Origin of the sequence: Corallococcus exiguus (assembly GCF_009909105.1) — a bacterium.
GTDB lineage: Bacteria > Myxococcota > Myxococcia > Myxococcales > Myxococcaceae > Corallococcus > Corallococcus exiguus.
In genome coordinates, this window is record NZ_JAAAPK010000010.1 from 395,881 (window position 1) to 479,688 (window position 83,808).

At 70.1% G+C, this 83,808-nt stretch carries 43 protein-coding genes and 1 tRNA gene; 25 read left to right on the forward strand and 19 right to left on the reverse strand.

The genetic code is table 11. The features are described 5' to 3' along the window. Positions 1–32 precede the first annotated feature (32 nt). From GTZ93_RS32580 to GTZ93_RS32605, 6 genes are all read left to right on the forward strand, one after another. Positions 33–440, forward strand: coding sequence for a (deoxy)nucleoside triphosphate pyrophosphohydrolase (locus tag GTZ93_RS32580; RefSeq protein ID WP_120574332.1), 408 nt, complete (start codon positions 33–35; stop codon positions 438–440). A gap of 107 nt (positions 441–547) precedes the next feature. After that, on the forward strand, positions 548–1,381 hold the full coding sequence (locus GTZ93_RS32585; RefSeq protein WP_257978920.1) for a hypothetical protein: 834 nt from the start codon (positions 548–550) through the stop codon (positions 1,379–1,381). A gap of 149 nt (positions 1,382–1,530) precedes the next feature. Beyond that, a complete protein-coding gene (gene ftsH / locus GTZ93_RS32590; RefSeq protein WP_390624972.1) occupies positions 1,531–3,576 on the forward strand; it encodes an ATP-dependent zinc metalloprotease FtsH in 2,046 nt (681 codons plus the stop codon). A gap of 105 nt (positions 3,577–3,681) precedes the next feature. Next, the gene (locus GTZ93_RS32595) at positions 3,682–3,930 is read left to right on the forward strand and encodes an RNA polymerase sigma factor region1.1 domain-containing protein (protein ID WP_121776733.1); all 249 of its coding nucleotides are present in this window, start codon (positions 3,682–3,684) and stop codon (positions 3,928–3,930) included. Between the two features lie 84 nt (positions 3,931–4,014). Next, positions 4,015–4,605 carry a nucleotide exchange factor GrpE gene (locus GTZ93_RS32600; protein WP_139915138.1) on the forward strand — a complete coding sequence of 197 codons (591 nt, stop codon included), beginning with the start codon at positions 4,015–4,017 and terminating at the stop codon, positions 4,603–4,605. Positions 4,606–4,697: 92 nt separating this feature from the next. Continuing rightward, complete coding sequence (locus GTZ93_RS32605) at positions 4,698–6,233, forward strand: trypsin-like peptidase domain-containing protein (protein ID WP_167548524.1); 1,536 nt, start codon at positions 4,698–4,700, stop codon at positions 6,231–6,233. Positions 6,234–6,255: 22 nt separating this feature from the next. On the opposite strand, the gene GTZ93_RS32610 is transcribed toward GTZ93_RS32605, so the two are convergent. Beyond that, positions 6,256–6,891, reverse strand: a complete 636-nt coding sequence (locus GTZ93_RS32610) for a DUF6066 family protein (protein ID WP_121751921.1) — start codon at positions 6,889–6,891, stop codon at positions 6,256–6,258. Positions 6,892–7,098: 207 nt separating this feature from the next. Here GTZ93_RS32610 and GTZ93_RS32615 point away from each other — a divergent pair, with 207 nt between their 5' ends. Next, positions 7,099–7,458 carry a PilZ domain-containing protein gene (locus GTZ93_RS32615; RefSeq protein WP_120574325.1) on the forward strand — a complete coding sequence of 120 codons (360 nt, stop codon included), beginning with the start codon at positions 7,099–7,101 and terminating at the stop codon, positions 7,456–7,458. Positions 7,459–7,544: 86 nt separating this feature from the next. Here the strand turns inward: GTZ93_RS32615 and GTZ93_RS32620 are convergent, their stop codons facing one another. Continuing rightward, the gene (locus GTZ93_RS32620; protein WP_120574324.1) at positions 7,545–9,095 is read right to left on the reverse strand and encodes a Glu/Leu/Phe/Val family dehydrogenase; all 1,551 of its coding nucleotides are present in this window, start codon (positions 9,093–9,095) and stop codon (positions 7,545–7,547) included. A 297-nt stretch (positions 9,096–9,392) separates the two neighbouring features. Here GTZ93_RS32620 and GTZ93_RS32625 point away from each other — a divergent pair. The 3 genes from GTZ93_RS32625 to GTZ93_RS32635 all read left to right on the forward strand — a co-directional run bounded on the left by GTZ93_RS32625 (position 9,393) and on the right by GTZ93_RS32635 (position 11,234). Further along, a tRNA-Thr gene (locus tag GTZ93_RS32625) sits at positions 9,393–9,468 on the forward strand. 66 nt (positions 9,469–9,534) lie between these two features. Then, positions 9,535–10,887 (forward strand): SitA5 family polymorphic toxin, encoded by a 1,353-nt coding sequence (gene sitA5 / locus GTZ93_RS32630; protein WP_139915136.1) that lies wholly within the window; start codon positions 9,535–9,537, stop codon positions 10,885–10,887. Next, the gene (locus GTZ93_RS32635; protein ID WP_139915135.1) at positions 10,884–11,234 is read left to right on the forward strand and encodes a DUF2019 domain-containing protein; all 351 of its coding nucleotides are present in this window, start codon (positions 10,884–10,886) and stop codon (positions 11,232–11,234) included. Before sitA5 ends, GTZ93_RS32635 begins: the two co-directional genes overlap by 4 nt. 169 nt (positions 11,235–11,403) lie before the next feature. Here GTZ93_RS32635 and GTZ93_RS32640 read toward each other — a convergent pair whose 3' ends face one another. From GTZ93_RS32640 to GTZ93_RS32655, 4 genes are read right to left on the reverse strand one after another with little or no spacing between them, the layout of a single operon-like run. Continuing rightward, positions 11,404–13,773 carry a sensor histidine kinase gene (locus GTZ93_RS32640; RefSeq protein ID WP_139915134.1) on the reverse strand — a complete coding sequence of 790 codons (2,370 nt, stop codon included), beginning with the start codon at positions 13,771–13,773 and terminating at the stop codon, positions 11,404–11,406. 10 nt (positions 13,774–13,783) lie between these two features. Then, complete coding sequence (locus GTZ93_RS32645) at positions 13,784–15,736, reverse strand: S8 family serine peptidase (RefSeq protein WP_139915133.1); 1,953 nt, start codon at positions 15,734–15,736, stop codon at positions 13,784–13,786. Next, entirely contained in the window at positions 15,727–16,617 is an 891-nt protein-coding gene (locus GTZ93_RS32650) for an isoprenoid biosynthesis enzyme family protein (protein ID WP_139915132.1), read from the reverse strand. Before GTZ93_RS32650 ends, GTZ93_RS32645 begins: the two co-directional genes overlap by 10 nt. 10 nt (positions 16,618–16,627) lie before the next feature. Continuing rightward, positions 16,628–17,260 (reverse strand): hypothetical protein, encoded by a 633-nt coding sequence (locus tag GTZ93_RS32655; RefSeq protein WP_139915131.1) that lies wholly within the window; start codon positions 17,258–17,260, stop codon positions 16,628–16,630. A gap of 249 nt (positions 17,261–17,509) precedes the next feature. Here GTZ93_RS32655 and GTZ93_RS32660 point away from each other — a divergent pair, with 249 nt between their 5' ends. The 4 genes from GTZ93_RS32660 to GTZ93_RS32675 all read left to right on the forward strand — a co-directional run bounded on the left by GTZ93_RS32660 (position 17,510) and on the right by GTZ93_RS32675 (position 21,622). Beyond that, entirely contained in the window at positions 17,510–18,898 is a 1,389-nt protein-coding gene (locus GTZ93_RS32660; protein WP_161663188.1) for a sigma-54-dependent transcriptional regulator, read from the forward strand. A 200-nt stretch (positions 18,899–19,098) separates the two neighbouring features. Continuing rightward, entirely contained in the window at positions 19,099–19,599 is a 501-nt protein-coding gene (locus GTZ93_RS32665; protein ID WP_139915129.1) for a hypothetical protein, read from the forward strand. Continuing rightward, on the forward strand, positions 19,596–20,609 hold the full coding sequence (locus GTZ93_RS32670) for a hypothetical protein (protein WP_120574315.1): 1,014 nt from the start codon (positions 19,596–19,598) through the stop codon (positions 20,607–20,609). The genes GTZ93_RS32665 and GTZ93_RS32670 overlap by 4 nt, the downstream gene beginning before the upstream one ends. Before the next feature lie 239 nt (positions 20,610–20,848). Then, positions 20,849–21,622 carry a ferredoxin--NADP reductase gene (locus GTZ93_RS32675; protein WP_219629029.1) on the forward strand — a complete coding sequence of 258 codons (774 nt, stop codon included), beginning with the start codon at positions 20,849–20,851 and terminating at the stop codon, positions 21,620–21,622. Between the two features lie 20 nt (positions 21,623–21,642). Here the strand turns inward: GTZ93_RS32675 and GTZ93_RS32680 are convergent, their stop codons facing one another. Together GTZ93_RS32680 and GTZ93_RS32685 are read right to left on the reverse strand one after the other, a co-directional pair. Continuing rightward, positions 21,643–21,876, reverse strand: a complete 234-nt coding sequence (locus tag GTZ93_RS32680) for a tautomerase family protein (protein ID WP_139915128.1) — start codon at positions 21,874–21,876, stop codon at positions 21,643–21,645. An 11-nt stretch (positions 21,877–21,887) separates the two neighbouring features. Further along, positions 21,888–22,691, reverse strand: coding sequence for a (R)-mandelonitrile lyase (locus GTZ93_RS32685; RefSeq protein WP_257978916.1), 804 nt, complete (start codon positions 22,689–22,691; stop codon positions 21,888–21,890). Between the two features lie 268 nt (positions 22,692–22,959). On the opposite strand from GTZ93_RS32685, the gene GTZ93_RS32690 reads away from it, so the two are divergent. Continuing rightward, the gene (locus GTZ93_RS32690) at positions 22,960–23,223 is read left to right on the forward strand and encodes a hypothetical protein (RefSeq protein WP_139915126.1); all 264 of its coding nucleotides are present in this window, start codon (positions 22,960–22,962) and stop codon (positions 23,221–23,223) included. A 58-nt stretch (positions 23,224–23,281) separates the two neighbouring features. Continuing rightward, a complete protein-coding gene (locus tag GTZ93_RS32695) occupies positions 23,282–24,490 on the forward strand; it encodes an erythromycin esterase family protein (protein WP_139915125.1) in 1,209 nt (402 codons plus the stop codon). 56 nt (positions 24,491–24,546) lie between these two features. Here GTZ93_RS32695 and GTZ93_RS32700 read toward each other — a convergent pair whose 3' ends face one another. The 6 genes from GTZ93_RS32700 to GTZ93_RS32725 all read right to left on the reverse strand — a co-directional run bounded on the left by GTZ93_RS32700 (position 24,547) and on the right by GTZ93_RS32725 (position 31,402). Continuing rightward, entirely contained in the window at positions 24,547–25,689 is a 1,143-nt protein-coding gene (locus tag GTZ93_RS32700) for a hypothetical protein (protein ID WP_139915124.1), read from the reverse strand. 105 nt (positions 25,690–25,794) lie between these two features. After that, positions 25,795–26,430, reverse strand: coding sequence for an FMN-binding negative transcriptional regulator (locus GTZ93_RS32705; protein WP_139915123.1), 636 nt, complete (start codon positions 26,428–26,430; stop codon positions 25,795–25,797). Between the two features lie 49 nt (positions 26,431–26,479). Then, positions 26,480–27,277 carry a DUF3014 domain-containing protein gene (locus GTZ93_RS32710; protein WP_139915122.1) on the reverse strand — a complete coding sequence of 266 codons (798 nt, stop codon included), beginning with the start codon at positions 27,275–27,277 and terminating at the stop codon, positions 26,480–26,482. A gap of 34 nt (positions 27,278–27,311) precedes the next feature. Beyond that, the gene (locus GTZ93_RS32715) at positions 27,312–27,836 is read right to left on the reverse strand and encodes an OmpA family protein (RefSeq protein WP_139915121.1); all 525 of its coding nucleotides are present in this window, start codon (positions 27,834–27,836) and stop codon (positions 27,312–27,314) included. A gap of 88 nt (positions 27,837–27,924) precedes the next feature. Next, a complete protein-coding gene (locus GTZ93_RS32720) occupies positions 27,925–29,298 on the reverse strand; it encodes a sigma-54-dependent transcriptional regulator (RefSeq protein ID WP_139915120.1) in 1,374 nt (457 codons plus the stop codon). Further along, positions 29,288–31,402: a sensor histidine kinase gene (locus tag GTZ93_RS32725; RefSeq protein WP_139915119.1), complete on the reverse strand. Its 2,115-nt coding sequence runs from the start codon at positions 31,400–31,402 to the stop codon at positions 29,288–29,290. The genes GTZ93_RS32720 and GTZ93_RS32725 overlap by 11 nt, the downstream gene beginning before the upstream one ends. A 184-nt stretch (positions 31,403–31,586) precedes the next feature. Between GTZ93_RS32725 and GTZ93_RS32730 the strand changes: the two genes are divergently transcribed. Continuing rightward, entirely contained in the window at positions 31,587–32,138 is a 552-nt protein-coding gene (locus GTZ93_RS32730) for a glutathione peroxidase (RefSeq protein ID WP_139915118.1), read from the forward strand. A gap of 2 nt (positions 32,139–32,140) precedes the next feature. Here the strand turns inward: GTZ93_RS32730 and GTZ93_RS32735 are convergent, their stop codons facing one another. Then, entirely contained in the window at positions 32,141–32,842 is a 702-nt protein-coding gene (locus tag GTZ93_RS32735) for an MBL fold metallo-hydrolase (protein ID WP_139915117.1), read from the reverse strand. 192 nt (positions 32,843–33,034) lie between these two features. Between GTZ93_RS32735 and GTZ93_RS32740 the strand changes: the two genes are divergently transcribed. Both GTZ93_RS32740 and GTZ93_RS32745 read left to right on the forward strand, forming a co-directional pair. Beyond that, positions 33,035–34,297, forward strand: a complete 1,263-nt coding sequence (locus tag GTZ93_RS32740) for an NAD(P)/FAD-dependent oxidoreductase (RefSeq protein WP_139915116.1) — start codon at positions 33,035–33,037, stop codon at positions 34,295–34,297. After that, positions 34,294–34,992 (forward strand): carbonic anhydrase, encoded by a 699-nt coding sequence (locus GTZ93_RS32745; protein WP_257978915.1) that lies wholly within the window; start codon positions 34,294–34,296, stop codon positions 34,990–34,992. Before GTZ93_RS32740 ends, GTZ93_RS32745 begins: the two co-directional genes overlap by 4 nt. A gap of 19 nt (positions 34,993–35,011) precedes the next feature. Here the strand turns inward: GTZ93_RS32745 and GTZ93_RS32750 are convergent, their stop codons facing one another. Then, positions 35,012–40,852: a DUF3320 domain-containing protein gene (locus GTZ93_RS32750; RefSeq protein WP_161663189.1), complete on the reverse strand. Its 5,841-nt coding sequence runs from the start codon at positions 40,850–40,852 to the stop codon at positions 35,012–35,014. 232 nt (positions 40,853–41,084) lie between these two features. Between GTZ93_RS32750 and GTZ93_RS32755 the strand changes: the two genes are divergently transcribed. The 4 genes from GTZ93_RS32755 to GTZ93_RS32770 all read left to right on the forward strand — a co-directional run bounded on the left by GTZ93_RS32755 (position 41,085) and on the right by GTZ93_RS32770 (position 47,102). Beyond that, the gene (locus tag GTZ93_RS32755) at positions 41,085–42,809 is read left to right on the forward strand and encodes a sigma 54-interacting transcriptional regulator (RefSeq protein ID WP_139915114.1); all 1,725 of its coding nucleotides are present in this window, start codon (positions 41,085–41,087) and stop codon (positions 42,807–42,809) included. A 618-nt stretch (positions 42,810–43,427) separates the two neighbouring features. Then, positions 43,428–45,506, forward strand: a complete 2,079-nt coding sequence (locus GTZ93_RS32760) for a serine/threonine-protein kinase (RefSeq protein WP_161663190.1) — start codon at positions 43,428–43,430, stop codon at positions 45,504–45,506. Continuing rightward, entirely contained in the window at positions 45,503–46,228 is a 726-nt protein-coding gene (locus GTZ93_RS32765; RefSeq protein WP_139923838.1) for a tetratricopeptide repeat protein, read from the forward strand. Before GTZ93_RS32760 ends, GTZ93_RS32765 begins: the two co-directional genes overlap by 4 nt. A 49-nt stretch (positions 46,229–46,277) precedes the next feature. Further along, entirely contained in the window at positions 46,278–47,102 is an 825-nt protein-coding gene (locus GTZ93_RS32770) for a GNAT family N-acetyltransferase (protein WP_120598512.1), read from the forward strand. 10 nt (positions 47,103–47,112) lie between these two features. On the opposite strand, the gene GTZ93_RS32775 is transcribed toward GTZ93_RS32770, so the two are convergent. Then, the gene (locus GTZ93_RS32775) at positions 47,113–48,462 is read right to left on the reverse strand and encodes a GON domain-containing protein (protein WP_161663191.1); all 1,350 of its coding nucleotides are present in this window, start codon (positions 48,460–48,462) and stop codon (positions 47,113–47,115) included. Between the two features lie 275 nt (positions 48,463–48,737). Continuing rightward, the gene (locus GTZ93_RS32780) at positions 48,738–80,891 is read right to left on the reverse strand and encodes a non-ribosomal peptide synthase/polyketide synthase (RefSeq protein WP_161663192.1); all 32,154 of its coding nucleotides are present in this window, start codon (positions 80,889–80,891) and stop codon (positions 48,738–48,740) included. Between the two features lie 283 nt (positions 80,892–81,174). On the opposite strand from GTZ93_RS32780, the gene GTZ93_RS32785 reads away from it, so the two are divergent. Further along, positions 81,175–81,648 (forward strand): GNAT family N-acetyltransferase, encoded by a 474-nt coding sequence (locus GTZ93_RS32785; protein ID WP_120576384.1) that lies wholly within the window; start codon positions 81,175–81,177, stop codon positions 81,646–81,648. A gap of 4 nt (positions 81,649–81,652) precedes the next feature. Here GTZ93_RS32785 and GTZ93_RS32790 read toward each other — a convergent pair whose 3' ends face one another. Beyond that, a complete protein-coding gene (locus tag GTZ93_RS32790) occupies positions 81,653–82,669 on the reverse strand; it encodes an oxidoreductase (protein WP_257979089.1) in 1,017 nt (338 codons plus the stop codon). A gap of 552 nt (positions 82,670–83,221) precedes the next feature. Between GTZ93_RS32790 and GTZ93_RS32795 the strand changes: the two genes are divergently transcribed. After that, positions 83,222–83,808, forward strand: a 587-nt coding sequence (locus GTZ93_RS32795) for a FadR/GntR family transcriptional regulator (protein WP_161663193.1), incomplete at its 3' end; no start/stop codon positions are given.

Consider the following 83,808-nt stretch of genomic DNA (forward strand, 5'->3'; position numbering starts at 1 on the left):
CCATCTTTGGGACCCCAATCGAGGAGAAGTGAATGACCCGTCGTCACGTGCGAGTCGTCGGCGCGATGCTCCAGAACGAGATGGGTCGCTACCTCATCACCCAGCGTCCTCCCACCGCGTCGCTGCCCCTCCTGTGGGAGTTCCCGGGCGGCCGGGTGGAGGAGGGGGAGCAGGACACAGTGGCGCTCGCCCGCGAGCTGCTCGAGGAGATGGGGGTCCAGATCCAGGTGCTCGAGCAGGTCATGCACACCCGCCACGAGTACCCGACCTACGACATCGACTTCCGCGTGTTCCGCTGCCGCCTGAGCTACCCGGACGCGGAGATCCACCACCTGCGCGTGCATGACCACCGCTGGGTGGCGCTGGAGGAGATGGGCCAGTACCGCTTCCCCGACGCGGACGCGAAGACCCTGGCCCGGCTGCTGGACCTGGACCACTGACCGTGCGCCCCACCACGCGTCTTGTCGCCGCGGCGGGCCTCCTGCTGTCCGCCGCCTGCTCCAGCTCCCGTCCCGCGCCCACGGCCTCCAACGCGCCGGACGCCGGCATGCCGCAGGTGCCCGCCACGGGGCTCGAGGGCTGTCTGCTCTACACGGATGGCCGCCAGACGGGCGCGGTGCCCCGCGAGGTCCCGGAGCTGTCCGGCCTGGCCGCCAGCCAGCGCCACCCGGGCATCTTCTGGGGACACAACGACTCCAACAACGCCTTCGAGCTGTTCGCCCTGGACGAGACGGGCGCGGTGAAGGCCACGCTGCGCCTCACCGGCGCGGATCCGCGCGACATCGAGGACGTCGCCGTGGGCCCGTGCGCGCCCGGCGGCAAGGACTCCTGCATCTTCCTGGCGGACACCGGCGACAACTTCGAGCGGCGCAAGGAGGTGCGCCTGTTCCGGTTGCCCGAGCCCACGTCCGTCGCCAACGCCACGCTCCCGGTGGAGGCGCTGCCCTTCACCTACGAGGACGGCGCCCATGACGCCGAGTCCCTGATTGTCGACAGCCGCTCCGGGCAGGTGGGGATCCTCACCAAGACGCGCGCGTCCCTGGGCGACCTGTACGCGGTGGAGGGATTGAAGCCCGGCGCCACCGGCAAGGCGCGCAAGCTGGGCACCCTGCGCGTTCCAGATGACGTGGACCGCCTGTCCACCGCCGCCGCCCTGCACCCCTCCGGCGAGCGCCTGCTGGTGCGCACGTACACCCGCGTGTGGGAACTGCGCCGCCCGGACGCGAAGCGGCTGGAGGACTTCGTCCAGGCGCAGGTGGTGGAAGTGCCGGGCGCCAGCCAGGCTCAGTCAGAGGCGGTGACGTTCCTCCAGGACGGCCGCGGCTACCTGTTGGGCAGTGAGTTCGTGGGCGAGCCCCTGGTCCGCTTCGACTGCCGCTGATCGGACAGTCACGTCCGGTTTCGTCATCGTCCTGTCACGCCCTGCGGTTGACGGCTTGGCGGGGGTGACCATCTTTGACCGGCTAAGGGAACCGTCACACGACATGGTGTCTGTGTGTACGGGGGAGGGGGAGGGCGAGCGTGCCGACGATGAAGCCACAGGACCTGCCGCCGGGGATGGGCCCGCGCGGAAAGAAGAGCGACAAGCCAACACCCACGAAAGGTGGGTTCAAGTTCGGCTCACCACTGGGCTACATCCTCCTGCTCGTGCTGGGGTTCCTGCTTTTCCGGAACGTGTTTCAGGACGCGGGCGTGCGCCGGGTGTCGTACAGCCAACTGCGCGACGCGGTGGAGAACAATCAGTTCAGCCGCGTGCAGATTTCAAACGAGTGGGTGAAGGGCTTCCTCAAGGACAACGCCCAGCCTCCTCCGGGCGAGCGCGGCACGCTGCGCAGCGAGCCCAGCGCCCTGCCGTGGATGGCCTACCGCGTCCCAGGTGACGAGGGCCTGGTGCCCCTGCTGGAGCAGAAGGGCATCCAGTTCGAGGCCGTGCCGCAGTCCAGCTTCAGCGAGGTGTTGTGGATCTGGCTCATTCCCATGGGCCTGCTCATCCTCTTCTGGAGCTTCATGATGCGCCGGATGTCCGGCGGCATGGGCCAGGGCCCGCAGAGCGTCATGTCCTTTGGCAAGACGCGCGCGAAGGTGCAGGCGGAGTCCGACACTGGCGTGGGCTTCAAGGACGTGGCCGGCGTGGACGAGGCCGTGGAGGAGCTCCGCGAAATCGTCGAGTTCCTCAAGACGCCGGAGAAGTTCCGCCGCCTGGGTGGCCGCATCCCCAAGGGCGTGCTGCTCGTGGGCCCTCCGGGCACGGGCAAGACGCTGCTCGCGCGGGCCGTGGCCGGTGAAGCGGGCGTGCCCTTCTTCAACCTCTCCGGTTCGGAGTTCGTGGAGATGTTCGTCGGCGTGGGCGCGGCCCGCGTCCGCGACCTCTTCGCCCAGGCCACCGCGAAGGCGCCGTGCATCATCTTCATCGACGAGCTGGACGCCATCGGCAAGAGCCGCAACTCGGGCGTGGCCGGCGGCCATGACGAGCGCGAGCAGACGCTCAACCAGCTGCTCGCGGAGATGGACGGCTTCGACAGCCGCGCGGGCCTCATCATCCTGGCGGCGACGAACCGTCCGGAGATCCTGGACAGCGCGCTGATGCGCCCGGGCCGCTTCGACCGGCAGGTGCTGGTGGATCGCCCGGACAAGCGCGGCCGTGAGCGGGTGCTGGAGATCCACGCCAAGGGCGTGAAGCTGGCCACGGACGTGGACCTCAAGGTGATTGCCTCGCGCACGCCGGGCTTCGCCGGCGCGGACCTGGCCAACGTGGTGAACGAGGCGGCGCTGCTCGCCGCGCGCAAGAACCGCGACGCGGTGATGCGGGCGGACTTCGAGGAGGCCATCGAGCGCGTGGTGGCGGGTCTGGAGAAGAAGAACCGCCGCATGAACGAGCGCGAGAAGGAGATCGTCGCGCACCACGAGGCGGGCCACGCGGTGGTGGGCTGGATGCTGCCCTACGCCGAGCGGGTGACGAAGGTGTCCATCATCCCGCGCGGCCTGGCGGCGCTGGGCTACACCATGTCGCTGCCGCTGGAGGACCGCTACCTCATGTCGCTGGACGAACTGCGCGACAAGATGGCGGGCATGATGGGCGGCCGCGCGGCGGAGGAGATCTTCATTGGCGAGGTGTCCACCGGCGCGTCCAACGACATCAAGCAGGCGACGGAGATCGCCAAGATGATGGTCCGCGACTACGGCATGAGCACGCTGGGTCCGGTGGCGCTGAGCGGTGAGCAGGGGCCGGGCTTCCTGCGGTCCGCGGGTTTGCCGGAGTCGCGCAGCTACTCCGAGCAGACGGCGCGGATGATCGACGAGGAGGTCCGCAAGATGGTCTCCGAGGCGTTGGACCGCGCCCGGGACGTGCTCAACACGAACCGCGAGAAGGTGGAGGCGCTGGCGGCGAGGCTCCTGGCGACGGAGGTCATCGAGGAGGAGGCGATGACCCTCATCCTGGGGCCCAAGGTGCAGGCGCAGCGCGGCCTGCTCCACCCGGAAGCGCGCTCGGTCATCTCCGCGCACCCCGTGGGGGGCACGGAGTCCGAGCCGCCGGTGCCGCCCACGCAGCACGCCGAGGGCAAGCTCAACTCATAGAGCAAGCCTGCCTGCCCTCCGGGCAGCCCTTCGCCCACCGGATCCACCGCCAGCCTGCGGTGACCGGTGGGCGAAATTACTTTCCAACGACAAGGAGGCGTCGCCGTGGAGAACCGGATTGGAAAGAGCTACGTCGCGCGGAAAGCGTTGTTCGCCAAGGGCCTGAAGGACGGCCGGCTCACGGTGCAGGAGATCGAGGAGGCGCTGCCCGCGGGGACTCTGACGGCCGCCGAGCGGTGGCTCCTCTACTACTCCCTTCGCGCCGCGCAGGTGGAGATTGTCGACGAGGTGACCGGGCAGGTGGATCACGGCTTCATGGCGGAAGCGCCGCCAGCGGCCCCGTCCAACCACTAGGCGCGTTGACAGGACCGTCCTCGCGGTTAGGTTCGCGCCGCTCATCGAGGTTCGTTTCTTCCAACCCCTGGCGCAGGTTCGACAATGGACGGCAATCCCCGCAGCGACGAGACCCCGGAGACCCAGGCCCCCGCCGACACCCAGGCGGAGGCCGCTGACTCCGGCACGCAGGCCGAGGCCGCCCAGGACGGCGAGGTGGCGCGGCTGCAGGCCGAGCTGGAGGCCTCGCGCCGCCGGGTGAACGAGCTGGCCCGGGGGCTCCAGGACCTCACCAAGGACCGCGAGGAGTTCAAGCAGCGCATCACCCGCGAGCGGGAGCGCATGCTGGACGTGGAGCGCGGCAACGTGGCCCACACGCTCCTGGAGGCCATTGACGAGCTGGAACTGGTGCTCAACTCCAGCCAGCAGGACACGTCCCCCGTGGTGCAGGGCGTGCGGATGATCCGCGACAGCCTGCTGTCCAAGGCCCAGGCCACCGGCATTGAGCGCATCCAGGTGGTGGGGCGCCCCTATGATCCGAACGTCGCCGAGGCGGCGGACATGGAAGTGACGCCCATCCCCGCGGACGACCAGAAGGTGGTCGCCGAGTTCCGCGCGGGCTACCGCCTGAAGGACCGCATCATCCGCCCCGCCCGGGTGAAGGTGGCCCGGTACGTGGCCCCAGCCCAGGCTTGAAAGTCCAGGCCTGAAGTCCCTAGGGCCCGCGACCCCACGGGTGTCGCGGGCCGGGAAGAGGGGAGGCCACCGGACTGTTGGGCCCTGACGCCATGGCCCGCCGTGTAAGCTGCCACCCCGTGTCCGTCCGACTGTTCAGCGTCCTTTTCGCGGTGGCGCTCGCCCCGGTGGCTGGCGCCGCCGAGGATCCGCTCAAGCCCTGGCTCCAGGCCCGGGTGCGCGAGCATCTGGCCTACTTCGCTTCCCCTTCGCTCGCGACCGTGGACGCCCCGGCCACCGCGGGCGTGTCCTCGCTGTGGCGCGAGCGCCCCGCGGGCTACGCGGGCCTGCCCCACTTCACGCCCCCCACGTCGCTGGCGCCGCTGATCCGCGCGGTGGAGGCGGGCGTGGTGAACATCACCACGGTGGGGCCCGGCGCGGTGGTGGGCGCGGTGAAGCGCTCCACCGGCTCCGGCTTCGTGCTGACGCCCGACGGGCTCGTCGTCACCAACAACCACGTGGTCGCCAACGCGCAGGGCCCGGCGGTGAACCCCACCGGCTCCGGCGTCACGCCGGGCAAGGACGGCCCTCGCGAGGTGCCGGTGCAGCAGGTGTCCGTGCGGTTGGCGGACGGCCGCGAGTTCCCCGCGGACGTGGTGGGCCGGGACGCGTCCACGGACGTGGCGCTCCTGCGGCTGAACGGCGCCGGGCTGGGGACGCTGCCCGCCGTGTTCCTGGGCGACTCCGACGCGCTGGAGGTGGGGGACTGGGTGGTGGCCATCGGCAACCCATTCGGCCTGGACCACTCGGTGGCGCACGGCATGATTTCGGCGAAGGAGCGCGTGCTGGGCGTAGGCCAGTTCGACGACTTCATCCAGACGGACGCGCTGATCAATCCCGGCAACTCCGGCGGCCCGCTCTTCAACATGAAGGGCGAGGTGATTGGCGTGAACACCGCCATCATCAGCGAAGGGCAGGGCATCGGCTTCGCGGTGCCCATCAACCTGGTGAAGGACCTGCTGCCCAACCTGCGGGAGAACGGGAAGCTGGAGCGCGGCTGGCTGGGCGTCGTCATCAACGAGGACGGCGCGGACCCCACCGCCACGGCGCCGGTGGTGAAGGACGTCTACCGGGGCAGCCCCGCCGCCCAGGCGCACATCCGCCCCGGGGACAGGCTGGTGGCGGTGAACGGCCGGCCCATTGGCAGCTACCTCCAGCTCCTGCGCAAGGTGGCGCTGCTTGCGCCGGGCACGGAGGCGAAGCTGACGCTGCTGCGTGACGGCGGCACCCAGGAGGTGGCGGTGCGGCTCGTCGCCCGGCCCGCGCAGGAGGCCACGGAAGGGCTCTCCAACCGGGGCGGCAGCAGCGCGAACGACCTGGGGCTGGTGCTGCGGGATTTGACGCCGGAGGTGGCCGCGCCCCTGGGCTACGAGGCCTTCCTGGGCGCGCTCGTGTCCGGCGTGGTGCCGCGCAGCCCGGCGGAGCAGGCCGGACTGCGCGCGGGCGACGTCGTCATGGAGGTGAACCGCCGCCGCGTGAAGGATGCCTCCGGCGTGAAGGCCGCCCTGGAGCGGGGCAGCGCCGGGGCCAGCATCCTCCTGCGCGTCCAGCGGGGCGACGCGCTCCAGTACATCGCCATCGCCCGCTGATCAGGCTCCGACGCCGGCCGCGCTACTTGCCGCCCGCGTCCTTGCCGTTGAGCCACAGCCCCAGCTGGTTGCCGGTGCGGCCCTCGGTGACGAGGACGGCCTCGATGCGGGCGTTGACGCCGTAGTTCTTCCCGCCGCCCTTCTTGGGCAGCGTCCACACCGACTGCGGGGTGAAGACGACCTGCGCGCGCACGCCCCGCGCCGTGAACATGCGGTTGAAGGTGCCGCCGTTCCACATGTCCGGCGCCGTGCCGCTCACCGTGAGGTAGTTCATCACCGGGTTGCCCTGCGAGTCCGTCTTCTTCGGGGCGCCGTGGCACAGGCCGTACTTCCCGCCCGAGAAGAAGGGCGTGATGTTGATGGTGAACTCGTTGGTGCCGGGGTTGAAGTCACCGGGCGACAGCATGCCCGCGTCGTCCTCGGTGACGATCATGTACAGGCGCTTGCCCGTGTACTTCTTGCGGAAGGCCTCCGCCTGCTGCTTGCACTGCGGATCCACGAGCGCCCCGTCACACTCGCCCACGTACTTCTCCAGGAAGGCCCCCAGCCCGCCCAGGGGCTCGGACTCGTCACGCAGCTTCGCGAAGCGCGAGTCGACGTCGGCCAGGGCGAGCGTGGGCACAAGGAGGGCGAAGGCGGCGGCCAGGATGCGATTCACGGCGGGAAACTCCGGAAAAAGGGGGGGAAGGACAGCCCGGGGATGGTGCCACTCCCGCCACGCCGGGGGCAGCGCTTTCCCGTGAAACGGGACGTGGTGTGTCATGGTGAGTCAGGGTGCTCCAGGGTGGATGTAGGTGATTATTTGCCTACATCTGGCTACCGTGTAGTTTGCCCCTGTCCCCACCTGTTTCGGAGCCCTCCCCGAATGATCACGCAGCCCCAGGAACGCCGCTCCAATCTTCGCTTCGACAAGATTTTTACTGTGTACCTGTCCACCCAGGACGGGATGATGCGGGGCATCGGCCGCAACATCAGCGCGCGGGGCATGTTCATCGAGGTGCGCGACTCGCTGGGGCTGGGCGAGAAGCTGAAGGTGACGTTCGCGGGCGAGGACGGCACGGAGATGACGTGCCTGTGCGAGGTCCGCTACCAGGTGGCGCTGGCCTTTGGTCGCAAGGACGGGCGTCCCGGCAACAGCCGCGGGGTGGGGCTGCGCATCGTGGCCTACGAGACCATGGACGACGCGCCGCTGCTCCTGGTGGACCGCGAGCGGGTGATGCACTGAAACACCACGGGGCACGGCCCTTCCCGACTGAAGCGGGAAGACACCGTGCCCCGGGGGGGCAACGCGGGGAGCTGGCTTGAGGCCGGTTACTGCGAGAAGCCTTCCAGCAGGTAGTGGGCCTCGATGCGCTTGAGCGCCAGGATCATGGCGGCGCAGCGGCTGTCCACGGCCTTCCCGATGCAGTACGGGCGGCTGTCGTGCATCTCCGTCTTGCGCGGCTGGTTGCGCGAGATGTCCCGGATGATGCGGTAGTTGCGCTTCATGGCGCGCTCAAGGCGCTGATCGACTTCCGCCTCGCTCCAGCGCTCCATGCGCTTGTTCTGGATCCACTCGTAGTAGGACACCGTCACGCCGCCGGCGTTGGCGATGATGTCCGGGATGAGCTCGATGCCGCGCTTCTGCAGGACGCGGTCGGCCTCCGGGGTGGTGGGGCCGTTGGCGCCCTCCGCGATGAGCTTGACCTTGAGGCGCTCCGCGACGTCCGCGGTGATCTCGCCACCGAGGGCGGCGGGGACGAGGATGTCCGCCTGCACGTCCCAGAGGTCCTTCTTCTCGATGCGCTGGGCGCCGGGGAAGCCCACGACGGAGCGCTTGAGGTTCTTGGGGTCCGCCACATAGGCGGCCAGCGCGTTCACGTCGATGCCGTCGCCGTTGAAGATGGAGCCGTCAGCGTCGTTCACCGCGAGCAGGCGCGCGCCCATGTTCCCCAGGATCATGGCGGCGTGGCTGCCCACGTTGCCAAAGCCCTGGATGACGAAGGTCTTGCCCTTCACGCTCTCGCCGCGGTCGGCGTAGTAGTCCTCGATGCAGAACGCGACGCCCTGGCCGGTGGCCTTGCCGCGGCCTTCCGAACCACCGATGCGCACGTCCTTGCCGGTGACGATGCCGCGCAGGTTGTGGCGCTCGCGCTCACCGTCGGAGAACTGGCGGTAGAGGAGCGCCATGATCTCCGGGTTGGTGCCCACGTCCGGCGCCGGGATGTCGATGTTCGGCCCGATGAGGCTCTTGAGCCGGTACATGAAGCGCAGGGTGATGGCCTCGATCTCCTCGCGGCCGTACTCGCGCGGATCCAGCTGGATGCCGCCCTTGCCGCCGCCGAACGGGACCTCCGCGATGGCGGTCTTCCAGGTCATCTCCGCGGCGAGCGCCTTGAAGAGATCCAGGGACACCTCGCGGTGGTAGCGCAGGCCGCCCTTGTAGGGGCCACGGGCCTGGTTGTGCTGGACGCGGTAGGCCTTGAAGCGCTGCGACTCACCGGGGACCAGCTGGTACACCAGACCGTCCGGCAGGCGCAGGTGGCCGTGGCGGATGGCGACGTCGGAGCCCAGCAGGGCGCGGCCGTTCAGGATGAGGTTGCCGTTGGCCAGGCGCTCCAGGCCTTCGGGGTTGCGCACCTGGGTGACGGACAGGTCGGCGAAGGACTTCGCCGCCTCGGCGGACAGCGGCACGAGCCGGTCCTTGAGCTTCGCGGTGACGTAGAAGATGTGCTCGTAGTCGGGCTCTTCGAGCTCCAGACGCACCCGCTTGTCCAGGCCGATGAGATCCGCCGCGTAATTGAAGATCTCCATCGCCTCCGTGTAGATGGTGCGCTTGGGCGTAGGGGCCGGGGCGCGCATGAAAGTCTCTTCGCTGGCCATGATGGAACGTGCTCCTTGAGGGCCCACCCGGATGGGGGCCACTGGGGAAAGCGGCGCCCTTATGAGCACAGCCGCCACGGGGATTCAACCAGTCTGGCGGCAGGCCATTTCTCCAAATTATGGAGAAAAGTCGCGGGCTTAGCCGACGCGGTGTGTCACCCCAACGGATGCGCCGTGTCATGAATGTCATGGCTTCTGGGGGATAGAAGCGGGCGTGGAGGCGGGGGCTCGAAAATCCCCGGAGAAACTCCTTGCCGGGTCCGGATGCGGATGGTACTTACGCGCCGCTTTCGGTGCGCCGACATAGCTCAGTTGGTAGAGCAACTGATTCGTAATCAGTAGGTCTCCGGTTCAAATCCGGATGTCGGCTCCAAGAAGAGAAAGGCCGGTTGCCCCTGTGGCAGCCGGCCTTTTTCGTTTTCGCGCTCTGGAGTCTCGCGTGCGTCTGCCGTGGCTGGTGTTGTGCCTGTGGTGGGCGCTGGTCGGGTGCGGCGGCGGGACGCGGGTCGTCCGGCTCGACACGGGGCGCGGTTCACCGGTTGTCCATGTTCCTCGTGCGGAAGGAGTGGGCCGGCCGGTCGCGCTTGGTGGTGAGGCTCTGAAGGCGGCGGTGGCTCGGCTGGCTCCGGGGCTTCGGTTGTCGCCTCGGGCTCAGGACGCGGCTCGACGCCTCTTCGAGGTGGAGTCCCGGAGCGGTTCGTACCTGGTGGATGTGCAGCGCCGTCGCATCACGCCACTCGGGCCCGGGGAGTCACTGGACGCGGAACTGTCGCAGCCGGATGTGGAGCTGACTCGCGCGTACTTGCGTTGGTGTGGACGGACCGGACGCGCGGGTGACTGTCTGGGGCTACTGAAGGAGAGCCCGGTCGTCACGGAGGATGCTCGCTTCGCCCTGGCGCTCGCGCTGGCGAAGGGGGCGGTGCTGGACGAGCTGTGGGACGCCGTGAAGGACATGGCGAATCCCGAGGCGCTGGTGCAGGCGGCGTTCTGGACGGCGGCCACGTATGCGTTGCTCTGGACCGTGCCTGAGCCCGCGACGAAGGGCGTGGCGGCGGTTCTTACGGCAGCGCTCATTGGCTACGTGGGCATCGATACGTTCTGGGCACTCATCCAGGGCTTCCGGCACCTGATGGCCGAGGCGGACGCGGCGCTGACGTTCGATGAGCTGCGCGGGGCGGGGGAGCGGTTCGGCAAGGTGATGGGCCGGCAGGCGGCGCGGGCGTTCGTGATGCTGGCGACGGCTGCGATTGGGAGTACAGGCGCGACCCTGAGCGCGAAGCTTCCGGGCTTGCCAGGAGCGGCTGGGGCCGCTGTCCGGACCGAGGCGGAAGCCGGTGTGGTCTACGCGGCCGTGGGGCAGGTCGAGACTGTCGCCATCGCCGCGGACGGCTTCACGTTCGGCCTCGCGCCTGGTGCAGTGGCGATGTCCTCAAGTGGAACGCGTGGCGGCGGGAGCGCTTCGTCTGGATTCAAGGCATGGCAGACGCACCGAGGCATGACGAAGGCGCGAGGAAGCGCGGGCCCGAACAGGGAGTGGCATCACATCGTCGAGCAGACCGAAGGTAATGTCCGTCTATTCGGTCCTGACTCGATACACAATACCGAGAATGTCATCGCCCTGGACAAGACGCTCCACGACCTGGTCAGCGCGTTCTATTCAAGGAAGCGTGCCTTCATCACCGGCTCCCCGGACATGACAATTCGAGAGTGGCTGAGTACGCAGTCGTATGCGGCTCAGCGGGAATTTGGCTTGCTCGCAATTGAGAACATCAAGGCTGGGATGTGGCGATGACCCTGGAAGCCCTCGTCAAGCAGTTTGCCGACAACGTTGCCGCTCAGACTGATGCCATTTTCCAGCCGGGAGCCGACCCGGACGATCGTCACGGCGACCTCTACATCCAAGCGTTCAAGGAACTTCGTGCTCAGGGTGATGCCGGGCGTGAGGCGCTTGCGAGCCTGTTCACACATGAAAGGGCTGATGTCAGGGTCGCGGCTGCTTCATTCTTGCTTCGCTATCGGACCGCTGAATCCAAGGCTGTTTTGAATGAAGTGGCTCAGCGTAAGGGGTTCTTTGCCTTCGAGGCGGGGCAGGCGCTGAAACGCTGGGAGGAGGGCACCTGGGCGCTGGATCCAGAATAGCGAGCGGGCCGGCGGTCTCACGCGGTGAACGCACCACTCGGGTGCTCAACATGGCACCCTGCTCGACGGGAGGCGCTGGGTGCGAGGCCGAGGGAAAGCAGCAAGACTGACGGGTGAGGACCGGCTGGAGATTCGGCGGCGTGTCATCGCTGGCGAGACCTTCGAGCCGTCAGGCGCTTGCTGCGGCGGACCTCGACGCCGCGGGCGCGATGAGGAGCACACGGTCCGGCACGTGAAGGCAGAAGCACGTGCGCTCCTCCTTCCGCTCCAGGCTGATGCGCCACTCCAGGCTGCTCACCAGCCGTTGGGTGATGGCCAGCCCCAACCCGGATCCGCCCTCCTTGGTCGTCACCCACGGGTTCCAGATGCTGTCGCGCAGCGCCTCGGGGACTCCGGGCCCGGAGTCCCAGCACTCCACCCGGACGCCCCCCTCCGCCAGTGAGGCGCTCACTCCGAGACGTCCCCCGGACTCCACCGCCTGCGCTCCGTTGCGCAGCAGGTTGGCGAAGACCTGCAACACCATGTCCGGATCCGCCAGCACCACCAGGTCCTCCGGCACCTCCACGGAAACGGAGAGCCGCTTTTCCTCCACGGGCTCGCGGATCAGCTCCAGGGCGCGCTTGAGCGGACCCACCAGCGCCACTGGCGCGAGCTGAGGCGCGGGAGACTTCAGCTTGCGCAGCGTAGCGAGCATCCGCTCCAACCGCGCAACTTCCTCGCTGCCAATCTCCACGTCCTGGGGCTCCAACGTGTGGCCTTTGCCGCTGCGCCTGAGCAGGTAGCGGAAGAAGTTCAGCGGGTAGGCGATTTCGTGCGACAGCTCTGCGCCCAGCAGCCCGAGCGTGAACCGCTTCTCGTCGCGCGTGGCCTCCACGTCACTGCGCCGCAGGGCCTCCAGCTCCTTCAGCGCCTCGGCGTGGTGCAGGGACACCGCGCCCAGGCTCGCGATGGTGGCCAGCAGCGTGAGGTCCTCGCTGGTGTAGAGGGCGGCCTGGTGCTTGGGGGGCAGCAGCAGCACTCCGCGCAGCCGCCCCAGGGAACGCATGGGCACCACGAGCAGGCGCTGCCACGGCGTCTCCAGCGTCCACACGTGCTGGCCTGTGTTGAGCCGCTCCCGCGCGTCCTCGGGGAGGTTGGGGACCGACGTCAGCTCTCGTGCCTCCAGCACGCGCACGGGGCCGCTGGTGGGCAGCCATCGGGACACGACCGCCTCCACGGCCTGACGGATGGCGGGCATCTCGTGGAGGCTGGAGAGCTGGTCGCTGAGCTGTTCGATGCTGGGGCGGAATTGCGACGCGGCTGGGAAGAACAGCCACAGCGTCAGGCGGTTGCAGGCCATGAGCCCGCCCACCAGCACGGGGACGGAGAGCAGCGTGGGGAGCCACGTCTCCACGCCCTCGCGCACCAGCAGCCGCAGGGCGAGCCAGGTCAGGAGCGCGCCGCCCAGCGACGCCAGGACGATGGGCCCCGCGAGCAGTCGCCGCGACAGCACCACGTCCGTCTCCAGGATGTTGTGGCGCACCAGCGCGAAGCCGATGGACAGCGGCAGCAGCGGGATGACGAAGGGCACGAACAGGTGCACCACGCCGCTGCCGGACGCGAGCGCCACGAAGAAGCCCACGGCCAGCGTCGCGGGCGCGGCGGCCAGTCCCCACGCGGCGGACAGCAACTCGGCCCGCTCCCGCCCGCTGCCCCGGCCCAGGCGCAGCACGATGGACAGCAGCAGTACGGCCATGCTGGCCGGGACGCCCTGTCCCACCACCTGGCGCGTGGTGGACGCGTCATGCCCCAGCCATGGCGCGACTACCATCCACGCCGCGGCGCCCACGCCCCAGGCCGTCACCGCCAGCAGCACCGTGCGCAGCACCGCGCGCCCACGCTTCGGGGGCTCGGGGAAGGCATAGGCCAGCCACAGGAAACCCAGGTCGAAGCCCACGCCGCCCAGGGAGAAGGCCGCCGGGAGCCCCGCCGTCGTGTGGTAGTCGTAGAAGCTCAGGAAGAGCAGGTACGCGCCCACCGTCCACGCGGCGTAGGCGCGTGCGCCCGGGCGGTGTCCCGCCATCACCAGCACCACGCCTCCCGTCCAGAGGAGGAAGAGCGCCACCACGGCGTAGAAGCCGAAGAAGAAGCCCACCTCGTTGGTGCCCAGCGCCAGCAGGGGGCGCCGCACCTCGCGTGGGCCTTCGGACGTGGAGAAGGTGAGCCGTGCTTCCGTGGCCCCGTCTCGCGCCAGCGCGGCGATGCGCGCGGCGGCGGCCTGGGACGGGAAGGGGAGCTCGCGCGGCAATGCCTGTCCTTCGATGGCGACGAGCCGGTCGGGATACTTGAGCGGAAGCCCCTCCTGCGCCCAGGCCGGCATGGAGACGTTGGAGAAGTCCGCGTACGGATCCACGAAGAGCCCGGGGAAGGGCGCTCCGAAACCGCGCCAGGCGTTCACCGCGGCCGCGGCGGCCACTGCCAGCAGCAGGGCCACCGCGGTCACGGCGAGCCACGTCACGGACCTGGATTGGCGCCAGGGGACGTTGCCGGAGGAGGGCATTCGCGCAAGCCTATCCCACCTCGACCCGTGGCTTGCGCGTGGTCAGGATGGCGCGGAGGAGGATTCCAGTAGGCGTCCCGGGCCGCCATACCGGGTCGAACGCACTGCCTCCTCCGAATATGAACCGCTGGAGCCAGCGTCCTCCCTTGCGTCCCAGCTCCGCCCGCAGCGCATCGAGCCACGGCAGGAGCTCCTCCGCGTCCGCGGGGAATGCGGGGGTGACCAGCTCGTCACGGAGCGTCTCGAGCGCATGCTCCAGCCGGAGCGCCAGGGCGCCGTGATCGCGATTCCCCTCGGAATCCAGCAGGGTGTCGTCCCCATCCCAGAGCGCCATCAGGTGGCGCGCCAGCCACATCAGGGACTCCCTCCACCGGGAGGAGGACAGCAGCCTGCGCGCCATCACTCCGCGCACCCGGAGGTAGCCCGAAAGCAGGCGCTGACCCTCGGCGTCCAGGTCGTCTCCCGGTGTCACCGCATGGACCTGGACCCAGTTGTACCAGGCCAGTGCGCGAATGATGGCTGGCTCGGACTCCGCCACGCCGCGCGCGGGGAGCCGGCTCGGGCAAGAGCGGGTGAGCAGCAGGGCGAAGCAGACGGGGTCCGCCGCCGCGAGCATGGCCGCGAGGGCGTTGACCCTGCCTGCGCCGAGCTTGGGGTTGTGGCCCTCCCGGTCCCACGCGTTGAAGTGCTCGTGCGCGGTGCCGGGGCCGTCATCCACGAGAGGAGGAACATCCGCGGTCCGCTGGAGGATTTCCCGCAGCTCGTGCACGTGCAGGTGTGGCGCCTGGCGCAGCACGACGGCGGTGGCGGCGGTGGCCAGCGCGGAGGCCACGCTGGAGTCATCCACGAGTCTCTCTTCGATGCTCGTCACCCGGTACATCTCACCCGGAGCGCTGAATGCGACCGCGGGGCCGAACCGGTTGATGGGGGCGCAGAACGTCTCGTTGTACCGGCGGTACCACCGGCCCGCGGTATCCGTGGAGGAGACCGCGAGCACCTGCGGCTGGCTGGCCAGCTCGTCGGCGCCCAGGGCATATGAGACGGGTCCGTCCCGGCAGTGGTTCTTGGTCGAGTCGCCCACGGCACAGAGGATGGGGACACCCCTTCCCCCGCGCCCCACCCGCTGCGCCTCGCGGAGCACGGCCCGGAGATGGCGCGGGGTGCCCCACAGTGCGTCGCCCATTGGAATGAGGACGAGGTCCGCCTTCCACGCCTGGATGGCGTGCGCCAGGATGAGCGCGAGATCCGTGGGCGCGAGCCACGAGCTGTGCACATCTGCTTCGGTGGGAACGAGGCGGAACAGCCCCAGCTGGACGGTGGGGCCCAGGGCTTCCTGAAGCGTGGCCGCCATGCGAGTGCCATGGCCCACCTCGGTGGGGCCCCGGTACCTGGACAGCGGGCGCGGCAGCCCATGGAAGACCGGAGGCTCGAAGCCCTCCGGGAGCTCATCGGGGAGTCCCGAGAAAGACTCATCGATGATGGCGATGCGGGGCGTGGGGTGCTCCGGTCCGAGGAGGGCATTCGCCTGCGTCAGCCCGATGAGGTCGAGCGCGGACACGAGCAGTGACTCCTCGTGGGCGACGACCTGGGGCTCGGGGATCTCGCCGTGCTTGGGTATTCCTCCCGCGCCCTGCCACAGGTCGAGCAGGGGGAGTTCGGTGCACACCTCGTCATCGATGCCGACGAAGCCATCCACCCTGTCCTCGGTGGAGAGCACCAGGCCTCCCCGGCGGGCGCACAGGACGGGCTGCGCGGTGACGAGCTGGGGGCCGGGTGGAGGAACCTCATGCTGCCCCATGAGGTAGAGCTGGAGGTCTCCGATGACGGCCTGCGGGGTGTGACCGTCGAGCCCCGGGCCAGACCAGACGACGAGCGTCTTGTCGCCATACATGGCCATCAGCTCTTCATCGAGCTCTTCGTCCAGAATGACCCTTCGCGCGTATCCGAGGTGCTTCAGGCCCATAGCGCCCCCTCCGCGACGACGGCGAGCCGCCGCCCGAGCTCTTCATTCCTGTCGGCATCGCCCTCGGGGCGGATCCCGTGCGCGAGCCTGGCGAAGCTCCCCAGCCACAAGGCCAGTCGCTCCAGCCGGGCCTCCCTCGCAAGCGTGATCGCGGAGTCAAGCAGCGCCGGCATGGCCCGGACGAGGCTCCCGGAGGGAAGGCCCAACACCGACGGGACGCTCACCCCGCGCGTCCGCTCGTCCTCGGCGCAGTCCAGCGCGTCGTCCATGCACTGCAAGGCGAAGCAGAACAGGTCGTAGCTGCGCTCCAGCAGTTCAGCCCGCCGCGCCTGTCCGGTCTGCCGCAGCAGGCACCTCGCCGCCGTTCCTCCCCAGCGCAGCTTCTCTCGCGTCTGGATGGCGTACGTGCGCGGGTCCAGCTCACGCCGCGCCATCGTCCGCAGCTCCAGCGCGGTGCCGCGACGCAGCGAGGTGAGGGCCCGCGCGAGGGCCTCGCGCGCCACCCGTCGGTCGCCCGTGGCCGCCGTCAGCTCGCGCTCCCACTGACGCAGGAAGATGCCGCGAAACAGCAGCAGCCCCATGTCGGGAGCGACCTGACAATCCACGAGCCGGTCAGCGATGAGCCCATGAATGGCTGCGCAGTGGTGCGCGGCGCGGTAGTGCGCGAGCGTGGCGTCGGAGACGAGGCGGGTGCCGGGGTGCTCTGGATCCTCCGCCACATACCCGGGAAGGTCGCGGTTGATGTCGAGCACCCAGAACTCCTCCCAGGCGCCGGTGGGCTCCTGGGTGATGCCCAGACGGTGGGGCAGGGTTTGTCCGTAGTCCTGGAGCGGAGTCGGAAGGCGGCGGAGGACTTCCTGGAAGGTCGCGTCCATGCTCATGGCGGCCCCCTCACCAGATGTCAGAAACGAAGTGGTACCAGGCCAACCCTCGGAACTCGCTGCTCCGGGTGTTGACCGCCGCGAGCGCGTTCGCGTGCCTCTGTCCCCACGTCCCCTCTGGGGCATACGCGCGCATCGTCTCGAGCACGCGCTGGAGCCGGGTCGGGTTGCCCGGATCCGCCGCGTAGTCGCTGATCCGGAGGTGGAAGTCCTCCACCTCTCCCGGCTCCTTGGAGAGCAGTTCGCGCCAGAAGTGCAGCGCGTCCTGTGAGATGCGGTTGCGGAAGTCGGGCTGGGCGTAGGGCCCGATGGGCGAGATGGGCGCGTACTTCAGCTCGGACAGCAGGGCCTTGAGCCCCGCGCGCTGTTTGTCGTTGAAGCGAGCATCCGTGGGCGTGCCGTCGACAGCGTTCAATGAGGCCAGGATCGCGTTGGCTTCCACTTTGGCTTGACCGGTCGATTTGATGAACAAGGCATCTCGCAGCGCCTTCACGTTCTGGCCGCCGTCGTTCTCGTTGAAGAGCGCCTTGAGCACCCGGCGCACCGTCTCTCGCTGATCGTCGGCGACCCTGTTGGGAACGGTCGTGGGGGTCCTCTGTGTCTCCTCAGCGGTGGCCTCGTTCGTCTTCTTCTCGTCCGTCATGGCGATTCCCCTCCCTTGGCACTGCGCGAAGGCCTGCCATGGCAAGGATTGAACCAATGCCTTGTCCCACGGGGGCGCCGCGGGCTTCCGTCGTGCGGGTGGACGTTTCCGACCAGTGTCGCGCGATGGTTGGTCGGTTCCGTCCACGACTCCGGGCGTTGGGGCCGGGACCACATGCGAGGGTATTCCGTGCCGGTGGCACATGGCTTGCGGTGTCTTGGACCGCAGGAGTACGAACCCGACTGGCCCATGAACATCCTCATCGTTGACGACCAGCGCAGTGCGCGTCGCATCCTCGCGAGCATCCTGTCCACGCAGGAGGGACTGGTGCTGCATGAGGCGTCCTCGCTCGAAGAAGCGCGGAGGGTGCTGACAACCACCGCCATCGATATCGGGCTCATCGACGTGCGGCTGGACGCGGACGCCCGCAATCGGGATGGGCTGGTGCTGGTGGCGGAGATCCGCGAGAAGTTCACGGCGCTTCCCGTCGTCGTCACGGCCTCCAGCGAAATGGAGGAGATCCGCGCGGCCATGCGCGCGGGGGCGTACGACTACATCCTCAAGGACGAGCTGTGCGAGGAGTTGGTGCTCCCCATCATCCAGGGGCTGGGCAGCCGGCGCCGGTTGGAGCACGAGGTGCTGCGCCTCCGGGCGCGCCTCACCCCTGAGACGGGCATCCAGGGGCTGGTGGGCACCTCTGAAGTCATTGGCCGGCTGCGCACCGCCATCCAGCGCGTCGTCCTCTCGGATCGGCCGGTGCTCGTCACCGGGCCCACGGGAGCGGGCAAGGAGGTGGTGGTGCGCGCCATCCACGCGCTGGGTCCGAACTCAGCGGATCCGCTTCTGGACCTCAACTGTGGCGCCATCCCGGAGCTGCTGATGGAGTCCCAGCTCTTTGGCCACGAGCGGGGTGCGTTCACGGGGGCGGATCGGCGCCAGGACGGCTACCTCACCGCGGTGCGCCGGGGCACGCTGTTCCTGGACGAGCTGGCCGAGCTGCCGTTGTCCCTTCAAGCCAAGCTGCTGCGCGTGCTGGAGACCGGGCGATTCCGCCGGGTGGGGGCTACCGCCGAAGAGCACTTCCAGGGACGGGTCGTGGCCGCCACGCACGCGAAGCTGGAGGAGCGCGTGCGCCAGGGGCGCTTCCGGGAGGACCTCTATCACCGGCTCAATGTCCTCAACGTGCGCGTGCCCTCCCTGGACGAGCGCACCCAGGACATCCCCGCGCTGATGGCCCACTTCTGCCGCCAGCAGCCGCGCCCGCTGCGCTTTTCCCAGGAGGCAGTGGAGGCCCTGTCCCGGCGATCCTGGCCGGGCAACGTCCGGCAGCTCCGCAACTTCATCGATCGCCTTGCTGTCTTCTGTGACGAGGATCCCATCGGCGCGGAGACGGTGGCTGCCTATCTGGAGCCCTCGCAGGGCCCGGTTCCCGCCGAGGACGGTCTCATGGCGATGGCGCGCGCCATCCTGCAGCTGCCCGTGGCGAACAAGCTGGAGGCCATCGAGTCCACCCTGCTCAACGAGGCCATGGCGCTCGCTGGCGGCAACAAGAGCGGCGCGGCGCGGCTGCTTGGCATCGGTCGTAAAGCAGTAGAGAGACGGTTGGAGCGCAAGGACGAGCCGCCCGAGGTGGAGTAGCCCGCGGGCCTCGGACGCTTTCGTCCATCGTGCCCGTGCCTCCTGGCTGAAGCCGGCCAATGTGCACTGGGTGGATTGCTCCCGCCACCGCGTTCTCCCTCGCGGGTCGGCGCGTGACGGTGACGGCACGACGGTTGCTGTCCTCTGGATGACGGACGGAGCGCCAGGCCCGGCGTCGCCCACTCCGCCCAGGGGGAAACATGCCATCGAAGAATGCTTCGCTGCTGCCTCATTACGAGTCATTGCGCGGTCAGCTCCAGCACGCGCTCGTCGTGGACGCGCAAGCAGGAGAGCTGCTGCACAGCCTGCGGACGCTAGATGCGCCTTTGGCGCAGCTGTTGCCGCAGAACGTGGTGGCGGCGACCGCGCCGCATCTGGAATTGGCCTTCGCGTGGTACCCGGAGAACGCCCCGCTGAGTCTCTACTTGTATTGCAACAATGTGCCCGTTCCCGGCTCGAGGGGCATCTTCTCCGGCGGGCGGCTCTTCCTCCCCATCCCCGCATCGATGCTGAAGCCCTCCGGGACGGAGAACGAGCTGGTAGCGGTCATGCGCTTCCTCATCGGAGGCTGGAAGTACCAGCTCTGGGTGGACGTGGGCGGCCAGCGCGAGCTGCTGGACCAGGGCCGCGACAATGACCCTGGCAGCCCGAACGACGACAGCTTCATCCGCACCGTGCGTTTCGGAGGGGGGCAGTCATGAGCATGCGCATCCGCTCCGAGCAATTCAGCAGAGGGCTCATCGTGCTCGCGGGAGTGCTGGCCTCGAGTGCCAGCGCGCAGGACCTTCCTCCCGAGATCTCCGCGGTCAACGCCACCGACTCCGCGGCCAAGCGCGACAGTCAGCCCACGGTGGACCCGTGGATGGCCTCCTCCTCGACGGCGCTCTTCGGCCGGCCGACGGTGGGTGAGTCGTTCAAGTTCTCCAGTGAAGCCAGCAGTACCGGGACGGTGCTGTCGGTCGGCTTCTCACCCGGCGCGCTATGGGCTCCGGGCAATCCGAAGCTGACGAACCTGCAGGTGGCGAGCGCCTACAGCATTGGTGACGGCATCGGATCCTTCTCCCTCAAGTGGGCCGCGCCCTTCCGGGACGTCCGCACCTTCTCCACCGCGGACTGGCAGCGGGTCTCGGATGCTTCCGTGAAGGCCTACGAGGCTTGTGACGCCGAGGTGAAGGACAAGAGCGAAGAGGGTCTGGCTCCGTGCCTGGAGAAGCGCACCGCCGCCGAGGACTCGGAGATTGCCCGCATCCGCCCCGGTCTGAGCCTGGGGGCCAGCGTGGGTTACGGGTTCCGCTCCCAGCGGCTGGAGCGGCTGGCCGCGAACGTTGCCTACGATCAGAAGCTCTGGAGCGGAACGTCGCTCATCATCAACGCGGACATGGAGTCGCAACTGCGGGAACTTCCGCAGGAGGACGGCGGCCTTCGCGTGGAGCGAGCCTGGCAGGCGGGAGGAAGTGTGGGCCTGGCCTGGAGACCCGGGGTGGCATTCCTGAAGCAGCGGCTGGAGCTGTCCGCGGGCGCGAAGGTGCTCCAATGCCTCCAGAGCTGCGGGGAGAACCCATCGAGCGTGAAGTTCGGCCCCCAAGCCAGCTTCGCCCTGGACAAGAACACGGTGCTCGGCGCGTCCGTCAACTGGACGGGCGAGGCCTCCAGCCTGAGGGATGCGCTGGTGGGCGTGGCCGTGTCGCACAGCTTCGGGTTGCTCAAGTAGCGGCGCTGCCGGGGAAAGCGCCCCCCGCTTGTAGGCGCGGCGGGCTTCACAAGGGGACAGGGGAAGGCCCGCCCTGGCCGGCGGACCCCCTGGAGACCTGAACCCGCCGATAAGCGCAAGGCTGCCCGCCGGGCTGCTTCCTCTGGTACGGAGGGGGGAATCTGTCGCACAACATCGCCCGTTAACTGGCGCGTTCGGGTGGTCTAGAACGCCGCCGGCCCTCTTCTGGAGCAACAACCGTGAGCAGTCTCATGAAGGAGTCCGTGTTGCGCGTGCACCACTGGACTGACACCCTCTTCAGCTTCGTCACCACGCGGGACCCGGGTTTCCGCTTCGCCAGCGGCCAGTTCACGATGATCGGCCTGGAAGTGGAGGCCCGCCCGCTGCTGCGCGCCTACAGCATGGTGAGCGCGCACTATGACGACCACCTCGAGTTCCTGAGCATCAAGGTGCCCGGCGGGCCCCTGACCTCCCGGCTGCAGCACCTGAAGGAGGGCGACAACATCCTGGTCAGCAAGAAGGCGACCGGCACGCTCGTCCTCAAGCACCTGCTGCCCGGCAAGAACCTCTACATGCTGAGCACGGGCACGGGCCTGGCCCCCTTCCTCAGCCTGGTGAAGGACCCGGAGATGTACGAGCAGTTCGACCGGGTCATCCTCACGCACACCTGCCGCCGCGCTGAGGAGCTGGCCTACCACGACCTCTTCCTCCACGAGCTGCCCCACAACGAGTTCTTCGGGGAGCTGGTGAAGCAGAAGCTCACGTACTACCCGAGCGTCACGCGCGAGGACTTCCGCAACACGGGTCGCATCACCGACCTCATCCAGAGCGAGAAGCTGTTCAAGGACGTGGGCCTGCCGCCGCTGAACCCGGAGGTCGACCGGGTGATGCTCTGTGGCAGCCCCGGCATGCTCTCGGACCTCACGACCATGCTGGAGGAGCGCGGCTTCCGGGAAGGCACCCCCGGAGAGGCCGGCCACTACGTCACCGAGAAGGCCTTCGCCGAGCGCTGAAGCGGCCACGACCCCGCGGACTACTTGAGCGGGTTGTAGCCGGGTTTCTTGTAGAGGCGGTCCCACTGGCCGGCGATCTCCGGCCGGTAGACGGCTTCCGGCCAGTCCGTCGGGGAGACCTCTTCGATGGCGACGGAGATGGCGCCCTCGGTGCTGCCGAGGGCCTCCATCACGTCCTTCACGATCCGCTCGGCGAGCTGGGTCTTCTGCTGCTCGGACTTGCCGGGGTAGAGCTTCACGGTGACGTGGGGCATGGGCCGATCCTCTACTTCTGGGACGGGTCCTTCGCGGGGGCTGGCGTCTTGAACGTCTCCTTCGCGACGTTCATCGCGGAGAGGGCCTTGGGCCAGCCACAGTAGAAGGCCAGGTGCGTGAGCGCCTCGACGAGCTCCGGCTCCGAGACGCCGTTCTCCCGGGCCTTCTTCAGGTGGAAGGGCAGCTGTTCGGTGTTGCCGCCCATGGTGAGCGCGGCGACGGTGACGAGGCTGCGGTCGCGAGGCGCGAGCTCCGTGCGCTCCCAGACGTCGCCAAACAGCACGTCATCCGTGAGCTGCACCATCTTGGGCGCGAAGTCGCCCATCTGCTTCTTCAGCGCGGACGGTTCCTTCTTCATGTTCATGGCTCCCTGGGCCGCGGACGGCCCCTTGGCGTACTGCTCGTCGCTGACCTTCTCCAGCCAGGTCACGTTCTTGCCGTCGAGCTCCTCCTGGACGGCGATGTGGCTCATCCGGGTGGTCGCCGTGGTGCCGTGCCAGTGCTTGACGCCCGCGGGGATCCGCACGACGTCGCCCTCCCGGAACTCCTGAACGGGGCCGTCCCAGCGCTGGATCCATCCGGTACCGGCCGTGACGACGAGGGTCTGTCCCAGAGGATGGACATGCCACGCGGTACGGGCACCGGGCTCGAAGGTGACGGAGCCACCCGTCGCCCGCCCGGGCGGCTTCGCTCCGAAGAGGGCTTGCCGGTGCACGGTGCCGGTGAAGTGCTCGGCCTCCGCCAGCTCCACTGGCCGCGAGCCGCCGCGCGAGATGGCGATCTCCGGGCCTCCCTGGACCGGTGTCGCCGCCATCGGGGACCCGAGGGGGAGGGCCAAGGCGAAGAGGACGCATGACAGAGGTCTCATGCTTGAAGGGGTACGCCCGTATCCCGCCCGTGGCCAGGAGGCCGGACGTGAATGGGCTTTGAACCCAGGTTTGACAATGAGGGCGATGTGAAGCTCTACACCCGGGCTTCAATCCCTTTGCGACGGGATGGTTCGCGTGTGAGGCATTGGATTGCGCGCGCATGCTTGTTTTCGATATTCAGGCAGGCGCGGTTCTCACCGAGAGGAGTTCCCGATGCTGACGCGTATCGTGAAGAGTGCTTTCGTTGTGATGGGACTGTCCCTGGCGCTGGCCTGCGGTGGAACGGAGACGGCGGACGTCGACCCGACGGAAGGCGTCTCTGCCGATGTCCAGGCGCCCACGACGGACGCGGTCTCGGATGACGTCTCCGCCCAGAACAAGCCGGGCTGTGGTGCCTGGAAGCAGCCGTGTTGCGAGTTGAAGTACTGCAACCAGGGTTACGAGTGTGATCCCTCGACCCTGAAGTGCCTGCTCTAAAGCCACTCCAACCGCCGGCCATCTGGGTCATGATGGCCGGCACATGGAAGGGCCGCGAATGAGATACCTGCTGCTCCTGCTCCCGCTGCTTTCGAGCTGTGCCTCGTCACCCAGAAGTGAGGCCCCTCGGGTCTCCGACACCGACCGGATCATCCAGGAACTCTGCGGCAAGCAGATGGCGCTGCTGGGGGAGGACTCCTACCACGGCAGTGCAAGGACCGTGGCCTTCAAGGTGGAGCTGACCCGCAGGCTGGTGGAGGAGTGCCAGTTCGACGCCTTCTTCATCGAGACAGGCACCTATGACTTCCTCCGCATCCAGTCGCTGCTGAAGGCGGGCCAGTCTGTCAGCGATGACATGCTCGTGGCTGCCATTGGCGGGATGTGGGCCAGTCCGGAGATGGCACCCCTGATTCCGTTCCTGTCCGGGCGGCTCCGGGCGGGCAGCCTCGCGGTCGGCGGAATCGATGATCAGCTCAACAGGGGCACCTGGGCGCAGAACGAGATGGCGCGTGAGCTCATCCCCTTGTTCAACAGCTCGGGGCAGGCGGAGTGCGGAGTGAAGCTCGAACGGCACCTGGCCTGGCGGTATGACGACGCCCACCCGTACACAGCGGAGACCGCGAACGTCCTCCTGGGCTGCCTGAAGGATTGGGAGTCGGCGCTCTCCAGGCCCGGAACACCCGCGACACTGGAGCAGCTGCAGATGGCCCGCAATCTGGTGCGGAACTTCACCCGTGAGGCCGCCGTGCGGGCCCGGGCGCTGGAGCAGCCTGATGGGCCTCGGGACTGGAGCAATGAGAACGCGCGAGATCGCTCCATGTTCATGAATCTGGAGTGGCTCCTGTCCCAGTCCTCCCAGCCCCGAAAGGCCATTGTCTGGACCGCCACGGTTCATGCCGCGAAGGACATGACGCGCGTGGAGGCGGACGATCGGCAGCGGATTCCCCTGGGGACCTATGTCCGTGAGCGGTTCGGGGAGCAGTCCTTCGTGCTGGGGTTCTCCGCGAACTCCGGGAGCCATTCCCTCGGCGCGAGTGCCCGAACGTTTGTCCTCGCACCCGCGACCCCCGATTCGCTGGAGGCCGAGGCGTTCGCGAACCACACCGGGGACACCCGATATCTGGATGGGCGCCAGCTTCGTGAGCTGGGGCCCAGGGTGGCCCGTCCCCTGACCTATACCTCGTGGATGAAAGCCCCCTGGGCAACGGTCATGGATGGGCTGCTCATCGTCCGGGAGGAAACCCCTTCGCGCCCGACCCAGCTGTGAACGCGGCCCCATTCCCGCTGTCCGGGCGCACGTGCTCCGAGGTCGCTGTCGCGGCGTCAGAGAATGCTCTTGCCGAGCGCCAGCATCACCTCGATGAAGCGCCGGTCGGCGAGGAGCAGGGGCACCATGGGCGCCATGGCCGCGACGACGACGGCCAGCGCCGCGCGGATGTCCACCGGGAACCAGCGCATGCCTCGCGCGACGTTGAAGGACGTATTCAGGTCCGTTTGCGAGGAGAACTCGGGCGCGCCCAGCGGGTCCAGTCCCTGCGGTAGCTCGTGGTGGAACCACCGCCGCTCGAAACGCCGCGAGTGCCAGGCCGCCACGCCCGAATAGGAATGGTCCCCCCTTCGCTTCGCCAGCAGGAGCTGACGGAAGAAGAACATCAGCGGCGAGAAGACGACGGCAAGGCAGATGAGCGCGAAGGCGAACAGGTGAAGGGCGTAGCCCGTGAAGTTCGCGGTGGAGGCGTGCGCCAGGCGCTGCGCGGTGAGCGTGGCGGACAACGCGAGGACGATGACCGAGAAGCTGGCCTGGCTTGTGCCCAGGAAGCCCAGGCCGCCCGCCGAGTCCGGATGGGTGGGCACGAAAGAGAGCGGCAGCCTGGAGACCTTGAACAGGAATATCGCCCATAGGATCGCCCGCCACAGCCAGCGCAGGAGCAGGAACCGGATGATCGGCATGCTCACCGCGAGGTACCACCACCCGGCCAGGGTGAGCGGGCCCCCAGGCTCCGCATGGAGCCAGGCCGGACGGTTCGGCAGGTAGGGCAGGTGCACGAAGGACGCGGCGAAGGAGAGGACCATCAACCCGGCCTCGATGACGCCGCTTCGCCGCCCCCGCATCGCGTCGCGAGCAATGGCCTCGTAGCGGGGCAGGTGCTGCGCATCAATCATCTCCGAGATGACGAAATGGCGCACGGCCGCCGCGAGGCGCATGTCGATGTATCCATCCGCCGCGACGAGTAGCGGCAGGGACACCAGGAACTCGACATGGGTCGCCACGTTGCGCAGGAAGGCGTGTGCCGTCGGCCCACCCTCCAGGAGAGACAGGACGAGGAGCGGCAGCCAGCTCACCAGCATCAGGCTGGCGACGCGCACGGGCATCGAGACCCGGTCGAGACGGGGGAAGCGGTGCCGCCGGTCGAGTGATGTTCCCTGGACCAGCGAGAAGTCGAGCAGCGAGGCGGGGACGTCCATGGCAATCCAAAAGCTGTGCCGTGGGTGCGTCTCCTGCCAGTCCGCGAAGCAGTCAGGCCGTGCGAAGGCAGGTCACCCGCCGCGCTGACGCGGGCATGCAGCCGTTCAGTCGTTTCCGTCCTGGTGGGAGCGCTGACGCATCAGCTCGAGCAGGGCCAGCGCATCGCCGCCCTGGCCCGCGAGCGCTTCCATCATTCCCGCCTGGTCTTCCGCGGAGCGGTTCTGGCCCAGCTTGAACTTGCCCTGCAATTCCTCGATGGGCAGCTCGAAGCCGACGATGTGCTCCAGCAGCTGCGCGCGGACCTCCTCCGGCAGGTGGGCCGCGTGGCCGGGGGCTCCGCTCGCGGGCTCGTACTCCGCCAGCATCCTGTCGATCAGCTTCGACAGCTCCGCCTGCGTGTCGATGATTCGCGGACGGCCGAGCGCGTGAACCACCGCGTAGTTCCACGTCGGCGCGGAGGGCTGCACCTTGTACCAGGTGGGTGAGATGTACGCGTGGGGCCCATGGAAGACGCAGAGGGCTGGCCGCTCGCCGTCGAAGTCCTTCCAGTGTGGGTTGGCGCGCGCCAGGTGCCCCAGCAGCGTGCCCTTGTCGCCCCGGTCCGGCACCAGCATGAGCGGCAGGTGCGAGACGTTGATCCCCGAGCCGTGCGAGATGACCGTGCTGAATGCGTGCTGCTTCATGAACGCGTGCAGCGTGGAGAGGTCCGGCTCCTGGAAGCTTCGGGGCGTGTAGAGCATGCGGTCCGCACAGCCTTGCACGCCCCCGTGGGCGGGAGAAGCAGGGGGGCTACGGCCTGCGGGCCTGCTCTTGCGACGGCAGGCCCAGGGCGGCCGCCAGTTCGGTGAGCTTCGCCTGCACCTTGCGCATGTTCTCCGGTCCCATGCGCAGCAGGTGCTTCTCCGCCGCACCCAGCGCTTCCAGGTTCGGATCCGCGTAGACGTAGAGCGCTCCCTTCGTCGTGAGTTCCGGAGGCGTCTTGGGGACGGAGACCCGGGTGAGACGTCCGATGGCCTGCGACAGGGTCGCATCCAGGCTCCGGCCCGGCGGGGCCAGCTCCGCGTGGGCGGCGTCCAGCAGCGGCTTGAGCTCCTGATACACCTGTCCCGCCTTCTTCGCGTCCAGCGAGGTGATGACGCGGGCCACGCCGTCGTAACGGGTATGGCTTTCCGACGCCGCCACCGTGTGGCCGTGACGCTTTGTCACGCGGAAGGTCCCGGTGGGCGCCATGAAGGAAAGCGGCATGCGCGGGCTCTGGCCTTCGGCAACCAGGTTCACGGACGCGGCGAAGCGGCGGGACAGGTCCTCGGAGGACAGCCAGCGCGCGTAGTCCGCGTCGCTGGAGAGTCCCTTCAACAGGTCCCTCACGCGAACGTCGGTGCCGGAGAGCTGCACCGCCGGGGGCGGAGGCGGTGCCGGAGGCGTGGGCTCGGCGATTGTCGGCGTGGGGGCGGGAGGCGGCTCCGACGTGCGCAGGAAGAAGTAGCTCGAACCGCCCAGGAGCGCCACGACGGCGGCGATGCCCAGGGGCCAGCGCAGGGTACGGATGACAGACGGCGGGAGGGGGGCGTTTTCGCTGGAGCTCATGTGAGTGGGGTCGCGGTGAGGGTTCGAAAAAGGCTTACAGATCGCCGGCGCGGGCCTGTTCGGCCAGGCGGAAGGAGAACTCCGCGCGGCGGTTCTTCTCCGGGGCGTTCGGGTCCGCGGGCCGCTCTTCTCCGTAGGAGATGACGGAGATGCGCCCGGGCTCGACGCCCAGGTTCACCAGGTAGGCGCGCACGCTGGCGGCGCGGCGCTGGCCCAGCGCGATGTTGTATTCCGTCGTGCCCAGCTCACAGGTGTGGCCCGCCACCGTCACCTTCGCGAGGCCTCGCTGACGCAGGGCCTGGGCGATGCGCGACAGCTCGTCGGTGGCCTCCGACGGGAGCATGGAGGAGTCGAGTGGGAAGTAGATGGGCGAGGCGTTGAGCGCCGCGAGCGCCTGCTCCTCGTCGTCGGGCGTGGGCCGCGCCGCGTTGCCACGGTCGCTGGCGGTCGGGGCCGGCGGGTGGGTCGCCGCGTCGGCGGTGCTCGTGTTGGCCGCGCGCCTCGCGCAACCGGTGAGGCCAATCACTGACAGCAGGAGGACCAGGTGGGTTCGGTTCATGCCCTGATACATGAGCAAGGGCTGTGCCGCGGTCCTTCCGTCTGGAGTCTCGCGCGCGGTGGCGCGATGACTCGCAAAGCGCGTCGTTCTAGCGTTGCGAAACGCCGCTGTCGGTCTTCTCCCTGCGGTGGATGGTGGAGACATCAATCCCCAACAGCTCCGCCGCGCGCGTCTTGTTGCCTCCACAGCGGGCGACCACCCACGCGATGTATTCACCCTCCAGCTGTCTCAGCGGCACCACCTGTCCGTGGGCCGCGGCCAGCGGGTGGACCTCCGGCGCGGCCTCCGAGGTGTGCAGGCGCAGCTGGGCCAGGTCCACGGTGGGCTGCGCTCCCAGGACAACCAGGCGCTCGACCAGGTTCTCCATCTCCCGCACGTTCCCGGGCCAGGGCATGCGCGAGAGCGTGGCCACGACCTCCGGGGCCAGGGCGGTGACGGAGGAGCGCGGATTGCGGGCGCGGGCCTGCGCCACGAAGTGCTCCGCGAGGTTCGGGATGTCCTCCGTGCGCTCGCGCAGCGGCGGCACGCGGAGTGAGACGACGTTGAGCCGGTAGTAGAGGTCCGCCCGGAAGCGGCCTTCCTTCACCCGCGCGTCCAGGTCCTGATGCGTGGCGGCCAGGATGCGCACGTCCACGCGGCGCGAGCCATCCGCGCCCACTGCGCGAACTTCGCCGTCCTGGAGGACGCGCAGCAGCTTCGCCTGGAGCTCCGGAGGCATGTCCCCGATTTCGTCGAGGAAGAGCGTGCCTCCGTCCGCTTCCACGAAGAGGCCCCGGCGCGTGGTGGTGGCGCCGCTGAAGGCGCCCTTGATGTGGCCGAACAGCTCGCTCTCCAGCAGGGCGTGGGGCAGGGCGGTGCAGTTGACCGCCACGAAGGGCGCCTGACTCCGGGGCCCTTCGGAGTGGAGCGCCCTGGCGACCAGCTCCTTGCCGCTGCCGCTCTCGCCTCGGATGAGCACCGGCGCCTCCGAGGCCGCCACGCGGTCGATGAGCTCGTAGAGCGTCCGCATGGGCACGCTGTGTCCCAGGAGCGAGCCCAGGCCGCCGCGCTGGGCCACCTGTCGCTTGAGGTCGCGGTGCTCGGTCCTCATGCGGCGGGACTCCAGCGCGCGCCCGACGTGGAGCAGCACCTCGTCCAGGCGGAAGGGCTTGGTGAGGTAGTGGTAGGCGCCGCGCTTCATCGCCTCCACGGCGCTCTCCACCGCGCCGAAGGCCGTCATGAGGAGCACCGGGAGCTCCGGGTCGTGCCGGCGCGCCGCCGCGAGCACGTCCAGCCCGTCCACCTCTTCCATGCGCAGGTCGCACAGGACGACGTCGTAGACGCGGGCCCTCAGCTGGGCGATGGCGTCCGCGCCCCCCGTGGACAGGTCCACGCGGTAGCCCGCGTCCGTGAGGGGCTCCTTCAACATCTGTCCCATCTCCTCGTGGTCATCCACCACGAGGATGCGCGCACTAGACGGCATGCCGTTCCTCCCAGCCGGGCGCGGCGGCCACCGGCCACCGCAGCGTGAAGACGGTGCCCCGGCCGGGCTCGCTTTCGACCCCCACCTGGCCACCGTGGTTGCGGACGATCTGCGCCACTACACTGAGTCCCAGGCCCGTGCCCTGGCCCCGCTTCTTGGTGGTGAAGAAGGGGTCGAACACCTGGTGCAGGTGCTCCGGCGCGATGCCCCGGCCATCGTCCTGGACGCGGATCTCCACCGCCGGGGTGTCTCCCGCCATGCACGTCGTGGCGCTCAGTCGCACGTGGCCTCCGGGGCTGCACGCGTCACAGGCGTTGAGGGCGAGGTTGAGGAGCACCTGCTGGAGTTGATCCGCGTCCGCCGCGAGGCTGGGCAGCCGCTCGGGCACGTCCAGCTCGAAGTGGACGTGCCGCCTTTCTGCCTCCACGTCGAGCAGCTCCTGGAGGCCCCGCACGAGCGGCGCCAGGGGGACGACGCCGGCCCGCGCGGGTTGCAGGCGCGACAGGTCCAGGAGCTGGCGGATGATGCGGCTCACCCGGTCGATCTGCGTGACGATGGAGTTGAGGCCCCGGCCCTGCGGGTGCTCCACGCCGCCCACCTTCTGGAGCATGTATTCGGCGTGGCCCCGGATGATGCCCAGCGGCGTGCCGATTTCATGGGCCACGCCCGCGGCGAGCACGCCCACCGTGGCCAGCTTCTCCGCGCGCAGGAGTTGGTCCTCCAGCATGCGCACGTTGCTCAGGTCCTCCAGCACCAGCAGCGTGCTCGCCTCTCCGTCGCCGTGCTCCAGCGGGACGGCGTGGACGTTGAACTGGTCCTTGTCGTTGAAGAGGCTGAGCGGTTCGCCGTGCAGGCTGTGCACGGCGCCCTTGTCCCGCGCGGCCAGCACCATCGCCGTCAGCCGCTGCACCGCGGCCATGGGCGCGGTGGGGAAGGCCTCCGGGAGGGTGCTCCCCACGGCGGTGGCCGGCAGGCGCGCGCGCAAGGCCTGGTTCACGGCGCTGATGCGGCCTTCGCGGTCCAGGGCCAGGATGCCCGTGGGGATGTGGTCGAGGATCTTCTGTGTCTTCTCGTGCAGGTGCGCGAACTTCGCGGCGTGGCGAAGGCTCTCCTGGAGCGCCACCTCCCGGCGGTTGGCGAGCACCACGTAGGTCCCGAACGCGACCAGGAACACCGCCACGAGGAGCGCGGCCAATGACAGGCGCAGCACCAGGGTGCGCTCGTGGGCGCGCAGGGCGCTGGTGGAGGAGAGCGTGGCCACGGACCAGGAGGCCTCGCCTCGCATGCGCAGGGGACGGAACGTGGCCACCGCGTCCGCGGACCCCAGGCCCAGGCGCGAGGCCTCCGCCTCGTTGATCCGCAGCGACCCGGACGCGCCCGCGCGCATCCGCGCCACCAGGGTGCGCAAGCCCGGCACGAGCTTCCCCTCGGGTTCACCCAGCCGCCGGTGCCAGGACGCGAGCGCCGGGTCGCTCATGGGCGCGGGCGTGCCGTGGGCGCCCAGGAGGAGCAGCCGCGTGTTCTCCTCCACCGTCACCATGCGCAGCGGCGCGAAGATGGGTTCGGTGTCCACGAGGATGGCGACGACGCCTCCGCCTCCGGGCGTGTCGGAGTCGATGCGGATGGCGAAGACGCGCATCCAACCGGAGGACGCGCCTTCGATGGGGGGCGAGGGGATGACGTGCCCCACCGGAGCCGTGAGCGCCTGCCGCGCGGTGTCCGCGAGCGCCGGAGGATGGACGGCCTCCCTCGGCAGGTGGCGCGACTTGTGGTCGACCAGGAAGAGCCGCTCCTCGCCGTCCGGACCCAGCACGGCGATGGCCCGGTACTGGCCCACGGACTCCAACAGGGCACGCAGCTCGTTGTGATGGTCTCCGGCGGACCCGGGTTGGGCGAGCAGCTCGCTCGCGAAGCGCAGGTTGTCCCCCAGGTCCTCCAGCGACCGGGCGACGCCACTGGCGGCCTCCTCCAACTGGGCCTGCCGGTCGCGCCCGAACTGCTCCACGAGCGCCTGCCGGTCGCGCTGGATGAACCACACGGCTCCGCCCGCCACGCTGGCCAGGGCAACGAGCAGGAGGACGAGGGGGGCGAGGAGGCGGTGCATGGAGTGCGAGGGAGTCCACACAACGCAAGGCTCGGGCCAGCCGTTCCCTCCAGGGGCGGGCGCCTTGCATCGCGCCGCGACCGCCGCAAATCACCACACCGGGGCTGGCACTTTGCCGGACCTGCCCGGGGCCACCCCCTGGCGGGCCTGGGCTAGAGTGGCCGCCCCCTCAGAAGGAGTGAACATGAGCCAGAACCTCTACGACATCCCCCTCAAAGGCATCGACGGCGCTCCCCGGACGCTCGGTCAGCACAAGGGCAAGGTCCTGCTGGTGGTGAACGTCGCCTCCAAGTGTGGCCTGACGCCCCAGTACGAAAGCCTGCAGAAGCTCTACGCGAGCCGCCAGGGACAGGGCCTGGAGGTGCTGGGCTTCCCCGCGAACAACTTCAATGGGCAGGAGCCGGGCAGCGAGGCGGAGATCCAGCAGTTCTGCACCTTGAAGTACGACGTGACCTTCCCGCTGTACTCGAAGATCTCCGTGGCGGGGAAGGACAAGCACCCGCTCTACCACGCGCTGACGGGAGCCATCCCGGATGCCACGGGCGACGGGCCCATGCGCGCGAACCTCAAGGGCTACGGCATCAAAGCCAACCCGAAGCCGGAGGTGCAGTGGAACTTCGAGAAGTTCCTCATCGGCCGGGATGGCCGCGTCGTGGGCCGCTTCGCTCCGGACGTGACGGCGGAGGATCCGCGCCTGGTCCAGGCCATTGACGCGGCGCTGGCGAAGCCGGCCTGAGGTCAGGCTTCTGGCGCCGGACCTTGAGTCCGTCCGCAGGCGCGGTTGGCCGGGACGGCCAGGTCGATCTTCTTGGGGTGGGGCAGGTGGAGGTTGTCCATCACCTCGATGAACTCCTCGCGGCTCCTTCCCGCGACCCGCGGGTTGTGGCGCTTCTCCTCGCCGATGCTCGTCACCGTGTTCCCGTGGTAGTCGTGCGCGGGGTAGACGAGCGTCGCGTCCGGGAGCTGGAAGAGGACGCGGGTGATGGAGTCGTAGAGCTGGCTCGCGCTCCCGTTCTGGAAGTCGGTGCGGCCGTTGCCCCGCACCATCAGCGCGTCCCCGGTGAACACGCGGTCGCCCAGCAGGTAGCTCACGCTGTCGTCCGTGTGGCCCGGCGTGGCGAGCACCTGGAAGGTGCACCGTCCGACGTGCACCGTGTCGCCGTGCCGCACCTGGATGTCGGCGCAACGGGCCCCGCCTGTCCCGGCCACCACCTGGCACTGCGTGCGCTCCCGCAGCGTGCCGGACGCGGTGACGTGGTCCGCGTGCACGTGGGTGTCGAAGACGTGGGAGAGGACGAGCCCCAGCTCGCTGACGAGCCGCAGGTCGCGGTCCACCTGCTCCAGCACCGGATCGATGAGCACGGCCTGGCGCGTGGCCTCGTCACCGATGAGGTACGTGTAGGTCGAGGACTCGGAGTCGAAGAGCTGGCGGAAGAGCATGTCGGAATCTCCGTTGCACGGGGGCCGCCGGCGGAGCGGGGGATTCAGCGCAGCGCACGGAGTGTCCGCTGGAACGCGGGCTCCGAGAAAGGGACGTCCTTCGATATTTGATGTGGTCTAGCCAACGCGCACTCGCCTCGCAGGGCAGCTGGCGCGGTGGGGGTGTCGTGGGCAGGCTCGCGGCGTGCTCTCATGACCGCTCACTTGTCCGCGCGCCTCGAGGCGTCCCCATCCCGCAAGCCTTCGTCCGTCTCCGAGCACCATCGGGTGCTGATCATCGGCGGCGGCACCGCGGGCATCACGGTCGCGGCGCGGCTGCGGCGCAAGGGCGTGCAGGGTGTCGCCGTGCTCGAGCCCTCGGCGCAGCACTTCTACCAGCCGCTGTGGACGCTGGTGGGCGCTGGCGCCGCGGACATCGCGAGCACCGTGCGGCCGGAGGCGGACTACATCCCGGAGGGGACGCGGTGGATCCAGGACCGGGCGGAGGAGGTGGACCCCGTCCGTCAGCAGGTGCTCACGCTCGGAGGCGCGCGGCTGATCTATGACTTCCTGGTGGTCGCTCCGGGAATCCAGCTGGACTGGGATCGGGTGCGCGGCCTGCGCGAGGCGCTGAAGACGCCGTTCGTGTCCAGCAACTACGACTTCCGGCTGGCGCCGAAGACGTGGGAGATGGTGCGGGCGTTCCAGGGCGGCACGGCGCTGTTCACCCATCCGGCCACGCCGGTGAAGTGCGCAGGGGCGCCGCAGAAGATCATGTACCTGGTGGCGGACCATCTGCGCCGGAGCGGGCTCGCGGAGAAGTCACGGGTCGTGTTCGGCTCGGGGGGCAAGGTGCTCTTCGCGGTGCAGCCCTTCGCGCGCGTGCTGGAGGGCGTCGTGGAGCGCTACGGCATCGAGACGCACTTCGGCCACGACCTGGTGGAGGTGCGCGCGCACACCCGTGAGGCGCTCTTCGCGGTGACGCGCGACGGACGCGGGGAGGTGGTGACGGTGGGGTACGACCTGCTGCACGTCACGCCTCCGCAGAGTGCGCCGGACTTCATCAAGCGCAGCGCGCTGGCTCATGCAGACGGCCCGAACGCGGGCTGGGTCAAGGCGCACAAGCACACGCTCCAGCACCCCGACCATCCGAACGTCTTCGCCATTGGAGACGCGAGCGACCTGCCCACGTCGCGCACGGGCGCCGCCGTCCGGGCGGAGGCGCCCGTGCTCGTGGAGAACCTGGTGGCCGTGATGGAGGGGCGGGAGCCCACCGCGCGGTACGACGGCTATGCGTCCTGTCCGCTGGTGACGGGCTATGGGCGGATGCTGCTCGCCGAGTTCGACTACGACGGCCGGCCCGCGCCGAGCCTTCCGTTCATCAACACCTTCGTGGAGCGCCGCGACCTGTGGCTGCTCAAGAAGTACGGACTGCCGCGCCTGTACTGGGACTGGATGCTTCGTGGCCGCGCGTGAACACTGGAGGAAGTGACCGCTCGACGGTGGGGCCTGCTCGTGCGACCGTCCTGGACGTGACGCCCTACGACAAGATCTTCGAGAACAACAAGCTCTGGGCGGAGGAACAGCTCCGCACGGATCCGGACTACTTCACCAAGCTGTCGGTGTCGCAGCAGCCGGACTTCCTCTACATCGGCTGTTCGGACAGCCGCGTGCCCGCCAACCAGATCATGGGGCTGGCGCCGGGTGACGTGTTCGTGCACCGCAATGTCGCGAACCTGGTCAACAACGTCGACCTGAACGTGATGTCGGTCATCAACTACGCCGTCCGGCAGCTGGACGTGAAGCACATCATCGTCTGCGGCCACTACGGTTGCGGCGGCGTGCGCGCGGCGATGCAGCCCAAGGACCTGGGCATCCTCAACCCCTGGCTGCGCAACATCCGCGACGTGTACCGGTTCCACAAGCAGGAGCTGGACGGCATCGCGGACGAGACGAAGCGCTACGAGCGGCTGGTGGAGCTCAACGTCCTGGAGCAGAGCATCAACATCATCAAGACGGCCGCCGTGCAGAAGTCCTACCTGGCGCGGGGCTTCCCCATCGTGCACTCGTGGGTGTTCGACCTGCGCAACGGCATCCTCCAGGACCTGAAGCTGGACTTCGTCCAGACGCTGCACAGCATCCAGGAGGTCTACGACCTCACGAAGGAGTGAGGCCGCAGTCCCTCGGGGTTTATTGCTTCCACACCATCCGCTCTCCTTCGGCCTGGCAGTGCCCTCGCTGAAGGAGCAGCGTCAGTCCGGCTTCCAGGACCGGGATGACCGCCCGGGTCAGCCGCTGGATGCCGAAGCAGCGGGCTGTTTCGCGGAGCAGGTCTTCGCGTTCCAGCGACAGGGCCTGGGTGAGCACGGCCGCCGCGGCGTTGGCTACCTCCTCCGGGGGAAGGTGAGCGGCCTCGCGTTCGGGATGCGCGCCACGAAAGCCTGAGTACCGCGCCGGCCCCCGGCTGGTGGACCAGAGGAACTCCTCCTGGATCGTCACGGTCCCGCGCTTCGCGAGCGCCTGGAGCTGTTCCTCCAGCCTCTTGCGCACGCGGGGCGTCAGCTTGGTCAGACCCCAGGCATCCAGGACGCGCCTGGCCAGCAGGTCCTCGTGGAGCGGTGCCTCCTGATCGATGACGGACTGGAGGTGCTCCCGCAGGGACGCGTCCGACGCGGTGGCGAAGAGGTCCGCTCCCTCCTTCATGGCGCGCAGGGTCGCCGGGACGTAGGCCTGGGCGGACGCGCTGGGACCGGCGACCACGGGCTGGGGCGTGGCCGGGGCGCTGGTGTGGGCTGGCTGGACCGGGGGCGGTTCCGCGGCGAGCGGGGGCGGAGCGGGCGCGGGCCGTGGCTGCTTCGCGTCCTCCAGTGCGCGTTGGACCGCTGCCTTCAAGGCCTCCAGCTGTCCCGGCCGGTCCTGCTCCCATCCCAGGGACCAGACGCGGTGCAGCCGCCAGCCCAGGCCTTGCAACACCTCGGAACGCAGCCGCTCGCGGTCCCGTGCGTTCGCCGCGGAGTTGTAGCGGAGGCCGTCGCACTCCACGCCCAGGATGTATTCGCCAGGGCGCTCGGGGTGGACGACCGCCAGGCCCACCCGGTAGCCGCCGCTCCCCACGTCGGTGTGCACCGTGCATCCAGCTTCGCGCAGCGCTTGCGCGACCTGCTGCTCCAGCGCGTCCGTCGGCTCGCGCTCGGCCGCGGCTGCCGCGAGGGCGTCCGCTTCAGCGGCCCGGCGGAGGAAGTCCCGCAGATGGCGCACGCCCACCGAGGCGGTCCGCGAGAGGTCGATCTGATCATGCGTCAGCGTGGAGTAGACCCGCAGGGCGCACCGCGCGCGGGTCACGGCGACGTTCAGGCGCCGCTCACCGCCCGCACGGTTCAGCGGACCGAAGCTCATGCGCAGCTTCCCCGTGGCGTCCTTCGCGTAGCAGATGCTGAAGAAGATCTCGTCCCGCTCGTCGCCCTGGACGTTCTCCAGGTTCTTCACGAAGACGGGCTCGGACGAGGCGAAATGCGCCTCGACCTCCGGGAAGCGCGCCCGCTCGGCTTCGAGCAGCTCGAGGATGACCTGCTGCTGGACGGCGCTGAAGGTGACGACGCCGAACGTCCGCTCGTGCGGTGCGTGGCGGCGCAAGGCCTTCACCAGATCCGCGACCAGCACCTCCGCTTCGCGGGGATTGATGGCGGCGGACTTCCCGCTCAGCTTGGACTGATAGACCCCATCCGGAACGTGGCGCCACTTGACGCCCAGGTCCTCCACGCGAGCACGCGCGGCGGGGAACACATGGAGGCGGCCCGCGTAGTACTGCCGGTTGCTGAAGTCGATGAGGCTGTCGTGCCGGCTGCGGTAGTGCCAGCCCAGCATCTGCTGGGGGAACTGCTTCGCCAGGGCCTCCTCCAGGATGCTCTCCAATTCGATGACGTCGTTCTCGTCCGGGATCGCCTCCGGGTCCTCGCCCCGGGTGAAGAAGGTGGTGGGCGGAAGCTGCTTGGAGTCGCCGACGATGAGGGCCTGGTCCGCGCGGGCCATCGCGCCGATGGCGTCGTGGGTTCCAATCTGCGAGGCCTCGTCGAAGACGAGCAGGTCGAAGCGACGGCCGTCCGCGGGCAGATACTGGGCGACGGAGAGCGGGCTCATGAGGAAGCAGGGCTTGAGCCGCCGGGACAGGCTGGGAATGGAGGTCAGCAGCTTGCGCAGCGGCATGTGTCCCCGCTTCTTGCGCAGCTCCCGCGAGAGGATGCCGGGCTCCGAGCTCTCCGCCGCGAAGGCGACGCCTGACGGCAACTTCTGCTCCAGCGTGGAGATCACCTGCTGGCGGGAGAGGACCACGTGCTCGCCGTCGAGCTGACGGAAGCGCTCCACCCGGGTGGAGTGGGCACGGGCCTCGAAGTCACGCAGCGCGGGCTCCCTGTCCCTCAGTGCATGGGTCCACGCGGTGAGGACCGCGCGCTCGAAGGCCGTGCCCAACTGCTCTTCCGTGAGGCCCTGGGCTTCCACCGCGTCCACGAACGGCCCATGGCCCAGCGCGCGGACCTTGTCGGCCTGGGCCTGGTGGAGGCACCACGTCCTCAGGGAGCGGAGTCCTGACTGCCAGGCGTCCAGCTGCCGGCGCAAGGAGGCGCGGTGGTGTGGTGTGGCGGTGCTCTCCCAGGTGCGGGTCTTCACCAGGGCGCTCAGCGCCTCCTCGGCACGCGTGAGGCGCTCCAGGGCACTTCGCAGCGCCTGGGTCTGGGTCGCCAGCAGCTCGCGGGAGGCCGCGTCCATGGGGACCTGGACCCGGTCGACGCCCAGGACTCCTCGAAGGTCGCGAACCCTCAACGCGCGGGTGGAGAGCCCCTCCACCGCTTCGGCGTGTGCCAGGTCCCGCGAAGGCACGCCCCGCAGCGTCGTCGCGAGCGCGTTGGCCTGGTCGGAGAGCCTCGGTCTCCACTCCTGCACCTGTCGCGCGGTGGCGAGGTCCTTCTCGATGTCGCGGTTGGAGGGCAGTCCCTTGGAGGCAAGTGACGCGAGCTGTTTCCGCGCGCTTCGCAGGAAGAAGAAGGCGAAGAGGAAGAAGGCCCCGGCCCACTTCTGGAACCGGGCGTGAAGGGCCGCCAGGTCCAGGGTGAGGAGCCCCGTCCCCCAGCGCGAGGCCAGCTGGGTTTCGCGAGTGGACTGCTCGCGCAGGGCGAGCGACTGCTCCTGGAGCTTTCGCGAAACCTCGGGCCACGCATCATCCAGCAGCGCGACGGAGGGCACCGGTCCACTGGCCAGGACCTCTCCCAACTCGACCAGGGGATGCAGACCCTGCGTCGAGCCGGGGACGTCGATGCCGGTGGAGGCCGCGAGCGCGGTGGCTGTCTGCTCCACGCCGTCGAGCGCGGCGCGGGTCTCGGTCAGGGAGTCTCGGAGCTGCTGCTCGAAGGCATGGGTCCACGTGACACCGCGAACCGACTGCCACGGATGCGGCCCCAGGGCCCTCAATGCGCGAAGCGTGCTGGCGAGTCCTTCCACTTCATGACTGGCTTCGCGGAAGCGCGCTTCCGTGAGGTCTCCAGGGGAAGGAAGGCTCAGGTGCACGTCCGGGGCATCCCCCAGGGACAGGAGCCGGCCGGTCGCGCCATAGAAGCTGAGCCCCAGGGGCCAGGGCCGATGGAGTGCCCGGACGTAGGCGTTGAGCGCCTCCCGCTGGGTGGTGAGTTCGTCTGAACGCGCCTTCCAGGGTGGGACGGGCGTTTGCCGGGTCCGCTCCCAGGCCCGGCCGAAGGACGCGAGCACTTCCTTCTTGTTGCTCTTGTGGCTGTGAAGCTCCAGGCAGAAGTCCTCGAGCCCCACGTCCCGGAGCCGCCGGTACACGACGTCCAGCGCCGCCATCTTCTCCGACACGAAGAGCACGCTCTTGCCCCGGGCAATCGCGGCGGCGATCAAGTTGGTGATGGTCTGTGACTTGCCCGTCCCCGGAGGTCCCTGGATGACGAACGAGCGTCCAGAGAGCGCGGAGGCGATGGTGGCGAGCTGCGTGGAGTCCGCGTTGACGACGCAGGGCAACTCCCCGGCCGGGACGTCGGCGTCCAGTTGCTCCGGTTGGAACTCCGTGCCGCTCGCGGGTGGCGCGGAGGTGCTGGCGGCGGCGATGTGGCGGACCAGCGGGTTGGAGAGAAGGACTTCTTCGTTGTCCTCCAGGTCCTTCCACATCAGGAACTTGGTGAAGGTGAAGAGCCCCACGTGGGCCTCTTCCAGCACCTCCCAGCCGGCCTGCTTCTGGATGGAGGTGCGGACGGCGCGGAGGATGGCGGGAACGTCCACCCCCTTCTCGTCGGGCTCGAGCGAAGTCAAGGCACTGACGTCGAGGCCGAACTCGCGCTTGAGCTTCTCCACCAGGGTGACGTTGCCCAGGGGCTCCTCGGGGAGCCGCTCGATGCGCAGTCGCTCACGGGCGCGGTCCAGGCGGAAGGCGACGGGGTAGAGCAGCAGCGGGGCGAGCCGCGCCGTCGAGGGGTCGCCCGGGTCGAACCACCGCAAGAGTCCGATGGCGATGTAGAGCGTCTGGGCGCCGCCTTCCTCCAGGTCCGTGCGTGCCGTGCGCTCCAGGTACCTGGCGCGGGACCAGAGTTCGGCTTCACGGAGCGGGGAGTGGATCAGTCCCTTGTCCAGGTCGCCGCGACGGCGGGTGGCGACCTCCTCCCCGGTGCCCCGGGCCTTCAGGAGCTTCGCTTCACGGGCATCGAGCGAGTCCATGTCCGGGGCGGGGATGATCTCGAAGGCCTCGCCTCCCGCCAGGCTGTCCTCGAACGCGCCGAGGTCCGGCATGTGGAGCTCCAGGGCGCTCCGCGTGTCGAGCCGGAAGTTGAGCAGCTTGTTGCGCAGCGTCAGGTCGAGCAGCTTCTCCTTCCAGCGGCTGAAGCGCGTGAGGACCTGGGCGCTCGGGGGTTTCGGTTCGACGGGTGGAGGCGCCGCCGCGGCGCTTTCGAGGATCGTCCGGATGCGCGCGTGCGCCGGCTCGGTCGACACCTGCTCAGCGGGCGGGGCCTCCACGGCGCGAAGGGGAAGCGGGCGGTAGCGATCGAACCGGAGGACGCTCACGTCGAGCGCGGCCACGAAGCGGCTGTCCTCCGAAAGGTGCTTGAGTCCTTCGCTGACGGCCCGCTCGAAGGGGGGACGCCCGGCGCCCACCGCCGTGGAGGAGTCGAAGGGGAGCAGGTGCCCCAGTGCGACGAGGTTGCGCAGCCGGGCCGCGTCCTCCACGAGCCCTTCCGGGAAGCGTTCGTCGATCAGCCACACCGCGGGGAACGCATGGCCCTGGACGAGCAGGAGCAGGGGGTGGAGGCCCATGGCCTCCAACGCGGAGGCGAAGAGGAGGGTGAGGTCCAGACAGCACCCCATGCGTTCCTGGAGGAGCTGATCCGGTAGCCGCACCTTCTGTCCATGAGACTCGAAGCTGGCGGGGAGCTCCACGTACCCGAGTTTCAAGGCCTGCACGGCTTCGTAGAGCGCGGCGGCCATGGCCCGAGCATGGCTGGGATTGCGCTTCTGGTAGCCGCTCAGGCCGCCGTCGCCCAGGGCCTGCTCCAGCAGGTTCCGCACATCCTTGAGCAGTTCGGGGATGACGGGATGGTTGGGCGTGACGAAGGTGGCGAGCAGGCCCAGCGGGGCGCGCGTTCCAGGCCAATGGTTGTAGGGGAGGACTTCGACATCCAGGGCTCCCTCGCGAAGGAGCGTGGCGTCCTCTCGAAGCGCCCATCGGAGTTGGGCCCGCTCCGCCTCCACGACCGAGCGCAGGCGCCCGGCGGGCAGGCGCAGGTCGATGACCCCGAGGTTGGCTTCCTCGCCCGGAGGCAGTGGCGGCACGGGGAGCTGAAGGGGCTCTCCCAGGTCGGGCAGCAACTGCAGCTCGAGTGTGGTCGGTCCCAGTGCCCGCTCACCTGTATTCCGGATGAGTGCCTCCCGGATGAGCGGAACGCCGCTCTGCTCCATGGCGAAGTTCAACGTGGGTGCGCTGAGCAGCTCCACTTGGACCGGAGGAACCGCCGGGACAGGAATGGCCGTGGACATGGGACCTCGTGTGCGGGTGGCCAAGGCGACACATCCCGCTGACCGCGACAGCATGCCACGCGTGCGGTTGTCCAAGGATCCACGGGGGAGGGCGGGGTCTTTTGGCCCCCCTCCCATGGGCGATGGACATGCCTCGGAGGGAGTCTTTGCGTGGCCCTTCAAGGGCATGAATGGGATGGAGGTGGAAGACGTCGGACGCTCCATGGTGGTTCCTCCTGGAGGCCTTCGCTCCGTGCGCTTCTTCCTGACCCTCCCGGACGGCCGTTCCTTCGCGCTGGAGAAGCCGGTGGTGTCCGTGGGCTCCGAGCCCGCGTGTGACGTCGTCCTCTCCGCACCGGGGGTGAAGGGCAGCCACGCCCTGGTGTTCCGTGACGCGCGCGGGTGGACGGTGTCCGCCGCCAGCGCGGACTGTGACGTCCGGTTTCGTGGCAAGCGGGTGGAGCTGGCGCCGCTGGAGCCGGGGGAGTCCTTCAGCGTGGGCAGGGCTTCGCTCACGCTGATGGTTTCGGAGGCGCCGGTCCGGGTTGAGCCTTCCTCGACGCCATCCCGCCTGCTGGGCGTGCTGACGGACTTCGCTTCGCGGCTGCTCGTGCAGCGCCCTGCGTCGGAGCTGCTGGAGGCGGCGCTGCGGGGCATCGCGGACGTCACCTCCGCGGACGTGGGGTTCCTCGTGTCGGTGGAGGGGGACCGGCGGCAGGTGCTGGGGGCCACCGGCTCCGTGCCGGCTTCGGCGGTGGTGGACAGTCTGGTGGAGCAAGTCGTGGGCTCGGGGGCTCCGGTGCTGGTGCCGGACATCGCGGCGGATGCGGCGCTCGCGGGGGCTCCCAGTGTCCTGGCGTTGCGGCTGACGTCCGCGCTCGTGCTGCCACTTCGCGCGGGCTCCGCGCCCCTGTGCGCGGTGTACCTGGGACGGCGCCTGGGCAGCCCTCCGTTCTCGACCCGCGAGCTGGAGGAGGCCATGGCGCTGTCGTCGCTCGCGGCGCTGCTGCTGGCCACGTCGCGGGAGCTGACGGAGCTGCGCGCCCAGGTGGACAGCCTCACGCAGCGCATCGCCGCGGCCACGTTCGAAGGGCTCATCGGTGAGTCCCCGGTCATGCGGAACCTCTACCGGCAGGTGGAACGCCTGGGGCCCACGTCCCTGCATGTGCTCATCCAGGGGGAGACGGGCACGGGGAAGGAGGAGGTGGCCCGCGCGCTTCACCGGCGGAGCGGCCGGCGCGGACGGCTGGTGGCCATCAACTGCGCGGCGCTTCCGGAGTCCCTCATCGAGCGGGAGCTGTTCGGCCACGTTCGCGGGGCGTTCTCCGGCGCGACCTCCGACCGCGCGGGGCTGGTGGAGGCGGCGGATGGGGGCACGCTGTTCCTGGATGAGATTGGAGACATGCCGCTGCCGCTCCAGTCGCGCCTGCTGCGCGTCGTCCAGGAGCACGAGGTGACGCGGCTGGGCGAGCATCGTCCCCGCAGGGTCGACATGCGGGTCGTCGCCGCCACGCATCAGCCGTTGAAGGCGCTCGTCGCTCGGGGTGCCTTCCGGGAGGACCTCCTCTTCCGGCTGGACGAGGTGCGCCTGGAGGTGCCCGCGCTGCGGGAGCGCGGTGAGGACGTGCTGCTCATCGCGCACCATGTCCTGAAGCAGGAGGGGGCGCGTGCGCGGGGCTTCACGCAGAAGGCGGCGGAGGCCCTGCGCGGTCATCCCTTCCCGGGCAACGTTCGCGAACTCGTGTCTCGCGTGCGGCGCGCGGCCATCCTGGCGTCGGGGGAACTCATCGGCGTCGAGGACCTGGACCTGGCCGCGGACACGGCACCGCTGGTGCCCCTGGATGAGGCTCGCGATGCCTTCGTGCTGCGCTATGTGCGCGAGGCCATTGCCCGCAGCGGAGGCAGCAAGAAGGAGGCGGCCCGGGCCCTGGGCATCGGTGTGCGCTCCGTGTTCCGATACCTGGGGGAAGAGGAGTGAGGACGGCTCCCCCATCCTCGCAGCTGATCACCATGCGCTTCCCACTCTCGTTCTTGCTGCTGGTCCTGCTCGTGGCCCCGGGGTGTCCGCTCGACATCCAGGTGCGTGAGGAGGTGGACGCCGGCTGCTTGGGAGACGCCTGCGTGCGCTCCTGCGCCGCGGACCGGGAGTGTCCCGAGGGGCAGCGCTGCTCCGACGTCTACAGGGAATGCGAATCGGGCCCCCGCCTCACCGAGCCCTGCTCCGACCCCCTGGCCTGTTCGACGTTCGCGTACTGCGTGAAGGGACGCTGTACACGCGATTGCGACCCGGGCTGCCCCACGGGCTACCAATGCTCACCGGCTCCGGAGTCCCTGTGCGTCGAGACCTGCGAGGGCCTGCCCACCGAGCACCTGGGCGACTCCTGCGAGACCTCCATGGACTGCGCCCGCTGCGGCTTCTGCGCGAACCTGGGACGTGGGAAGATTTGTCACCAACCCTGCCGGTCGGATGCGGAGTGTCCCGGGGGACAGGCAGGCACGTGCGTGCAGCTCCCCGGCTCCACCCTCCGCGTGTGCCAGCAGTGAGGGCGCCCGGGGGTTTGATCGCGCGGATCCCGCTTCCTAGACTGCGCGCGCGATGACGGGCGAACTGTTGGCCGGCCGCTACCAGTTGGAGCAGGAGTTGGGGCGGGGCGGGATGGCGACGGTCTTCCTCGCCCTCGACCTCCAGCTGTCCCGCCGCGTGGCCGTGAAGGTGCTGCACCCGGGCCTGGACGCCCGCTTCACCGAGCGCTTCCGCCAGGAGGCGGAGGTGGTGGCCTCGCTCCAGCACCCCAACGTCCTGGCGGTGCATGACTTTGGCCAGGACGCCGTGCGCGGCCCGTTCCTCGTCTGTGAATGGGTGCAAGGCGAGAACCTGCGCGAACTGGCGCGGCGCCTGGCTCCATTGCCGCCGGAGGCCGTCGCGCTGCTGGGCTGGGAGCTGGCCCGCGCGCTGGACGCGGCGCATGCGCGCGGTGTGGTGCACCGGGACGTCAAGCCGGAGAACGTGCTCGTGGCGCGTGGAGGGCCGCTGAAGCTCGCGGACTTCGGCATCGCCGCGCTGGCGGACCAGGCCCGGCTGACGAGCACTGGCGCCGTCATCGGCTCGCTGCCGTACATGGCGCCGGAGCGCATGGATACCGGGGCGTGGTCCCCGGCGTCGGACGTCTACGCGGTGGGCGTCGTGTTGTTCGAGCTGTGCACCGGCTCGACGCCCCATGCAGGGGAGGGCAGTGCCCGGCTGGCGGTCTCGGTGATGACCCGCGATGCGCCGCCGTTGGTGGAGGCCGCGCCGGGCACGCCTGAGTCCCTGTCGGCGCTGGTCGCGCGGTGTCTTGCCCGGGATGCGCGTGACAGGCCCGTGGAGGGTGGGGCGCTGGCGCAGGAGCTGGAGGCGGTGCTGCGGTCGTGGGTCGGGGCTCCCGCCGAAGCGTCGCGTGCCTTCTTCCAGGCTCCGGAGCCCTGCGTGGCCCGCTGGCGCGAGGACCGGTTCCAGCGGCTGTTGGGCGAAGGCCGTGCGCTGCTCGCCGCGGGGCAGGGCGCCCGGGCTGCCCGGTGTCTCAACGCCGCGTTGGCGCTCCGGCCCGGGGCCCCCGAGGTGCTGGCGCTCCTGCGCTCGCGGCCCATGAGGAAGGGCCTCGCCCGGAGCGCGTGGGAGGCGCTCCCGCGCTCGTGGGCGGAGCACAAGCGAGCGCTCCTGGCGGCCCTGGTGCTCGCGGCGGTGTCGGGCGGGTTGGGGCCATGGGCATGGCGCGCGGGTGGCGCCAGGAGTCCGGCGGTGGCCACGGGGCAGGCGTCCGCGCCCGCGACGGATCCGGAGGCAACGGTGCAGACCGCCGTGCCAGTTGCTCCTGATGCGGGCTCGCCTGCCACGTCGGAGGACCTTGCCGCGCTCGCGCCCGGTGACGACTCCACTGCGACAAATGCCGCCTCCGCCGCGCTCTCGCCCGGTGACGACTCCACTGCGACAACGGCCGCCTCGGCACCGCCCGGCGCTGGCCTGCCCGCCACAAGCGAGGCCTCCGCCGCGCCCGTGGCCGTCGCCCGCCTTGATTCAGCGCAAAGACCTTCGCGTCCCTTGCATCAGGCGGCCGCCGGGACGCCGGTCCGGGGCGCGCGTCCGGAGGCTCCGGGCAGGTCGCCTCGGGCAGCGCCAGCGCCGCTGGCCCGCCCCGCCCAGGACTCTCCGCAACGGCCCGTGTCCCCGGAGCCCCCCGGCGACGAGCTGCCCGTCCGTGTCCCGGATGCCCGGGACTTCGCGACGCTCACGGTGGCGACACGCCCCTGGGCCGAGGTGTTCGTGGACGGCCAGAGCCGGGGCTACACCCCTCGGCTGCGCGAGCTTCGGCTGTCTCCCGGCACGCACCGGCTCCGCTTCGCCAACCCCCTGTGCGAGCCCGTCGAGGAAGTGCTCGAAGTGGCTGCCGGCGCAACCGTCTCGCGTGAAGTCTCCCTCCGGGTGCGCGACGCGGAGGTCACCCTCGTCGCGCCCGCGGCGTCCCGCGTCTTCGTCGACGGCGTGGAGGTGGGCGTGGCCCCGCTGCGCGACCCATTGAAGCTCTCGCACGGGGTACACCTCCTGTCCGTCCGCGACCCGGGAGGCCACGTGCTGAGGCAATCGCTCGACGCGGTGGCGGGGACCCACACCACGATCGTGCTGGGGGCCGCTCCATGAAGACCGCCATCGTCGCCCTGTTGCTCGCTGCGTCCTCTCCGCTGGGCCCCGCTCGCGAGGCCTATCAGTCCGGCGACCTGCCCCGCGCCCGGACCGCGCTGGAGGCCCTGCTCCAGCCCCCTCGGCTCTCCCATCCCCAGGAGGAGGCGGAAGCCCACCTGCTGCTCGCGGCGACGCTCCACGCCCAGGAGGACCTGCCCCGCGCGGAGCACGAGGCCGTGGAGGGGCTCGCGCTCGACCCCGACGCGAAGCTGGACCCCCTGGTGTATCCGCCGGACTTCATCGCCTTCCTCGAACGGGTGCTCGCGCAGCGCCATGACCGCATCGTCCAGCGCGCCGCCCGACTCCGCCCGCCCGTGCTCCTGCCCGGGCCCACGACCTCCATCACCGCTCCCGTCCTGGTCGAATCCCGCCCGGCCTCGCGAGGCTGGTACCTGGTGCCGTTCGGCGTGGGCCACCTCGTGCACGGCCAGCGTTCCAAGGGCACCGCGCTCGCGGTAGGGCAGGGCACGACGTTCGCCGTGTCCGCGGTCTCCCTGGGCGTGGCCCTGTCCCTGCGCGGCCCGGACGGCCGCTACTCGGCCCAGGACGCACCCACGGCCCGGGCCTTCAACGTCTCCTATCTCGTGGGCGCCTACGCCTTCGCGGCGCTCTACGCCTACGGCGTGCTGGACGGCCTGCTGTCCTCGCCCCCGCCACCCCACGGCAACGGGCCTGGGTGAGCGCAGCGACGCACTGACGCGGCGGCCCGTCCCGGTGTAGACGGGGAGGATGAACGACGTGAACCTGGTGGAGATCGCCCGGCGGTTCGAGCGCAAGCAGGCCACCTCCGCGGTGGCGCTTTCGACGGCGTCCGCGCCGCTCGCGGACGGCTGGATGGCGTTCGGCGGCGTGGGGTCCTACATCAACAAGTCGTGCGGCTACGGCTTCGAGCGCGCCGTCACGGACGCGGAGCTGGACGCGCTGGTGGACTTCTTCGCGTCGCGTGGCGTGGAGCCCAAGGCGGAGCTGAGTCCCTTCGCGCCCCAGCCGCTGCTGAAGGGGCTGGCGGACCGGGGCTTCGTGCTGCGCGAGTTCGAGACGGTGCTGTACCGGCCGCTGCAGGTGGGGGAGGACCTGTCGCGGCTGGACCGGGGCGCTCCCGCCGGGCTGCGCGTCGAGCGGGTGGATCCCTCCGACGACGCGGCGGTGCACCGGTTCGTGGAGGTCGCCGGCAGCGGCTTCGTCCCGGAGGGCGAGTCGATGCCGGCGATCTTCCTGGAGATGGGATTGAAGGCGGCGCGCAACCCCGCCTCGGACTCGTACGTGGCGTGGCTCGACGGCGTGGCGGTGGGGGCCGGCAGCTGCGAGGTGAGCGACGGGCTCACCTCGCTGTTCGGCACGTCGGTGCTGCCCGCGTACCGGCGGCTCGGCGTGCAGCAGGCGCTCATCGCCGCGCGGCTGGCGCGGGGGCTGGAGAAGGGCAGTGACCTGGCGGCCATCATGTCCTCGCCCGGCATCCCCACGGAGCGCAACGCCATGCGCCTGGGCTTCCTCATGGCCTACTCCCGCGCCGTGCTGGTGAAGCCCGGCGCGGGGCTGGAGCCGTCTCCCTGAGCGTCAGGGGCTACGGCTGCGGCACGGTGTACGCCAGGGGCAGCAGGGCGCCGTTCTTGTTGAAGGGGTTGTAGCTGCCCTGCGGGCCCACCCAGCCGCAGCCTCCGTAGCCGCGCATCTCCACCACCTGGTTGTTGTCGTGGAAGGCCCACCACGAGGACTCGCTGGAGGGGCCGGCCCGGCCGATGTTGCCGGTGGGCACGGAGAACGGCGTGCCTCGCAGGTCCACGTTGGCCATGCCCGTGCGGCTGCACCCCATGGCGGCCGCGTAGGTCATGGCCGTCACAAGCTCCCTGTTGACGTGCTTGAGGGAGCCGCTGGACGTCGAGAAGGAGTGGTCCCCGGTGTCCACGGCGAGGGTGACGGGGTTCAGCCTGACGCGCGTGAACCGGGTCCGCACGTCGGTGCCCGGCGAGTTCCCTCCCGACGTGTACTGCGAGTAGTTGGCGCCCTCCTCCGTGTGCACCAGGGAGAGGTACTCCCTGGGCGTGCCGGCCATGTCCTGGCACCAGGCCGTCCAGCGCTTCAGCGGGTCCTTGTTCACGAACAGCGCGTACTCGCCGTCCGGCGCACCGGGGTGGGCCGCCTGGACGTCCTGGCACGTCGCGGGGAAGTTCTCACCGCGGTAGTGGAGCTGGAGCAGGCCGCCATGCTGGTTGAAGGGATTGTAGCTGCCCTGCGGGCCCACCCAGCCGCAGATGCCGCCACCGGACAGCGTGACGACCTGGCCGTCCTCGCTGGAGACGGCGGCGCCGGCCCCGTTCGCTCCGCCCACGCTGAACGCCTGCGCCTCCACCGTGAAGGGGGTGCCCCGGAGGTCGACGTTGCCCTGGCCCTGTCCGCCGCCGCACGCCATGGCCACGCCGTAGGGCATCGCGGTGACGGTGTCCGGCGAGTGCGTCAGCGCGCCCGTGGAGGAGGCGAAGGTCTGATCCGCCGTGTCCACGCGCAGGGTCGCGGGGTCGATGCGCAGCCGGGTGAAGTGGGTGAGCACGTCGGTGCCGGGGGAGGAGCCGCCGGCGGTGTACCGCGAGAAGTTGGAGTCGGCGTCCGTGCGCGTGAGCGTGAGGTACTCGGCGGGCGTGCCGGCCATGTCGTGGCAGTACACGGTCCAGGACGCGCTGGGGTCACCCGCCACATACAGCACGTAGTCGCCGTCCGGCGCTCCGGGCTGGGCGGTGCGGATGTCCAGACAGCGGGTGGGCCGCTCGGTGAGGGCCTGGGGGCGCTCCGCCAGGGTGCCGGGGCTGGCGCTGTCGCTGGCGCCACAGCCGGCGGCGGCGAGCGCCAGGAGGCTCCAGGTCAGGGGCCGCGCGCGGCGGGGGAGGTGGGGGATGACGGAAGGCTTCTGGAAATTCATGAGGCTGGGCTCCGGTGAGAGGTTGCGAAGCCTTCCCATCGCAAGGTCGGGGCCACGCGGGCCGCCAGGGTCTCGCCGTCGGGATTCCGGGGCGTTACGGGTGAGCGCGGCCCGCCGGATGACGTGGCCGCGCCGCGAACGTGCCAGTCCTGGCACGCGCGCTGGCCCCTCCGAGGAGGCGGCCTGTCATGCTCCCCTCAGAGCCCTCCACGGACATCGCGGCGGGCGAACCCCGGCGCCGCGCGGGAGGCACGGCGCCGGTGCGGGTCTCCGGCCTACCGGGACGTGTCCCGCGCCGCGCCCTGGAGTGCCTCCGTCAAACGCTCCGCGAGCCGCTGGATGTGGGGCGCGCGCAGCAGCGAGTAGTGCGTGCCGGGGAGCACCTCGCGCGTCAGCTCGCCGTGGACGTGCGCGCTCCAGCCGTCGTCCCCGTGCTTCGGGTTGTCGCCCGCCAGGAGCAGGAGGACGCGGCCGGTGAGCGTTCCGGGGCGGTGGTGCTTCAGGGCGCGCAGGTTGCGGGTGAAGACGTGCAGGAGCGTGCGCCCTGTCTCCGTGGCCGTTTCCGGCGTCGCGAGCTGTCCCTGGTCGAGCTCGAACAGCGCGGCCACCTGTCCTGCGTCGTCCACGTCGAGCGGCACGCGGTCGTCCGTCGCCGGGCTGGGATCGATGAGGGCCACGAGCTCCACGGTCTCGCCCCGGGCCTGGAGCTGACGGGCCATCTCAAAGGCCACCACGCCTCCCATGGACCAGCCGCCGAGCCGGTAGGGACCGTGGGGCTGCACGGTGCGCACGGCGTTCACGTAGAGCGCCGCCATCGCCTCCACCGTGTCGAGCGGCGGACGGCTTCCATCGAGCCCCTGGGACTGGAGCCCGTAGAAGGGCTGCTCCGGGCCCAGCTGCTTCGCCAAAGCCGCGTACGCGAGCACGTTGCCGCCCACGGGGTGGACGCAGAAGAAGGGCCGCTGCGAGCCCTCGCGCTGGATGGGCACGAGCGGGGAGAAGACTTCGGGCGCCTGACGCAGCAGCCGGGCCAGCGTCTCCACCGTGGGCGCCTGGAAGAGGGCGGCCAGGGGCAGCTCGCGGTGGAAGCGCTCCCGGATGCGCGCCATCAGCTTCACGGCGAGCAGGGAGTGACCGCCCAGGTCGAAGAAAGGACGCGTCACGCCGATGGGCCGGACGCCCAGCAGCTCCTCCCAGAGCGCCACCAGCTCCCGCTCCATGTCGTCGCGTGGGGCGACCTCCGTGGTTTCGGAGGGACGGGACGCCGGTGCTTCTGGGACGTGCATCCGGAGAAGCTCCTCGTCCGTCAGCAGCATCCGTAGGTCCAGGGGCGCGTCGGGCTCGGCGAGGACTGTCTCCAGCAGCGTGCTCCAGCGCTCCATCATCCGCTGGACCGTGGCGGTATCGAAGAGGTCCGTGCTGTACGTGAGCGCACCCTGGAAGCCGTCGGGCTGCCGGGTGAGGGCCAGGTCCAGATCGAACTTCGCCGCCGAGGAGGGGACCTCCTCCGCCTTCAGCGTCAGGCCCGGGAGGGTGGCCTCCAGCTCCGGCGTGTTGTGCAGTGCGAAGAGGGCCTGGAAGAGCGGCGTGCGGCCCAGGTCGCGCTCGGGCTGGAGCGCGTCCACCAGCCGTTCGAAGGGGAGGTCCTGATGTTCGTACGCGCCGAGCGTGGTCGAGCGCACCTGTGCGAGGACCTTCCGGAACGACGTGTCCGCGGTGAAGCGGGCCCGGAGGACCAGCGTGTTGACGAAGAAGCCGATGAGGCCTTCGGTCTCCGCGTGGCGGCGGTTCGCGATGGGCGTGCCCACCAGCACGTCGTCCTGGCCGGAGTACCGCGACAGCAGCAGCTGGAACGCGGCCATGAGCACCATGAAGGGCGTGGCGCCTTCCCGCTTCGCCAGTGCTTCCACCGCGTCACTCAAGGGCGGTGTCAGCTGAACGGGCCACCGTGCTCCCTGTGCGGAGCGGCGGGCCGGACGCGGCCGGTCCGTGGGCAGCAACAGCGCATGCGGCGCCCCTTCGAGCCGCCGCTTCCACCAGTCGAGCTGTCCGTCCAGCACCTGGCCTTCCAGCCATGAGGCCTGCCACCGGGAGAAGTCCGCGTACTGCACGGGCAGCTCCGGCAGCGGCGACGGCTGGCCCTGGCGGAAGGCTTCGTAGAGCGCCACCAGCTCGCGCACGAGCACTCCGAAGGACCAGCCATCGGAAACGGTGTGGTGCGTGCATAGCAGGAGCACGTGCTCCCTCGTGTCCAGCCGCAGCAGGGCGAAGCGAGCGAGGGGCCCCGTGCCCAGGTCGAAGGGACGCAGCGCATCAGCGTCCATGCGGCGCCGGACTTCAGCCTCACGCGCATCCGTGGGGAGGGCCTCCAGGTCCTCCGTGCGCAGCACCCCCGTGGGCGCGGGATGGATGCGCTGACGCGGTGTTTCGTCGTGGGTCTCGAACGTCGTGCGCAGGGTTTCGTGCCGTTGCACAAGCGCGTCGAAGGCCTGCTTGAGGGCGGGGACGTCCAGCGCTCCGGACAGCCGCAGCGCGAAGGGCATGTTGTAGAGCGGGCTGCCCGGTTCCAACTGGTCGATGAACCACAGCCGCTGCTGCGCGAAGGACAGGGGCGCGAGTTCGTCTCCCTGCGTCCTCGTCAGCGGCGGCAGCGCGAGCGTGGATGCGGCGTCCGTCAGCCGCTGGGCGAGCCCCGCCACGGTCGGCGTCTCGAAGAGGGCCCGGACGCGCAGCTCTACACCGAAGTGGACGCGCACGCGCGACACCACCTGCGTGGCCAGGAGCGAGTGCCCGCCCAGCTCAAAGAAGTTGTCGTGACGGCCCACGCCGGACACGCGGAGCAGCTCCTCCCAGATGGTCGCGAGGCGCTGTTCGGTGGGTGTCGCGGGAGGCGCGAAGACACGTGCGGGGCGCGATGACGCGTCCGGTACGGGCAGGGCCTTGCGGTCCACCTTGCCGTTCGGCGTCAGGGGCAGGACGGGCAGGGCGAGGACGGTGGCCGGGACCATGTAATCAGGCAGGTGCCTGCGCAGGTGCTCGTGCAGTGGCGTGGTGTCCGCTTCCGGCGTGACATAGGCGACGAGGCGCGCGTCGCCCGGTACGTCCTCGCGCACCAGGGCCACCGCGTCCCGGACGCCGGGATGGGCCCGCAGCGTGGACTCGATCTCGCCCAGCTCGATCCGGTGGCCACGCAGCTTCACCTGGAAGTCCAGGCGGCCCATGAACTCGAGCGTTCCGTCCTCGCGCCATCGGACCTTGTCGCCCGTGCGGTACAGGCGCGCTCCAGGCTCCGTGCCGAAGGGATCCGGCATGAAGCGTTCGGCGGTCAGGTGCGGCCGGCCCAGGTATCCGCGCGCGACGCCTTCACCGGCGAAGCACAGTTCTCCAGGCAGGCCGAAGGGAACCAGCTCCAGACGTTCGTCGAGCACGTACGCGCGCAGGTTGTCCAGCGGCCGCCCGATGACGGGCAACGCGTGGGACGTTCCCTGGATGTCCCAGACCGTGGCGTCCACGGTGCATTCGGTGGGGCCGTAGGCATTGAAGGCCTGTGTGCGCCGGGTCGTGGCGAGCCGCCGCCACATCACTTCGTCCAGCGCCTCGCCTCCCACCATCATCAGTGACGGCAGACGGGGGCGGTCCAGCATCCCCGCATCCAGCAGGAGCTTCAGTTGCGCGGGCGTGCAGTCCAGTACGTCCACCCGCGTCCGCTCCAGCCACTCGAGCATCCGCTCTGGCTCCAACCGGAGATCCTCCGGAACAGGGCACAGGCAGTGGCCGCCCAACAGCTGCAGCACCTGCTCGATGGAGGCATCGAAGAACAGCGGCGCGTTGATGCTGACGCGGAGCCCCGGGGGCCGCCCCGCGTAGGCGGTCCGTAGGAGCGCGTGACGCAGGTGCAGCACCGAGCGGTGCCGCACCATCACCCCCTTCGGCGTCCCGGTGGAGCCGGAGGTGTAGATGACGTAGGCGAGGTTCTCCGCTCCCGCCGCCGGCGGCAGGTTGTCCGAAAACCTGTCCGACAGTCGGACAGGTTCCGAGCCGTCCTCCGCCGCCGGAGCGGCCTCCGAAAACCTGGCCGACAGTCGGACAGGTTCCGAGTCGTCCTCCGCCGCCGGAGCGGCCTCCGAAAACCTGTCCGACAGTCGGACAGGTTCTGCGTCCATCCACACCAGGTGGGGCACCTCGGGGTGCCACGCTTCTTGCAATGCCCGCGTCGTCACCAGCACGGACGCTCCACAATCCTTGAGGACCAACGACCTGCGCGCGGCGGGCGCGGCCGGGTCCAGCGGCACGAAGGCGCCCCCGGCCTTGTTCACCGCGAGCAGTGCGATGACGCTCTTCGCCGAGCGCTCCAGGCACAGGCCCACCGTCACCTCCGGGCCCACCCCCAGCGAACGCAGGTGCCAGGCGAGCTGGTTGGCCCGCGCGTTGAGCTGCTGGAAGGACAGCGTCGTATCCCCGAACACCACGGCGTCCGCGTCCGGGGTCCGCGCCACCTGGGCCTCGAAGTGGCCGTGCAGCGTGCCCTCGCCGTCGAAGGGCGACACGCTTCCGGCCAGGTCGCCCAGGAGCTGTCGCCGTTCCTCCTCCGACACGAGAGACAGTCCGGACAGCGGTCCATCCGGATTCGTGAGCACCGCCTCCAGCAGCACCCGCAGGTGGGTGAGCAGCCGCGCCATGGTGGGACGCTCGAAGAGGTCCGTGGCGTATTCGAGCTTGCCCCGGAAGCCATCCTCGCGGCGGTCCAGGTCCAGGCTCAGGTCGAACTGGGATGTCGTGCGCTCCGCGAGGGCCGCGGGACGCACGGTGAGGCCGGGCAGCGACAGCTCCGGCACCGGCGCGTTCTGGAGCGCGAACATCACCTGGAACAGCGGCATGCGCCCCAGGTCGCGCGTCGTTTGCAGCGACTCCACCAGCCGCTCGAAGGGGACGTCCTGGTGTTCGTAGGCGCCCAGCGTCGTGGCTCGCACCTGGGCCAGCAGCTCCCGGAACGTCGTCCGGGCGCCGAAGGTTCCACGCAGCACCAGCGTGTTGACGAAGAAGCCGATGAGGCCTTCGGTCTCCGCGTGACGACGGTTCGCGATGGGCGTGCCGACGAGCACGTCATCCTGGCCGGCGTAGCGGTGCAACACCGTCTGGAAGGCCGCGAGCAGCACCATGAAGGGCGTGGCGCCCTCCTGCTTCGCCAGGGCCTCCACGCGCTCGGACAGGGTGAGGGGCAGGTGCACCGGTAGCGTGTCGCCGCGCTGGGTGGAGACGGCGGGACGGGGCTTGTCGGTGGGCAGCTCCAGCGCCCGGGGCGCTCCTTCGAGCTGCCGGGTCCACCATGCCAGCTGCGCCTCCAGTGTTTCTCCCTGGAGCCAGGCTCGCTGCCAGAGCGCGAAGTCCGCGTACTGCACGGGCAGCTCCGGGAGCGCGGGCGGCCGGCCCTCACGCAGGGCCGCGTAGAGGGTGGTGAGTTCGCGCACCATCACGCCCAGCGACCAGCCGTCGGAGACGATGTGGTGGAGGTGCAGCACCAGCACGTGCTCCTCGGGCGCGAGCCTGATCAGCAGGGCGCGGATGACGGGGCCTCGCTCCAGGTCGAACGGCCGCTGGGACTCCGCTGTCGCCAGACGCTCCGCTTCGCGCAGCCGGGCCTCGGTGTCCTCCAACGCGGACAGGTCCACGCGCTCCAGGGGCACGGTGGCCTGCGCGTGGATGTGCTGCACGGGCTGGCCTGCTTCCGTGCGGAAGGTGGTGCGCAGGGATTCATGCCGCGCCATCAACGCGTCCAGGCTTCCCTTCAGCGCGGCCTCGTCCAGCGCGCCGAGGAGCCGCAGGGCGACGGGCATGTTGTAGAGGGCGCTGCCCGGTTCGAGCTGGTCGATGAACCACAGCCGCTGCTGCGCGAAGGACAGTGGCAGTAGCGGGGGCCTTGGGGCCCGGGTGAGAGGCGGCACGTGCTCGTGGCGGCTCGTAGTGGCTCCCAGGTGCCGGGCGAGCGCGGCCACGGTGGGCGCGTTGAACAACTCACCCAGGGGCAGCTCCACGCCCAGCACCGCGCGGATGCGCGACACCACCTGCGTGGCCAGGAGCGAATGGCCTCCCAGGTCGAAGAAGTCGTCGTGGATGCCCACTGCGTCCAGGTGCAACACCTCCGCCCAGATGGCCGCGAGCTGTGCCTCCACGGCGTTGCGTGGGGCTTCGCGCGTCGACTCGGTGGGCCGGGGCGCTTCGGGTGCGGGCAGGGCCTTGCGGTCCACCTTGCCGTTGGGTGACAGCGGCAGGGACGGCAGCGCCACCCAGGCGGACGGCATCATGTAGTCGGGGAGTTGCCGCTGCGCATGCGCCTTCACGCGGTCGGTGTCGGCGCTGTCCCCGCCGAGGACCACGTATGCCACGAGCCGCTTCTCACCAGGCACGTCCTCGCGCGCGAGCACCACGGCCTCGCGTACGTCCGGAGCCTGTCGCAGCACGGCCTCCACTTCTCCGGGCTCGATGCGGAAGCCGCGCAGCTTGAGCTGGAAGTCGGTTCGCCCCAGGAACTCCAGGGTGCCGTCGTCGTGCCAGCGGGCCCGGTCGCCCGTGCGGTACAGGCGGGCGCCCGGCGTGGCGGAATGGGGATGGGGGATGAACCGCTCGGCGGTGAGGTCCGGCCGCTGGAGGTAGCCCCAGGCGAGGCCGTCACCGCCGACGTACAGCTCGCCGGGAAGTCCCGGCGGCAGGGGCTGGAGGTGCTCGTCCAGCACCCACGCGGTGGAGTTCGCCAGCGGCCGGCCAATGGGCACCGAACGCTCAACGGTGTCCCTCGCGCGCAGCGTGTGCGTGGTGGAGAAGGTGGTGTTCTCCGTGGGGCCGTACCCGTTGACGAGCACGGCGTCCGGCGCCATCCGCGACAGATGTTCCCTCACGCGAGGCACGGGCAGCACGTCCCCGCCCGCCAGCACCTGCCGCACGCCCGCGAGTGAGACTCCTTCGTGAAGGACCATCTGCTCGAAGAGGGCGGCGGTGAGCCACAGCGTGGTGACGCCCTCCACCGCGAGCAGCGTGCCCAGCTCTGACAGTGAGAGCGCATTCGGCGGTGCGAGCACCAGCTTCGCGCCGTGCAGCAATGCTCCCCAGAGCTCCAGTGTGGAGGCGTCGAACGCGACTGGCGCGGCCTGGAGAAACACCTGCTCTGGACCGAAGGCGATGAAGCCATTGCCCCGGACGAGGCGCACGATGCCCCGGTGGGGCACGCAGACACCCTTGGGACGGCCCGTGCTGCCCGACGTGAACATCACGTAGGCCAGCGCCTCCGCGGGTACGTGCACAGCCAGCGGCGTGACCGGCTGCTTCGCGATCAGGTCCCATTCCTCGTCCAGCAGCACGAGGAGCCCGGTCACCGCCGGCAGCTCATCCGCCAGCGCCTCCTGCGTGACGAGCACGCTGACGCCCGCCTCCTGGATCACCCAGGTCGTGCGGTCCGCCGGGGCCTTCGCCTCCACGGGCACATAGGCCGCGCCCGCCTTGAGGATTCCGAGCATGCCGGTGACGAGTTCCGGCGAACGCTCCACGCACAGCCCCACGCGGTCCCCAGGCCGCACGCCCAACCGGCGCAGGTGGTGCGCGAGCTGATTCGAGCGGCGATCCAATTCCCCGTACGTGAGCTCACGCGCCGCGATCCGTGTCGTGTCCACCAACGGGAAGGCCCCCGGACTCGCGGGCATCCTCACGGCGACGGCGTCTGGCGCGCGCGCGGCCTGCTCCGCGAACAGCTCGGGCACGGAGGCGTCACGTGGATACTCCGTCGCGGTGTCGTTCCAGGCGACGAGTACCTGGTGCCGCTCCTCGGGCGTCAGCAGCGGCAGGCGTGTGAGCAGCGTCCCTGGCGAAGCCACCGCGGCGTCGAGCAGCACGCTCAGGTGCCTGGCCATTCCAGCCACCGTGCCGGGGGTGAACAGGGCGGTGTTGAAGTTGAGGCCTCCCGTGAAGCCCTCGGGAGCGCGGTGCAGCAGCAGCTCCAGGTCGAAGCGGATGGCGCCCGGGTCGGCGTTCATCGGCTGGAACGACAGGCCGGGCAGGGCCAGCGGCGGCAGCGGCGCGTTCTGCAGCGTGAAGGTGACCTGGAAGAACGGCGTGCGGGATGCGTCGCGCGCGGGGTGCAGTGCCTCGACGAGCTTCTCGAACGGGAGGTCCTGGTGCTCGTAGGCGCCCAGGGTGGTGTCCCGCACGCGCGTCAGCAGCGAGACGAAGGTGTCGTCCTCGCGCAGCCGGGTGCGCAGGACGACGGTGTTGGCGAAGTAGCCGATGAGCACCTCGGATTCGGCGTGGCGGCGGCCCGCGATGGGCGAGCCCACCAGCACGTCGTCCTGTCCGGAGTAGCGGCCGAGCAGCACCTGGAACGCTGCCAGCAGCACCATGAAGGGCGTGGCGCCCTCGCGCTTCGCCAGGGCCTCCAGGGCTTCGCTGGAAGCACTCGGGAGGGTGAAGGGCATCAGCGCGCCCTGGAAGGTCTGCCGGGCCGGACGCGGATGGTCCGTGGGCAGCTCCAGGTGCGACGGCGCGCCTTCCAGCTGACGCCGCCAGTAGCCGAGCTGCGCGTCCAGCACCGCGCCCTGCAACCAACCGCGCTGCCACAGCGCGTGGTCGGCGTACTGCACCGGCAGCTCGGGCAGCGGGGAGGGGAGGTTGTGGGAGAGCGCGGCGTAGAGCGTGCCCATCTCGCGTACCAGGACGCCGGTGGACCAGCCGTCGGAGATGATGTGGTGCAGGTTCAGCACCAGCACGTGCTCCGTGGGCGACAGCTTCAGCAACAGGGCTCGGAGGAGAGGACCCTGCTCCAGGTCGAACGGGGTGCGTGCCTCCTCGAGGGCGAGCCTCGTTGCTTCGGCGCGGCGCTGCTCCAGGCCCGGGGTGCCGGTGAGGTCCACCTGTCGCAAGGGCAGCGGACCGGGAGCGTGGATGACCTGCTCCGGGGCTCCTTCGTACTCGCGGAACGTGGTGCGCAGGACTTCGTGCCGGCGCACCAGTCGGTCGAAGCTCCGCTGGAGCGCGCCGAGGTCCAGCGTGCCTTCCAGCCGGAGCGAGAACGGCATGTTGTAGGCTGTGTCCGCGGTGCCCAGTTGATGGATGAACCACAGCCGCTGCTGCGCGAACGACAGCGGCAGCACGGCGGGCCGCACGCCACGGGTCAACGGCGTGAGGCCGGTGGGCTCGGTCTTCTCCGGCTCCGCCAGCGCGGGCGCAACGGCTCCAGACGGAGTGATGCGCCGGGCGAGCGCTTCCACGGTGGAGGCTTCGAACAGCGTGCGTAGCGGCACCTCGTGGCCCAGGCGAGCCCGCACGCGCGCGGCCACCTGGGTCGCGAGCAGCGAGTGTCCGCCCAGCTCGAAGAAGCTGTCCCGCACGCCGACCCGCGCGATGCCGAGCACCTGCGCGAAGATCTCCGCCAGGGCCCGCTCGGTGTCGTCGCGTGGGGCGATGGGCTCCGCGCGTCCGGCGGTGGGCGCGTCCGGCGCGGGCAGTGCCTTGCGGTCCACCTTGCCGCTGGGGGTGAGCGGCAGGGCATCCATGCGGACGATGGCGGAGGGCACCATGTACTCGGGCAACCGCGAGTGCAGGAACGCGCGCAGTCCGGCCACGTCGAGTGTCCCCTCGACGCTGACGTAGGCGACGAGGCGCGGTCCCCCTGTGTCCGCCAGTCGCACGACGGCCACGGTGTCGCGCACGCCGGGCCAGGACTGGATCGCGGCTTCGATGTCACCCGGTTCAATGCGGAAGCCTCGCAGCTTCACCTGGAAGTCAGCACGGCCCAGGTACTCCAGCGTGCCGTCGGTGCGCCACCGTGCGATGTCGCCCGTGCGGTACAGGCGCGCGCCGGGCGTATCGCTGAAGGCATCGGGGATGAAGCGCTCGGCGGTGAGGGTAGGGCGGCGCCAGTAGCCTCGGCCCACCTGCACGCCGCCAATGAACAGCTCGCCCGGGATGCCCGCGGGCACCAGTTGTCCGTGGCGATCCAGGACGTGCATGCGCGTGTTGGCCACGGGGCGGCCGATGGGCACGACTCGCAGCGCTTCGTCGCGCGGGCACTCCCAGGACGTCACGTCCACGGCGGCCTCGGTGGGGCCGTAGAGGTTGTGCAGCGTGGTGTGCGGCAGTCGCGACTGGGCACGGAGCGCCAAGTCCGCGGGCAGGGCTTCGCCGCTGCACATCAGGTGGCGCAGGCGCGACAGGGACTCCAGGCCGGGCTCCTCCACGAAGGCTCGCAGCATGGACGGCACGAAGTGCGTGGTGGTCACGCCCTCTCGGGCCATCAGCGCCACCAGGTAGTCCGGCTCTTGATGTCCGCCGGGCCTCGCGAGCACCAGCCGCGCGCCCGTCATCAAGGGCCAGAAGAACTCCCAGACGGACACGTCGAAGCTGAACGGCGTCTTCTGAAGCACCGTGTCCGACGGCGTCAGGCCGTAGCGCCCCTGCATCCAGCGCAGGCGGTTGACGATGCCTGCGTGCGCGTTCATCGCGCCCTTGGGGCGACCCGTACTGCCAGACGTGAAGATGACGTAGGCCAGGGAGTCATCCCCAGCCAACGGCACGGGGCGGGCCGTGGACTCACGCGCGATGGCCTCCCACGGGGTGTCGAGCGCGATGACGTGCGCGGCATGCGGAGTCAGTGCGGCGCGGAAGCGCTCTTGCACAAGAAGCACTGGCGCTGCGGTGTCCTCCAACATCCCGGCGAGTCGTTCCGCGGGCGTGGCCGGATCCAGCGGCACGTAGGCGGCTCCGGCCTTCAGGACGCCCAGGAGGGCGACGACCATCTCCAGCGAGCGCTCCATGCAGACGCCCACCAGGGTCTCCGGACCCGCACCGCGTGCACGCAGATGGTGCGCGAGTTGGTTGGCTCGGGCGTCGAGCTGCGCGTACGAGAGGCGCTGGTCCTCGAACTGGAGCGCGATGGCCTCGGGAGTGCGCTCAGCCTGGGACTCGAAGAGGTGGTGGAGCGTGGCGCCCGCAGGGAAGTCCACGCGCGTGTCGTTCCAGCCGCGCAGCACCTGTTCGCGCGCGGCCGGCGTGAGCAGCGACAAGGTGGAGACTGGTGCGTCCGGCGCGGCGACGACGGCCTTGGCCAGCACGGTCAGATGCTCCGCCATGCGCTCCAGGGTCGCGGCGTCGAAGAGGGCGGTGGAGTACTCCAGGCGGCAGCGCAGGCCGTCGCGCTGTTCCCAGACCTCCAGCGACAGGTCGAACTTGGACGTCGTCACCGGCACGTCCACTCCGCCAATCTGGAGCCCCGCACCTCCGGTCGTCTGGGCCGCCGGAACGTTGATGACGTTGAGGACGGTCTGGAACACCGGCGTGCGGCTCAGGTCGCGAGGCACCTGGAGCACGTCCACCAACTGCTCGAAGGGCATGTCCTGGCGTGCGTAGCCGCCCAGTGCCTGCTGCTTCACACGCGTGATGAGCTCGCGGAACCCTGGTGCCCCGTCGAGCCTCGCGCGGAAGGCAAGCGTGTTGACGAAGCAGCCCAGCAGGCCTTCCACCTCGGGGCGCGAGCGTCCTGCGATGGGCGTGCCCACCGCGAAGTCGTCCTGTCCGGAGGCGCGGGAGAGCAGCACCTGGAACAACGCCATCAGGACCATGAAGGACGTGGCGCCTTCACGGCGGCCCAGCGCGAAGAGCGGCTCGGACAGCTCGCGAGGCAGGTGGAAGGCGTGGGCGGCGCCCGCGTAGGACTGCGCGGCGGGACGGGGACGGTCGGTGGGCAGCTCCAGCGGCGGCGTGCCCTGGAGCAGCTCCTTCCACCAGCGTGCCTGTTCCTCCAGCACCGACCCGGTCAGCCACGTGCGCTGCCACACGGCGTAGTCGGCGTACTGCACCGGCAGGGGCGGCAGGACGGAGGGAACACCCGCGCTGGCGCAGGCGTACAGCACCGGCAGCTCGCGGCTGAGGACCAGGGCGCACCAGGCGTCGGAGACGACGTGGTGCAGGAGCAGGTGCAGGACGTGCGTGTCTGGAGCCAGCCGCAGCAGCAGCGCGCGGGCCACGGGGCCCGTGTCCAGGTGGAAGGGCGTGGCGGTGTACGCCTGGCAGCGGCGAAGCATGGCGGCCTCGCGTGCCTCTGCCGTGTCGCCGGGAACATCCTCCGTCTCCAGGGGCAGGGGGCCGGTCGCGTGGATGACCTGCACGGCCCCGGTGTCGCCCAGGGCGTAGGTGGTGCGCAGGACCTCATGGCGTTCCACGAGCGAGTGGAGCGCCGCTTGGAGCGCGGTGACATCCAGCGCCCCCGTGAGCCGGAAGATGATCGCGTTGTTGTAGGCGGTGCTCTCCGGCTCCAACTCCTGGAGGTACCAGAGGCGCTGCTGCGCGAACGACAGGGGCAACGGCTGGCCACGAGGCGCACGCGGGATCGTCTGGAGGGCACCGGAGGTGCTGGGTGTCTCCGCGTGCACTGTCGCGGCCGAAGCGCTCTGGGTGGCTGGAGACGCGGGGCGCGGCGCGGGCAGCTTGAAGGCAGGGAGGTTCACGGCCTCGACACGACCATCCGCGCGCAGGCGCACAGGACGGCCGGTGCGGTAGAGGCTCGCGGATCCACTCAGCGGATGCGGCACCAACCGGCCCGGCGCCTCACCTGTCGCCCTCCAAAGGGCGGCAGGCAGGCCCGCTCCCGACAGGGCCAGCTCTCCGACGACGCCCGCGGGCACGGGCGCCCCGGCCGCGTCCAGCACCCAGATGTCCAGGCCCGGAGGCAGCTTCTCCTCCGGCGCACGCGGCAGCAGGCCTCCATCCCGGGCCTCCCCCGCGAGCAGCACGTCGCCGCCCGCGGTGCGCTGGAGCGCGGACGCCAGCTCCGCGGATGCGTTCTCCAGGACCCAGGCCCCCACCGGTGCCAGGGCCTCGCGCGCTCCCGTCAGGTCCGTCAGCGCGCGGGCCAGCCGTGCCGTGGTGTTCACCAGCACCGCGCCCGACTGCTTCGCCAGGGACAGCAACTCCTCCGCATCCGTCTCCTGCTCGCCACGCACGCGCCGCGAGTGTGACGCCGCATCGGCGGCCACGGCCTCGCGTGCCGTGGCCAGGCGCTTGAGTCCTTCCAGGACGACGGGCGTCTCCAGGCCGAAGTCGATGAGGCACGTCACCTCGTCCACATCCGAGGCCCGCACCTCGCGCAGCCGCTGGATGCCGCTCTCCACCGTGCCGATGAGGCCGGTGCCCTTCGCGTGGTGCTCGAAGGTGTGCTCCAGCAGCGCGTCGATGTCCTCGCGGGACACCTTGGCGATCTCCCCCTGATACCCCTGCGCGGCGAGCAGCGACGTGGTGATGTCCGCCGAGCTCCGGAAGTACGCCAGCAGCGGCTTGCGCACCTGCCGGAGGACCTCCGCCTCGTCGTCACCCAGGTACGTGTGCAGCATGCAGGTGATGTGGCCCCGGCCCGGGTGGCCGTTGCGGCGCCACGCTTCGCGGTAGAGGGCCACCTTTGGCTTCAGCTCCTCCAGCGAGTGGGCGAAGAGGCCCGTGAGCACGCCCGCGCCAAGTTCACCCGCGAGCCGGAACGTCTCCGGGTTCGCGGTGGCGGTGAGCCACACGGGCAGCTCTCGCTGCACCGGCTTCGGGCGCAGGCCCACCTCCACGGTGACGCCGTTGCCGCCCGGACGCCGCAGCCGGTCTCCGCGCCAAAGGCCTCGCAGCGTCTCCAGGTGGCGCAGCAGGATGTTGCGCCGGTCGGCGTAGTTTCCGGGCGCGAAGATGAAGTCCTGCACGTGCCAGCCCGTGGCCACCGACACGTCGACTCGGCCCTGCGACAGGTTGTCCACCACGGCCCACTGCTCCGCGATGAGCAGCGGATCATGCAGTGGCAGCACCACGCTGCCGGAGCGCAGGCGCAGGTGCTTCGTGACGGACGCGAGCGCGGCGGAGACCACCGCGGGCTGCGGGTAGATGCCGCCGAAGGAGTGGAAGTGCCGCTCGGGCGTCCAGATGGCGGAGAAGCCGTGCGCGTCCGCGAACTTCGCGCCCTCCATCAGCAGCTCGTACTTGGGCCCGGTGAGCGAGTCCTCGTCATTGGCGAAGTACGACAGGCTGAGCTGAAGCGGACGCGATGCCGCCTCGTCCGATGCGCCTCGCCGCGATGTGGTGGCCTCGGAGGGGAACAGCACGCGCAGGCCACGCGACAGGGCCCAGAGGGCTTCCAGTTCGGGCTTCTCGGGAGCGGGTTCGGAGGCGGCGAGCCAGGTGGTGCCCTGCGCCGGACGCAGCCGTGCATCCAGGCCCGCGAAGAAGCCCGTGAGCGACGTGTGACTCAACGCCCACGCGGGCTGGCCCGCACCCATGGGCAGGAGCCACGCCAGGGACTCCGGCGAGGGAAGCGGCAGCGCCTCCGTCACCGTCACCGGCGACGTGTCTCCCAGCACCTCTTCGACGTGCAGGACGCGTGAGGACTCCAAGCGTGTTGACGTGAAGAGCCCGCGCCAGGTGATGAGCCGGGGCACGACATTGCCTTCCACGGCATAGACGGCCAGCGAGTCCAGGTCCGTGGGTCCGAGCGCCACCGGCGCGCCACCTGCCTCCAGGACACCCCACAGCGCGGCCAGCTTCTCCGGCGACGCACGCAGGCAGAGCGCCACGGGTTCTCCCGGCCGGAGTCCCTGCTCGCGCAGCCTCGACGCGAGCCTTCTCGCGCGGGAGGCCAGCTCCCTCCAGGTCCAGGTCCGCCCGGCCTGCTCCACGGCGACTGCGTCTGGCTGCCGCAGCGCATGTTCGCGCAGCCGTGCGGGCAGGACGGGGGCCTGCGGGACGGGCGGGGGAACGGGCCATGCGCTTCGTTCGGCATCGGTGGCCAGCGGCAGGCGGGAGAGGGGCTCCTCGGGCCGGGCCAGTGCGGCTCCGAGCAACACCTGGAGGTGCTCCAGCATCCGCCGTGCGGTGGAGGCGTCGAACAACTCCGTCGCGTACTCCACCGCGCCGTGAATGCGGCCGGGTTCCTCGGTGAGGATGAGCGTCAGGTCCGACAGCGTGGCGCCCCACTGCACGGGCGTGCCCGGCACTTCGATGAAGGTGCCTCGTGCCCCGACGGCCGCCAGCGCGTCGCCGCCCATTTCCAGATTGGAGTGGTAGACGAACACCGTGTCCGTCATGCGCTCCCGGCCGATGTCGCGCCCGGGGACGAGCTGTTCGACGAGCATCTCGAAGGGCACGTCCGGCCGCGACTGCACGTCCGTGACCTCGCGTCGCACGCGGTGCAAGAGTTCGCGGAAGCTCGGGTCATCCCCCACGTGGGTGCGGAACGCGGCCGAGTGCGCCACGTAGCCGATGAGCGGCAGCAGCTCCGGCCTCGTGCGGTTGCCGATGGGCGTGCCGACGATGAGGTCCGCGTGGCCGGTGTAGCGATGCAGGAGCGCGTTCCATGCGGCGAGCACCGTCATGTACGACGTGAAGCCCTCGCTGCGTCCGAAGGCGACGAGCGCCTCGGCGAGCTCCGGTGGGAAGTCCAGCACCATGCGCTCGGAGGTGAGCGGGCAGCTCGCGGGCCGGGGCCGGTCCGTGGGGATGCCGAGCTGCCTGGGCATGCCTGCCAGACGCTGACGCCACCACTGCTCCTGTTCGGGGAAGCGCTCCTCCGCGAGTGACTGCCGCTGCCACGCGCCGAAGTCCGCGTACTGCACGGGCAGGGGCGCCAACGGGGACGGCTGGCCCTGGATGAAAGCGGCATAGAGCTGGCCCACTTCCTGGAGGAAGAGGGACGTGGAGAGCGTGTCGCAGACGATGTGATGGATGGCGCAGACCAGCAGGTGCAGGTCCGCGCGCAGGCGCACGAGCGTGGTGCGCAGCACGGGGCCTCGCACCAGATCAAAGGGGCGCGCGGCGTCCTCGCGGGCGATGCGGAGCGCGGCCTCCTCGCGTTCTCCGGGCGTGCCTTCCACCTGCACGATGGGAAGCGGGATGCGCACGTGGGGATGGAAGCGCTGCACGGGACGGCCGTCCACGGCGTCGTAGGTGGTGCGCAGGGCTTCGTGGCGCTGGACGACCTCCTGGATGGCCCGCTCCAGGATGGCTGCGTTGGCGGGGCCTTCCAGGCGCAGGACGAAGGGAATCGTGTACGCGGACAGGCCAGGGAGGTGCTGCTCCAGGCGCCAGACGCGCTCCTGCACGAAGGACAGGGGCAGTGGCTCCATCCGGGAACGGGGCACGAGCGGCAGTTCGCGCGTGGGCTCCCGGGCGGGGGCCTGTTGGAGCAGTGGTTCGATGCGGGATGCGAGCCCCGCGACGGTGGGTGCTTCGAAGAGGGCCGCCAGCGGCACCTGGACGTGGAAGGTGTCGCGGAGCTGATTGAGCAGCTGTGCGGCCATCAGCGAGTTGCCGCCCAGCTCCAGGAAGTTGTCGTCGCGTCCGACGAAGTCGATGCCCAGGCGCTGACGCCACAGCGTGGCGATGCGGACCTCCACGTCACCGCGAGGCGCGTCCTCACGGCCTCCTGGAACTGGGAGGGCAGGGTGCTCCTCGGGCGGAGGTGCCACTGGTGCGCTCTTGCTGGTGGGCACAGCAGAGGACGGACCTGGCATGTCGATGCGAGCGCGCGAAGCCGGAGACGACGTGAGCGTGTCGGTGAAGGAGGTCACCTGTGCCTGCGCTGGTGCGCCCATCGCGGGCTTGTCGGTCAGGCCTGCCGTCGCGTGATCACGGAAGACCGGAGCGGAGACCTGAGGGAGGTCGCTGGCCGGGTCCATGCGAGGCGCGGACACGGTCACCATGGGCGCAGGCGCAACGTTCTGTCCCGCGGATCCCATCTCGCTGGCCGCACCGTCCTGTCCGCGAGGCTCCACCCAGCAGCGCTTGCGCAGGAACCTGTACGTCGGCAGGTGCACGCGGCGACGCTGCTCGTGGGCGTAGAGCGCGGTCCAGTCCACCTCCAGGCCCTGCACCCACAGCTCGCCCACGCACTGGAGCAACCCCGACTGCTCCGTCGTCGCACCGCCCCGGCGCAGCGACGCGAGCGCCTTCACGCGCTCCCGGTCCTCGCCCAGGCACGCGCGGATCAGCGGGGTGAGGTCCTGGCCGGGCCCCACCTCCAGCAGCACGCTGCACCCTTCCTCCAGCAGGGTCCCCACCGCGTCCGTGAAGCGCACGGGCTGCCGCATCTGCGTGGCCCAGTACTCCGGCGCGGACAGCTCGCCCGGACGCGATAGCGCCCCCGTGAGACTGGAGACGTACCGCACGGAAGGCTCGTTCCGCAGGAGCGCACCCACCGCGCGCGCCAGCTCCGCCATCAACGGCTCCACGTCCGCCGAGTGGAAGGCATGCCCCGACGGCATGCGCACCGCGCCCGCCTTGCGCTGCTGCAACACCGCCTGGATGCGCTCCACCTCGTCCACGGGTCCGGAGACCACACACCGGTCCGGCGCGTTGATCGCCGCGAGCGTCAACCGTCCGGACAGCAGCGGCTGGACCTCCGCCGCCGGCAGTGCCACACCGAGCATCGCGCCCGGCGGCATCCGGTGCATCAGCTCCCCTCGAACCACGGCCAGCCGCAGCGCATCCGGCAGCGAGAGCACGCCCGCGACACACGCTGCGGCGTACTCCCCGAAGCTATGCCCCAGCACGGCATGAGGAACGATGCCCCACGCCTGCCACAGCCGAGCCAGCGCGACCTGCACCGTGAACAGGGCCGGCAGTGCGACCCGGGTGTCGGAGAGCATCGCGGACGCCTCCGCTTCCTGGCCCGGTCCCGGACGCAGCAGCGTTTCCACCCGCGAACGCAGCGGCGCATCCAGCCGCGCCAGGCACGCATCCACCTGCGCGCGGAACGCGGGCACGGACGCATCCAGCTCCCGGCCCATGCCCACCTGCTGCGAGCCCTGTCCGGAGAAGACGAACGCCACCCGCTTGCGGCGCGCGCCCTCCACGTCCTTCAAGCGCGTGGGCGTGGCCGTCTTGCGAAGCTGCTTCGCCAGGTCCGCCGCATCCCGAGCGACCACGGCTCTCCGGTACTCGAAGGCCCGGCGTCCCATTGCCTGCGTGTACGCGGCGTCCGCGAACGCCCCTTCATCCCCAGCGACCTCCACGGAGAACCGGGCCGACAACGCCTCCAGCGACTCAGGAGAGCGCGCCGACAACACGCGCAACGCCAGTTGCTTCGCCGCCGCCTCCAAGGCTTCCGGCGAACGAGCGGACAGCACCTGAACCGCCAGCTTCAACGACGCGGCCTCCAGCGCCTCCGGAGACCGGTCCGCCAGCACGTGCGACGCCAGCGCCAGCGCTCCTGCCTCCAGGGACTCCGGCGAACGCGCCGACAGCACGAACAGCTGGTGCGAGCGCGTCGTGGGCCCGCTCCGGACGACGGGCGCCTCCTCCAGCACGGCGTGCGCATTCGTCCCGCCCACGCCAAACGAGCTCACCGCCGCGCGTCGTGGCGTCATCCCCCGAGGCCAGGGCCGCAGGCGCGTGTTGACGAAGAACGGTCCCGCGTCGAAGTCGATCCTCGGGTTCGGAGACTCGAAGTGGAGGCTGGAAGGAATCTCCTCCTCGCGCAGCGACAGCGCGACCTTGATGAGCCCCGCGAGCCCCGCCACCGTGTCCAGGTGGCCCACGTTCGTCTTGAGCGACGCCAGCGGGATGGTGCCCCGGTGCTCGGGCCCCAGGCCGTAGGCGCGCTGGAGCGCCGCGACCTCGATGGGGTCGCCCAGAGGGGTCGCCGTCCCGTGTGCCTCCACGTAGCCGATGTCCGTCGCCGACACGCCCGAACGGCGGAGCGCCTGCGTGATGACGGTCGCCTGGCCCTGCACGCTGGGCGCCGTGAAGCCGGACTTGTCGCGCCCGTCGTTGTTGACGGCGGTGGCTCGGATGACGGCGTGGATGGGGTCGCCGTCGCGGACCGCGTCCTCCAGCCGCTTGAGCACCACGGCCGCCACGCCGCTGCCGGAGACGGTGCCCTTGCCCTGCGCATCGAACGCGCGGCAGTGGCCGTCCGGGGAGTAGATCATCCCCTCCTGGTGCACGTAGCCGGTGCGCTGCGGCACCGACAGCCGCGTCGCGCCCGCGAGCGCCACGTCCGACAGGCCGGACAGCAGGTTCTGACACGCGACGTGCACCGCCACGAGCCCCGTGGAGCACGCCGTGTACACGAGCATGCTCTCGCCCGTGAGCCCCAGCTTGTAGGACACCTTCGTCGGCAGGCTCTGGTAGGTCGCGGTGCCGTACAGCTCGAAGAACGCCGCCGAGTCCAACGGCAGGTGCCGCTGCACCTCGTTCGCATAGCCGGATTCGTTCGCTCCCGCGAAGAGGGAGATGACGCCCGGGAAGCGCGCGGGGTCGATGCCCGCGTCCTCCAGCGCCGCCCACGCGCACTGGAGGAACATCCGCTGCTGCGGATCGGTCCACTGCGCCTCGCGCAGGGACATGTCGAAGAACGCGGGATCGAATTGGTCGATGTCCGCGAGCACACCCTGCGCGGGCACGAACCCCGGATGCTGTGTCAGGGACACGCCCGGAGGCAGGCCGGGCATCGGCTCCAATTCCTCGGGAGTGAAACGGGAGATGGACTCCACGCCTTCACGCAGGTTGCGCCAGAACTCCTCCACCGACTCCGCGCCTGGGAAGCGCCCGGACATGCCGATGATGGCGATGGCGTTCGACGGCAACGTTGGCGTCGTCTCCGGCTTGGCTGTGGGCACGGACTGGGCAGGCATGGAGGGTTCAGCCGGTGTCGCGGGAGGAGTGGCCACTGGGGCGGGCACGGGACGCGCGGGCAGTCCCTCTCGCTCCAGTCGCCGGGCCAGTCCGTGGACCGTGGGGTGTTCGAACAGCCAGACCACGGGCACGTCGCGCTGGAGCGCTTCGTGCAACCGGCTGGCGACGCGGACCACGGTGAGCGACGTGCCACCCAGGTCCTCGAAGAAGTGGTCGTGGACGCCCACGCTCCGGGCACCCAGTTCCCGCGCCCAGATGGCGGCGAGCTGTTCCTCCAGCGGATCCGCGGGCTCCACGAAGCGTCCCTTGCGGGCACTCGCCGCGACGTCCGGCGCGGGCAGGGCCTGGCGGTCCAGCTTGCCGGTGGCGGTGAGGGGCAACACGGGCAGCGGGACGAACGCGGCCGGGACCATGTACTCGGGCAGCCGCTGCCGCAGGTGTTCGCGCAGCGCCTGGACGTCCAGCGTTCCGGTCACCACGTAGGCCACGAGCCGCTTGTCGCCGGGGACGTCCTCGCGCACGAGCACGGCCGCGTCGGTGAGGGCGGGCCAGTCCCGGAGGGCGGCTTCGACCTCGGACAGTTCGATGCGGTAGCCGCGCACCTTCACCTGGGTGTCGATGCGGCCCAGGAACTCCAGGCTCCCGTCCGCGCGCCAGCGCACCCGGTCTCCCGTGCGGTACACGCGCTCTCCGGGCGTGGTGGCGAAGGGGTGGGGGATGAAGCGCTCGGCGGTGAGGTCCGGACGGGAGAGGTAGCCTCGCGCGAGTCCGTCCCCGCCGATGAGCAGCTCACCCGGAACGCCCACGGGCACCGGCCGCAGCGCGCCGTCCACCACGAACGTCCGCGTGTTCGGCAGCGGAGGCCCGATGGGAATCGCTTCGGCCGGGACGTCGTCGGGCCGCTCCATGCGGAGGCAGCAGGTGAAGACGGTGGCCTCGGTGGGGCCGTAGCCGTTGACCACCGGAAGGCCCAGCGTCTCCACCACGCGGCGCGTGTGCGTGGGGGACAGGACGTCCCCGCCAACGAAGAGCTGTCGCAATCCGCGCAGCACCTCCTGCTTCACGTCCACCACCTGCGCGAACAACCCCGCGGACAGGTAGAGCGACGTGACGCCATGACGGCGGATGATCTGTCCCAGCAGCTCCAGGTCGGTGGGTGGCTGCGGCGGGAATACCACGAGCCTTCCGCCGGACAGCAGTGGCCCCCACAGCTCCAACGTCGACGCGTCGAAGGACAGTGGAGCCATCAGCAGGAACGTCTCGTTCGGAGTGAACCGGGCCCAGGGGGCACCGTGGAGGAGCCGCAGCACGCCCCGGTGCTCCACGGCGACGCCCTTGGGGCGGCCGGTGCTGCCGGAGGTGAAGTCCACATACGCGAGGTTCCGCGAGGAGAGCGCCACGTCCGGAGCCGTGGAGGGCTGTTCCTCCAGGCGCGTCTCCTCCACGAAGACGCACGGCACAGCCTCCGCGACCGGCAGCGACGCCCGCAGCGCGCGAGTGGTGACGAGCAGTCGGGGCGGCGCGTCCTCCAGCATGAGGGCCAGGCGCCGCGCTGGATACGCGGCATCCAGGGGGACATAGGCCCCGCCCACCTTGAGGATGGCCAGGAGCGTGACGACGAGCTCCACGGAGCGCTCCAGGCACACCGCCACCAGCGCATCCGGCCCCACGCCCTGCGAGCGCAGCACCCAGGCCAGCGCATTCGCCCGAGTATCGAGCCGCGAGTACGTCAGCCGCGCGTCACCCGATTCCAACGCGATGGCCTCCGGACGCTGCGCGACCTGGAGCGCGAAGCGTTCGACGAGGTTCGACTCACGCGGGTAGTCCACCCCTGTGTCGTTCCACGCCGTGAGCACCCGCTGGCGCTCCTCGGGGGTGATCCATTCCACCTGGGCCAGGGGGACGTCTGGAGCGGCGACGACGGCGTCCAGCAACGTGCGCAGGTGTCCGGCCAGCCGTTCCACGGTCGAACGCTCGAAGAGGTCCGTGCTGTATTCGATGACGCCGCGCAGGCCGTCCGGAGCCTCGTGCAGCAACAGGCCCAGGTCGAAGCGGGCCGTGGCGTTGTCCACCGGCACGGGCCGCAGCGTGAGCCCCGGCGCCTTCAACTCGCCGGTGGGTGCGTTCTGGAGCGCGAACACCGCTTGCACCAGCGGGTTGCGGCTCAGGTCGCGAGCCACGTGCAGCTCCTCCACCAGCTTCTCGAACGGCAGGTCCTGGTGCTCGAAGGCGGCGAGCGCCGTGGCCCGGACCTGGGAGAGCAGCGTCCGGAACGAGTCCCCCGGACGCACGCGCCCGCGCAGCACCAGCGTGTTCACGAAGAAGCCGACCAGCCCCTCCAGCTCCGAGCGGTCGCGGCCGGCGATGGGCGAACCCACCAGCAGCTCCTCCTGCCGCGAGTACCGCGACAGCAGCACCTGCCACACCGCGAGCAGCGCCATGTAGGGCGTCGCGCCTTCCGAGCGGCCCAACGCCACCAACCGCTCCACGCCCGCCGCAGGAAGGTGGACGGGAAGCAGCGCCCCCTTCGTGGACTGGAGCGGCGGCCGCGCCTTGTCCGTGGGCAGCTCCAGCACCTGGGGCGCCCCGGCGAGCTGCTGCTTCCACCACGACACCTCCCGCGCCAGCACGTCGCCCTGGAGCCAGGAGCGCTGCCACACGGCGAAGTCCGCGGGCTGCACCGGCAGCGCCGGCAACACGGGTGTCCGGCTTGAAGCGAAGGCCTCGTAGGCGCCGACCACCTCGCGGACGAGCACGCCCAGTGACCAGCCGTCGGAGATGATGTGGTGCATGCACAGGAGCAACAGGTGCTCCCGAGCATCCAGGCGGAGCAGCCGCGTGCGCAGGACCGGTCCCCGTCCCAGGTCGAAGGGAAGGGCGGCCTCTTCCACGGAGCGCCGCTGGGCCTCGGACTCGCGGGACTCGCGGGGCATGGGGTTCAGGTCGGTGACCGGCAACTCCCATGCACCCGCTGGGTGCACGTGCTGGACGGGCTGGCCTTCCTTCATCGTGAACGTGGTGCGCAGCGCTTCATGCCGGGAGACGACGAGCTCCAGGGCGCGGCGCAACGCTTCCACGTCCAGCACGCCATCCAGCCGCAGCGCGGTGGCGATGGTGTAGTGGCTGCCGCCCGGGCGAAGCTGCTCCACCACCCACAGCCGCTGCTGTGCGTAGGACACCGGCAGGTCCCGGTCCCTCGACGTGGCGACGAGTGCCGGGATGCGTGGTCCCTCGACACGCGAGAGGAGCGAGGACTCCACCCGCTCCGTGAGCCGGGCGACGGTGGGTGCATCGAAGAGGGCGCGCAGCGGCAGCTCCACTCCGAAGGTCGAACGCAGCCGGGAGACGAGCTGTGTGGCCAGCAGCGAATGGCCCCCGATGACGAAGAAGTCATCGTGCAGCCCCACTGACTCCAGGCGGAGCAGCTCCTGGAACAGCGTGGCGATGCGCTGTTGGAACAGCGTCATCCGCTCCGGAGCCACGGGCCCGCCAGCGACCGAGCGCGCATCCGGACCGGGCAGCGCCTTGCGGTCCACCTTGCCCACGGGAGTGAGCGGCAGTGCGTCCAGCGACACGAACGCGGAGGGCACCAACGGCGCGGGCAGTCGTTCGGAGACGAAGGCGCGCAAGGCCGTTGCCTCCACCGGAGCGCCGGGCACGAACCACGCCACGAGGCGAGCCTCGATGACTCCCGCCACCGCTGCCTTCACCGAGGGGTGCTGCCGGAGGATGGCCTCCACCTCGCTCAGTTCGATGCGGAAGCCGCGCAGCTTCACCTGCGTGTCCATGCGGCCCAGGAAGTCCAGCGTCCCGTCCGCGAGCCAGCGCACCCGGTCGCCCGTGCGGTACAGCCGAGCACCGGGCACGCCACCCCACGGTGAAGGCACGAAGCGCTCCGCGGTCAGCTCGGGGCGCCCCAGGTAGCCCCGGGCCAGGCCGTCACCGCCCAGGTACAGCTCGCCCGGAACACCCACGGGCACGGGCTGCCCGTGCGCATCCAGCACGTACGTCTGGACGCGCGTCATCGGCCGGCCGATGGGCACCGACGTCGCGTGCTCCGGCAGGTCCACGATGTCGTGCGTGGTGACGCCCACGGTCGTCTCCGTGGGGCCATACAGATTCACCAGCCGGCCCGGAGGCCCCGCGTGAAGCACCGCGCGAGCCGCATCCGCGTTCGCGGCCTCACCGGCGTACAGGACCGTGCGCATCGTGGCGAAGGCATCGGGGACTTCGCGCGCCACCGTGTGGAACAGGGCCGTGGCGAACAGGGCCGTGGTGGCGCCCACCTCGCGCAGCGTGCGAGCCAGCTCCGCCGGAGCCAGCGTCACCTCACGCGGCAGGATGACGAGCCGCGCGCCGTTGAGCAGCGCGCCCCAGACCTCGAAGGTGGCCAGGTCGAAAGAAGGTGTGCCCGCCTGCACCATGCAGTCGTCAGGCCCGAGCTGGACGAAGTTCGTGTCCCGCACCAGGTGCACGATGGATTGGTGCGTGATGCCCACGCCCTTGGGGGTGCCCGTGGAGCCCGACGTGTAGAGCACGTAGGCCAGTTGCCCCGGCCGCACCGTGACGTCCGAGGAAGCGGGCGCAGGTTTCTGGCCGGATTCCTCCGCGTCCGGCTCCAGGCACACCGTGGGCAGGGAGTGTTCCGGAAGGGTGCCAAGCAGGTCTCGCTGGCCCACCACCGCGGAGATGCCCGCGTCCTCGAACATGAACGCGAGGCGGGAGCGCGGATAGGCGGGGTCCATGGGCACGTAGCAACCGCCCGCCTCCAGGATGCCGAGCATCCCCACTACCAGCTCCAGCCCCCGCTCCACGCACAGCGCGACCCGGGCCTCCGGAGGGAGTCCGAAGGCGCGCAGGCGCAGGGCCAGCCGCCGCGCACGTTCCGCCAGCGCCGCGTAGGTGAGCACCTGGCCTTCGTGCTGGACCGCGACGGCCTCCGGAGCACGGAGCACCTGCGCCGCGAACAGCTCCGGCACGGTGTGGGGCGCGAGCGGACGCTGTGTGGCATTCCAGTCCACGAGCACGCGCTGGCGTTCCGCGCCGTCGAGCAGCGAATGCTCTCGCACGGGCGCAGCGGGGCGGGCCGTGAGCGCGCCGAGCAGCGCCTGGAAGTGCACCATCATCCGGGCGACGGTGGCGGGTTCGAAGAGGTCGGTGCTGAAGTTCAGGTCGCCGCTGAACGCGCCGTTCCGTTCCTGGAGGCTGAAGTCCAGGTCGAACTTCGCGGTGGTGATCTCCCCGCCACGCAGCTCCAGACGGAGGCCGGGAAGGTCCAGCGCGTCCACGGGCGCGTTCTGGAACGTGAACGCCACCTGGAACAGCGGAGACCGGCTCAGGTCCCGAGCCCCCTGCATGCCCTCCACCAGCTTCTCGAAGGGCAGGTCCTGGTGAGCGTACGCCGCGAGCGTCGTCGCCTTCACCTGGGCCAGCAGCGTCCGGAACGAGGCCCGCGGATCGATGCGAGCACGCAACACCAGCGTGTTCACGAAGAAGCCGATGAGGCCCTCCGTCTCCGCGCGGTTGCGGTTGGCGATGGCGGAGCCCACGAGCACGTCGTCCTGGCCCGTGTAGCGAGACAACAGCAACTGGAAGCCCGCGAGCAGCAACATGAGCGGCGTGGCGCCCTCCCGGGCCGCCAGCGCCTTCACCGCGCCGGAAACGTCTGGGGACAGCGCCACGGGAAGTGACGCTCCCCGGAACGACTGTGCGAAGGGGCGAGGCCGGTCGGTGGGCAGCTCCAGCGCGGTGGGCGCGCCGTCGAGTTCCCGTCGCCACCACTCCAGCTCCGCCTGGAGCACGTCTCCCTGGAGCCACGAGCGTTGCCAGAGGGCGAAGTCCGCGTACTGGAGCGGCAGGGGAGACAGCGCCGGGGACTGACCGGAAGCGAAGGCCCGGTACAGCGCGCCCAGCTCGCGAGCGAAGACGCCGATGGACCAACCGTCGGAGACGATGTGGTGCAGCGTGAGCAGCAACCAGTGACGCCGTGAATCCAGCCGCAGCAACACGGCGCGCACGAGAGGCCCGATGCCAAGGTCGAAGGGCCGCGCGGCCTCGGAGGCTGCGTGACGGTGCGCCTCTGCTTCACGGTGGTCCTCGGGGGTGGACTCCAGCGAGACGATGGACAGCGTCAGCGTCGCTTCGGGATTGAGGCGCTGGACCGGCGAGTCCCCATCGGACACGAACGTGGTGCGCAGGACTTCATGTCTGCGCACCAGGGCCTGGAGGGACCGCTCCAGCGCCGAGGCATCCAGCGCGCCATCGAGGACCAGGATGCCGGGCACGTTGTAGAAGGCGCTGCCGGGCTGGAGTTGATCCAGGAACCACAGTCGCTGCTGCGCGTAGGACAGCGGCACGGGACCCGTGCGCGGCCCGGCCACGAGCGGCGGCGTCCCCGGTCGGGAGTCCTCCCGCGAGCGCAGGGCCACCACACGGACCGCGAGCGTCTCCACCGTGGGCGCCGCGAAGAGGTCGCCCAGGGGCAGCTCCACGCCTAGTGTCGTGCGCACGCGCGACACCACCTGCGTGGCCAGCAGGGAGTGGCCACCCAGGTCGAAGAAGTCCTCGTGGATGCCCACGCGAGGAACGTGCAGCACCTCCGCGAAAAGGGCAGCGAGCTGTTGCTCCACCGCGTCGCGAGGCGCGACGTACGTGTCCGCCGAAGCCACGGGGGCCTCGGGAGCGGGAAGTGCGGAGCGGTCCAGTTTGCCGTTGGCGTTGAGGGGCAGGGCGTCCAGCACCACGAAGACGCTGGGGATCAGGTAGTCGGGAAGTCGCTGCTGAAGCTCCGAGCGCAGGGCCCTGCCGTCCACGGACTCGCCGACGACGTAGGCCACCAGCCGCTTGTCTCCGGCGACGTCCTCGCGCACCACGGCCACGGCTTCATGCACGCCGGGCAGTCCGCGCAGGGCCGCTTCGACCTCACCCGGTTCGATGCGGAAGCCGCGCAGCTTCACCTGGAAGTCGGTGCGGCCCAGGAAGTCCAACGTGCCGTCCGCGCGCCAGCGCGTCCTGTCGCCGGTGCGGTAGAGCCGTGACCCCGGTGTCGTGCTGAACGGATGGGGCACGAAGCGTTCGGCGGTGAGGGCGGGCTGGTGGAGGTAGCCCCACGCCAGTCCCTCGCCGCCGACGTACAGCTCTCCCGGCATGCCAGGAGGGACCGGCCGCATCGCCGGATCCAGAACGTAGGCGGTGGAGTGGGGCAGCGGTCGCCCGATGGGAACGGCGGTCTCCACGGTGTCGCCTGCCTGCATCAAGTGCGTGGCGGAGAAGGTGGTGTTCTCGGTGGGTCCGTAGCCGTTGAGCAACACCGAGCCCGGACGCATCCGCGCCAGGTGTTCCCGCACGCGAGAGGCCGGGAGCACATCGCCGCCCGCAAGCACCTGCGCGACGGAAGCGAGGGTCTCCGGATGATGCACGGCCATCTGTTCAAAGAGGGCGGCCGTGAGCCACAGCGTGGTGACACCGTGCCCTGTCAGCACCTCTGCGATACGCGCGAGTGACAGCTCTCCCGGCGGCGCGAGCACGAGTCGGGCCCCATGCAGCAGTGCTCCCCAGATTTCGAGCGTCGAAGCATCGAACGCGGCTGGCGCAAGCTGGAGGAAGACCTCGTCCGGGCCGAAGCGAATGAAGTCGCTGTCCACCACCAGCCGCAACACGGCGCGGTGCGGGACACAGACACCCTTGGGCGTCCCGGTGGAGCCCGAGGTGAAGAGGACATAGGCCAGTCGGTCGCCTGTCGCGCGCGGCTCCGGCGGCGCATCGTCCGGACGCGAAGCCAGCCGGGATGCATCCGCATCCAGCAGCACCAGCGGCGTCATCAGCGACGGCAGTTCATCCGCGAGCGCCTCCCGCGTGATGACCATCGCAGCCCCGGACTGTTCAAGCAGAAGGGACCAGCGCTCGGGTGGAGCATTCAGGTCGATGGGGACATAGGCCGCGCCGGTCTTGAGCACCGCCAGCAGAGAGACGATGAGGTCTGGCGAGCGCGGCAACAGCACGGCCACGCGGCTGCCCTCGGAGATGCCAGAAGCACGAAGGTGGTGCGCGAGCTGGTTCGCCCGCGCATCGAGCCGTGCGTAGGTCATGCTTCCGGACTCGGATACCAGCGCCACTGCGTCTGGCGCCCGAGCGGCCTGTTCCTCGAAGCGGGCCGTGACGGAATGCGCGGAGAAGTCCAGGACGGCGGAGACGCCGCTCCAGTCCTCCAGCACCTGACGCCGTGCTTCCGTGGGCATCAGCGGTAGCTGTGCCACCGGGACCTCCAGTTGTCCGGGAAGCGCTTCCAGCAACGAGGCGTAGCCCTGCATCAACGCCTGGAGGAAGGCCGGGTCGAAGAGGTCGGTGTTGTAATGGAGGCTGCCGGTGATGCCGTCCCGTGACTCCTCCAGGATGAGGCTGAAGTCGTACTTCGACGGAGTGAAGGGAGGAGGCAGCTCGCGCAGCGTGAGGTCCGGCAGCCGCCACTCCGCGGTGGGGGCGTTCTGGAGGGTGAGGGTGACCTGGAAGAACGGCGTATGGCTCGGGTCGCGTGCGGGCTGGAGTTCCTCCACCAGTTTCTCGAATGGGACGTCCTGGTGTTCGAAGGCGCCGAGCGTCGTGGCGCGCACCTGGGCGAGCAGCGTCCGGAACGAAGCGCGTGGATCGATGCGCGCACGCAGCACCAGCGTGTTGACGAAGAAGCCGATCAGTCCCTCTGACTCCGAACGGGTGCGGCCCGCGACCGGAGCGCCCACGCTGACGTCGTCCTGTCCGGCATACCGGGACAGCAACAGTTGGTACGCGGCCAGCAGCACCATGAAGGGGGTGGCCCCCGCCTGTCTCGCCACGGAATGCACGCCGTCCGTCAGCTTCCGGGACAGCCGCACCGCGAGTTGGTCCCCCGAGAACGTCTGCGCCGCCGGGCGCGGCCGGTCCGTGGGAAGCATCAAGAGCGGAGGTGCATCCGCGAGCTGCTCCCGCCACCACGCAAGCTGCGAGGTGAGCACCTCTCCCTGAAGCCAGGAGCGCTGCCACGCGGCGAAGTCGGCGTACTGGATGGGAAGTGGCGGAAGCGAAGGACGCTGGCCGGAAGCGAAGGCCCGATAGAGGGCAACCAACTCGCGCACGAGCACCCCCGTGGACCAGCCGTCCGAAGCGATGTGGTGCGTGAGCACGAGCAGCACATGCCGCGTCTCTTCCATCCGTACGAGCACCGCGCGGAAGATCGGGCCCCGCGCCAGGTCGAAGGGCCGCTGCGCCTGCGCGGCGACGAAGTCCCGCAGCCGGGCATCACGTGTGCCCGGAGGCGGCAGGTCCTCCAGGTCCACGAACTCGAACGGGCATGGCGACGGGGGCGCGATGCACTGGACCGGCCCGTGGGCCCCGGAGGCGAACGTGGTGCGCAGCACCTCATGGCGTTCGATCAGCGCATCCAGGGCCTGCCGCAGCGCTGGAACATGGAGCGCGCCTTCGAGCAGCACGGTCCCGGGCAGGTTGTATGCAACGCCACCGGGCTGAAGCTGCTCCAGGAACCACAGGCGCTGCTGCGCGAAGGACAGCGCGAACTCGCCCTCCCTGCTCACAGGGCGCAAGGGAGGCGCCTGGAGGCCCTCGCTCCGGCCTCGTGCCTCCTCCAGCGCCGAAGCCAGGGCCGCGAGCGTGGGCGCCTTGAAGACCGCACGCAGGGGCAGTTCCACCTGCAACGCCGCCCGGACGCGCGAGAGGAGCTGTGTGGCGAGCAGCGAATGTCCCCCCAGCGCGAAGAAGTCATCGTGCACGCCCACGCGCTCCACGCGCAGCAGATCCGCCCAGAGCGAAGCCAGCTGCTCCTCCGTGGGATTGCGCGGCGCGACGTACTCCGGAGCCTCCCCCGAGGCGATGTCCGGCACGGGCAGCGCCCTGCGGTCGACCTTGCCGCTGGACGTCAAGGGCAGGGCCTTCAGCGAGACGAAGGCACCGGGCACCATGTACTCAGGGAGCCTCTCCGAGAGGAACGCTCGAAGGGCCTCCGTCCCCGCCACGTCCGTCCCTCCGACGAGATACGCCACCAACCGCGTGTCGCTCGCCGTGACGCCCGGGAGCGCCACGACGACGGCCTGTCGCACGGCGGGGTGCTGCTCCAGCGCGGCCTCGATTTCGCCCAGTTCAATGCGCAGCCCGCGCACCTTCACCTGGAAATCGGTTCGGCCCAGGTACTCGATGACGCCATCGGGCAGCCACCGGGCAAGGTCCCCCGTGCGGTACAGCCGGGCCCCGGACGTGTCGCTGTACGCGTCCGGGATGAAGCGCTCCGCGGTCAGGTCCGGGCGGCCCAGATACCCGCGGCCCACCTGCACACCCCCGATGAACAGCTCTCCGGGAACACCCTGGGGCACCGGCCGCAGCGATGCGTCCAGCAGCCGGATCGCCGTATTCGCCACCGGATACCCGATGGGCACGGAGCGCCCCAGCGCGCCGCGGACACACTCGTACGCGGTGACATCCACCGCGGCCTCGGTGGGGCCATAGAGGTTGTGCAGCCGCGCGCGAGGCAGCCGCGCCAGGCACCGTTCAGCCAGCTCCAGCGGCAGTGCTTCACCGCTGCACACCACCTGGCGCAGCGACGTGCACTGCTGCAGGCCGGGTGCTTCCAGGAACGCCTGGAGCATGGACGGCACGAAGTGCGTGACGGTGATGTGCTCCCGCGCGAGGAGGTCCGCCAGATAGTCCGGCTCCTGGTGTCCTCCGGGCCGAGCCACCACCAACCGCGCGCCCGTCATCAGCGGCAGGAAGAACTCCCACACGGACACGTCGAAGCTGAACGGCGTCTTCTGCAACACCGCGTCGCCCGGTGACAGCGGCAGCGCCCCCTGCATCCACAGGAGCCGGTTGACGACGCCCGCGTGCGCGTTCATCGCGCCCTTCGGCCGCCCAGTGCTGCCAGAGGTGAAGATGACGTACGCCAGCGCGTCCTCGGAGGCCACCGGAGGCGGCGCGCCGGACGGCTGCCGATCCACCTCCGCCCACTGGGAATCCAGGCGGAGTACCGGCACGGAGTCCCCAGCAGGCAGCCGCGCCACCAGCCGTTCCTGGATGAGCACCACGGCGGGCCGGGCGTCCTCGAACATCCACGCGAGCCGCTGCGCGGGCAGGGCCGGATCCAGCGGAACGTACGCCCCTCCGGCCTTCAACGTCGCGAGCAGCGCCACCACCAGCTCCAGCGACCGCTCCAGCATCAGCCCGACGCGAACCTCCGGCCCCACGCCCATGGATCGCAGGTGCCACGCGAGCTGGTTGGCCCGGGCATCCAGCTGCGCATAGGTGAGCGCCGTCTCTTCAAACGTGACGGCCACCGCGTCCGGCGTGCGAGCCACCTGCGCTTCCACCAACTGATGCAGCAGCACCCCGCGAGGAAACGCTTCCCGGTGCCCGTTCCACGCATGAAGCACTCGCTGCCGCTCGGCTGCGTCCAGGAGGGACAGCTCCGACAGGCGCGCATCCGGCCACGAGACTGCATTCTCCAGCAGGACGCGCAGGTGTCCCATCAGCCGCACCATCGTGACCTCATCAAAGAGGGCGGTGCGGTACTCGGCGGTGAGGCGCAGGCCGTCCGCCTGTTCGAAGGCGAAGAGGGTGAGGTCGAACTGCGCGAAGCCGCTGTCCACCAACTGCGCGTCCAGCGACAGCCCGGGCAGGCGCACGGTCGGAAGGGGCGTGTTCTGCAGGACGAACATCACCTGGAAGAACGGCGGTACGTCCAGGTGACGCGGAGGCTGGAGCACCTCCACCAGCTTCTCGAAGGGCACGTCCTGGTGCGCGAAGGCCTCCACCGACTTCGCCTGCACGCGGCCCATGATCGAGCGGAACGATGGATCCCCCGCGAGCGACGTGCGCAGCGCGAGCGTGTTGACGAACAACCCGACCAGCGGCTCCAACTCCGCGCGCGAGCGTCCGGCGACAGGCGTTCCGACCGTGAGGTCGTCCTGCCCGGAGTAGCGCAGGAGCAACGCCTTGAAGCCCGCGAGCAGTACCGTGAAGAGGGTGGTGCCCTCCTGCGCCGCCAGGGTTGTGAGCCGCTGGACGAGCGCGGCGGGAAGCATCGAGGACACGGTCGCGCCCCGGCTGTCCGCCTGTCCTGAGCGAGGCCGATCCGTGGGCAGCGACAGGACTGCCCGTGCATCCAGCCGCGAGCGCCACACGTCGATCGACGCCTCCAGCGCCTCCCCCGTCAATGCCTCCCGCTGCCACACGGAGAAGTCCGCGTACTGCAATGCCAGCGCGGGCAGCACCGGCGTCCCGCCCGAAGCCAGGGCCTCGTAGATGAGGGCCAGTTCGTGCACGAGCAGGCCCATGGACCAGCCGTCGGACACGGTGTGGTGCAGCGCGATCAGCAACAGGTGCTCGGTGGGGGAGACAGCGAAGAGCACGGCGCGCAGTAGGGGACCCTGCTCCAGGTCGAACGGCGCGCGAGCCTCTTCGTGCAGTCTTCGCCAGGCCTCCGCGGCATCCGCCACTGGCACCACGGGCAGGGGCACGTCGAGTTCGGGCGTGATGCGCTGCCATGGCCGTCCGTCCTGTTCCACGAAGGTGGTGCGCAGCACCGCGTGGCGGCTCACCACTTCGTTCAGGCTTCCCGCCAGCGAGGGCACATCGAGCAGGCCCTCCAGGCGTACCGAAAAGAGCAGGTTCAATCCGGTCTGTCCGGGCGCCAGCCGCTCCTGGAACCACATGCGCTCCTGGCCGAACGACGCCGGCACCCGCGACGTGGGGCGGCGCTTCTCTCGCAGCAGTTCCGCCAGCCGCGCGCGCTTCTGCTCAGGGGTGGAAGCCATGGGCCAGAGACTCCTTGGGAGGGGGGCTTGCGAACGCTCGGGAAGGAGATGTGACGGGTTCCCGGACTCGCGAGCGCGCGGGATAGTAGACAGGCACTCCGACACGGCCGCAGCGATTTGGTCGAGAGGGCCTGGCTGTCAGCCCGCTCGGGAGCGAGGCCATGCGGGCGCTGGAGACCGAGCGGGAATTCCGCTCCACGCCTGGTCTCTGGTGACATGTTTCAGCGGTGTTTCACCGTGGTGGTGAAACGCCCGCGCCTGCCGTTTCCACTAGACTTCGGGAATGCCCGAGCCCTTCCGGATCCGCGAAGCCGTGCCTGCCGACGCCGAGCGGATCACCCAGGTGCTGCGCGACGCCTTCGAGGAATACCGCGGCCGCCTGGATCCGCCCTCCAGCGCGCACGACAAGACGGAGGCCGTGGTGCGGCGTGAACTGTCGGACGGCGGCGCCTTCGTCGCGGAGGCGGACGGCATCTTCTTCGGCTGCGTGTTCTTCCACCCAAAGGTGGACCACGTGTACCTGGACCGGCTCGCGGTGCTGCCATCACACCGGGGCCAGGGCATGTCGCTGCGCCTCATGGACGCAGTGGAGTCCCGAGCGCGCGCGTTGGGCCAGACGCGCGTGCGGCTGTCGGTGCGGCTCGCGCTCACGTCGCACCATGCGTGGTACGCGCGCCAGGGCTACGTCTTCCATTCCCATGGAACGCACGCGGGCTACGCGTCGCCCACGTTCCTGGTGTTGGAGAAGACGCTCTGATTCTTCAGTCGCGAGGAGGCAGCGGAATGCGGCGGCCTTCGAGGTTGCTCTGGATCGCGGCCTGGATGACACGCACTGTCTCGCTCGCGCTCAGCGCCGTCACGGGCACGGGCGCGCCGTGGAGGATGGCGGCGCCGAGCTGCTGGTAGAACTGGCCATACGCACCAGGGACAGTGGCGACGGTTTCCCCCGAGGCCAGCAACCGGCCGTGGCGCTCCGCGGGTTCGCGGCCAAAGTCCGGATGGCCGGGACGCAGGCCCGCTTCGAGCTGTCCCTCCTGCGGATCCAGCGCATGCTTCACGTACGCATCCCGGTCGCCCTGCAACACGAAGCGGGGCCACGGCGCGTGCACCACGGAACCGGAGTGCAGCAGTACGCGCAGCGAGCCGTAACGCAGCACCAGGTGGAACCAATCCGTGCCCTTCGCGCCCGGACGTTGCCGGCCCAGGTCCGCGGCCACCGACTCTGGCAGGCCGAAGAGCTGCACTGCCTGGTCGATGAGGTGCGAGCCCAGGTCCCAAAGCGTCCCGCCGCCGGGCACGTCCTGCTCCTTCCAGCGATCCTTCACCTGGGGCCGGAAGCGGTCGAAGTGGCTCTCCAGGCTATAGAGCGTCCCCAGTCGTCCCTGCTCCAGCAACTGGCGCACGGTGAGGAAGTCGCCGTCCCAGCGCCGGTTGTGGAACACGGTGAGGCAAAGCCCGCGCTCCTTCGCGAGCGCGTCCAGCCGCATCGCCTCGTCCGCGTCCAGAGCGAAGGGCTTCTCCACCACCACATGCTTGCCCGAGCGAAGCGCCTGTCCCGCGAGCGATGCATGCGAGTCATTGGGTGTGCACACGACGATCACGTCCAGGTCTGGATCCGCCAGCAGCGACTCCACGGTGCCGGTGCGGACACCTGGCCAGTCGCGGGCCACGGCGTCCGCGCGGCTGGACGCCACGGCAGCCAGGGTGAACGAGGGCTCCGCGGTGATGAGGGGTCCATGGAAGCGCGAGCCGGACAGGCCATAGCCAAGGAGGCCCACCCGCAACGGGGAGCCAGGGACGCGAGCGGAGGTCATGGACCGCGAGGGTAGCGGGAAGTGGTCACCATGCGGACAGACGTAAGTGCCTGGCCCTGCCGCCTTCCCGACACCGGAGCACGCAGCAGGGCCCAAGAAGAGCGTCGCCCCATGCCGCAACCCGAAGTGGTGAGCCAGAACGAGCGGCGTTTCGGCGCGCAGCCGCGGGCCGCGATGTCGTGGGGGGGGACACCAGGCCAGGGGCAGAGGCGCCCGACCGGGCCCGGTTGCCTCAAAACCTGTCCGACTGTCGGACACGTTTCCGCCGCATGGGGCCCGAGGCCGCGCTGGCCCGTCAGTCGGCACAACGTCATGCGCGCACGGATACCAATGGGGTGCACGCACAGGGGCGCCCGACCGGGCCCGGTTGCCTCAAAACCTGTCCGACTGTCGGACAGGTTTTCGCCCCATGCGGCCCGGGGGCGCGCTGGCCCGGCAATCGACGCGGATCGTTGGGCTCGCGCATCCATGTCAGACCCCTGTGGTTGGATGGCGATGCTGGGACGAGGAAGGGGAGTGGGGATGGAACGGCGAGGACTCGTGGCCTATGTGGAGGCGCAAATCGAGCGCGATATCGCGCTGGGGCGGCTGCACCCGAGCGGACAATTCGGCTCCGAAGCGAAGCTGGCGCGCCGCTATGAGGTGTGTCGGGGCACCATCCGCGAGGCGCTGCGGCGGCTGGCGGCGCGAGGCCTGGTGGTTCAGCGCCCCGGACGCAAGACGCGCGCGGTGCCGCTGGATGAGTCGCTGACGCTGGAGAACCTGGGGCTGGCGCTGCATGACGCGAGCAACCCGGATGCCCGGTGGCTTCTGGAGGGCTACTTCAGCCTCAAGCGGCAGGTGCTGGTGGAGCTTCTGGCCGACTGCTGCGCGAGGGCCTCGGACCTCGACTTGGACCGGCTGGGGAGCACGTGCTACCAGCTCCAGGACGCGGCGCGCTGGGAGTCGGGGGAAGTCTGCGCGTGGGCGGAATTCGAGTTGCTGCGGCATGCGGCGCGGGTGGCGGCGCGTCCGGGGCACGTGCTCCTCGTTCAGTCCCTGCAGCGGGCCTTCCTGGGAGGAGCCGCCCAACTGCTGCCGCTCATGGGCGGAGAGGCGCTGCG

Excerpts from the sequence above, each read along its gene's own strand:
- GTZ93_RS32760 (WP_161663190.1), top strand. The coding sequence starts at position 43,428 with ATGACGGGCGAACTGTTGGCCGGCCGCTACCAGTTGGAGCAGGAGTTG.
- GTZ93_RS32680 (WP_139915128.1), bottom strand. The coding sequence starts at position 21,876 with ATGCCCCACGTCACCGTGAAGCTCTACCCCGGCAAGTCCGAGCAGCAG.
- GTZ93_RS32685 (WP_257978916.1), bottom strand. The coding sequence starts at position 22,691 with ATGGCGGCGACACCGGTCCAGGGAGGCCCGGAGATCGCCATCTCGCGC.
- GTZ93_RS32665 (WP_139915129.1), top strand. The coding sequence starts at position 19,099 with ATGCCATCGAAGAATGCTTCGCTGCTGCCTCATTACGAGTCATTGCGC.
- GTZ93_RS32720 (WP_139915120.1), bottom strand. The coding sequence starts at position 29,298 with ATGCCGTCTAGTGCGCGCATCCTCGTGGTGGATGACCACGAGGAGATG.
- GTZ93_RS32615 (WP_120574325.1), top strand. The coding sequence starts at position 7,099 with ATGATCACGCAGCCCCAGGAACGCCGCTCCAATCTTCGCTTCGACAAG.
- GTZ93_RS32580 (WP_120574332.1), top strand. The coding sequence starts at position 33 with ATGACCCGTCGTCACGTGCGAGTCGTCGGCGCGATGCTCCAGAACGAG.
- GTZ93_RS32635 (WP_139915135.1), top strand. The coding sequence starts at position 10,884 with ATGACCCTGGAAGCCCTCGTCAAGCAGTTTGCCGACAACGTTGCCGCT.
- GTZ93_RS32765 (WP_139923838.1), top strand. The coding sequence starts at position 45,503 with ATGAAGACCGCCATCGTCGCCCTGTTGCTCGCTGCGTCCTCTCCGCTG.
- GTZ93_RS32645 (WP_139915133.1), bottom strand. The coding sequence starts at position 15,736 with ATGGGCCTGAAGCACCTCGGATACGCGCGAAGGGTCATTCTGGACGAA.
- GTZ93_RS32775 (WP_161663191.1), bottom strand. The coding sequence starts at position 48,462 with ATGAATTTCCAGAAGCCTTCCGTCATCCCCCACCTCCCCCGCCGCGCG.
- GTZ93_RS32700 (WP_139915124.1), bottom strand. The coding sequence starts at position 25,689 with ATGGACGTCCCCGCCTCGCTGCTCGACTTCTCGCTGGTCCAGGGAACA.
- GTZ93_RS32710 (WP_139915122.1), bottom strand. The coding sequence starts at position 27,277 with ATGAGCTCCAGCGAAAACGCCCCCCTCCCGCCGTCTGTCATCCGTACC.
- GTZ93_RS32730 (WP_139915118.1), top strand. The coding sequence starts at position 31,587 with ATGAGCCAGAACCTCTACGACATCCCCCTCAAAGGCATCGACGGCGCT.
- GTZ93_RS32695 (WP_139915125.1), top strand. The coding sequence starts at position 23,282 with ATGAGATACCTGCTGCTCCTGCTCCCGCTGCTTTCGAGCTGTGCCTCG.
- GTZ93_RS32670 (WP_120574315.1), top strand. The coding sequence starts at position 19,596 with ATGAGCATGCGCATCCGCTCCGAGCAATTCAGCAGAGGGCTCATCGTG.
- GTZ93_RS32725 (WP_139915119.1), bottom strand. The coding sequence starts at position 31,402 with ATGCACCGCCTCCTCGCCCCCCTCGTCCTCCTGCTCGTTGCCCTGGCC.
- GTZ93_RS32650 (WP_139915132.1), bottom strand. The coding sequence starts at position 16,617 with ATGAGCATGGACGCGACCTTCCAGGAAGTCCTCCGCCGCCTTCCGACT.
- GTZ93_RS32690 (WP_139915126.1), top strand. The coding sequence starts at position 22,960 with ATGCTGACGCGTATCGTGAAGAGTGCTTTCGTTGTGATGGGACTGTCC.
- ftsH (WP_390624972.1), top strand. The coding sequence starts at position 1,531 with ATGAAGCCACAGGACCTGCCGCCGGGGATGGGCCCGCGCGGAAAGAAG.
- GTZ93_RS32655 (WP_139915131.1), bottom strand. The coding sequence starts at position 17,260 with ATGACGGACGAGAAGAAGACGAACGAGGCCACCGCTGAGGAGACACAG.
- GTZ93_RS32715 (WP_139915121.1), bottom strand. The coding sequence starts at position 27,836 with ATGAACCGAACCCACCTGGTCCTCCTGCTGTCAGTGATTGGCCTCACC.
- GTZ93_RS32600 (WP_139915138.1), top strand. The coding sequence starts at position 4,015 with ATGGACGGCAATCCCCGCAGCGACGAGACCCCGGAGACCCAGGCCCCC.
- GTZ93_RS32585 (WP_257978920.1), top strand. The coding sequence starts at position 548 with ATGCCGCAGGTGCCCGCCACGGGGCTCGAGGGCTGTCTGCTCTACACG.
- GTZ93_RS32770 (WP_120598512.1), top strand. The coding sequence starts at position 46,278 with ATGAACGACGTGAACCTGGTGGAGATCGCCCGGCGGTTCGAGCGCAAG.
- GTZ93_RS32660 (WP_161663188.1), top strand. The coding sequence starts at position 17,510 with ATGAACATCCTCATCGTTGACGACCAGCGCAGTGCGCGTCGCATCCTC.
- GTZ93_RS32605 (WP_167548524.1), top strand. The coding sequence starts at position 4,698 with ATGGCCCGCCGTGTAAGCTGCCACCCCGTGTCCGTCCGACTGTTCAGC.
- GTZ93_RS32705 (WP_139915123.1), bottom strand. The coding sequence starts at position 26,430 with ATGCTCTACACGCCCCGAAGCTTCCAGGAGCCGGACCTCTCCACGCTG.
- GTZ93_RS32640 (WP_139915134.1), bottom strand. The coding sequence starts at position 13,773 with ATGCCCTCCTCCGGCAACGTCCCCTGGCGCCAATCCAGGTCCGTGACG.
- GTZ93_RS32740 (WP_139915116.1), top strand. The coding sequence starts at position 33,035 with ATGACCGCTCACTTGTCCGCGCGCCTCGAGGCGTCCCCATCCCGCAAG.
- GTZ93_RS32785 (WP_120576384.1), top strand. The coding sequence starts at position 81,175 with ATGCCCGAGCCCTTCCGGATCCGCGAAGCCGTGCCTGCCGACGCCGAG.
- GTZ93_RS32620 (WP_120574324.1), bottom strand. The coding sequence starts at position 9,095 with ATGGCCAGCGAAGAGACTTTCATGCGCGCCCCGGCCCCTACGCCCAAG.
- GTZ93_RS32735 (WP_139915117.1), bottom strand. The coding sequence starts at position 32,842 with ATGCTCTTCCGCCAGCTCTTCGACTCCGAGTCCTCGACCTACACGTAC.
- GTZ93_RS32750 (WP_161663189.1), bottom strand. The coding sequence starts at position 40,852 with ATGTCCACGGCCATTCCTGTCCCGGCGGTTCCTCCGGTCCAAGTGGAG.
- GTZ93_RS32780 (WP_161663192.1), bottom strand. The coding sequence starts at position 80,891 with ATGGCTTCCACCCCTGAGCAGAAGCGCGCGCGGCTGGCGGAACTGCTG.